The organism is Paenibacillus dauci (assembly GCF_000971985.1).
Taxonomy (GTDB): Bacteria; Bacillota; Bacilli; order Paenibacillales; family Paenibacillaceae; genus Saccharibacillus; species Saccharibacillus dauci.
Genome location: NZ_KQ040799.1, coordinates 288,358 through 403,700, shown reverse-complemented (window position 1 = coordinate 403,700; position 115,343 = coordinate 288,358). Strand labels below are relative to the sequence as shown.

The window sequence follows — 115,343 nt, the reverse complement described above, 5'->3', positions numbered from 1 at the left end:
TTCCCAGCATCAGCCAATCGTACCAAAACCACTTTTGAATCCATTTGTTCATCCCCTGAACCAATAATATCCACTCCCAAAATCTTCAGTATGACACGATGTAACAAGTATAAAGTTGCAATATCATCTGGAACGCACCCGTGCATTTTCTCTTGTTTATTCTGATCTATATGACATCTGCGACACATGTCATATGAATCTGATTCATCTCTATTATGTACAGGTTACAGTTGTATCCTACTGTTTCTGATGTCAGTTTGACCAGTAGCATATTGTCATATGACATTTTGATTCCAACAAGCTGCCAAGAAGATACATGCCTTCTTTCCTTCTGAATGAATATGCATAATTCTATCTATTCAAACCTGTCTGTTGATGTTATACTCTGGATGAATTTCAAGATACGGCAACCATACATAATAGCATACTTCACGTCTACTTTTCTGCCGCTAATCATGAACTGAAAATATAAAGATTAGAGAGGTAATTCACATGTCCAATTTTCAAGATCCATACCCGCACGAAGATCCGAATGATGTGCAAAGTAACAAGGTAATGGCAATTCTGGCTTATATTCTGTTCTTTGTACCGCTTCTGGCTGCGCGTAATTCACCGTTTGCTATGTATCATGCCAATCAGGGACTGGTGTTGTTTATTATCGTAGTAGCCGCACAGGTTGTGCTGACTGTAATTCCCTTTATTGGATTTATCCTGTATCCTATCGTTTTCCTGGCGACTTTGGCCTTTATGATCGTCGGTATCATTAATGCAGCCAATGGCCAGCGCAAGCCGCTGCCGTTTATCGGCAATATCCAGCTGATCAAGTAAACTGAGAATATATTAGATACGCGGCTGCTATGAAGTTTGCAGCAGGCTGTGCTCTGTTTCTCTCCAGCTTACTTACATTAGAATAAGAATAACGAATAGAAAAAGCTTCTCTTTCCGCATTAGCGGATCGGGAAGCTTTTATTATTTTTGTAGAGTCATGATTGATATGGCAAGACAGAGGTGTAGAGGATATTGGTTCAGCGCTATGACGGAGCCGTGCTAAATCCCTTTTTGAAAAGAGGTTTTCTCGCGGAATTCTGTCTGCAATATGGAGTACTGGTACGAATCCCACCACTGCTGCTTGTAATACATATGCTCCCGCAGATGCCCTTCATAGCTCATGCCTATTTTTTGCATAACTTTGGCAGAACCGATATTATCTGGTCGGCATCTGGCATAAATTCGGTGCAGATTCAGCTGGTTGAATCCGTATTCGAGCATGGCTGCGGCGGCTTCCGAAGCATAGCCTTTGCCCCAGCTGCCTGGATCATTACAGTAACCAATCTCTGCCTGCTGTTGATCGGATAGATGCAGGCCGCAACCTCCTATGAGTTGGTTATCTTCCCGACGAATGACGGCCATCTCATAGACCGTACGCGGTTCCTTCTGCTGCTCATTCAGCATGGACTGTACATATTGTATCGTATCCTGCTCTGTATTGGGCCCCCATATTGTATGAAGAGTCACCCTAGGGTCGGAAGCATATCGGTGTACAGCTGGCCAGTCTTCCATGACCAATTCCCTGATCCATAAGCGTGTTGTTGACAGTTCCATATTCAGACCTCCTGAACCTGTGGTGTATAACACATATATGATTATGTAAAATAATGATCAGGACCCTTATTTCGCTAATTAGCAAGGTTCCCGATCATCCGGTAAAGACCTTTATATAGTGTATGCTGAAATTAGATAGCTTGTGAAATCCTGTTAATTATTGCCGAGCTGCTGGAATTGGTTCAACAGACCGGTGATCTGGTCGATCGTCTGGAAAATAGGGGAGTTGTTCAGTGCTTGAGGAGTCAGCTTGCCTGCCTGTGCCTGATCGATCAATCCATTCACTTCCGTGCCGAGTGTATCGGTATAACCGGATAACTGCTGGTGCAGATCCTGGGCAAAGCCGGGAACCTGCAGATTCTGAAACTGATTAATCTGGCTCTGTGCATTTTGCAATTCCTGAATCAGGCTCTGGCGTGCACTGGGATCGGTAATCGCCTGCTGTGCAAGCTCAGGCAGCTGCTGGGACAGCTGGGAAGTATTATTGATATAGGTAGTGACTTCACTTACATAGTTCACGGACTGGCTGACCTGATCGACTGCTGAACAGCCGGACAGCAATCCAGCAAACAGCAGGATAGATAAAATATATTTTTTCATGGGGAATGCACTCCTTTTCGGATGGTTACAGTATACTACTGTTAGGGAGAACCTATGGTTTCACGAAATCATGTACCGTCATCCCGCCAAGAAACGAGCATGGAAAGGAAGACAGTATGGAACCTACAGTAACAACAGAGCAGCAAATCGCAGAGTGGATGGTTAACCAGATTCGAGAGCAGGGTGTCTTAAAGCAGGAGGACGCGATCGCTCATGTTCGCGCCCAATATGGAGAACAGTACCTGTTTACCAGTGAGAGCGGCAATATTTCGCTGGATAAGGAAATCAAAAAAGCATTCCGCAAGTCTCATGGTGGACGTGTCGCCTGGGATCGTGACGGATTTTTCTGGGCATGGACGTAAGGGACGAATTCCCTGTATCCTGCAATACAACGCATATCGAAGTTAGAGATTCGGTTACAGTAAAAAGCGTCTGCATCAAGCAGGCGCTTTTTGTAATAGGATGAATTTTGTCGCTGCCGTTTCTACACGAGGATGAGGGTATGGCTGTCCTTTCCAAGCGAAACTGTACGGTGATATTGCGATTGCTGGCAAGCTGCATATAGATTCAATACTTAGAGGGGACGGATTGTAGATGTCCGGGAGTTATCGGATTTGTCGAGCATCAACTGCTGCAGATCATCCAGATTCTGAATGCGCAGCTGCTGTATTCCGCCATCTGTGCTGCTTTGAGGTAGGATTCGGTGATCGAGATATACATACAGCGCCATGCTGCTCGCGATCAGAAAAGAAAGCAATCCATAGATAAGTATTTGTCTCGGTTTCATATTAACAGTCTCCACTTTGAAATATATTCCACAAATTGTATAGTATAATGAATGAAAAGAATGTTGGTCGATGGTTGGGATATTGATTGTGGTGCAGTCTCTCTGCTATATACTATAAAAGCCACACGGCAAGCAAACAATGAAATGAATCTGATGAAATTGTCACTGCCTCTGCGGAAACATGCAGAATTACAGCTTTGGCAAAATTCCCGAAAGTGAGAGATTAACATGCCGGACATGATTAAATTGATTGTCGACACGGCCGGCCAGGAAGGCCATGGTTCGTTTGTTTATGTAGAAAGTCAAAAAGAAACAATGATCGGCAGACATACCGGAACGATCCAACTCGATCTGCCGCTATATAATCAGCTGGTCTCCAAACAGCACTGCCGGATTACCCGCCAGCATAATACCGTATACGTCGAGGACCTGGGCAGCAAGAACGGTACCGAGCTGAATGGTCAGCGTCTGCAGCCTTACCAGAAATATCCGGTGAGCGAGAATGACCAGCTGACTCTGGTAAACGGATTGGTCGGCCTGCGTCTGGAACGGGGTGTGGATTTTGAAGAGACCCGTGAATACCGGATCAGTGATCTGTTGGAAAACGAAGTGCGGTTAAATGATTATTTGCAAAATATTCAAGTCGGTGGCGACAGTATTACACTGTCCAAAAAGGAATACCAGCTGTTCAAAATGCTGTATAACTGCCTCGACCACTTTGTAACCCGTGAACAGATTGTACGTGAGGTCTGGCCGGAGCGTTGTGTAGAAGATGCCGAGCTGGTCGGCGTGGATGAGGTCAATTCACTGATTTACCGTACGAATAAAAAGCTGGGAAATCACTTTATGATCAAGTCAGTGTACAAAAAAGGGGTATATATGAAGAAACAGTCCCAGAATGAAGAGATCGACATCGTATCTCCGTCCTGATGCTGTAAGGTAGATTTGTCACAAGGGGGATGCACATGTCGCTTATGTTTGCCTTTCTCAAAAAGTACCGGGTTGCCGCTGTGCTGGCGCTGCTCATGATGTTTATCGAGCTGGCGCTGGAACTGCTGCAGCCCTTTCTCATCTCCAAAATTATAGATGATGGAGTGAGCCGTCAGGATGCTTCGACAGTGCTGCTGTGGGGAGGAATTCTGGTCGGGGGTACAGTTATTGCTTTTGTCGCCGGCATATTCAGTTCGTTCTATGCTTCCTATGCAAGCCAGGGGCTGGGCTATGATCTGCGGGAAGCGCTGTATACCAAAGTACAGTCTTTCTCGTATGCCCTGTTCAGCCGCTTTTCTTCTTCATCGTTAATTACAAGGTTGACCAATGATGTGACCATTTTGCAGGACATGCTGTTTATGGGTCTGCGCTTTATGCTGCGGATGCCGCTGCTGGTGGTGGGCAGCAGTATTATGGCGCTGATCGTTAATGTGAAGCTGGGTCTGCTGCTGGTCGTGGGTATTCCAGTGCTGTTATTGTTCGTTATCGCGGTCATGAAACGGGCTGCTGCGCGATTCCAGCTGGTACAGCGGCGTCTGGATAAGGTCAATAATGTGATGCAGGAAAATCTGACCGGGATGCGGCTGATTCGTGTATTCGTTCGCCGCCATCATGAGCGTAAACGTTTTGAGCAGCATAGCGGTGAGTTAATGACGGATACGGTCGCTGCGCTGCGTCTGACCGAGACGACGATGCCGTTTATCCTGTTTATTATGAATGCCAGTATTATTGCAGTACTGTGGTTTGGACATCGTGACATTATGAGTGGAAGCGCTTCAGTGGGTGAAGTAGTAGCGATTATCAACTACTCCATGCGTACCATGGGTGCCTTATCGGCATTCTCGATGATCGTGGCTTCCTTTTCCAGAGCGAGAGCTTCGGCTGAACGGATGGACGAAGTGATGAATGCTTCCGAAGAAGAAGTGAGCAGTCGTCTATCATCTGATCAGGAGGTAGGGTCGGCAGTGCGTAACGATGACCCTATTTTTGAAAATAGAGGATTAACCGAATCCAGGGTAGATCCTTCTTCATTACGCAAAGACCAGCGCGGCATTGCATTTGAGCGTGTCTATTTTCAATATCCCGGTGTCGATACGCCGATTCTGACGGATATTTCCTTTACAGCACGTGTAGGCCGGATGACTGCGATTATGGGAGCGACCGGTTCGGGCAAATCGTCATTAGTCCAGCTGATCTTACGGCTGTACGAAGTGAACAGCGGGCATATTTATTTGCAGGAACAAGATATTCGCAAAATGAGTGAAGAACAGCTGCGAGGTATCATTGGCTATGTGCCGCAGGAAGTCGTACTGTTCAGCGGCACTATTCGTGACAATATCGCCTGGGGCAATGAACATGCCACAATGGAAGAGATTGCAGAAGCTGCACGGATGGCCCAGATTCACGATACGATTACCCAGCTGCCGAATGGATATGATACCTTGCTCGGCCAGCGTGGAGTCAATCTGTCTGGCGGACAGAAGCAGCGTCTCTCTATTGCGCGAGCACTGGTGCGGCGTCCACAGATTCTGCTGCTGGATGACAGCACGAGTGCGCTGGATGTGCACACAGAATCACTGCTGCTGGAGAGCCTCGGCACGTTGTCCTGTACCACGATTCTGATTACCCAAAAGATCAGCTCGACGATCCGGGCAGACAAAGTACTGCTGCTCAGCGATGGACAACTGATCGCCCAGGGCAATCATGATGAGCTGCTTCAGCAGTCGGAGCTGTACCGGAAAATATATGCATCCCAGTTTGGAGAGGAGGAGCTTGGCCGTGTGGAAATCATTCACTGATCCTTTTCGTGTTGCAAGACCTCCGGCTGTAGCGGCCGAAGAACCGGGAGATATTCCTCAGGGAACACCGGCAGCAGGCAAGAAGCGACGTGCCAAAGACTGGAAAGGTACACTGGGACGGATATGGAAATATCTCTCCCAGCGCCGCTTTAAGCTGTTTCTTGTTCTGTTCATGGTGCTGTTGACCTCTGCACTGACACTGCTGGGACCGTATCTGGTCGGAATCGCCATTGATGATTTTCTGGAACAGGATGCCGGCAGACGCTGGATCTGGTTTCTCGCTGCACTGGGTGCAGTATATATTCTGAACTCGGTCACTTCCTGGCTGCAAAATGTCTGGATGATCGAGATTGCCCAAGAGACGGTCTACCGTATGCGTGCCGATCTGTTCTCGCATTTGCATCGTCTGCCGATCCCTTTTTTCGGACAGAGACAGCAGGGCGAGTTGATGAGCCGGGTGACCAATGATATCGAGAATGTCAGTTCGACGCTGAACAGCTCGGCGATTCAGATTTTCTCCAGCGTGCTGACGCTTATCGGTACGCTCGGTGTTATGCTGTGGCTCAGTCCGTTGCTGACGCTGTTGACCTTTATTGTCGTACCGCTGATGGCGCTGGGAATGCGCTGGATTACCCGGCGTACCGGTCCACTGTTCCGGGAACGGCAGCGTAATCTGGGTGAACTGAATGGTTATATCGAAGAGACGCTGTCGGGAGAGAAAATTATCAAAGCCTTTGCCCAGGAGCAGCGGGTGATTGGTGAATTCGGCGAACGTAATGACCGGATACGCTTCTCCGGATTCTGGGCCCAGACGATCTCCGGGTTTATTCCCAAACTGATGAACGGGCTTAATAATCTGAGCTTTGCCCTGATTGCCGGAGCAGGAGGACTGCTGGCGATCCGTGGTGCGATTACTGTCGGGGTAATTGTCATTTTCGTAGAATATGCCCGCCAGTTTACACGTCCGCTCAATGATCTGGCGAATCAGTGGAATACGCTACTGTCGGCGATTGCAGGAGCCGAGCGGGTATTCGAGATCATGGATGAAGAGGTCGAAGAGGCCGACGAACAGCAGGCTAAGGCTGTCCAGCAAATCAAGGGAGAAGTGGAATTCCGCGATGTGTCCTTTGGTTATGATACAGGAGAAGGACGGGATACCCTTCAGCATATCTCGTTCAAAGCCGAGCCAGGAGAGATGATTGCACTCGTCGGGCCGACCGGCGCAGGCAAGACTACGCTGATTCAGCTGATCTCGCGCTTTTATGATGCGGATGAAGGCATGATTACGATAGATGGACAGGATATCAAGCAGATGCGTCGTGCCAGTCTGCGTGAACATATGGCGTTTGTGCTGCAGGACTCATTTTTGTTCGAGGGAACGATTATGGATAATATCCGTTATGGACGGCTGGAGGCTACAGATGCCGAAGTAGAGCAGGCAGCAGTAATGGCCAATGCCGACAGCTTTATCCGTCGTCTGCCGGATGGATATCAGCATCATCTGGGACGGGATGGCGGTGGGATCAGTCAGGGTCAGCGCCAGCTGCTCACGATTGCCAGAGCGATGTTGTCCGATCCGGCAATTCTGGTACTTGATGAAGCGACGAGCAGTATTGATACGGTGACCGAGATCCGTATCCAGGAAGGACTGCAGCGGCTGATGCAGGGACGTACCAGCTTTGTGATTGCCCACCGGCTGAACACGATTCGGTCAGCCGACCAGATTCTCGTCCTGCGTGACGGACAGATTATGGAAAAGGGTTCTCATGATCAGCTGCTGGAACAAGGCGGATTCTATAGCGATCTATTCCACAGTCAGCTGAAGGTATCTTCCTGATCTACCGGAATCCAATATTCATGCTTGTATGGAAGCTTGTATGGAAATATTGTGGCTTATACAGACTGCTGCACTCGTAAGAGAATCGATCTACAAATAGCAAGAACGCCCTGTCATCGACAGAGCGTTCTTTTTGGTATGTTCTATGTGTGTACGTTTCAGCTAGTCCTGTTATCGAATATTAAAGCTGAGGCGGCTGATATCCCTGCTGTGGAGCGGGTGCAGGAGCAGCCATAGGTGCACGTGCTGATGGAGGATTTTGTCTTAGCCACTCAATCTGCTGAAGCACATCTTGCTCTGCTTTCTGATTTAAGTCGCGTACCATACGCGGAATAAGGAATAGATCAACCACAATCCAGACAAACAATGGGAATCCGGTCGCCAGCAGCAAAATAAGAAATGACCAGCTCGCTTCTTCACTAAATTCTGTGGCAAAAGCAAATCCGAAATAGGCAGCCATAGCTACCAAAAACAACACAAGCTGAACAATTGCACTGATCGTTCGTCTCAGATAAAAACGGTGTACCCCCAGATGTCCGCCAATTAGCATCAGGTAGGATAGAGCCAAAGATTTCTCTTTGGACCGTAGTTCCGAGTTGAGCAGCATCAGTTCCTGTGGAGATAATTCATATCTGGTTAGCATATTGGAATCAGTAATTGTAGCTTGGTGGCGTGATTGGCTTTTGGATTAGGATCTGATCAATAATATTATTCTCTACATAAGCATTATGCTCTCTTACCGAAGTGTGCAGCAGAAAGGCATCCACAACCCACCATACGCCTGTAACAACCAGTCCTACACCAGTCAGTGACAGAATCAACTGTGTAACTGCTGTTCCGATCTTGCCCATGTAAAAGCGATGACCTCCAAAAATGCCCAGGAAATACCACAGCACATAAGCAACGACCATGTTTTTACCATACGTTTTTACTTCCGACTCAAGCAGCATCAGTTCACGTGCGTCCAACTGACTTTTGCGCTGCATGTTGTAACTCATTCCCATACATAACCCCTCGATTTCTAAATGTAATAGCTTCTTCCAATAACAATGCCATTTTAACAACAATACAGAATATAATCTACCGTCTTCTACGATTTGAAGCGGCTGGGGTTACAAGAAAATTGTAAAAAAATACAAATTTAAATAAATAAATGATAGATGTTAATGGGCAAACAGGATAAATTCACACATAAAAAAGACCCCAATCCGGCAAAATGGCTAATCGGATGAGGTCTTTGATAATAGGGCAGTCAAGCACAAACTTTCTGTTTACGCGCAGTAGATTAATTCTCGATTACATAGGTCTTCACAAATGAAGGTCGCGGGAAAATGGAAGGCTGCTGTACATCAATACCTTCCTCGGTGTTCCGTTTGCGGTGAGCATGGCTGTACGCCTGGGACTCCTGCCATGCCGTAAAATTCTCTTCGGCATCCCACAATGTCAAAATCACATACGTATCATCATCCAGCGGACGCAGCACACGTATGCCGACAAATCCGGGTTCGTCTTCTACTTTGCGTGCCCGATTCATAAAACGGGCTTCAAAGGCAGAACGACCATCAGCAGTTACCGGAATATTATTGAGCACCGCATAACCGCCGCCGATTACACCGCTGCTGTCGAGTGTCTCGTAGCGGAATGTATTTTCGGAAGGAATATCGACAGGCAGAATCTCGTCAATTTCCATAACGTAGCGGGTCTCACCATTATGATGCATCTCTACCGCATCCGGCAGATGGGCAGCCTCGGGAAACTGATCATGAATATTACGTGAGCTTAGATAAATGTACATACAATCACCCTTCCACGATTAATAACTGAATCCTGATAAAAACTTGATAATTCTAATTTAGCATATATACAAAACGTACAGTTAATTTAAGCAGTCTGTTATCTACATACCCGGCAAGTATACAAGTTAACCGTACGTCTAATCAGAGCAGTCACATCCTGCTTTTTACAGAGACACAAAATAAATAGTTTGGAAATTTCAATATAAAGGATGAATAGTAATGAGTACTATTCTGACTACCCGTAATCTGACTCGCAAGTTTGGAAAAGAAACAGCTATTAGAGACGTGTCCCTAACCGTAGAGCACAACAGTGTGTACGGTCTGCTTGGTCCGAATGGTGCCGGAAAATCAACGACTCTGAAAATGTTAACCGGTCTGTTGGCTCCAACCTCCGGAGAGATCTTATTCGATGGACATCCCTGGAGTCGACGTGATCTTGCCCGGATTGGTGCACTTATTGAATCACCGCCGTTGTATGCCAATCTGACGGCTTATGAAAATTTGAAAGTACAGAGTATTCTACTTGGTCTGAATGATGTACGCATTTATGAAGTGCTGGAGATAGTGGGTTTAAAAAATACAGGTCGCAAAAAAGCCGGTCAATTCTCTATGGGAATGAAACAACGGCTTGGCATTGCTATTGCTCTTCTTCATCGTCCACAACTATTGATCCTGGATGAACCTACGAATGGACTTGATCCCATGGGTATCCAGAAAATGCGTGAACTTATTCGCTCTTTTCCCCAGACAGGGATGACCGTCATTTTATCCAGTCATATTCTGTCCGAAGTGGAGTTGATTGCAGATCATATAGGCATTATCAGTGAAGGCAAACTGGAATATCAGGGAGCGATCTGTCGCGGTCAGAATCTTGAACAGTTATTTATGGACGTCGTACAAGCCAGCCATATACAAAGGGAGGATGCATTGTGATTCGCTACCTTTCCGCAGAGCACCTCAAGTTCAGACGATCGGTTTCACGCAAATTGGTGGTAATCGTTCCGTTGCTCAATTTACTTGTTTCTTTTTTGATGAATCCTACCTATACCATGACCAATACATTCAATTGGTGGTCTATTTTCTTTATACCTTTAACAGTTGCACTGTTAAGCGGATTATCCCATCAAAAAGAACAGCGGGCTGTAAATTATAACCGGATTTTTTTGCTTCCGGTCTCGCTTTCCCGCATTTGGTATGGGAAGGTATTCATAATTGCCATTTATATGCTGCTGATGCTGCTGGTATTTGAACTCATGTTGTTCGCACTGCAGCTCATTTTCCCATCTCTCATTCAAGTATCTCCTACACTGCTGGCGATACTGCTGCTATGGGTGAGCACACTTTGGCAAATTCCATTTTGTCTATGGTTATCACGCAGATGGGGAATGACAGGTACACTGCTGATCAACGTTATGACCGGCTTGGTACTGGGTATCTATGCTGCTCCACTACGCGGGTGGTGGCTCAGTCCGTGGAGCTGGCCGATCCGTATGATGTGTCCTGCCATTGGAGTACACCCGAATGGAGTGCCTTTGACTGCTGGTGATCCGTTATGGAATTTTGCGGTCATACCTGCAGGTTTGTTATTTTCAATTGTACTTTTTCTGATTGTGCTGCTTGGGACAGGATCTGCTTTTTCCAGGCAGGCACAGACTCTATCTGTTCAAACGGGGAGGCATTGAGATGATTGGCATATGGAGATTCCTTTATGCGGATTATTATAAAGTGAAACGCACCCCCTATCCTTGGCTTCATATCTGTCTTCCCCTGGGATGGTCTATTATCTATCTGCTATATATGCAGGGACGCCAAGCTACAATCCTTAGCCTGTATTCCGGCTATATGGAAATGTTGGGAATAGTTCTCCCTCTGCTGTCGGGTATTATTTGTGGGATGGTAACCATGCAGGAAGAGCAAGCGGGAGAATTTCAAAACCTATTCATTCGCAGTCGGATCAAAGAAATTGGTTACTTTAGCAAATTGCTGTTTGTGTGGGCGTGTGGAAGCTTGGCTATTATGCTCGCAGCTATGCTGCTGGGTGCTGGAGTCTCTTTTCTATTAAAGATGGATCAAGTGCCGTATCTGACCTTTGTATGGGGAGCGATATATCTGTCTATCGGCAGTGGTATACTGTACATGATCCAGTTATGGGTCAGTTTTACATTTGGAATGGGAGTCTCCATTTTGTTGGGAGGCGCAGGTACGCTTATTGCAGCCCTGATGATTACCAGTGTTGGAGACCTGATCTGGCATTATATCCCATGGGGATGGGGAGTACGGATGATGGATAGTATGGCTCTGCTTCAATTGGGAACACTGACCAGCGGGATGAGAGCCTATCTCGAACACGATATGCAGACTGGGTGGTTATGGATGATTTCGGTTACTCTCCTTATGTTGGCTATCCATCTGATCTGGTTTCGTCAATGGGAGGGGAGTAAACACACAGAGTAGACATCAACGGGGCATTCGATTCAATGAAAGGGGAACAGTCATGTTCAAAATATTGGCGATCGATGATGATCTTGATATCCTGGCTCTCATTCGTAACATTTTGCAGCGTGATAAGCATCTCGTAAGTGTAGAAAATCAAGCCTATCGGCTGACAGCAGAGGATGTGCAGGGCTACGATCTGATTCTGCTGGATGTGATGATGCCGCAAGTGGATGGCTTCGAATTCTGCCGCACTATTCGCAGCAGTGTAGATTGCCCTATTCTTTTCCTCACTGCCCGATCAGAGGAAGAAGCGATTGTGGAAGGGCTCATGTCTGGAGCAGACGACTATCTGGCCAAGCCGTTCGGCGTAAGGGAATTGAGCGCTAGAGTCAGTGCCCATTTGCGCCGGGAACGCCGGGAAAAGAATATCTCTCGACAGCAGATCGGCGGTTTTACGTTTGATTTTGACATGAAGCAGATTTGGGTCGGGGATACTCAGCTTTACCTGACCAAGAATGAATATAAAATATGCGAATATCTGGCTCGCAATCGCAACCGGGTATTTACCAGAGAAGAAATCTATGACGAAGTGTACGGTATGGATGGTCATGCGCTATATTCCACCATTACGGAATTTATTCGTTCTATCCGTAAAAAATGCAAAGAGCATGATGTTATGCCGATTACGACCGTTTGGGGTGTAGGTTACCGGTGGCAATAACTATACATAAGAGAAAAACCACGTTGCGTCGTGAACTGTTTAAATATCTGATTTCGCTTGGGATCAGCTGTCTTATCGTTTTTGGACTTTATCTGGCAACAACGTCTCTTGCTATCAAAGCGGGTTGGGTACTGCCCGCCAATTATAACGAGCAACTGATCAAGCAGGGACAGCATGTGATTCAGGCTGCCGCATGGATAAATGAAGATATGCTTCCGTCAGGCTCCAAATACGTCGTGCTGAGCAAGCAAGATCGAGCACCCCTATACGGTAATATGGATGATACGGAGATCAAGCTGGCCAGCCAGATCGTTAATGGACAGTCTCCAGCCTATTATGGCCAAAAAGTATACACTCTTATTGAGCGAAAAAACGACTACTGTATATTGCAATCCGATTTGCGTCCGCAGTTTAGTTCGCCTTATTTGCGAGCACATCTGCCGAATTATGAGCTTACCGGGATCATACTGCTGATCGTGACGATCAGTGTTGTTTCTTTTACAATCACAACGATATTCGCCAACCGCTTCAGGAATAGCCTCAAAGCATTAACCCGGATTACAAATCATATCCAAAATCAGGATTTGGACTTTACAGAAAAGAAATCAGGCATCCAGGAGTTTGATGATGTCGCTCAATCATTGATCGAAATGAGAGATGCACTAAAGCAATCGCTGGAGAACCAGTGGAAAACGGAAAAAACCAAGCAGGAGCAAATTGCCGCGCTTGCTCATGATATCAAAATTCCAGTAACGATTATTAAAGGGAATGCCGAGCTGCTTTCCTTATCCGAGCAGGATGAAGAGCAGCAGATGTACACTAATTATATTCTGGGTGCAGGAGAGAAAATAGAGCAGCATGTACGTATGCTGATTCTGATGTCCAAAACAGAAAGCAGGCTGACCCTGAGTAAAGAAGAGGTACCGCTGAGCGAATGGATTGAAGAAGTACTCAGCAATACCAGGGCCTATGCAGGCTGCAAGGATATCAGCATCCAACAGCAAATAGAGTGCTCCGAAGCGATCGTTTATCTGGACCCTCAGCTGCTACATCGAGCCTTGATGAACATTATAGCCAATGCACTGGATCATACGCCCGAGGGAGCCAGCATGGAGCTTGAGATTCACTGCAAATGCCAGCAGTTGTCCATTATTATCACGGACAGGGGCCCCGGATTTACTGCAGAAGCGCTGGAGAAAGCCACTGAGCTATTTTATCGGGGAGATAAGAGCCGTACAACGAGCGGTCATTATGGTATGGGATTAACATTTGCCGAATATGTCATCAAGCTGCATCGGGGGACGCTGCAGCTGCAAAACGATCTTATCACTGGTGGGGGCAGGGTTACCGTGAGCCTGCCGGTCGAATTCAATGGGGATCACGCCAAAACGGGTTGATAGCAACGAAATAAATGGCTTCGTTTTCTCCTTTTAGTGAAATGATATGCTGTGCTTTGTATGCTATACTGAATAAACCTGAGCACAAGATATTATTACTATTGAATCCATGTTCTGGATGAAGCGTTGAAGGAGGAAGTCTATGAATTCCAGATATTTGGCGGGGATATCACTGGCGGTGATGGCAGTTGGATTTATCATCACACTGTTTTTGCCGGACACCCTGCTGGTCAAGATTATTCAGGGAGGCTTTGAAGCGGGACTTGTCGGAGGAATTGCGGACTGGTTCGCGGTTACTGCACTGTTCCGTCATCCGCTGGGCCTGCCTATTCCGCATACATCCCTGTTAACACGTAACCGGGACAAGATTATCCGCTCGCTGATCTCGGCGATGGAGAATGAGTTATTGAACAAAGAGAGTATCGAGGCGAAGCTTCGTCATTTCAAATTATTCCCGTTCGCGGTATCTGCGATTACGCGTCAGCTGGGCAAAAAGACCATCCGGCGCGAACTGATCGATCTGGTGATTCCGCCGATCAGCCGTATTCCGCTAGAGCCGGTATCACGTTTTATCGCTTCCGGACTGGCTGATTATGCCCAAAAAGCCGATCTTCAGGCAGCAGGCAACAAGGTGCTTACCCATGCGCTGAACGAACGTTATGACGAGAAAGCGCTAGATCATATCCTGACCCAGGTGCATGAATGGGCACTGCGCCCGGCAAGCCGGGACAAGCTCGGTGAAATTGCCAGTGAACAACTGGAAAATATCAACCTGGGCGGTCTTAAAGGTTTTGCTTTCCAGGCGTTTGCCGGCATGATGAATGCAGAGAGCCTGGGCGGCATTTTGCAAAACATTCTGCTGTCGACGGTATCTAATCTGCAGCAGGAGGATAGCGAGTACCGTGAATCCATTTTGCGTGAGGTGCGGGTACAGCTATTCCAGGTCGTGGATGAAGAGAACAATTGGGACCGGATCAAGGATTGGACACGGGCTACGCTTGAAGGCGAGGCAGCTAACGTGTTCATGATGGAGCGTCTGGAAGAACTGCGCGGTATGATCGTCGGTATGCTGGAGCGTGAGCGTGACAGCGGTGGACGTCATTTGTTCATTATGTACCGCTCGATTATCCGTGACCTGAGCAAGGACCAGGAGAAAATCAATGCCTGGGAAGAACGCTTGCTGCAAGGAATTATCGGTCTAGTCGGACGCAACCATTATCGTCTTGGTCAGCTGGTCAAAGAAAATCTGGATCAGATGGACAATGATACACTGGTGCATATGCTGGAAGAGAAAGTCGGCAATGATCTGCAGTGGATTCGTGTAAACGGCGCAATCTGCGGATTTATCGTTGGTCTGATCCTGACTGTAATTCAGCTGCTGGTTGCTTAATGACAGACTTTACTTGATAAAGAACACGGATGCCCAGAACAATGATTTCTCATCGGGTTGCAATGGGTACTTCCAATAAATCTTCATAGCAAAAGGCATTCCATGTCGATGATGGAATGCCTTTTTTTATTTTATGGATAATAAAACTCTAATGGATGCAGCCGAAAAACCTGCCATTGCCGAAGCAGACAGGTTCTTGAACCGGAATAGTCCAATTGTGATAAGGACCCTTCGGATAGAAGGGATATCCGCAGGAGTATCGGAACTGCACAGACTAGCTATCCAGAATGGACAGGCCGCGGAAGACCAGGGATTCATACGGCTGCAATGTTACCGTACGATGCTCTCTTGCCTCCTCGGCAATCTGCTCGGAATGAGTACCATGAGTGCCGATAATCAGCTCGGCATTTTTCAGTCGATCCGCCAGATGCTGATCCAGCTGCACTTCCGCTTCCGAGCGCGAGAAATTCAGGATAATCATCCAGTGTTCATCATCCCATTCCCGGGTATAAGCAAAAATCTGCTTGTGCTCCGAAATGATGCAATCGTATTTGCCATACATAAGAGCAGAGCTTTCCTTGCGAATATGGATCAGTTTGCGGTACAGGTGCAGAATAGAGTCAGGATTATCCTGATTGGCCTGTACATTGATCTCGGCAGCATTCGGATTAGCCGGAATCCATGGTGTATGCTGGGAGAATCCAGCATGTTCACTGTTATCCCACTGCATCGGGGTACGGGCATTGTCCCTTGCCTTGTTGCGGATACGCTCCATAATGACTTCGGGATCTTCATTATACTGTTCCACCATTTTTCTGTAATATACCTGCGCTTGCTGCTCGGTAACATCATCGATGGTATGCAGATGTGTAGCATTGGTCATTCCAATCTCGTCTCCCTGATAAATATGCGGTGTACCGCGCAATGTCAGCAGGAAAATGCCCAGCATTTTCGCGGATTCTTCCCGGTATTCGCCTTCGTCACCCAGGTACGAGACCAAGCGGGGATGATCATGATTGCTCAGATAGATGCCCATCCAGCCTTCGCCGTACAGATCTTTTTGCCACTTGGCGATAATTTCCTTGAGCTCATGTAGCTCCCACGGTTTGCTTTTCCACATGTCCTGCGGATCATCGGATATTTTGGAAGCTTCGATCATCAGAATAATATTCAGTTCTTCCCGTGCAGGGTTGCTGTAGGCTTTGACGTCGTCCAGCGTGACATCCGAAGCTTCGCCGGTTGTGAAAATATCATAGTGCGAGAAGACTTCCTTGTACATTTCATGCAGATATTCGTGAATATGAGGGCCATTTTTGTAGAATTCTGAGGAGTTGGCCTGCATGTTATCTGTGTCCTTGGCATCCGGAAAACGGGTATCTTTGGAGATAGAGTTGACGGCATCGATCCGGTAACCATCAATGCCCAGATCCAGCCAGTATCGCATGGCTTTATGCATATCCTGACGGACGCTGGGATTATCCCAATTCAGATCCGGCTGCTTGGTTCCATAAGAGTGCAGGTAATACTGTCCGGTCTGCTCGTCCAGCTGCCACATGGAATCTCCGAGAAACGATGTCCAGTTATTCGGCGGACCTCCATCCGGTGCCGGGTCTCGCCAGAAGTAATAGTCGCGGTACGGATTATCCCTGGAAGAACGGGACTCCTGGAACCACGGATGCTCATCCGAAGTATGATTGATGACCAGATCCATAATGAGTCTCATATCGCGCTGATGTAATTCATGCAGCAGCTGTTTCCATTCTTCCAGCGTGCCATACTCGGGATTAATATCGTAATAGTCAGTAATATCATAACCATAATCGGCGTTACTGGTCGGATAGACTGGCGTAAGCCAGAGAATATCGACCCCCAGATCCTGCAGATAATCCAGGCGGGACAGGATGCCGGGAATATCACCGATTCCATCGTTATTGCTATCTTTGAAGCTGCGCGGATAAATCTCGTAAATGACACTTTCTTTCCAGAATTCCGGTTTCATAATTTTCTTCATGACGGTTCTCCTATTCCAGCGTAAGAGTGATTTCTATTTTAAGTTTATTTTGGAGTTCTATGATCTCAATTGCACAATATATGATTGTGGACTACCATCTATATACATACCCGCATACAGCTTACGGAAATCCGGCAACTGGGAAAAGATAAGTAGAAAAAGGTTCCAGCCAAAGATCAATCACTTGCTGCCTGTTCAGGGTAATGAGAGTAAGGGAAGTTGCAGGAAGGGAAATGATATCATGATACAAGCTGAAGTTATTCCATCGGAGCATGGCTGGACATGGTTTCGTCAGCAGGATAGCAGTCATTTGATCGAGCATCCTGATTTCGATGAACGTATCCGGAAATGGGCATCAGAGAGTCTGATGTGCCGTCATAATCATATCTCTACAAGCTCTCATCTGGAGGGGACCCATACGATGAGCGGTACACTCACTGTCAAGCTGACAGATGAGCCTCATGACAGCTGGCTGCTCCATTATTATATTGCCGGTGACAAGCTGGTAACCGTAGGCGATATGAGCTGGCTGGTACATCAGGTGGAGCCCGAGGAATGGGATCGGCACATCGCTGGTCTGTCCAGACCGGTAGAGGGCTTTCTGTTTATTATGAATTCCTTTATCAGGGCTTTGTTTGCACGTATGGACGAGATCGAAATGGATCTGACGGATATTGAAGAACGCATGAGAAAAAGTAACGGCAGCCGACTGCTGCGCGAAATTATCGATCTTCGTAATCAGCTGACCCGCTGGAATCTGCATACTGTAGCGCTTCGCGAGATTGAATATGGAGTGGAAGAGACCTTTCCCGAGATTATCGATCATTCGGAGACCTACCGGATTCTGAGCATCTATCTCAAACGTATTCGTATGCTTCAGCAAAATTATGAACACGAGATCGATTCCTTGCTCAAAGTGGACGATAATATTGCCAATTACCGCTCCAATACGATCATGAAGACACTGACCGTATTTACGGTACTGCTGACGCCGATGACAGCCCTGGGTGCTATATGGGGAATGAATTTCAAAAACATGCCCGAACTGGAATGGAAGTGGGGTTATGCAGGAGCCCTCGGTCTGATTTTCGGACTGACGCTGGTTACGTATTTGTGGCTGCGGAGCACCGGCCTGACCGGAGATATTCTTAATATGGATATGAGCCGCGACAAAAACAAGGATCTGCGTAAATAAAATACAGAACAAATATCCGCCCGGCATCACAGCCGGATTTTCTTCAGATACTGCCGTCTCAGACGCTTTTTGCCAAAGCGTCTTGTTGGCATACTCAAATTTCCTCCTTGTCATAACCTGTAAACAAATACATGGCTTGTTCCGATAATGAATAAATTGTTGCCATTTGTAACAATTATCGAGTTGTTCAGCCATTTATTAGATGGTAACGTACATAGAGTCTGGAATAAACAAAAAGGAATAATTTCCATAATCCAGGCGATACAATGTTGGGAATTTCAAGTTATACGACATCATGGATCATACAAAATCGGCTGCCCGTGCCTATAAAAATATAAACGGGCGTGTAACTTTATCCGCATAGGGGCTGTCTAATAGACAGGGATAATGGAACAAGTACAGTTAATCAGGGGACAAGGGGATGACAAAGTGAAAAAGCAAATCAGTTCAGCGTTGTTGGCAGCAACACTAGTAGTTAGTGGAGGGTTACATACACCATCTGCAGAAGCGGCAAAACTGATCCAGATTACCGTGAATGGCGTACCGCTGGTTACCGATCAGGCACCGGTTATGTCCGGATCACGGACAATGGTTCCGCTGCGTGGCGTTTTTGAAGCACTGGACGCCAAAGTACTGTGGAAACAAAGCACCAAAACCGTTACAGCTGTCAAAGGAACGACTACTGTTGTACTGCCTGTGGGTTCTACCCGCGCCACAATCAATGACAAATTGACCGCCATGGATGTGCCGGCCAAAGTGATCAAAGGCAGAGTAATGGTTCCGCTGCGGTTCGTAACCGAAGCAATGGGCAGCAAAGTTGGCTGGAATAAGGCCACACAGACCGTCAGTATTACAACAAGCAAAGGAACGACTCCAATTACGACTACACCATCGACAGGTTCGGTATCGCCGGTAGCCTATGTCAATGCCAGTGTCATCGGTCAGCAGGGTAATGGCAGTGATCTGCAGGTCGCTTTCCCGGGATCTGCAAGTGCGTCTGCCGTCAGCCAGTATCGTATTCTGGTCGTCAAATCTGGCAATATCAATTCTTTTAACCTGGCATCTGCACAGAATGTGCCTGCAGCCAATTACCAGATCGTACCGAAAGGCAGCAGCAATTACACCATTACCCTGCTGCCGCAATCACGGGATACGGATGGTGCCCTGATCCAGAAAAATGTCAGCTACCGCGTCTATATACTGGCTGTCGGCAATCCTGGCTATACCAGTGCACTGACTATGGCACAGACAATCACCAATCTGGGTAGTACGGTATCTGCATCCGCTACACCGGGAGAAGTGAAAGCAAGTGATGTAGCGGATAACGCAGACGGACGCGATCTGTCTGTATCATTCAATAAAGTGTCGGACGAGAGCAAAGTATCCGCTTACCGCATTTTTGTCGTTCCTTCCAGCAATGCAAGCAGCTTCAACCTGTCCGAAGCAGGCAAAGTAAACAGCGACAACTATACCAGCGTCACCAAGGATGGTTCCAATCATACGGTACGTCTCAAGTCTTCCACACGTGATACCAATGGCAAAATAATAGCCGAAGGCATCTCCTATACTGTATTTGTTACGGCAGTAAGCAGCGGCGGCGATACCCTTGGCTTGTCTGCAGCTTCCAACTCGCTGACACTGGGCAAAGCGGTCGATGCACCATCTATTACCAAAGTTACCGATGTAGGCAATAATGGGGATGCGCGCGATCTGCAGGTTTCCTTTGACAAAATCTCCAATGAGTCCAGAATCAGCGGCTATCGTGTCTTCGTTGTCCGCAGTACAAACTCCGGCGACTTTGATCTGGAAAAAGCGAGTGCGCTGAATTCCAGTCGTTATATGGATGTATCCAAAACAGGCAGCGATCGTGAAGTTACTCTGTCTTCTTCGCTCAAGGATAACAATGGTGACAATATCAAAAATGATGTATCCTACCGCGTATTCGTAATGTCCAGAGGAACAGGTTCATACAGCAATTCATTATCATCTGCTTCTTCGACCATCACACTTACATCAAGCAGTAAAACGGTAGGCAGCACCAATGGTGTCAGCGTCAGTGATGTGAGCGATTATGGAGATGGACGCGATCTGCAGGTTTCCTTTAATAAATCCGGCGATGAAAATCTGGTCAGCCAGTATCGTATTCTGGTCGTCAAATCCGGCGACTCCAGCAACTTTACCCAGACCAAGGCTCAAAAGGTATCCAGCTCCAACTACACCTCGGTCAGCAAAAACGGCTCCAATCGTGTTATTGTACTGGCTTCCGGAGCGCGTGATGTCGATGGCGATCTGGTCAAAAACGGAGTAGCTTATCGTGTATTCGTCCTGAGTGTAGGTTCCGGTGATGCCTCGGATACGTATTCCCTCTCTTCCGCTTCGAGTACCATTACACTGGGCGGCAGTACAGCAGCCTCTGTAGTGAATAGCCTGACAACCAGCAACAGCAGCGCGAACAGCAATCCGTCCGATATCACAGTGAGCTTTACGCCTGCCAATGATACCGGCATTTCTGAATACCGGATGATCGTGGTGCGTAATGATCAGAGCAGCGGATTTACGCTAAGCGCAGCCAATTCTGTATCTTCTGCCAACTATACGCGTGTCGCCAAAACCGCGTCCAAAGTTACCCAGGCATTGCCTGCAGGTGCCAAGGACTACAGTGGCAATGCAATTGATAAAAATGTGAGCTATCGCGTGTTTGTACTCACGGTAGCAGATGGTTCGGTTCGTTCAGTGAATGCACTTTCCAGCGCTTCCAATGATTTTGTAATTACTAACAAGAACGTGGCAGCGCCGACCAATGTAACGGCTACGGCCGATAATAATGCTGGAGCGATCCGTGTTAACTTTAATCGTCCATCTGACAGCTCGGCTATTGGTTCCTACGCGATCATGCTGGTGCCTTCCGCCAATGCGGATAGTTTCACCCTGGCGGATGCCAACCGTCTGAGCGGTTCCCGTTCTCAGACAGTAACCGGATCTACGTACAGCGAATGGGCATTCAGCACATCCAATGTGGATGTGAATGGTGCCTCAATTCGTCAGGGCGTAGCCTACAAGGCATTCGTGCTGTCGGTAGCCAATGGACGTGATGCGACTGTGAATGCACTGTCCACTGCTTCCCGTGAAGCACAGCTGAATATCCAATAATTCATTGGATAGCCGTTCGGCAGAACATGATTTTGTCTATTCTCAAAGCCCTTTTCGGTGTGATCACCGGAAAGGGCTTTTTGCTTTTTGGATATACGGCTTCAGATATGCTGATCTGTCTCTTGCCGCTGGGGTCTGCTGTATTCCATCAGCTGGTGTATCATGCTGCTGAAGAGGATGGCGTATAACCAGTTCATGTATGCGAACTTTATAGAAATCCGATATACAAAATTGACGGACATCCGGGTAAAAGGGGTAAGATGAAAGAGGAACCATCCTATTCTATGCCGAAGATGGCGGAAAGAGGCAGTGCAATGGACTATGTGAAGCTTGGACGTACAGGGCTGGATGTATCCCGGATTTGCCTGGGATGTATGAGCTATGGAATACCGGATCGTGGACCTCATCCGTGGACATTGAATGAAGAAGAGAGTCGACCTTTTATCCGGCAGGCGCTGGATGCAGGGATTAACTTTTTTGATACAGCCAATGTGTACTCGGATGGTACGAGTGAAGAGATTGTAGGTCGTGCTCTGCGGGATTTTGCCAATCGTGATGAAGTGGTAATTGCCACCAAAGTTCATGGTAAAATGCGCTCCGGCCCCAATGGCGGCGGATTATCCCGTAAAGTGATTACGACGGAGATTGATAATAGCCTCAAGCGGCTCGGAACAGACTATGTGGATCTGTATCAGATTCACCGCTGGGACCCGAATACACCGATCGAAGAGACACTGGAAGCGCTCAATGATGTTGTACGTGCCGGCAAAGCCCGTTATATTGGCGCTTCTTCCATGTATGCATGGCAGTTTATGAAGGCGCTGGATATTTCCAAAAGTAAAGGCTGGGCTTCCTTTGTATCGATGCAGAATTATGTGAATCTGCTGTACCGGGAAGAAGAAAGGGAGATGCTGCCGCTCTGCAAAGCAGAAGGAGTAGGTGTTATCCCATGGAGTCCGCTGGCGCGAGGCAGATTGACCCGCGATTGGGAAGCAGAGACTGCCCGCTCTGAAAGTGATACATTTGGGCAGGGATTATATGCGAATACAGCAGATGCCGATCGTCAGGTAGTAGAGCGCGTCGCACAGATTGCCGAGCAGCGGGGAGTTCCGCGCGCGCAGATCGCTCTGGCCTGGGTACTGCAAAAAGAACCGATCTCTGCACCCATCGTTGGCGCAACCAAATTGAATCATCTGGAAGATGCAGTTGCTGCACTGAATATCCAATTAACCGAAGAAGAGATTCGCCAGCTGGAAGAACCTTATGTACCTCATCCGGTTGTAGGTTTCCAGTAATCAAGCGGTCAATATCTATCGCTGATCATAACGCTTTAATTCAAACAAGCACGTAGGCAGATTATTCGCCTACGTGCTTGTTATTTATTCAGATCGTCGATAATTGATCTGTAGTTCTTGGTTGTAATTCTCAGCCACATGCACGCTTACTCTTCGGACGATCTGGATCTATCAAGCGATATGAAGTGCAGTGACAATTTTGTTTTTGCCGGAACGTTTGGCCTGATACAGATAACTGTCTACTCTTTCAAACAGGTCTTCCTTGGTCAGACCTGGCTCACAGCTATGCAGACCAATACTGACGGTTACTGTCTGATTATTTAGCTCTTTCCAGCGCAGTCCGGACAGGTGACTGCGTATACTCTCGACCAGCTCATAGGCTTCATCGAAGTTTTTATCCAGAATCAGCAGTGCAAATTCTTCACCGCCATACCGGGCAGCAATATCGCTGGAAGAGATATACTGCTGAATGACCTGGGATATAATGCCGAGTACCATATCCCCGACACGATGTCCGTACGTATCATTAATCTGCTTGAAATTATCAATATCCAGCAGAGCCAGATGCAGGCAGGAATCCTGGCTGGCGTAATTAAAGGCTGTATCATAATAATCGCGAAATGAAATCTGATTGTACAAGTTGGTCAATCCATCTGTCTTGGAGAGCTTGCTCATAATCGCATTGCGAACGATCAGCTCCTGCTTGGCCTGTATCGTCTGCTGCAGATCAACCATCAGCTCGCGGCCGCTAATAAGAATAATATGGGCAATAACCGTACCTGCAAGAATAAATGAAGGAGTAGCGACAGCGTCAAAAGAGGATAGGAAATCACGGAAGTGTGCGTCACTCAGATATAGAGTTACAAACGTCACCATTTGCAGAATAGAAGAAAACCACAGCAGTCGTTTTCTAAAGAAAATGACGGAAGAGAATATGGGCATCAGACAAAGCGCAGGAATAATGCGAACATCATAATTGAGATAAATAATTACCCATGTAATAAATGTGCTTGTAATAGACATGGCATAAAAGATGAAATGCGGCTGCTGCCTGTGAATCCAATGCGTCCAGATAATCATACCGCTCATTAATACGGCAGGAACCAGCAAAGTGTTAATATAGAAGTCATATTTGCTTATTGGATAATACAAAAATAAAAAACACCCTAACTGGGCGATAGTATGAACGAAAACGACAAGCCAGTAGGAACGGATAAACTTGCTGATCCACTTAGACTGGTTGCCCAGTTGTTCGGGATAATTATGGGGAAGCTCTAGAAATTTCATAAAATCACCATACTGCCGGATTCGAATGTAGATTACACGTTAACCTAATTATTATAGATCATTACTCAGGCAGATTAAAAGGCAAGCATTACCAATCATTGCTCAAATAAAAAGTATATTTCATAACAGCCTCCCAAGAAAAAGCCTACTAAGAAAATCGCTAAAAAGACGACTCTCTCCGCTAACGCATTATATAGAAGAAAAGATTCGTAAATAATCAAAATACATCAGGCCGGGTTTCACTTTGGTCAGACGTGTTAAATATAGAAAGACGAGTTAATAAAGAGACGATTCTTTTTCACCAATGCACATAACATCCAATATTCACTACAGGAGGCGCAGATCATGACTACTTTTACGACACCGCTGGAGATTGAACATCATACAATAGCTACGAACGGGATCAATCTGCATGTAGCGCAGGCAGGTCCGATGGATGGACCGCTTGTTATTCTGCTGCATGGATTCCCCGAGTTCTGGCATGGCTGGATGAATCAGATTGAAGCACTGGTAGCCGAAGGATACCGGGTATGGGCTCCTGACCAGCGCGGATATAATCTCAGTGACAAGCCGCAGGGGATCGAATCCTATACACTGGATGTACTGGTGGATGATATTGCCGGTCTGATCCAATCGTCCGGACATGCCCAGGTAGATATGGTAGGTCATGACTGGGGAGCGATCGTACTGTGGAGATTGTCGGAGCGTTATCCGGAGCTGATCCGTCGACAGGTGATTATGAATGTACCTCACCCGGCAGTAATGATGGACTTTTTGAAAAGCCATGCCAAACAGATGATGAAGAGTGCTTATGTATTCTTTTTCCAGATTCCCGATCTGCCCGAGAAAATTCTGGCGTCCAAAGATTGGAAGCGTCTGACCGGTATGCTGCAGCAGTCTGCCAACGAAGGAGCCTTTTCCGAAGAGGAGCTTGATCTGTATCGTGAAGCCTGGTCACAGCCGGGAGCAGATACAGCGATGCTTAACTGGTATCGTGCCCTCATGCAAAAAAGACCCGAGATTTCGGATACAGCGATGATTACTGTTCCTACACGCATGATCTGGGGTTCCAATGATCAGGCACTGAGCAAAGAAATGTCCGACCTGAGTATCCGTAAATGTGAAAATGGAGAATTGATCCATTTGGACCACTGTACACACTGGCTGCACCATGAAGATCCAACGCGCGTCAATACCTTGATATTGCAGCATTTGAAGTACGATTAAAGACAAAAAAAATAAAATTACAAAAATTACCTTATAGTCATTGTTTTTCTTCAGGTTATGGGTTATAATAAGAATATCGAAATCGTGACCTGAACTCACATATTGTAGAGGGTTATTATTTTGAAGGTTTATAACCTTGTACAATATGTGATTTTTCTATTTTATCGGATGTATTTTCCTCTGAATAAAGAAGGTCATGTAAATTTAATTTTGGAGGTATTCCACATGCAAACAGGTACAGTAAAATGGTTTAACGCAGAAAAAGGTTTTGGTTTTATCGAGGTTGAAGGTGGCAACGATGTATTCGTTCACTTCTCCGCTATCCAAGGTGACGGCTTCAAAACTTTGGACGAAGGCCAACGCGTAGAATTCAACGTAGTTGAAGGAAACCGTGGACCACAAGCTGAAAACGTTGTAAAACTGTAATTCAGCTAAGAGACGCCCTTAACGTTTGTTAAGGGTGTTTTTTTATTAAGCAAGCCCATGTATTTCCATGAGCTGGATGATACGGTATTTTTTACTGTTGTTATATTCTTTATCGGTAGTACTCAGTGAACATTGAATAGATGGCCGCAAATACTAGCGAAATATTGATCACGCTCTGGGAGGGGACTACATGTACTATTCACGGAAAAATCCATTGCAAGAGATTCCTACAGAAATGACTGATATCTGGGTATGCACGGATTCGGAGTGCAACGGTTGGATGCGTAATGATTATGCGCTTGCCGAAGAGCCGGTTTGCTCACAGTGCAAGTCACCTATGACCCGAGGACAAAAAGAATTGCCTGTTCTGGATTATGCATATTCCAGCAAGGGTAAAGCCGCTAAAAAGAAATAATAGCACAAGCACATAGGATTATATGAACGTGCCACTTTATTGAGAGCATCTGAACAGGCTCCGGTAGGGTGGTTTTTTGTTTGTGTCCAGAAAGTATAATCCTTTACATAAAATTTACGCAAATCACTTTACAACGTGTACAGGTATTGTATGATATAGTTTGTTCCAATTGTTTGGCGTATACAGCCGATGAGCAGTTGATCGGAAGGCATGACCTATACCATATGAATAAGGTGACGAATACGAATGAAACCAATTGATTTGCAATATAAGATGCCTGCCGAGTGGACAGCGCATGAACGTACCCTATTATCCTGGCCTGTACAGGATTCCATGGTATATCCGGAGGATTACGAGAATGTATGCAAAGGCTATCAGGAGCTGGTCAGCGCGATTGCCGAGTTTGAACCGGTGACGCTGGTCGTGAATCCGGATGATCTGGAGAAAGTAGAAGCTCTGTTCCAGGGACAAGCCGTAGTTTTCCTGCCATTGGAGCATAACGATGCATGGCTGCGTGATAACGGACCGACCATTGTTATGAATGAAGCTGGTGAACGTGCCGGTATCAACTGGGGATTCAACGCATGGGGCGGCAAATATAAGCCATGGGATCTGGACGATGCTGTCGCACCGGCAGTCCTGAAGCATCTCGGCCTGCGTCAATTTGATGCTCCACTCGTGCTCGAAGGTGGATCGATCCATGTAGATGGTGAAGGCACGATGTTGACTACCGAGGAATGTCTGCTGAATACGAATCGTAATCCGCAGCTGTCCCGTGAACAGATTGAACAGCATGTTAAGGATTTCACCAATGTAGAGCAAATCATCTGGCTGAATCGTGGTCTGGCTGGCGACGAGACGGATGGTCATGTCGACAATGTCGCTTGTTTTGCTGCACCGGGCAAAGTCATTCTTCAAGTGTGCAATGATCCTGCCGATGATAACTATGAGATTACTCAGGAGAATCTGCGTATTCTGGCAGAAGCGACCGATGCACGCGGGCGCAAGCTGGAAGTGATCCAGATCGAACAGCCACCGCTGGTGATGTATGGTGAGCAGCGTCTGACACTGAGCTATCTGAATTTCTATTTTGTAAATGGCGGTATTATTCTGCCAGTATTCGGCGGCACCGCTGAAGAAGCAGATCGCAAAGCCATCGAAGTACTGCAGCAGACTTTCCCGGATCGCAAGATTCGCACGATTGACGGAATGGCTGTTATCCGTGAAGGCGGTAATGTGCACTGTACTACCCAGCAGATTCCTGCGGGCAAGTAAGCGCAGCAGATACTTTACTAATTATAGACAACTGTAACGGTATATATAGAAGCAACAGCTGTATAAATAGCAGTCAGTAGGAATGTTATGCCAAAGACAGCAGGTCACGAACTTAATCCATTCCGGAAAGGATGAACCCCATATTATGAGAAATGTAAAAGTAGCAGCTACACAAATGAGCTGTTCCTGGGATATCGACGAGAACATCCGAAAAGCAGACCGCCTCGTACGCGAAGCGGCAGCACAGGGTGCACAGATTATTCTGCTGCAGGAGTTGTTTGAGACTCCATACTTCTGTCAGAAGGAAAAAGCGGAATATTATCAGTATGCTACCGAACTGGAGCATAACAAAGCGATCAATCATTTCCGTGCAGTAGCCAAAGAACTGGATGTTGTACTGCCAATCAGTTTTTATGAAAAGAAAAACTATGCGCGCTATAACTCTCTGGCTGTGATCGATGCAGACGGCGAGATTCTGGGACGTTATCGCAAAAGTCATATTCCGGATGGTCCAGGTTATGAAGAGAAATTCTACTTTAATCCGGGAGATACCGGTTTCCAGGTCTGGGATACCAAATATGCCAAAATCGGCGTAGGTATCTGTTGGGATCAATGGTATCCGGAAGCTGCACGCTGCATGGCACTGATGGGTGCAGAACTGCTATTTTACCCGACAGCGATCGGTTCAGAGCCGCAGGATACGTCGATTGATTCCAAGGATCACTGGCAGGCATGCATGCTCGGTCATGCAGGTGCCAACCTGATTCCGGTGATTGCCTCTAACCGCATCGGCAAAGAAGAAGACGAAGATTCTTCAATCAACTTCTACGGTTCTTCCTTTATCGCCGGACCGCAGGGCAATAAAGTACAGGAAGCGGATCGCAGCAGTGAAGGTGTGCTGGTAGCCGAGTTCGATCTGGATCTGCTGGAGACCCAGCGTCTGGAGTGGGGAATCTTCCGCGACCGTCGTCCGGATCTGTACCAGATGATTGCTACGTATGACGGTGAACGCCGAATCAAGTAATCCGGCAGGACGATTTGAGGGACAGGAATGGTTTTCTCCTTCTCAAATTAGTCCGGTATATCAGCGTTGTTTGTCATAACGGATGCGATACAAGAATGAGCGAATATACAAACAAAGCAGAAAATATATAAACAGGCTGTAGATCATGATGCATGGTGATCTATAGCCTGTTTTATTTACTATGACGTATTCGGTTAGGTAGATACGAACTGCTCCCTACCGTAATCCGGACGATATGGGATCGTAACCTATGAATCATCTTACTTGGGTACTGGTCTGATCCGGTTTGGCTATCGCAGAAGGTTCAGTGGTACAGCAGCCTGCACAGGTTCGTGCTGCAGGGCAGCTGGTACAGGCACCTTGTTTACTTTTTTGCCAGAATCGATAAAACATCCAGCCGGCATACAGCAGGATAATGGGCAGCAGAATCCAGTTGATCATGTATAGAACCTCTTTTCATTTTGAATAGATGAGCAGTTAACAGCAGCCAGAAGTATCATACATATCCAATCAGCCGGCCCAATTGATAAATCAGCAGAGCCAGCACATAAGCGATCATTACGGCATACAGGATAGAGAAGCCAGCCCATTTCCAGGATTGTGTTTCTTTGCGAATAACGCTGACTGTAGCGAGACAGGGCGTATACAGCAGCACAAACACCATAAAACTAAATGCCTGCAGGGCTGTGAATGCGCTGCTCAGCTGTAAGCCCAGACCCTCCATCGTAGGCGCATGATAAATAATATTCATAGTAGAGACAACGACTTCCTTGGCCATAAAGCCGGTCAGCAGTGCAGCTACGGCCTGCCATGTACCGAATCCGACCGGGTCCAGCAGAGGAGCGAATACCCCGCCAATCGCAGCCAAAAAGCTATGATCCATATCTACGCCATATCCCTGCATACCCAGATGGGACAACAGCCAGATCGCAACGGAGCCGGCGAGGATGATCGTACCTGCCTTGTGCAGGAAGCCTTTGACCTTTTCCCAGGTATTACGGAAAAGAGATAGCGGCTGCGGAACACGGTAAGGTGGCAACTCCACCAGAAAAAATGACTTTTCCCTGGCAAATAGCGGGCTGTTCGATAGAAGTCTCGCCAGTCCCAGCGCGACGACCATACCAAGTAGATACAGAATCATAACGACCACCGCCTGATGGCGTGCGAAAAATACTCCGGCAAACAGCGTATAGACTGGCAGCCGTGCAGAACAGGACATTAACGGTACGAGCAGAATAGTCAATAGACGCTCCCGTCGTTGTTCAATTGCACGCGCAGCCATTACTGCAGGAACATTGCAGCCAAACCCAATAATAAACGGGATAAAGGCTTTACCATTCAAGCCGACATATTCCATCATCCGGTCCATCAGCAGGGTGATCCGAGCCATATAACCCGAGTCTTCGACCAGCGAGATCATCAGGAACAAGATCGCAATCTGCGGCATGAATACGAGAACTCCGCCTACACCGGCAATAATTCCGTCAACGATCAACCCTTGTGTAAATGCCGAAGCACCGAGCAGCTGGAGGAGGGAAGTGGCACCACTGCTAATCGGACCGGCTATCAGCGCATCGATCTGGTCAGCCAGTAGATTGCCTGCCCAGTCAAAGGTTAATTTGAAAATGGCAAACATCATCAACAGAAAGATGGGAATACCGAACAGCGGGTGGGTGAATACGGCATCGACCTTCTCGGTAAGTGTCCGGTTGCCAGAGCGGCTATGGTCTGCTGCCAGATTGTACAGATGAGTGATCCACTGTGTGCGGATTCGGCGCAGATGTTCTGCAGGCGTAGATTCTTCATTATCTGCAGTCAGACGTGTACTACACAGTTCCAATTGCTGCCGGATCCATTCGGGTGGCAGTAGGGAATAGGCGTACTGTTCCACTACCGGATTACCTTCTATAAGCTGTAGCGCTACCCAGCGTGCATACTGTGGTGCACGTTCTGGCAGCGCAGCCTGGATCGCTTCAGCGAGCGTCAGCGCCGTATTTTCGATGATAGACCCATAATCCAGTCGGAAAGACGCTTTGGCTCCATCATGGAGGGAAGGAAGATCAGTCAGCTGCTGTAGTAAGGCACGTGTACCTTGCCCGGAGCGGGCAATAATGGGAAGAACCGGAACACCCAGTTCTGCAGCCAGCAGCTGCTCATTGATGAGTATTCCCCGGCCGCGTGCTACATCGATCATATTCAGGCCAATGACCATGGGACAGCCGTATTCCAACAGCTGCACAGTGAGATACAGATTACGCTCCAGCTGCGAAGCATCCACGATATTGATCAGGCTTGCAGGTGGCTCATCGATCAGGAAGCGCGAAGTCACACCTTCGTCTAGCGAGAGTGGATGCAGCGAATAGGCACCGGGCAGATCAACCAACAAGGCGGATCTGTCGCGCAGGGTACCTACCTTTTTCTCTACCGTGACTCCAGCCCAATTGCCTACACTCGCATACGAACGAGTCAGTTTGTTGAAGAGAGAAGTTTTGCCGGTATTGGGATTGCCGAACAGGGCAATAGTATTCATGAACCGATAACCTCCAGCAGACGGGCTTCGCGCTGGCGGATACCAATAAATTGTCCTTTGTATTCGATAATGATCGGCCCTCCCCAGAGACCACGACGGGTAATCGAAATCGTCGTACCTTCGCGTATGCCCAGATCCATCAACCGCCGTCGAAGCAGCAGATCGAGACTCTCCAGGGAATGAATACGTACCGAGTGACCAGATGGGATAGCAGTTAATTGCATATTAGAACAGAGATACACTATTTCATCTCCTCATTGAGAATGATTATCATTTTTGATGAATGTAAAATAACACAGATTACATGATCTGCACTATGATGTATTTCTCTTTAGCAGGAATGATTTACGGAAAAATATTGATGTGCATCTCATATCATGAAAATAGTGCCGATAAAGTACGTATAGTCATTAAGCAAAATATACATACAATGGGTCAAGAGAAGAAAGCGAGGGATAGGTTCATGGAGCTGTCCGTTTGGTTCGAGACGATTATGGTCTGTCTGATTATGTTGAGTTTGCTTACCTGCATGTCTATATGGATCATTAAGGGATGTTATTATCTGTATGGGCGAATTTATCCGCAAAGCTATGAGAAATATGATATTTTAGAGCTTAATCTGATCTATAATCGAGGCAAAGTATATCGCAATGCCATCTTTGCTGGATTGCTGTCTCTGTATAATAAAGAGCTTATTACAATATCACTTCATCCCAAGCATTGGACAGATGTACGGAAGCTTCGTTTTACACTGACAGAGCAATATGAGTACACAGAGTTAAGTGAAGATGAGCAATATTTGGTAGACTGGTTATTTCAGAATAAAGAGGGATACCAGTTCCGCCTGCATAACATTGCTGGTCCTTTGCCAAATGAGACCGAGGATATAGAGCGACTTCAATTCTATCGGGAACGGTTGTGGCAGCTGAATGAAGATCTAGCGGGATGGAGAGAACAGCTGCAGGGTAAATGGAAGCTGAAGAAGCTGCTGGAAAAAACATGGATCCGAAAACTGTTCGTCCTGCTTGGGGGCCTGACGACTATGATGCTGTGTATTTTACTGGTTTTTGTCGGCTCAGAAGATGTATGGATTATGTTGCCCATAATTATTATTGGTTTCGGATGGTTACTTATATTTTTATATGTGGCGGATTGGTCCAGGAATGTTCTGTTGATCCATGCAGGTTGTATGTGTTCCCTCTGTATCATATATGGTATTATGTACAACCCGAATGTGATACTGACGATAATCACTATATTCAGCTGTTTGCTGCCCATCTATGTATTGCCGTTCAGTCGCAAGCAGCTGCGCTATTCACAGATTCGCTGGTTCAAAACACAATTGATGCGCGGGAAATACCAATATGTTGATGATCCGCAAAGGCTGGAGTACTTAATTCAGGCTAGTATGGTACTTCAATGTGGTGAAGTTTTTATGGATAGGCATAAGGAATGGATCGAATGGCAGACTGACGAACATGAAGAAAACCATACTTTTCTAATGCATGCATGGCAAATGGTAGAAGCAGAAGAGGCTATTTTTGATTTATATCCTGTAGTTGCACGCTGGAGAGGACGATACGAAGTCGTTCATTCCGAGGATGGAGAAGATTACGTCGAATACTATTATGACGACTATTACAGCAGTGACTATTACGATGCCAGTGATCCTTCGAGTGGTGATAGCGATTACTACAGCAGCGACAGTTCAAGTGACTCATCCAGTAGTGATAGCTCCAGCGATTCATCGAGCAGCAGTTCGGACTCATCGGACAGTTCAAGCAGCTCCAGTGATTAACCGATTTGGAATATATTCAGGTAGCTATCCTGGACGACAGCAGATAAGCCTATTCTAATGATATACCCTCCCTAAGACAGATACTTCTATAGATGAAGTCTCTGTCTTTTTGCTATTTCTACGTAAATACAGTGGATTCAATAGCACTTACGGTTCTCCAACAGGCTATATCGGTTAATGGGTAAATAAGGAGTACCGTATGTATATTACCAAAATCCATATATCACACTTTAGGCACAGAAAGATAAACTGTAGGATAACCGCCAATTCGAGAGGAGCTTCCACCGATGAACAATACACGTTATATTACATTAAAAGACGGAACGCAGCTGCCTGCAATCGGGCAGGGGACGTGGAATATGGGAGATGATTCTGCTCGCAGAGCAGAGGAGATCGAGGCGCTTCAATATGGATTGGAGCTGGGAATGAACGTCATTGATACGGCAGAAATGTATGGCGAAGGACGATCTGAGTCACTGGTCGGCGAAGCGATTCAGGGGCGACGGGATAACGTATTCCTCGTATCCAAGGTATATCCGCATAATGCAGGTGGTGAGCGTCTGGTCAGCAGCTGCGAGAATAGCCTGAAGCGTCTGGGAACCGATCATCTGGATCTGTATTTACTGCATTGGCGCGGTCAGATTCCTTTGCATGATACGGTGGAAGGTATGGAGAAGCTGGTTCAGCAGGGCAAAATCCGCCGCTGGGGTGTATCAAATCTGGATGTTGAGGATATGAATGCACTGCTTAGCCTGCCTGACGGCAAAAATTGTGCAACCAATCAGGTGTTATACCATCTTGGTTCACGAGGTATTGAACTGGATTTATTGCCATGGCAGGAGGAGCATCAGATGCCAATTATGGCCTATTCGCCGCTGGCACAGGCAGGCACATTGCGCCGGGAACTGCTTTCCCATCAGGCGCTGCAGGATGTTGCCGAGCAGCAGGGAGCGCATCCATTCCAGATTATGCTGGCGTGGTGTATCCGCAGTGGTAATATCATGGCGATTCCCAAAGCATCCAGCCGTGAACATGCCGAGAGCAATGCGGCGGCTGCCGCGATTGAGCTGACTTCCGAGCAATTGGATCTGCTGGATGGAGCTTTTGCTGCACCGTCGCACAAAGTACCACTGGACATGATTTGATATGACACACCATTATCTGTTTGTCAGTAGCTGGACGATCGGTACACCCCGTGAGCAGTTATGGGAACTGGCTGATCATATCGAGAACATCGACTTCTGGGATAACGTAAATTTTGAAAAAGTGGAACAGGGAAGCGGTCCGGAAGGCATCGGCGATACGTTCCGTTGTACGTTTAAGACGAAAATGCTGTTTCGTCTTTCGATTTTGCTCAAAGTCACAGACAAACAAAAACCTGATCAATTTACCCTGGAAGTAGAAGGACCACTATCGGGAATCGGTACCTGCTTTATGAGCAAAACAGATGATGGACAATCAACGATGCTTCGGTGCGAATGGAAAGTTCGCATCCATCATCGTCTGCTGAGAGTCGCAAACCGGGCGATGCGTCCGGTATATATATGGAGCCACGACAAGGTGATGGACGAAGGTGTGCATGGGGTAGCAAGACAATTGAAAGCGGAAGTAACAGACACTCACCATGAAACGACAATATACCGCTAATTCCTGTAAATGAATGCATGGAGGGTTGAGGATGGGCAAGTATCAGTTTACAGACAGTTGGCTGCTGGAGGCAGACATATCGGATGTATGGCATCTGATCAGTCATTTTGAGCAGATTAACTGCTGGCAGGGTGTATCTTTTGACAAGTTGAACGACCAAGATCACCCTGCCGGTATTGGAGACAAGTATCTGATGAATATGAAGACCAAGCTGTGGTACAGTCTGTCTTTTCATTTTCATGTTATTGAGAAGCAGGCTCCCTATCTGATCCGTCTGCAAGCTTCCGGTGATCTAAAAGGGTATGGGGTCTTTCGTTTGGAGCAGGTGGGCAACTGTACACGGCTGCACTATTATTGGGAAGCCCAGACGCGCAAGTTCTGGATGAATCTATGCGAGCCATGGATGAGACCTTTTTTTATCTGGAATCATAACCGGGTAGTAGGAGAAGGGATTCGGGGATTATCTGATTATTTGAGAAGCCCTTTGCTATGATGAGCAGGATAGTATCTATTCGTTAATAAAAGAATACAGAAATAGAATAATGTAAACGCGCATGTTTACTTTCTACAGAGAAGGGTAAATTGTAGTTAAGCAACAACGCGAAGAAGAAAGCAAAACAATTGAACATCTAAGGAGGAAGAACATCATGACTGGAAGAAAAGCTCTGTGGACAACAATTGGACTGGGTGCTGTATATCTGATGCGTAACAAAGGTGCTCGCGACAAAGTAATGAATCAGGTACGTAATATCTCCGGCGCTATGCGTCAGGGTAAAAGTACAACGACAACAACGAATCTTAATCAATAGGCAATTAAGAAGTTTAAAGTCTAACCTATTCTGCTTGGGCTGCAAGTCAGTCTGGCAGTGAGGTCATACGCAAGACACTGGTGATGCACACATGGCAGCGCCGGTGTCTTTTTCATTATGTTCTTTATTTGACCAGTGGGAAAATAAAATTATTCGGATCTTCAGCATAGCTACATTTCGTGTAAGAAAGACGCTACAGCGCTATTCGGTTAACCCATAAAAGGGTAATCTGCATTATATAATCTCAAACATATAAACTAGATATATAAATTAGAAAATATAACAAATACATTCTTGCAAGCAATCAGACAAAGAAGCATCCGGGCAAGTGGTGTTATTGGAGGGGACTAATGTGATTAATCAATCAGGACATGACCGAATGATCTACGAACATATTTTTCATGCTGCCTCTATAGGGATTGCAGTGATTGAGCCTGAAAATGGCACATGGACGCAGGTTAACCCTGCACTTTGTCAGCTGCTTGGCTATGAAGAGAGCGAACTGTATGCACTGCGTGAAGAAGATCTTGTTCACCCGGCAAGTCCGATCGCCTATCCATACACAACGATTGCGTCGGAAGCAGCTGTCTCTCAGAACCATTCATATTGTACCCGCAAATATTACAAGCATCGTCTCGGCCATATGCTGCAGATCGGTGTGGAAGTGTCTATTGTGCAGGATGCCACTGGACAAACCCTGTACTATATTGCACAATTTCAGACTATTGAACCGGTTAATCATCATACGTACCTGTCCGGCGTGGATCAGGAAATCTATCGGCTGATTACTGAACATGCGAATGATCTGGTTTCTTACAGTACACCCGATGGCATTCTGCGTTATGTATCGGACTCTTTCTATACTGTCCTGGGCTATACACCGGAAGAAATGATCGGCCAAAACCGGATGCAGTATTACCATGCAGATGATTCGCAGGGGATGATCGCCAGTGGTCAGGGTTATTTGGATCAGGGTATGATGACCCGTCGTCTCAAGCACAAAAAGGGCTATTATTTGTGGTTTGAGATTTCATTCCAGGTCGTTCGTGACAACGAAGGCGCGATCACCAAGGTACTCGGGATTGGACGTAACGTCAATGAGCGTAAAAAGTATGAAGACAGTCTGCGAGAAGCACAGCGGATCGCCCATATTGGCTCATGGGACTGGGATATGTCCACAGATCGCGTGGTAGTAGGCAGTGAGACACAAGAGCTGTTCAGCTATCTTTTCGAACATACCGAAGTACCTATCGAAAAGGTTAGAGAGATTGTCCATCCGGAAGACCTGCCTTCTCTGCAGGCCAAACTTCGGCAATCCATGCAGACCGGCAGCAACGGTGAAGATATTTTCCGTGTCATACTTGCAGACGGTTCGGTTCGTTACTTGCAGTCGCACTGGAATGTCACAGTAGATCACCAATCGCAGCCGGTGCAGATTATCGGGATGACGCAGGATATTACGGACCGGATCGAAATGGAAGAACGGCTCAAACAAAGTGAGCGGCAGTACCGACTGATCTCGGAGCAGTCGCTGGACTTTATTTCCCGCCATTCTGTGCAGGATGCTATCTATCTGTATTGCTCACCAGCCTGTTACAGTATTCTCGGTTATCCGCCGGAAGAACTGGAAGGAAAGCACAGCCTGGATTACGTGCATAGGGACGATATAGCCGCCGTACAGCAGTATACGAATCTGCATCTGGCTGGCGAACAGCCCAAGCCGGTCATTTACCGTCATCGGCACAAGTCCGGTGGATATGTCTGGCTGGAAGCATCCGGACGCTATATTTATGATGAAGAAGGCCAGGTCAAGGAAATGATCTTGATTGCCCGGGATATTACCGAGCGTCGCCAGGCTTCTTTACTAATACAAGAGAGCGAACAGCGGTACAAATCGCTGTTTGATTATAATCCGGCAAGTGTTTTTTCATTTGATACGCAGGGACGATATACGACGATTAATGCCCAGATGGAAGTACTCATGGGCCGATCGGAAGATGAATTGATCGGCAGATCGTTTGAATGCTTTATCGCGCCGGAGAGTATCTACGATACAGCGGAGCATTTTGAACAGGCACTGCGCGGTAAGCCGCAATCCTATGAATCCGAGGTTGTAGTAAAAGGCGGCGAATATCGGCGTATTAGTGTAGTAAATCTACCAATTGTAGTAGATCAGCAAATCGTGGGCGTATACGGAATTGCGACGGATATTACCGAAATGAAGCTTCATATGGAGCAGATCGAGAAGCTCGGTAATGAATATACACTGATCCTCAATTCCGTCTCGGAAGGTATTTTCGGACTGGATAATGAGGGCCGGGCTACCTTTATCAACCCGGCAGCAACCCGGATGCTGGGATTCAGTACACGCGAGCTGGCTGGCCAGTTGCTGCTGGATATGTTCCAGTTGACTCATGCGGACGGTACAACCTACACGCCGGAAGATAATCCGATCGATCAGGCGTTGCGGGAAGGAACATCCTATGAAGAACAGGAAGCCATATTCCTGCGCAAGGACGGTTCCAGCGTGCTCGTCTCTTACCGGATTACACCAATCTGGGATCGCGGACAGCGCAAGGGAGCTGTAGTGGTCTTTAACGATATTACCAACGAGAAACAGATCATTCGTGCCAAGGAACTAGCAGAACGGGCAGATCGTGCCAAGTCGGAATTCCTGGCGATTATGAGCCATGAGATTCGTACACCGATGAATGGCATTATTGGGATGACTGGTCTGCTCGCAGATACTCCGCTCGATGAAGAACAGCGCAGCTATATCGATATTATCCGTGATAGCAGTGATTCCCTGCTGCATATTCTGAATGAAATTCTGGATTTCAGCCGCATCGAAGCAGGAAGAATGGTACTGGATCATGAGCCAATCCAGCTAAATGTACTGCTAGATAGTGTGTTTGATCTATTCTCTGCACGTGCTGCCGAGAAAAAGATCGAGCTGAATTACCAGACCGAAGACCAGATTCCGACAACAATTATCAGTGACGCTTCCCGTATGCGCCAGGTGCTGGTGAATCTGATCAGTAATGCCATCAAATTCACTGACAAAGGCAGTGTAAATCTGTCGGTGCGCCAGCTGGAACGTCGTGCCAATGAATGTGTACTGGAATTTGAGGTTAGTGATACCGGTATCGGGATCTCCAGTGATAAGCAGGGGCTGCTATTCCAATCCTTCTCCCAGCTGCATCCGGCAATTAACCGTAAATATGGAGGAACCGGTCTGGGACTGGCGATCTGTAAAAAGCTGATTGAACTGATGGGCGGTACAATCAGTGTAGATAGTGAAGAAGGCATGGGAGCGACTTTCCGCTTTGTACTGCCGCTGCAGTATGTGGTGGAGGATTATTCTACGGAATCTGTAGAAACCGTGGCTATCGAGCAGCCGGCGTATACAGGTACTTCCGGCAAATATGGACCGCTGCGGCTTCTGGTTGCCGAGGATCATCCGGTCAATCAGAAGCTGATGCAGGAAATGCTGCGCAAACTCGGCTACCAGACGGATATTGCCTACAATGGGCGGGAAGCAGTCGTTGCTGCGCTTACGCATCCGTATGATCTGATATTTATGGATATCCAGATGCCGGAGATGGATGGGATTGAAGCGACCAGCGAGATTCGCAATCGACTGTGGCAGCATGAACAGCCGGTGATTGTGGCTACGACTGCATTTGCCCGTAATGAAGATCGTCAGATGTGTCTGAGTGCAGGTATGCAGGACTTTATCAGCAAGCCGCTGCGTCTGCAGGAAGTCGATCGTATTCTCAAAGAATGTGCGTATCATCTCCAACAACTCGATCAGGGAGGATTACTATGAAGCGCAAACTACTCATTACAGGAGCTGGCGGCCGCATCGGCAGTACGCTCTACCAGGGATTGAAGGAAGAGTACGATGTGATTGCAACCGATATACAAGAGAACGAGACGCAGGGGATTCGCCGATTGGATATTACCGATCCGGAGCGTATTGAAGAGATGCTGCAGGACGTAGATACCATTCTCCATATCGGCTGGCAAAAAGATAATGACGACTTTCTGGGTGTGGCGCTACCGGTAAACGTGAGCGGTGCCTATCATCTATATGAAGCTGCACGCAAAAAAGGTGTACGCCGTCTGATCTTCGCCAGCTCCAACCATGCGACCGGATTCTATAAGGTCGGTGAAGAGGTAGATGTGAACGATCCTTATCGTCCGGATAGCATTTACGGACTGAGTAAGTGTTATATCGAGCTGCTGGGAAGATTGTATGCCGATCAGCATCAGTTGTCTTCCTTTAATGTACGTATTGGTAATTTTCCCGGTGATGACCGTCCCCATTCCCAGCGTGCTACGCATATCTGGATATCGGAACGGGATATGGTGCAGCTAATGCGCTGCTGCATCGAGGCGGATGATCGCCATACCTATATGAATCTGTATGGAACATCAGCCAATACGGATAATTATTATGATATCGGCTATCTGGAGCAGGAGATCGGCTACAAGCCGCAGGATGATGCAGCCGAATTGCTCGCAGAAGAGCAGCGTCGACAGAAAGATCTTCCACAGGACGAGACCATTTACCAGGGTGGCCAGGAAGGATAGCAATAGGATTGGCTGTCCCGCGTAGTTGCTTATCTATGAGTAAAAATTAAGCCTGTTCATTTCCGTTATTTCTGTTAATCAGAAATAGCAGGGGTGAACAGGCTTTTTGATATTGCCTTAATAAGACGAATGATAAATGGACTCTACAGATTTTATACTTTGAAAATAGATACAGAGTCGTTCAGATCCTCAGCCAGCTTGGCGAGGGATTGAGAAGAGGCTGCAGTTTCCTGAGCCGCCGCTGCAGATTCTTCGCTGGCAGCAGCAATAGATTCGACAGAGAACATGACCTCGTTTGCCTGAGCGGATTCTTGCTCACAGGCCGCTGCGATATCATTGACACGAATAGCAGAATCATTCACCATACGAATGATTTTTTGGAAAGAATCACCCGTCTGCGTCGATTGTTCTACACTTTGTCGTACGGATAATACACTATCCTGGGTATTTCTTTGCATGATTTTGATAATGCTGGAGATCTGCTTGGTAGCATCCATACTGCGTTCGGCCAGCTTGCGTACTTCATCAGCAACAACAGCAAAGCCTTTGCCTTGTTCACCGGCACGTGCAGCTTCAATGGCGGCGTTCAGTGCAAGCAGATTGGTTTGATTGGAAATATCGTCGATTACGCTGATAATTTCACCGATCCGCTGGGAATCTTCTTCCAGGCGTTGTATAGAAGTATTCATGTTTTGCATACTGATCATGGATTGGTCAACCACCTGTCCACCCTGGTGGGCCATATCCAGAGTGTGGTTGGACAGCTCTGCCGTCTCGGTAGCACTACGGGCGACAGAATCGATAGCCGCAGACAGCTCCTTGAACAATTCGGTAATGGAAGCGGAAGCTTCTGCCTGGGTGCTGCTTGTATGAGCGATTTCCTCCGTAGTAGCGGAGATTTCCTGGGAAGCGGCAGCTACGCTCTGAGACGACATGGAGATACGTGCGATCAGATCACGCAGATTGTCTGCCATGGTATTAACAGAAGCAGCCAGCTGGCCTACTTCATCACGAGTATCAATATCCGATGTACCACTCAGATCGCCAGCAGCAAATTGAGAGATCAACGCGGACAGTTTCTTGAGCGGTGTAGAGATCATATGGGCGATCCAATAGCCCAGCAGGAGACTGAAGATAACAGCAAATACAAGAATAGTAATAGTTAGTGTGCGGGCCTTTTGATAATCGCTAGCTGCATCTGTGCTGGCTTGCTGTGCAACTTTGGCATTGTAATCAATCAGTCCGTCGAGGATCGTTCCGAGCTCATCGCCAGCCTGTTTGAGGGTATTGTCTTTGAACTGGATAAAAGCTGCCGTTCCTGCAGCACCCGGAACTTGTGCCATACGGGTTGCCTGATTATACAGTTCAATATATTTGGCATAAGCAGCATTGAATTGTTGGATTCCTTGTTGTTCTGTAGCTGTAGAAGCAAGCGGTGTATACGCTCTAATATTGGTATCAATACCGGTTTTGAATTGAGTTATTTTGTCCAGGTAGGTCTGCTGTTTGTCAGGGTCGGTTGTTGTATTCAGATCACGGACAGCGATTCTCAGACGCTGATAATAGACTTGTACACCGAGCAGGTTTTGTACAGATACCAGATTGTTGCCGGATATCTGACTGGTTCGTTCACTACTTTGCTCCAGGTTGTGGAGACTATATACGCCAAAAGCAATCAAGATCAGCACGATTAAAATGAATGAAGATATAATCTTGGCTGATGTTTTTAAATTATGAAACCATTTCATAAAGGTTACCTCCGTTAGTTAACTTAAGACTCAATATATATTTCGACATCAGTAAAAATCTGGTAATAGGCACTAAGTACTAAATGTATTTATTTTACATATAAAGAATTAATAAATTTATATCCTAGAATATAGAATTTTAAAGGATAGAGAAGAATGGAATCGCGTTAACCTACAGATAGCCGATTGTTTCGTCATGAGGAATTGCGGGGATAAAAAAGATATATTGTCTATTTCGGAAGGAGCGAAAATCATGCAAAACATTGTAGAGAATGATAAAGGATTCGTAATGGAAGTAGATGGAGAGCCCAAAGCAGAGATCGGCTTTGGTCCTTATGACGAAAAGTCGATCATTATTGATCATACTTTTGTATCGGAAGAACTGCGGGGGCAAAAAGTCGGTCAGCAGCTCGTACAGCGTGTAGTGGATGTGGCCCGCGAGCAGGGCAAGACCGTTGTTCCGGCATGCTCTTATGCGCTCGCACAGTTCAAGCGCAATGAAGAATATCATGATATCTGGCGCAAAGACAGCTAAAAATCGGTATCCTGCCAAAACGTTCAAACTGTTGTCACCAATCTGCTTATCCTTATCCGGTTTATTAAAATATAATATAATGAGGATATTTCGATATTCCCAGTATGAATCGCAAGGATGGGAGAGTACACATGGACAAGGGTACACAAACCGGCAATCTCAAGCCAACGACCAACAAGAACTTTACAGGTCTGATTATTACCGTATCTGTAATTGCGAACGTCATCATTTTGCTGTTGTTTTTCTCACCGGCTATCGGTTACAAAGGAACGGTTGGATTTGATATTACACTGCTGCCGCGGATGAATGCGATTTTTAACAGCTTTACTTTCATTTTTCTCGTCGCTGCACTGATCTCGATTTTGAAAAAAAATATTAAGCTGCACCGGGGATTTATTCTGGCTGCCTTCTCGTCAACACTGCTGTTCCTGGTTACGTATCTAACATTTCACTACCTCTCTCCGGAGACAGCCAAATATGGCGGTGAAGGATTTATACGTACCGTTTACTTCTTCATTCTGATCACGCACAGTTTCCTGGCTGCGATTATCGTACCGCTGGCACTGTTCGCACTGGTATGGGGATGGACGATGCAGATTGCCAAGCACAAAAAAATCGTCCGCTGGACGATGCCGATCTGGCTGTATGTAAGTTCTACCGGGGTAATTGTCTATCTGATGATGGCGCCTTATTACAAATAAAGAACACAAAAGAAAAACCGTGGCTTCCCGGGCCACGGTTTTTTGCTGTGCTGCTATAGAGAGTACAGGTGCTATATCTAATCATCATCTCATGGAATGTCGGTTTATACCATAATTGATGCATCAAGCAAGAAAGAGAATTCTTACTTGATACCGTCTTTGTAGTTTTTGCTCCAGTTCTTGTCACCCAGATGGGAGAAGTCTTCGACTGTTCTTTCCAGTGTCTCGATCAGCTGTGCTTTGATTTCGGAAATGGTATCACGGTATACACGTTCTTCGTTACCGTTGATACGATCGCCGTAGATTGCCAGAGAAGCAGTATACTGACGATGTTTTTCAACCAGTTCATCAATCGATTGCAGAGCATGTTCAACGTAGCGTGTAATTCCTTGTTGTTCTTGTGGCAGCAATTCCCGAAGTTGCTGTACTTTGCTATGGTTTGTCATTTTCGGTCACCTCGTAATTTTGATTGTAAATTTACATTAACACAGTTTCACAAAATGTTCATTAAAATGAGCTTAAATATGTTATTCTTTTCATAAAAAAACCGACGTTGAGATGAATTAATTACTGATAACATCTATATATCATCAAGATTAGGTGTTAAAACACCATAATCGTTGGTTACAGGAAAATGATGTGTCCAATTTGTGACTGCCTTTGCTTATAATATCTTTTCGGCAGATTGTTTTACTAAGTTAATAGCTTTTAGTGACTTTGGTCATATTTTGTCGAAGAATAGGAATATGTTCCTATGTCTTATAGTCTAGTAGGGGATAGGCTAAAAGAAACGGGTTAAAATAGAGCATTTGCGTGTAGATAATTCTATAATGAAATCGTTCTGCATAATCATACGATTATACGGATATGGTATTGTAGAACAATCAGGAGTAGCTATCGATGCAGCCTGGAAAGCAGGGAGTCAATCAAATCGAATTCATACTAGGATGGTGAATGAATGGAACTACAATCGTTAAAACAGGTGGAGAAGCTGGCACTGGAAAAGAATATGATCTTCAGACAGAGCATACTCCGCTACCTGTCGCGCTCAATGCTGGCAAGTATGTTTATCGGATTCGGCGTTATTGTTGCTTTTAAGACAGGCAATTTCTTTTATGCTGTGGAATCGCCTGCTGCCTACCCGATGGCAGCCCTTACCTTTGGTGCGGCGATTATTCTGATCTCGCTGGGCGGAGGGGATCTGTTTACAGGGGATACGTTCTATTACTCCTATGCAGCACTGATTCGCAAGCTACGCTGGTTGCAGGTCGTGAAGATGTGGGTGACCAGTTATATCGGCAATATTATGGGAGCCTGTGCTTTTGCGCTGTTGATCTTCCTGACCGGGCTTTATTCGGATCACTCGGTCAATGCCTTTTTGCTGAATGTGGTGGAACACAAGATGCAGGCACCTACTTCGCAGCTGTTTTTCAGGGCTATTTTGTGTAACTGGCTCGTCTGTCTGGCCTTCTTTATTCCAATGGGGCTTAAAAATGAAGTGGCGAAGCTATTCTGCATGATGCTGTTTGTATTCTGCTTCTTTATTTCGGGCTATGAGCACAGTATTGCCAATATGTGTACTTTTGCAATTGCGCTTGTGGTCGATCATCCATCGACAATTAATTTCGCTGGCGTCATTCATAATCTGATCCCGGTAACACTCGGCAATCTGATTGGTGGTTCGGTCTTTATGTCGATGATGTACTACTATGTAAATAAGCCTTTTATGGGAACGCATCTAGAAGACCATGGTGACGATCAGAACGAATAGATTTCAGAACAGAATAATGTAACGATTTGAGAAATATAAGCTGCAATATAAACGAATTCCTGTCAATCCATTCCTGATTCGACAAAATAATTGATTTTATAGTTCTTAATACCTTTAATATTTAAAAATATATTAGGACTATAGTTTCAAATATGTTTTACATTGGTTACAATATAATAGGCTACTAAATTATTGTAATCAAAGGAGAACGTAAAACGAATTATGAGTGTATATCAATTTGCGGCAACCAACATGGCTGGTAAGGAAGTATCTTTGGAGGAATATCGTGATCAGGTTATTCTGGTCGTTAATACAGCGAGTCAATGCGGTTTTACTTTTCAATTTGAAGATTTACAAAAGTTATATGATCGTTATAAAGACAGAGGATTCATTGTACTCGGTTTTCCTTCCAACCAGTTTGCTGATCAGGAACCTGACGGTAATGAACGAATTCAGGCTTTCTGTATGCTGAATTACGGTGTTACATTCCCGATGTTCCAAAAGGTGGATGTACGTGATCAGTATGCGCATCCTTTGTTTACGTATCTGGCCGATTCCAAGCCATTCGAAGGCTTTGATATGAGGCATTCGGTAGCCAGAATCCTGCTGCCTCTGCTGCATGAGCGTCATCCGGAATATATGCCGGGCGATTCAATCAAATGGAATTTTACCAAGTTCCTGATTGACCGCAGCGGTGAAGTAGTCAAACGCTTTGAACCTACAACCGATCCATACGATCTTGAAGAGGATATTGAAGCGCTGCTCTAATCGCAACGATAAATATTCGGTCCATAACAAAGTTTTGCTTCGTACAAACCTACATCATTTTACACATTAAAATAAATTGTACAAAAAAAGCCCGGTGCATATCACCGGGCTTTTTGGATACTGCAGAATTATGCAGATCCAAGGATAGAGGAGAAAATGAGAGAACTGCCTGTCTTACATCGCACTCGCGAACATATGAATTACATCTTCCTTGGAAGGTTGAATCGGGTTAGTGACCCCGCAGGCATCTTTCATGGCATTGGCAGCCAGCGTATCAAAGTCTTCAGCTTTGACACCAAGCTCTTGCAGACCAGCAGGAATACCGACTCGCCGGGCCAGCTTTTCAATTGCCTGAATAGCCAACTCTGCTCCTTCTTCGGGACGTGACAAGTCGACCTGCTCACCAAGCGTATAGGCGATAGTCGTGAGGCGCTCTGCAGCAGCCTGCATATTATAGCGTTCTACATGAGGTAACAAAATAGCATTACATACGCCATGAGGCAGATCGTAGAACCCGCCCAGCTGATGGGCCATAGCATGAACATAGCCAAGACCTGCATTGTTAAAAGCCATACCGGCCAGGAACTCGGCATAAGCCATCTGTTCACGTGCTTCCGCATCCTGTCCGTTATCTACAGCACGAACTAGATAATCGCGAATCAGCTCTATAGCTTTGAGTGCACAGGCATCCGTGATCGGTGTTGCATCGGTAGATACATAAGCTTCAATCGAGTGAGTTAGTGCATCCATACCGGTAGCTGCTGTCAGTGACTTGGGCATAGCCATCATTAGCTGCGGATCATTAACAGCGATTAGTGGAGTTGTATGCTTGTCTACAATAGCCATTTTTACATGACGAACTTCATCGGTAATAATGCAGAATTTGGTCATTTCACTAGCGGTGCCGGCAGTTGTATTAATCGCGATCAGTGGAGCGGCTGGCTGTGCAGAACGATCTACACCTTCGTAATCTTCAATACTACCGCCATTGGTCGCGAGCAGGGCAATACCTTTGGCACAGTCATGCGGTGAGCCTCCGCCAAGAGAAATAATACAGTCACAGCTATTATCGGTATATGCCTGCAGTCCTTCATTTACATTGCGAACAGTCGGATTGGGACGTGTGCTGCTGTAAATCGCTGAGGCAATACCTATCTGTTGCAGCATATCGGTTACTGTGCCAGCAATACCAATATCAACTAGTGGTTGGTCCGTAACGATCAATGCTTTGTGATATTGAAGTTTGCGGATTTCCTCACCGGCATCCTGCAGGGAACCGGAGCCCATCAGACTCATACCGGGCATCATGAATTTTGCTTTACCTGCCATACTGATCTACCTCGCTTGTTGGATGTTAGAAGCAATTGAGTTATACTTACTTTATTAAGTGTAGCCCGATAACGAATACAAAAATATCAATTATTGCCGTAAAATATTCGTGGTTTCAAAGAGGGAGAGTCTATGGAACAGGCATTGCATGGCTTTGACCGTTATGACGAACTTCAGTATGGGTATCAGACGGATTTGCTGCGTATTTTGTATTATGATCTGCCAGAGAATTATAGCGAAAATTATGCCGCTTATGAGTCTCCGAAGCTATGTACGGTTCTGGAAGGACAAAAAAATGTACGCGCCGGCATCAAAGAGAACTTTTTTACCCATGACCGGAGTGAAATGCTGCTGCTGCCGGCACATTCCCGCGTTGAAATTCAGATTCCCGTACCGACGCGTGCGCTGGTATTTGAACTGAGTGATCAGCTGATTGCACGGCTGCATCCTGTCGTGGAGGAAGAACTGTGTACATCTATTACGATCGATAACGGTACTATACTGCGCTGTGCGGTGAATCATCAGAGCCGTGACCTTCAGCATACGATTCAGCGGATTCGGCGTCATCTCAGTCTGCATGATGAGGATCGTCGCTTTCTGATTGATCTGGCTGCCCAGGAGCTTACCTACCATCTGCTTCACGTACAGGGAGCGGAGCAGCTGCTGAAGCTGGATCGCAGTGATCCGGTTCATCAAGCGATCCGCGATATTAATGATCATATCAGTACGATTCATCATATTCGCGATCTGGCCAGTCATTACCAGATGTCACATACCAATTTTACAAGCCGGTTCAAAAAGCTGACTGGACTGACACCACGAGAATATATTACCAACCGCAAGTTGGAAGAAGCCCGCCAAATGCTTCGACATCACACAGTTACCGAGGTAGCGATGAGCCTTCAGTATGATAATATTTCTCACTTTATCGGACTGTTTCGCAAAAAATACGGAGTCACTCCAAAGCAGTACCAGCTAGGCCTCCATCCGTCAGCATAATTGCAGCATTAGAGTTTGCTAGACGACTTGAAGCACAGGCTATCTTAAGCCAGATAACGGCACATATAGATAGGAATATATAATTGCAGGTAGAAGTTAGCTTGTAAATACACAAAAAAACCGACTCCTTTTACCGGGTCGGTTTTGTCATATATGGATGCGTCTGTACAGTAGGCAGCAGATTACTAGCGGCTGCGGGAAGGAACAGAGCACTTTTTCAAATATTCCAGCTTGCGGATAATTTCTTTTTGCCACCTGTGGTCACCCACATGAACAGCCAGATTGAGAAGATCGAGATAATCGTCGATTTGTAGTGAGGTTTTTTGGGTCATTGCGTTCATCAAGATTCCGTCTCCTTTTAAAGCGCAGGGATAGCAGCGCGTATATAATGAGGCACAAAGTGCACATTGCAGCAGTAACAGGATTTCCTTATTCAGGAATTATCAATGTATTATCAATTCATCAGGAATGATAATCATTATCACATCTACATTCTCATTGTAAGCATTCAACTAGTGAATTGCAAATCATTTATCTAAATTTTTTTGCAAAATATTCAACTGTTCACAGGTTATACACGGTTCAGTCATGGGATAATACAACAGTAGATGCAGCAAAGCGATACTGAAGTGGCGAAATCAGCCTGTCGATTTATGTATACCTTAGAGCCGGATAAAGGAGAATGATATGTCTTATCGCTGGATGAAATGGACCATCTTGTTTTTACCGACCGTTACAATTGGGTTATGGGAGTATGTAAGGCATCAACTGCTGATGCCGTATCTGTCCATGGAAGCGGGTAACTGGCTGTCGCCGGTTATTGTCTATATTGTCAGTGTTACACTGCTGCGCCGGATGTTTACAATGATGGAGCATACGCAGGCAGCTCTGGACCAGGAACGGATTGCCAAGGGCAAGCTGGAAGAGCGGCAGCTGCTCGCCGGGGAGCTGCATGATGGAGTGGCGCAATCACTGTTCCTGCTCGGCGTCAAGCTGGATCAGGCGCGCCGCCGATTCGATGATCCCGAAGTGCATAAGATGCTGAACGATATCAGTCGTACCGTCAGCGAAGCAAATCATGATGTACGCCAGTCAATTGCCAATCTCAAATATTCGCCGCGACAGGAGGACGCCGGAGCCACTTCGCTGGAATACCGGATCTGCGAGATGATTCCGCTGGCCGGGGTCAAAGTGGAGCTGGACTGGCAGCTGGATGAAGGGCTGCTGCGTCCGGATGAGCAAGCCGAGCTGCTCGCCTGTATTCGGGAAGCACTGCTTAATATTCACAAGCATGCAGGAGCAAGACATGCGACAATTTCCGGTATACAGCAGGACAGCGATTGGCAGGTGACCGTGCAGGATGATGGACACGGATATGACGAACAGGATTTGGCAGACCCGGGTAAATTCGGGCTTCGTATTACCGCGGAGCGAGCCGAACTAAGAGGCTGGACTTTTGCGCTTCGGCGAGAAGAGAATTGGACCCGTTTTATACTGACAGGAGGCAGCAGACATGGATAGAGTACGTGTATTGATCGTGGATGATCATGCTCATGCCCGGGAGGCGACCAGTGTGATTTTGTCGGAAGAGCCGATGTTTGAAGTGATCGGTACGGCAGCGAGTGGGCAGGAAGCACTTGAATTCACGGAGAAATGGATGCCGGATCTGATTCTGATGGATATTTCCATGAAAGGAATGGACGGACTGGAGACGACGCGGCTGATCAAGCTGCGATTTCCGTATGTGAAAATTATTATGATGACTGTATCGGATGATGCGGCTCATCTGTTCGAAGCGATCAAGCAGGGTGCACAGGGGTATCTGCTCAAAAGTCTACCGCCTTCGACCTGGCTGGAATACCTGCGCAGCGTAGCATCTGATCGGGAAGGCATGAGTCAGGAGATTGCACATCGTATTTTGCAGGAGTTTCCCTTTGGCAAAACACAGAGTGATCCGGCTGCCGATACACTTACTCGCCGGGAACGGGAGATTCTGCAATGGGTATCTTCCGGTATGACCAATCGGGAGATTGCTGCCGAGCTCGTCATCTCCGAGCAGACCGTCAAAAATCATCTCAAAAATATTTTGCAAAAGCTACAATTGGAGAACCGTGTGCAGCTGACCAGGTATGCTCTGGAGCAGGGATTGGCTTCGGATCAGCGTCCGCGTCCATAATTCATTCAAATTTGAACCGGTGAATGACGGTTATATAGCCCTATGTAGTCATTTTCCCCCGGAGGATGTTCCGTTATGATGAGAAAGGTGCAATGGACTTGGGGTCCCATGCCCGTTCGGAAAGCAGGTGAAGGATTGAGTAACAGAAGTATACGATTAGATGAATTACAGAACACGCAGTCAGCCGGACATTCACCATCGGCTGCTGTTCACTATCGCCATGTGGAAAGCGATTCCCTGCATACAGCAAGGCTATCGAATAAGCGTGCCGTTCACAAAGGCAGAACGATGATGCACAGTCTGCTCGCTCTCTTGGTACTCCTGATGTGCGTATTGTTCCCGCAACAGGGGCTGGCACATTCGGCCGTTGTGGAATCCTCACCTTCACAAAATGAGGTGCTGGAGCAGTCACCGCAGCAGATCAAGATTCGTTTTAATGAAGATATTCAGCGCGCCTATTACAGCATTCAGCTGATGGATTCGTCCGGCAAGGTTATTCAGCCGATCCAGGCGCAGATTGACGAGAAGGACGGTACGGTGCTCAAAGCGGATGTACCGATGAAGCTGGCCGGAGACATTTACAATATTTCCTGGAAAGCGGTATCTGGTGACGGACATCCGGTGCAGGGAGGAATCGTGTTCCAGGTGGGCGATGGGGCCGGCAAAGATGTTAACGATACAGATATCCGTATCAGCGACAAACCGGTGAATCCGATGCTGGTCGTGATGCGCTGGCTGCAATATGCCGGACAGGCGATGCTGCTCGGGGCACTCTGTCTGACGTTGTTCCTGCTGCCACAGCGTCTGCGCACCGGGGAGAATACAGGCTGGATGATGAGCGGCCGTTATCGCTGGTTTGTTATCGCAGGCAGTGTAATTGCTCTGGCAGCGCTGCTAATCCAGCTGCCGCTGCGGATTGCCTGGGATGCGGATGTACCTTTATCCGGTACAGGTGCTGAAGTGATGACGACTCTGCAGGGCACCGTATTCGGTAAAGTATGGCTGCTGCAGATGATTTTCACGCTGCTCGGAATTGCAGGTCTGCTGATCATGCAACTGCGCAATTTATCTGCACAGGTTCGCAAAATCATCGGGATGGCTTCATTCGGGCTGCTGATCGCGGCGCTGCTGGCCAAAGCATTTGACGGTCATGCCTATGCAGAACCTTATGCAGGTATTGCGATTGCGGCTGACTTTATTCATCTGCTGTCGGCTCTGGTCTGGAGTGGCGCGCTGTTGGCGCTTGCCTTGTTCCTGCCGAAGATTGCAGGGCTCTATCATGGAGAGGAACGCCGTAATGTATATTGGAGTATCGTGCGCCGATTCTCCTGGTGGGCGATCGTCTCGGTAGCTGCACTGCTGGTCACCGGCATCTATGGCAGTCTGGTGTATTTGCCGGAGCTGAATTCGCTGTTTACGACAGCGTATGGACTGACGCTGCTGGGCAAAATCCTGCTCTTCCTGATCATGGCAGCCTTTGCCGGTATGAACTATGTCAAAGGCCGCAAGCAGGAAGAGGAGCTGGGCAAGGATCTGATCTGGGAAGTGCTGACCGGATTCGTTATTCTGGTGCTGGCGGCTATTCTGGTGCATCTGTCGCCAATGGGCGGCTCGCTGGTCAAGGTCAAGCCTGAACAGATTACTGCTCAGACCCAGCAGATTGAAGGATACGATGTGAGTCTCAAGGTAACGCCGCTGGAGATGGGCAGCAATGACTTTATCGTTACCGTCAAGGATGCCAAAGGACAGCCCGTAGATGTAGAACAGATTGAAGTGACCATGACGCATATGGATATGGCTATGGCACCTGCTCAATTCACGATGAACAGTGCAGATGCACAAAATGGTGTATACCAGAAGAAGTCCATGATCAGCATGAACGGACGCTGGCAGATCGATATGCATATTCTGACCAAAAAGCTGGATAGCATGGATGTGCAGTTTACCATCAAGGTAGGTTAATAAACAGGAATGCTCGGTACCATACAGGGCGCGAGGCAATCTATATTACTCAGACAAAGGGGCTTATTCACTCATGAAATTGAGATCTGTATTTACCCGTATCATTACACTTACTTCGGCTGCTGCATTGGCCGGATTCGTAACGTTCGCAGGCGTTGCCAGTGCGCATGTTACCGTCAAACCAGCTGAATCCATGACTGGCGCATGGGAGACATACACGATCAAAGTACCTTCGGAAAAAGAAATTCCTACAACCAAAGTAACGCTGAAAGTACCGGAAAACCTGGCCTTCAAGCAGTATCAGCCAGTTCCGGGCTGGAAAACGACAACCGAGAAAAATGATGCCGGCGAAGTGACGGCTGTAACCTGGGAAGCAGAGAGCGGCGGTATTGAAGCAGGACAGTTCCAGCAGTTTGTCTTTGTAGGAGAAAATCCTGCCAAAGATAGCGAATTGAACTGGGATGCGTATCAGTATTACAGCGATGGTAGTATCGTCGAATGGACTGGAGATGAAGGCAGTGATACGCCTCATTCCATGACGGTAGTGAGTGCCGCGGGTGCCGATACGGCAGCCACAGCTGATCATGGTCATGACACAGCAGGTACAGCGGGCAGCGGTACAGCCGGTACGGATACAGGCGCTGCTGTGGATACTGCGGCAACCTCTACAGATACACCGGCAGCAGGCAGTACGACTGCTCCGGCAGCTTCGGCTCCAGCTAGCACGGGCATGCAGACTGCAACTCTGGTCGTAGCGATCGTCGCTTTGATCGCAGCGATCGGTGCATGGGTAACTGCAGCTCGCAAACGCAGTAAATAACAGCTTTATTACAAAACCAATAGCAAGAGTATAACGATTGTCCGAAAAAGCCTGATTTCCTTTTTAAAAGGGTCAGGCTTTTTTGACTTTGCGCAAATATTACGACAACAGCAATCGAGATTCGAAGTAGAAAAAAGAAAAGCATGATATTGATAAGGCTTACACAAAGTCATATATATGTTAGATCTACTTAATTCAGAGTACATATATACTTTATTAAGAGTAAATACATGCTTTAATGAGGTCGGAAATGCATATTTATTAATTTTTATTTATCTTTTTGTAAAAATACATTACATAAGTATTGCTTCGATATGAATTCTTTCACTATAATCATTTAAACGAAAATATCGTTAAATAGTCTTTAATTAGGGGGAAGGTCTGTGAGTGGAGCAAACGGAGTACCGGTAAAGACGAATTCGAATTCAAGTGGCATTTTTGGTTGGGTGGAAAGAGTCGGTAACAAAATTCCAAATCCGTTTCTGCTGTTTGTGTACCTGATCATTATTCTGATGCTGGCAACAGCAGTGTTATCCTGGCTGCATATATCAGCTGTCGATCCGTCTACAGGTGAAGCCGTAACGGTCAAGAATTTGCTGAGCAAAGAAGGCATCCAGTGGATTTTGCCCAATGTGATCAAGAACTTCAGCGGCTTTACTCCGCTTGGCTCCATTCTGGCACTCGTGCTGGGCGCCGGTCTGGCCGAGAAGGTCGGCCTGCTGCAGGCGCTGATGCTGAAAATGGCTTCTCGTGTCAGTGCTCGCTACGCCAGTTATATGGTGCTGTTTATCGCCTTTTTCAGCCATGTCTCTTCGGATGCTGCGCTTGTGATCATGCCGCCGCTGGGTGCTTTGATGTTCCTCGCAGTTGGACGCCACCCGGTAGCCGGTCTACTCGCAGCTATTGCTGGTGTAGGTTCGGGTTTCACTGCCAATCTGTTGATTGTGACGACAGATGTACTGCTGTCCGGGATCAGCACCGAAGCTGCCGCAGCTGTCAATCCGGCTATTCATGTCAGTGTGCTGGATAACTGGTTCTTTATGGCGGCCTCTGTCATTGTGCTGACCATTACCGGCGGACTGATTACGGACAAATTTGTAGAACCTCGGCTGCCTGTGTACCAAAGCAAAGGACAGGAAGATCGTCTGGAAGAATTGACACCACTGCAGAACAAAGGGCTGCTGGCGAGTGGAATCGCGACTCTGATCTCGCTGGTTGTGATTGCTCTGCTGGTACTGCCATCCAATGCTATTCTGCGCGATCCGGAGCTCGGAACGATTGTGCCGTCTCCATTTATGTCGGGTATTGTTCCTACTATTATCTTGCTATTCTTCGTCGCGGCAGTAACCTATGGTATCGCAACTCGTCAGATCCGCAGCCAGAACGATGTTCCGCAGCTGCTGATTGATCCGATGAAAGGCATGGCTGGTTTTATCGTAATGGTATTCCCACTGTCCCAGTTTGTAGCCTTTTTTAACTGGAGCAATATGGGCAAGTTTATTGCACTCGGTCTTACCGATCTGCTGGAAAAGACCAATACAGCGGGCATTCCGGCTTTTCTCGGATTAATGTTCCTGTCTGCGCTGCTCTGCATGTTTATTGCCAGCGGATCGGCGATCTGGTCGATTCTGGCACCGGTGTTTGTGCCCATGTTCATGCTGCTTGGTTTCCATCCGGCTTTTGCCCAGATGATTTTCCGGGTGGCGGATTCGTCGGTTATTCCTTTTGCACCGATGTCTCCATTTCTGCCCTTGTTCCTCAGCTTTCTCCAGCGGTACCAAAAGGATGCCAAGCTGGGAACCTACTATTCGCTGGTACTGCCTTATCCGATTATTTTCCTGCTGGTCTGGTCGCTGCTGCTGGTAGTGTGGTATTGGCTTGGGCTGCCAATCGGGCCGGGAGTATATCCGAAGCTGTAGGGATAATCATCAGGGCGAGATGCATAGTTAGAGGCAGGCTATTTATTATTTGGGATCTGGTTTGAATTTTAATAGAGGAGATGAACAACTTATGTTAGACATATTTGAACTCCGCCGGGATCTGCATCAGCATCCCGAGCTAGGTTTTACCGAATTTCGTACAGCTTGCAAAGTCGTACAGACGCTGCAAGCTCTCGGATATGAAGTGATCTATGGACAGGATGCGATCGATGGACCTTCTCGCAGGGGATTGCCCGCACAAGAAGTGCTGGATAGTGCATATGAGCGTGCGCTGCAGCATGGAGCCGATCCCAAGATCCTGCAAAAGATGAAAGGCGGATATACCGCTGTAGTTGGCATTTTACGGGGGGAACAGCCAGGACCTACGCTTGCGTTTCGGTTTGATATGGATGCACTGCCGATTGTAGAAAGTACCGATACCGATCATCCTCCGCAGGCTGGCGGTTTCCGTTCACAATTCCAGGGCAATATGCATGCCTGTGCCCATGATGGTCATACTACAATTGGACTTGGTGTAGCAGAAGCGCTGGCTGGACAAGAGCTGCGCGGAACAATCAAATTCATTTTCCAGCCTGCCGAGGAAGGTGTGCGGGGTGCCTATGCCATGGTGGAAAAGGGAATACTGGATGATGTGGATTACTTCTTTTGCGCGCATCTGGGCTGTGATGTGCCGACCGGACAAGTACATGGCGGTACTGAAGGGTATCTGGCAACGACCAAGCTATCTGTACATTTTGGCGGCGTTGCTTCCCATGCGGGAGCCGATCCGGAAAAAGGCAAAAATGCCCTGCTGGGCGCAGCTACAGCGCTGCTGAATATTCATGCGATTCCGCGCTATAGCACCGGAGATACCCGTATTAATGTAGGTGTACTGGAAGGCGGCACAGCAGCCAATATTATTCCTGAACATGCCCGAATGGTCGTAGAGACCCGATCGGAGTCGGAAGAAACCAATAGTCAGCTGGTAGAGCGTGTGCGGCAGATTGTTGAACACAGCGCAGGTATGCACGGGCTAACCTACAGCATCGAGATTGCCGGCGGCGCGATTCCGATCACCTGCGATCCGGATATGGTGCAGCTGGCTCGTGAAGCTGCTCAGGGTATTCCCGGGGTGCATACGGTATCTGAACAGATGGCGCACTCTACCGGAAGTGAAGATGCGAGCTATATGCTGCGCCGTGTTCAGCAAAATGGAGGCCAGGCGACCTATATGATTATCGGAGCGAGTAACCCGGTACCACATCATCATCCACGCTTCGATATTGAAGAGGAGTCGCTACCAATCGGAATCGAATGGTTCCGCCGAATTGCACTGCGTGTGCTCGGAAATGAAGTCTCATAAGGCGATCGATGATTGAATATAAGGGCTGGTAGTCCGTAAACAGGAGAGCGCAGCCGGGATGTTCCTTTTCTGTTTTTTACAGCGTGGGTGCACGATTTACATCCGAACAAGCTTCTTTTCTATAAGGAACTTGGTATACTTGCTATAATAATTATAGCTGGATTGATAACAAGTGAAGTGGTGAAGGAGAATTCTATGACGTATCGTCTTGGTGTAATCGGGCCTCAACCTTCTGTCGATCATATTCTGGAAATTACACGGCATATGGCGGAAGATGCACAGTTTATTCCACTGGTCTATAATCATCCGCAGGAAATTCCGGGTATTCTGGAGCAGCATCGTCCGGGGCTCAAAGGATGGTTCTTCTCCGGTCCGGTGCCAATGTCCATAGCGCGTCCTTATCTTGGAGAATCCGAATTGGCAGTTTACTGCAAACCGGCTGGCTCGGGATTGTACAAAGGGATGGTGCAGATGCTGCAATCACAGGATATTGGTGATCGGCTGTATTCTATCGATATGGTGCAGTCAGAAGACCTGGATCTGCATGAATCACTGGCAGAGCTGGGGATCTCGGCGGAGAAATTGTATCTGAATATATTCGAAGGTTCTGCCGATCCGTATGAGATTGTGAACTTTCATCTGCAATTATGGAAAAGCGGTCAGAGCGCCGCTGCATTAACCTGTATGCACTTTATTTATAGCGAACTGCAAAAGCACAAAATGCCGGTGTACCGACTGACCATTACCCGCCAGGATATCCGGCAGGCTGCCGAACTGCTGATTCAGCAGGCACGCAGCTCGTATTTCAAGGATACGCAGATCGGAATGCAGATGATCGAAGGTGATCTGATGACACTCCGGGACCGGGCTTCCGGGGATCGTTATGCAGTGCAGCATGCCGAACTGCAAATGCAGCAGCATCTGCTGGAACTTTGCGAGCGCATCGATGGAGTGATGGTTCCTCATGGCGCAGGCAGTTACCAGCTGATCAGCACGCGCGGAGCAATCGAGCGGGAATTGTCTAGTCTGCGCCGCATCGTCGAGAAGATGGAGCTGGATATGGATATCCCCGTGTCGGTAGGCATTGGCTATGGCGATACTGCATTTGCCGCAGGGAACCATGCGATGCTTGCTCTCCAGCATGCCCGGCCCAAGCGTGATCAGATGCTTGTGATTGTGCAGGATAACGGAGATATCCGCGAAATTGACAAGGATGAAACGACCTGGAGCTATGCTTCGCGTTCGCTGGATCAGGATCTGCTCGCCCGTTTAAATGAAGTAAATGTCAGTGTAAAATCCTATAACAAAATTGAAGCGCTAACCCGTCATATGAATTGGGACGGCTTCACCACTTCCCAGCTTGCTCAGCATCTGTCGATGACGATCCGCAATGCGCAACGTATAATGAGCAGCCTGTGCCAGATTGGCCTTGCCGAGATCGATGGTGAGGAACAACAATCAGTACGCGGCAGACCGCGCAAAATTTACCGGCTGCGACGGATTCGTTAAGATAGAGACAGACGAGTGAGAGGATGAGGAATGTGAACAAAGGTTCAATGGCAAAAAGTACGGTATTCAAAATATATTATCTCATTATGGTAGTAGCTGTAATTGCCCTGGTAACCGGCAAAGAACGATGGCTTGCCGGAGGCGCAGGTACAGAGACAGCAATGTGGCTGTATTATGGCGTAGTAGCGATTGGCCTGCTCATTATTGTACCGGCACTGGTCATGGCATGGTTCTGGCTACGCCGCTGGATGACTACCTATAAGGTCGAACCCAGGCTGCAGCGAATTCTGCTGATCGTTACGATACCCATGATGCTGGTAATCGGCTATATGCTGGAACTGGTATTTATCATGATATTCATAGGATTGGGAGGCAACCAATAAATGCTCGATACGAAAACGATTCACCATGCGATAGACTCCAGACAGGATAAGCTTACAGCAGTCAGCGATCAGATATGGGATTATGCAGAGACTCGTTTTCAGGAAGAGCATTCTGCCGAACGTTTATGTATGGCATTGGAAGAAGAAGGATTCACTGTTGAACGTGGAATAGGCGGTATCGAGACAGCCTTTATGGGCAGCTATGGCAGCGGTCACCCGGTCATTGCACTGCTGGGCGAATATGATGCCCTGTCCGGACTTAGCCAACAGGCAGGTGTGGCGGCAGAGCAACCACTGGTGCCGGGCGGTAATGGTCATGGCTGCGGGCATAATTTGCTGGGAACCGGTTCACTCGCTGCTGTGATCGCCGTCAAGGACTATATGCAGCAGCATGGGCTGACAGGAACCGTGCGTTATTACGGCTGTCCGGCAGAGGAGGGCGGTTCGGGCAAAACGTTTATGGCCCGAGCCGGCGTGTTTGATGATGTGGATAGTGCGGTCACCTGGCATCCTTTTGACTATCACAGTGTAATGTCGGTGAATACGCTGGCTAATTATCAATTTTATTATAAATTCAAAGGCCGCAGTGCTCATGCAGCTGCTGCGCCGCATATGGGTCGCAGCGCGCTGGATGCGGTCGAACTGATGAATATCGGCGTCAATTATCTGCGCGAACATATTATTCAGGAAGCTCGTATCCATTACGCTGTAACCGATACAGGAGGGCGTTCACCGAATGTGGTGCAGGCCAGTGCCGAAGTACTCTATCTGATTCGCGCACCTCATGTACATGAAGCGGCAGAAGTGGTGGAGCGGGTTCACGATATCGCCCGCGGAGCAGCGATGATGAGCGGTACCGAAGTCGAGATTGTTTTTGACAAAGCCTGCTCGGAGATCGTGCCGAATCGGACACTGGAGCAGGTGATGCTTGAACAGTTCGGGCAGTTTCCGGTGCCTGTACATACACAGGACGAGCTGGAGCTGGCAGCAGCGGTACGCGAGACGCTGACCGAACCGGAGAAACGTCTGGCGCAGAAGCTGCCGCTGTCACAGCGTCATCGATCTCTGGCGAGCGAAGTGCTGCCTTATGAGCATGGACAGATGCTCTATGGCTCTACAGATGTAGCGGATGTAAGCTGGATCACGCCAACGGTGCAGTGCACGACTGCCTGTTTTGCGATAGGGACGTCGGCGCACAGCTGGCAGTGGGTATCGCTGGGACGTACCTCTATCGGACACAAGGGCATGCTGTATGCCGGCAAAATTATGGCAGCAACCGCTGTACAACTGCTGCTTCAGCCGGAGCTGCTGCAGTCTGCCAGAAATGAGCTGAATGAGCGGCTGGACGGTCAGCCTTATCAATGTCCAATTCCGGCAGAAGTCCAGCCTGCGCTGCAGCGCTAGCATGGACGGTCCACACGAAGCAGACAGCACTTCTATAGTAATAACTATCAGGGTAGAAATAATTGCCACATAGAATCAATAAAAGACCAGGATTCTTTTCCGTAACTGGAAAAAGATCCTGGTCTTTTGTTTTGGTTGTATTTATTTGATTGGGTTATCCATATTAGCCAGCTGTTATTCGATCCGATCCACTTCGACGATCGGAATACCTGCTGCGCTATTGATCGGTCCGGATGGGGGTCGATCGCCAAGTCCGTATTCCGGTTCAAAGCTCTCGTCCGGCATTCCTGAATTGGTACCGTCCGTCTCTGCCGGCTCTGTACTATCCGTGTCGGAACTGTCACTGTTCGGCGACTCTTGCGTACCGCCGGATATCCCGCCCGAACTGGAATCGAGCGATGCAAAGCTGCCAGTAAAACGTCCATAAATGGTAAATGTACCTGTTGTAAATTCCAGATCGCCGGTTAACCGTATATAGTTGTTACCTTGCTTGGCCAGCGCACCGTCGGCATCGACGGATACAATCTCTGCGCTGAATTGCAGCGGTTCATTCAGATGGGACGATACTTCTCCGGCAGACACAGACAGATAATTTGTGCTATCGGTACGTCTATCACTGAGTGTGTAGCTGCCATCCTGTGCAGGTGTATAGATATCCGTCTGACCAGTAGCGCCTTCAAGCGGTTGATGCATCAAGATACTGCCGTCTGCGGATACCTCGTAGCTAACGGCTGCGACAGAGAGCAGCTTGCGAACTTCACTGCCGGTAAAAGCGTACAGGGAATACTGCGTATAGCCGGTAGTACCGGAGTCCGATTGTACCAGCACGATTGGCTGTGAACGGGTGCTAAGACGCGTCTCCAGGGACAGGGACTGAATTCCGGCAGCAGATTCACTTATTTCGCCAGACCATACACTAACGGCTCCATCCGCTGACATTTGACCAAAGAACAGACGGTTATTCGAGTCGGTAGCGATACTGTATACCGGTACATCTTTCCAGTTCACGCCGCCTGTAATGTGCTGATACGCTATCGAAGCGTTGGAGCTTTGCAGCAGATGTGCAGGATCTGCTGTAGCCCAGGCAATCTGGGTGCGAGCGATTGGTTCGCTCATATCTTTGAGCGTGCTCAGGGATTGGTACAGTGTCAGAGCTTGCTGGAACTGCCCCTGGGTCGAGAGCCCGGCAGCCTGACTCTGCAGCACATCAATTTGCCGATTAATCTGGGTCAGAACCGATGAAGACTCCAGCCCGATCTGCCCGGTATTATCCATAAAGCTGCGAGCATGAGCGATAAAGTGTGCATCCTGTCCGGCCTGAATATCCTTGGTAATGACGGAGCGAGCTCCATTTTCTGCGAGCTCGGCGACCCATGGCGCTTCATAATTATGCTGCTGATACGCCTGCAAGGTCGTAGACGCCTGACTTAGAAATGTATTGAAATCACCTGCTGCTGCCAGGCGCTTCAGCTTGGTCTGATCGTAGGTTTGCAGCAGAGTACGAATATATTCGTCCCGTGGCTGCTTGGTGTCCCAATAATTGGTGGGGATTCGCAGCAGATTCCATTTATAAGATTCATCCGTATAGTTTCCCTGTGCCAGATTATGCTGCAGAGCAGCCTCAAAGCTGCTGCGGAAAGCCGTGAACCCCGTCTGAATCCGCTGCTTCATCTGATACTGCTCTTGAATCTGATTGTATTCTTTTTTGAACCGTGCATCGGCTTGTTGCTGTTGCTTTACATGCTGTGCCCAGCGCTGAAAAGCATTCATAAATGAATCGAACTGCTGCGTATCCGTTGCTGCCTGTAGCTCACTGGCACTGGCAGCGACGGTTTCCTTCCAGGCGGTAATCGGTGCCAGTTCATTCAGTCGAGTGGCAATATGCTGTTCCTGATACGTAAAATAATGATTGTTATTCGCCCGGCTGTACCATTCCTGGGCAGGCACCCATTTCTGCTGTGCATAATATTGATCGGCAAGTTTGACCCAGCTGATAGTATGGTAAATGCCGACACTTTTCATAACGACCAGCACCAGACCGACAGTACAGCAGGCCAGCAGCAGATTGCGTAGCGAAAATAGCCGGAGTACGCTCATGAGCGCTCCACTCCGGCAGTATCGTGTTCAAAAGAAGGATCGTCTGCATACAGCTCTGCCCGGATACTTTCCATATCCTGACCTAGCAGTTCTCCATGCAGCGCCGGATCCTGACGCACTACATGATATAGCCGTACAAAGCGTTCCCGCGGCAGGAAGCGGGCGTATCGGCGGATAAAGCCTGGATACATGGTGACATAACGCTTCATCCGTACAGCAGCCGAGGTTACGCTGATCAGAATATTCCATCCATTTGCCATCTCCAGAATCCTCGGTTCGTTGGCAATAATATAGCGAATCGAACGATCCTTGATCATATCCCGCTTGAGTCGGGCGATCTCACCGATATAATCGGCGACGAGCGGATCAAAATCCCGTGTGATCAGCGATTCCAGATCCAGGTCCATATCGCTGCGCAAACGGAAATTCTGCAGCAGTGACAGTAGAGCAAGACGGAGCCGGTCGTTATGGACCAGTACAGATGTTTGACGAAGCATATGATAACCTTCTACATCTTCTCCGCTGCGTACCGTCTCTACACCGATGGATTGATCGTGTACCAGTCCATCATAGATCGTAGCACGATTATAACGGAAAAGGCGGCTGAGCTGCCGCAGCGTCTCCCGTCCCATCATCCGGCGCTGTACGAGCACCAGCAGAGCTATCAGCACCAGACCACTCACAGCAGCAATAGCGATCTGCGTCATATCCTGTGACAGCAGAACGGCTATGATAGTAAGGAGCAGGGCAAATAAAATTTCGTTCAGCATTTTGCGACGAGCCTTGGAGCGTGCCTGTTCCATCACCGGAACGAGACGGGTTCTGCCGCATTTGGGACATTGTTCACCGGGCAGGATCGTATACTGTCCGCATCGGCGGCAGACCCGCAGCCGGTCATAGTTGCGGCGGCTTCGCTCCAGTACAGGTAGCTGAACCGCTTTTTTGGTCGTTGTCATGGTATGCAATCACTCTCTGTAATTCGTATTTGGTTATTCCCGATCGTTAACGGCGGCCAGCAGCTGCTTTTCCAACTCCTCTTCAGAAGGAGCTTTTTTACGGCGAAATGCGTAAGCTAACAAGCGGCTCACGACAAAAAGAAACGTAATCGCGACACATGCGTATGCAAGTATATCCATAAGATAATCCTTTCTGTATGTTCAGGTAGTAGAAGTTTGGTTATTTTCTATTTTATGCGAAATTCTATTCCAGAATAAAGGGAGCGATGAAGATTATTCAACTTTTAGCCTGTAGTCCAGTGATCTCCCCCGTCTCAGGGTGGGGAAAGAATTCAAGCAGATACGTTATAATAATATCCGGCTTCCTTTGATCATTCGACTGTAAACGAGACTTTTTGGATGCAGATGGATTATTATGGATATTGTGGTGAAAATGGTATCAAATTTTTCACTTTATGTTTTTTAAGGCATGTTAAGGTGAATTTAACTGGTTCTTAATTATAATCCGCTACAATGTGAGAGAATCGCCTGTCCTATATTTGTCCTACATTTTACCTTAAGCGAAGGAGTAGAATGATGTTCCGTAGAAAACTCAATCTTATGTATATAACGCTGGCAGTGATCCTGTGTCTGACACAATTGCCAGGTACGCTGTTTGCCGCATCGGCAGCAGCCAATAATAACAGCCCATCCTCTTCGGTGGATGCAGTGCTGCTGCTGGACGTCAGTAACTCGATGAAATCCAGCGATCCCGAACAGCTCGGGAATGAAGCGATGAAGTTGTTTGTCGATATGCTGCCCACCCAGGGTGATCGGGTAGGGGTAGTCGCCTATACCGATCAAATTGAACGTGAGAAAGCATTGACCGGTATGAATTCGGCAGATGACAAAACAGAACTCAAAAACTTTATCGATGATCTGAATCGCGGACCGTACACGGATATCTCGGTCGGCATGAAAGAAGCAGTTAATATTCTGCAGGACAGCTCGCAGCAGGGTAATGAACCAATGATCGTGCTGTTCGCAGATGGTAATAACGAACTGAACAGCAACTCCGGTCGCTCCAACAGTGAAGCGGATCAACAGTTGAACGAAGCAGTACAGCAGGCCAAGCAAAAAGGCTATCCGGTCTACACCGTTGGACTGAATGCCGATGGCAAGCTGAATCAGCAGGCGCTGAAGAACATCGCTACTGAGACAGGTGGTAAATCTTTTGTAACCAGCTCAGCGGATGAGCTACCAGGCATCCTGAGTCAAATTTTCGCGGCTCACCAGCAGGTAAATGTGGTACCGGTCGATTCGATTACCGGTAACGGACAATTTCAGGATGTGAAGATCAATATCCCGAATGCCAGCGTCAAGGAAGCCAATATCTCGATCATGTCCGCCCAAAAGGTTGAAGTGAAGCTAAAAGATCCGTCGGGCAAAGAAGTCGCTGTTCCTTCCGATCAGGTCAGCGTCTCCACTTCCAAAAGCTATTCCCTGGTCAAACTGCTTAAGCCGCAGCAGGGAGACTGGACACTGCAGGTCAAAGGGGTCGATCAGGACAAAATCGATATCAACCTGATCTTCAATTACAGCCTGGAAATGGCGCTGGAGCCGATTCCAAGTAAAAATTACGGCAAGGGCGATAAGATCGATATTCTATCCTATCTAACCAGCAACGGACAAAAGCTGACCGATGCGTCTCAGGTAGGTAACCTCAAAGCTGTATTGAACGTCAAAGATATGGATACCGGAGCAGCCAGCCAGGTGCCATTAACAGGAAATGGTACTGAATTCAAAGGAACCTTTGAAGTGCCGGACAATCATAAATACCAGCTGGTTATAAGAGCGGAAGAGCAGAGTTTCTACCGCGAGACGACGCCGGTTACAGTCGATGCAACCGGAGGCGGCACAGGTACTTCCGGGGCGCAGGAAGCTGCGGGCCTTGGTACCATGGCATGGATTCTGATTGCTATCGGTGTAGTATTGGTATTGACAGGACTCTGGTTCCTGCTGCGTATGCTCAAGCAGAAAAATCGTGGTTTCGTAGGTCAGATGGTTATCGAGATCCGCGACGAGAATACCGGAGAGAAATCCTACCCGCAGTACAAGAAACTGACCACGTTCCGTGGCAAATTCAACCTGCATCAGCTGCTGCAGCTGGCGCCGGAACTCAAAGAGACCGAGAGTATCACATTCACACCGGGTAATAATGATCGTATCCTGATTCGTAACCACGGAGACAGTGTAATCGAGAAGTCCGGTCGTGCAATCGATGCTTCCCGCGGATATGAAGTGAAAAGCGGAGATCGTCTGACGATCGCGCTGCGTCAGGTAGACAAGACTATTCTGCTGGAATATCTGACCTGATGATACGGCTTCCAGGGTAATATTTGCCGGGAAGCCACAAGTAAGCCAGGACAAGAGAAACGGTCAGACATATTTAATTCATGATCAAATCGTACAATTCACAAGAGCATGTGCTATTCAACGAACTTGCTCCATGTGAATACGCAATACAGATCAATTCAGTGAACGTTAAACTAGAAGGTTACAAGGGGGATCATCCATGAAACCAATCGTTAGAGAACATATTCAACAGCTCGACGTATCGCTTGGTGGCGGTATTGTCAGCGAGAAAATAAGAGTAGATACCATCGACAATCCGATTCTGATTATCGGACTCGGGGGAACAGGGATCGATGCCTTGCTGCGTCTGAAATACCAGATTAACCGTCGCTTCCGTCTGCCGGAAGACCCGGTAACCAAGAAAAAGCAGGAAAAGCCCGATAACGTGGAATTCCTGGCTTTTGAGACAAATGAACAGGATCGTAACAAGAAATACAAAGGCATCGGCCTGGACCCGCATAATGAGTTTGTACTTCTGTCCAATCCGGAAATCGGCGGCCTGCTGCAAAACCGCAGCCTGCTGGAGCCTTATATTACCGAATGGCTGTCTCCGGAGATGAGCATTACCGACGGTATGAACGGTGCTGCCGGTGTTCGTCAGGCCGGTCGTCTGCTGCTGTTCACCAAGATCAATCAGGTCGTACAGAGTATCGATAAGAAGATCAAAACACTGTCTGTCGGCACCAACAAAAAGCTGATGGTCTTCCTGCTCACCGGTCTATCCGGCGGTACAGGCAGCGGCTCGTTCCTCGATATCTCCTATATCGTGCGCGGTATTGTAGAACGCGACTACGGCTCTGCCGGGATTGACCGTCTGACCATGCTGGGCTATCTGTTTACCCCGGATGTCAATTTGTCCAACAAGAGCCTGAGTGAGCATACCCGTGAATATATTCGCAAAAACGGCTATGCCGCGCTCAAGGAACTGGATTACTGGATGAATGTCGATAGCCGCGGCGAGCGCTTCAAGCAGCAGTACGGCAGTATTCTGAATGTAAATTCGCCGCTGCCGCCATTTAACCTGTGTCATCTGATCTCGGCGACCAATACCGAGGGCAAGCTGCTGGAAAATGCATATGACTACTGTATGAATGTCACAGCCGAGAATATCACGAACTTTATGGCCAGTGAGGAAAAAGCCTCCGGCGAAGAGTTCGCGATTCATGACTATATCAGCAATATCCGGACCAATATCGCGCAGATGAACCGTGCGTATCCGGCAAACTATGAATACAACATCATCGGTGCTTCTTCCGCTGTACTGCCGATTGAAGAGATGACGACGTATCTGGCCTACCGACTGTTCCAGAAGATGGACAAAATGTTCGATCAGGCACCGGATCAGGAAGCGGTGGAGAATTTTGCCCGCAAGCTGGGTGTCGATCTGGACACCATGACCAAGACGTTTGAGTCCCGCGTACCGGAGCCGCTGCCAGGTTTTGAGAACAGTGAGCGTCTGAGCTATAACAATGTAGTTAAAATGCAGGCAGTCAGCATGGATACGGAACTGGAGCAGACGTTCCTCGTGCGTGCCCGTGAAGAATATATCAAAGCCAAGCAGCAGCTGCCGGGCGAGATTGTCGGTCAATTCTCCGATCAGATCCGCCGTATGTTCCTGCACCCGGAACAGGGACCATTCTATGTCTCCCGGATGCTGTATACAGAAAACGGCTTCTCCCTGCTGAAAATGCTGCTGTCGTATATCGAGACGCTGCGTGAGAGTCTGACACGCATTCCGCGTGATATCGAATCAGCGTCAGAGTATGCCAATGATCGTCTGGGTGATGCGAAGAGTGCTTTTGTCTCCAAAGACAAAAAGAAAAATGTATATATCGAAGCCAAAATCGATGAGTACTGGTTGCGTGCAGATATCGAGCGTACTCAGCAAATGATCGAGTTCTATGAAGATCTGTATCAGCTGCTGAACCGTGAAAATAACCGGATCTACGGTGTATTCACTGAAGTGCTGAATGCACTGAGCTCTATTTTCGAGAAAAATGGCGAGCTGCTGACCAGCGGTACCGAGCAGGCTGACCATCGTGGCAACAAAACGTACTACTGGAATCTGGTCAGCGTACCGGATATCTCCAAAGCGGTCAGCGATATTATGGACAGCAAGGACGGAGACGATCTGATTCGTGATTTCTCTACGCAACTGCTGGATCATTCCGATCAATGGGTCAAAGAAAATGAAGTCGATATCGTGCGCTCCATCTCCGATTTCCTGAGTGACAAATTCGGTGATCTGATCACCCGTTCGATGGAAGACTTCCTGGTGATGAAATACGGCGAAGACGAGCCAATCGAGAAATTCGTGGAACGTCAGATTGCCAGCCGTCTGGATGATGATGCGGTGCCGGTATTCCATTTGAGCAACAGCGCAGGCAATCTGCACTTCCCTTCATGGGGCTTTGTCTCTGTGCCGGTACAGGCGCCAAGCATTTTGCGTGGTATCCGTAATTACCAGACCAATGCGATCGGCAAGTCTCATTTCACGATCAAAGAAAGTCAGGTGAAAAACCGGATCTTCTGGCTGAACACTCGTAACGGTGTGCCGCTGTTCGTCTATACACCGCTCAAGGTATACGAGGAGAATTACGAGCGTACAATCCTGGATCGTGAAGGCGTAGGTCGTCACCTCGTAATGAGCGAGAAGGAAAACTGGACGTATCTGCCGTCGCCAATCCCGGAGCAGTCATGGGGAGAGACGTACGTCAATCCGCGCGTACAATCATACAATGCGCGTATCCGGGCTGACTTTGCCCGTGCCCGTGCACTCGGAGTGATTTCCGAAAAAGATGTGGATCAGAATACAAGCAACCGGTTCGCGATAAACTTCAGTCAGCCGTTCGATCTGGACGCTGTACTAACCGGATACGATCTGCGTCTGGATGCATCCCGTCCGAATCTGGGCGAAATCAAGCGTGCACTGACCGAACTGCGTCGTCTGATGAGCGAAGGATTACCGGCTGAGTCATCCAAGGATATCTTTAACAGTTACAATGAGGAACTGGCTGCAGAGAACCTGATCCGTTCGCCGAAAATGATTGAACGTGTACGCGCAGAGCTGGCCAAATATGATGCGATTCAGCTGAAAATAACCGAGCTAGAAAGCATGCTGGGACGCTTTGAAGGTGAAGAAAAGCTGATCGATCAGTTTGTACAGGCACTGTATACCGGTACGATCACCAAAAAAGGTGCACTGTATGTGTATGATCGCGATCCGGAAGAAGAAGCATGGGAGCCGTTCGCGAATCTGATGAAGACCAAAAATGTGGTAGAGTTCGAAGTATTCGAAGCCTTCCGCAAGCTGGATGAGAAAAACCGTGCGGTACTGATGCGCAAAGCGGACCGCCGTGACAACGAGCTGACAGCATTGGAGGATATTATACCGCTGCTGACCAAGCTGGATGAATTGTATGAGACTTATCTGGAAGCGCGCGATCGTCTGGAATACGAGCGTGTGGAGCTGGTCAATGGCGATGAAGCCTATCAGTTCTACAAGCAGATGGTGACCAAATTAAACGATCTGCGCCGGAAATTGAGATAATATGGATGTTCGGCTGAGACAATTCGCAGAGGCATACGCTGCTGCTGAAGAGAAAACAGCCGGACAGGGAGACGGGCGGAGCAGTATACACTACCCCGCCGTTTTCCTGTTTATCGGGGACCATGTCCGCGATGCGGCTGCTCATATCAGAAGCGTAAATGCCCAAAAATGGGACAATGGCGCTGGTGTCATGTATGTTGAAGTATTACCGGAATCTGCTGCAGACTCTTCTTCCCGATCACCAGAAGCGGATGATCCGCAGCAGATTTTGTCATACCTTTCTCTACCGGAAGTGGCTTCCGGTAAAAAGATGCAGCGTCCCGACTGGAGCGAGCATTTCCGTCAGGATGGTAGGCATCTGCTGGAGCTGAACCGCGCTTTTCGTCAGGCAGCCCGCAGACTGGCCGACTTTGGAAGAATGTATTCTTCCTTTGACCGGCTGCATCTGTCGGTAGTGACGCGTGTAGAGGATCCGATGAATATACTGGTACCGCAGATTGCACTGCTGGCCCGTTCCATTCTGGGGCAGTCCTTCAAGTCGGTGCAGATGGATATCTATGCGCTGATTCATGAAGGAGAGCAGGAAGAGAATTTCGGTTATGCCAACTCGGCAGGTGTTGCCTTTTTGCAGGAACTGGAACAGATGCAGCGGGAAGATTACAGCCTGAGTGCGCCACTACAGCGTACCGAGGATGAGCTATCCGTTATGGTGCATCACACGGCAGCACCGTTGTTTGAACTGGCCTATGTACTGTCAGACCGCAATGAACGCGGAGTAGCGGTAAATGGTGGCGTGAACAGCAATTATGATATGATCTGCCGGATCAGTCTGCTGAAAAACCGGCAGCGTCCGGATCATGGCAGTGATGCAGCATTTAGCGGTTCGGATTATAACAATACAGCCTTTAAAAATAATATTCGTAATGCAGATGGCAGCCAGGGATTGGTATCGGCCGGGTATGCCCGTGTACGCAGACCGGATCTGGCTATCGCACTAACTGTACTGGAGCACTTTTTCCTCGGGATTGTGCAGCGGATGAAGAGTGAGCCTTCACTGAACGCACGTGAACGTGAACAGCTGCTGGGCATGGATGAACTATCTATGGATCGCCGGCTGGAGCATCTGATACCGGATGAAGCGCGACTGGAGGATATGAACAGTCTAATGACGAGATCGGTCAGCTTCGCTTCGCTCAAATCGATGAGTTTGCGTGAAGCGGAATATGCTTTGTTCGAAAAGGGAGGCGATGCGTTCTTCCGGGATAATTACGAGCAGGAAACCGAGCGCAGACTGACAGAGTGGGACGCAGCGCAGGAATTCAAACGTATCGTTGCCGAGCAGATGGGCGAGCATGCAGATGTCCATTTTTATCAGCTGGCAGCCTGGAGTGATGAAGCAGGTAACGCTAGCCTGTGGGAAGTGCTGCGCAGCCGTATTCGTGATCTGAATATCGCAGTGGAGCAGGCACAGCTGGAGTTGGAGCAGTGGTATAACAGCCGCACGGATGAGCTGTCTTTTCAGAAGATGCCGTTTATGGACAAGCATAATGTACGCAATCTGACGCGGGCGCTGATCCAGACGATCTATCCGCATCGCCTTCATATTCTGCGGCTGCAGACAAGGCTGAGATTATATCGCGGCTGGGAAGAACAGCTCGCCGCCCTGCACCGGGGCAGTATGGAACTGGTACGCCGAATGGATCAGATCGGTCAGGATCTCCATATCGCAGCTGCGGAGAGTATACGTATCGCCGATGATTATATCGGCCAGAATATTACGGACTACTACAGTCGCCTGACCGCCGAGGTAATGCAGGAGATCGAGGACAAACGCGGCGAAGGTGCCTTTTTCGAAGAACGCAGCATGGGCGATATAACGAGTCTGCTGGAGCAGGGCTCACCAGCACTTATCGAACGCCTGATTACAGTGTGCCGTCAGGAATTACTGCCGTCACAGGTGCTGTCCCAGACCTTTGAACAAGAGCTGCTGCAGCGAGCCAATGTGACGATCGATTATGCCAACAAGCAGGCCCTGTCGCAGGAGGACCTGTTCAAGGAACTGTACCGTACACTTGAAGACCGGGCGACGATTCATATCCGGCTGCTTGATTACACCCATAAGCACCGGTATGAGGAAAAGTACATGTTCGGTAACGCAAACGGCGAATTTGTCCGCTATGCAGCCGGTGTCGATAACACGACCCGCATTTACAAAACCGGATTTATTCACGAAGACCGTACCAGCGGCGTCGAGAAGCTCAACCTGATGGGCGGCTTCGGTATTACTGATCTAATCTATTACCGTAACGGCAAAACGTACTACGACACCTATGTTCAGAACGGATACACGTTCCATACCGAAGAATCTGGCTTGAACAGAATAAATCATGCATAGCCGTTTGGATAAAATGGGACCATACTATCGCAGCTACTAAACCAACACAAGCAGCAAAGAAGCAATACCAGGCCAACCTATCACGACCAATACTCACTACTAGATATGTCTATTCGTAACACAGGTATTCTTAATTCCAACGCACCAACCCATTTTTACCAAACGGCAAAATGGCGCGCGCAGCGCCGGATGCGAGGCTTTTGGCAGATCTGCAGCAGGGTAGAAGGAAGCACGGAGCGAAGGGGAAAGAATGATCCAATAGAAGCAAAGCGTTCGCCTTTGACCATGGATATCGACTGCTACAGGCAGTTTTTCGAGATATCCATGGTCAACAGCGATCGGCTGGATCATCTTTCCCCTGAGCGATGTACCTTCCCATCTTCCCACGCGCAGCATCCCTCAAAACCTCGCAGATACTTAACAATGGAAAAGGGGAGACGCCAGAGATGCAGCGCAAAGTAAACTGGCTTATGGTTTTATTCAGTCTGATCGGAGGAGCTATCGGTTTTGTTCTCAGCGAATGGTTTTTGCATTCGTATTTTGACCGGATGCCCCGTATTCTTTTGATGGGGATTTATTTTGGCATTATTAGTCTAATGATCGGGATTTTCTGCCTGCTGGCCGAAATGATTTCACCTAAATTAAATGGCGCTTCATGGAGACAGCGGTATACCGATGTATCGTGGAAGCTGCTCGTTCCTGCCACGCTGGTAGTCATGTTCGTTGGCGGAGTGGCAGCTGAAGCTTTGTACCAGCTTGATTTTAATGGAGCCAAAACCGTTCGTGACGTAGTAGTTGTGATTGATAACTCGGGCAGTATGCAGGGTACCGATCCGCAGAACCTACGTTATCAGGCCGTTAAAAACATGGTAGATTCCATGGATGATGATATGCGTGTAGGTATTGTGCAGTTTAGCGATCAGGCCAGCGTGGCACTGCCGCTGACTGTACTGAATGCAGCTTCCAAGCAGCAAGTTCATCAGACGATGGATACGATGGTTACTACCGATGGGGGTACCGATTTTACGCTGGCACTCGATACAGCCATGCAAATGATCAAAGAACACAATGACGATACCCGCGGTACAGTCGTGATTATGCTGTCCGATGGAGACAGTACACTCGGTTCCGATACATTGCAGCCTTTTCAGCAGCAGGGGATTGCGATTCACACTGTTGGCTTGAGTCTGCAAGATAACGTGAATCCGAATCTGCTGCCTCAAATTGCTTCGGAGACGGGCGGACAATACTATGATGTATCCCAGGCTATCGATCTGCCGAAGACGTTCCAGCAAATCTATGACACACTGGACAAACGCACATTGGTAACCGAACGTAGTGAACCGTTCAACAGCAATCTGTACTATCAGATTCTGCATGTTGTGCTTGTGATGATTCTGGGCGGGCTGCTCGGAGTCGGTCTGGGCTTGCTGTTTGATAATCGCTTCCTGGCCCGCAGCTTTGGTATAGGTGGCGGTGTCGGAGGTCTGCTGGCAGGTCTGCTGCTGGAATGGGGAATCGGCAAGACCGACTGGACGGATGGAGTTATCCGTTTCCTCGCGATTATGATTCTGGCATTGATCATTGCGCTGTTCACACTGGTTATTCCAATCGGTGAGAACAACAAACGGATGATTCGACGCAATGATACCCCGCCACCACCGCCAACCAGCTCGGGTAGTCCTCGTCGCAGACGCGGAGAGAGCGCCCGCAGCTTCCAGCGGTAGAAGCCAGCCACATCGTCGTTACGTAACACGTAAGAGCAAATGCTCGGAGCAATAATGAAAGCGAAAAGTATGACAGCAGTACAATCAAGTTCCTCAAGCAGAAAGGAGATGGTGCAATGCGTTATATCGATGCAGAACCAGGTAGCGATCAGGGTATTCGTGGACTGACCGCTCAGGTAGAGGATGGATGGTGCACCCTGCGGTGGTTATGGCCGCGGGACGCACAGGCGGTATATATTCAGAAATTATCCGAGAGTGGTGCAGCGGATGCTGCTGCTGAATCTGGCGGAGCTGCAGGATGGCAGAGTGACCAGCTTCCTTTGGCGGAGGGACTAAAATTGTATACACGTGAAGAATACAAAGCTGCCAATGGATACCGCGATCGGCTCGATCATTTTGGCAAAATAGGTTATGTAATCCATCTGGTGGCAGAGCAGGAAGGCGAACATGCCCTTCTGCATCAGCCAGAGGGAGATAATCGTATCGAAGTCAGTGCCGGCCGGGCGAAAATTCATTATTCAATCCGCCAGCAGGGCAGCTGGCTCAGCAAACGCAAAACGGTGCGTATCGATGTGCATGCCGAAGTACCGGTAGCCCGCGATGTACTCTGTTATGTCAAAAAAGAAGGCAGTTATCCGGCGAACCGGGAAGACGGAATTGTATACCCGTTTGCAGAATCTTTCCAGGCTGGGCGTAATGAACTGCCGGCGATCGAAATAGGCAAGAATGAATATGTACGGCTCTTTTTCACGGATGGACGTACATATGGACAGATGTACGAATTGATTTTGGAGTAGGGGGAAGATGGTGCGATGAAGATGTTTGATTGGTTCAAGAAAAAGCCGGATGCCGAACCCAGACCATTATTTTACGATATTGTGTGCCCGTATTGTTTTAACAAATTTTCGCCGGATGATGTAGAATTTCGGGCCAGTCACCACCGTGAGGATGATGAAGATTATGCGCTGCGCGAAGATGCACGCCTGAATCGATACCGGGAGCGCTTTGGGCTGGATACGGTGCGGGATATGGAAGCCGTACTGCTGCCTGGAGATGTACCGGAAGAGCACCGGATTTATTCGGATCATGTACTGGTCGGACTGAATGATCGCTATGGCGAAGTAACCCGGCGCCGACTGTGTCCGCACTGTCATAACGAACTGCCTGTCACGTCAGGCAAAGTACCAAGTAATATTATCTCGATTGTCGGTGCTTCCCAGGTCGGCAAATCGGTCTATATGACATCACTGATCCATACGCTGCAGAACTCGACAGCCGATAATTTTGAAGCTGCCTGTATGCCGCTGACGACAGAAATCAGCCGCAAGTTCCGTATGAATTACGAAGAGCCGCTGTTCGAGCGCGGTGATCTGCTGGCATCCACCCAAAAGGAGCGAATGCAGGAGCCGTTTATTTTCCAGTTCGTCTTCAAAGATGAGGAAAAGCCGCCGCTGACACTGGTATTTTTTGATGTCGCCGGTGAAGGCATGGTCGATCAGGATTATCTGGGACTGCATGGGCAGCATATCAAAAACTCATCAGGCATTCTGTTTATGGTCGATCCGCTGCAAATTCGCTCCATTCGTGATCGCATCCGTATCCAGCTTGGTGACAGCCGCGGCGAATGGGTATCCCGCTATGATGAGCCGCGTGACGTCGTGCTAACGCTGTTCAGCGACTTTATCGCGCATCAGGAAGACAGCAAGACCAATATTCCGACTGCTGTTGTCCTTACAAAAAGTGACATGCTGGAATCGCTGCGCGGCGATGATGGAGAATATATCAAATCCAACAGTAATATTTTCCATAATGTAGTGCACCGCGATCATTTTGATCTGGATGAATTCGAGAATATTGATGGAGAAATCCGCCGCTTTATCGAGCGGGTGGATCGTCCGTTCAAAGGAACGATGGATGTCTATTTCAAGGATACCGCCTACTTTGCCGTCTCGGCGCTGGGCAGTAATCCGGTAGAGCAGAAGCTGCAGAGTGTGGTCAGTCCGATCCGTGTGGATGAGCCATTTATCTGGCTGCTGTACAAACTGAATTATATTGAGGGGAGACGAAACGTTTGAGTTCATTGTCGAACACTCCAATTCAGCAGCAGCTGTATACACGCGAGAAAAGCGGGATATTCCGCACAACCGAAGGATACGATACGATTGCCCGCTCGCCGGGTCTGGATGACGGATATATCAAAAAATATCTTCATCCCCTCTGCAGCTATGATGCTCCTACAGAACTTGTATCTCGGGGCGAAAAGGAAGCATCACTGTACCCCGAATCGCTGCAGCTGGTACGCCTGGATAACCGGGATGTGGTACTTGGACGCAGTCAATATGTTGCTGCAGACTTTACGGGTCTGCGCAGTACCTTTTTCACCCATAACTATGTGATCGCTTCGACGCTGGCAGAGCAGTGGGTGCATCATTATGAGCAGTGGCTGAATGCATCATTCCGCAGCAGCTATGATCTGGAGCAGGGTGCGGTACTGGAAGCACTGAATGAATTGCCACAGCAGTCAGATGTATCGGTCGATCCAATCACGGTGCTGGCTGAACTGAATATCGATGAATCGCTGTTCCGTCAAATGCTGGGTGCCGTTATGTCGGCAATCCACAAGCACCGCAAAGTATATATTTCGCTAAATGTGCCGGTGACCGAACTTCCGATGCAAGCGAAAAAGCTGATCGGCGTATTGATGCAGGCACTGCCTTACGCGTTCCGACGCAGACTGGGATTCACTACTTATGCCAAAGAACCGGAAAGCCGAAAAGGAATGCAGCTTCTGTTCGTGGAGAGCGGCTCGATCCGTACAGGAGACCGCAATATTGAACGTGATTATATTTTCGATCTGAGCAGTGGACGGATTCAGGCTGCGCAGGCTGGCAAGTCCGGTCAGATCTATATTGATTGGGCATGGAGACATCTGAATCAGCCGGAGCGACTGCGCGAGCTGTTGGAATTTGCCGATCAGGGCCAGGCAGGAATAGATGCTGCCGGTGAATCGCTGCCTGATCCGGGACAGTATGACGAATGGACGCTGCTATACCGGGTAGAACAGGGAGACGAGCAGCTGTACAGGGAGCAGCAGGGGATGATCTTGCAGTCCCTGCTCAAACATCTGCGTCCTGCTGGTGCATTGGAATCAGCGATTCGGCTGAATGATCTGTTCTTGTCCCGGTTTGACCGTGAATTCGATGCGGTACGCAGTGGGCAGGTTCCAGAAGTATCGATTGCCGAAGTATTTGCAGAATATTATGGTATTGATCCGCAGCATACCGGACGCAAAATCGTGGAATATTTTATATGGTCGATCCGCAATGCTATCAGCAGCGGGCAGGAAGCCAAGAGTCAGGCTTTTTATGCGATGATGGAAAATCAGCACAGTCTATACGAATCATTCCTCGCGATTGTAGGCAGTCAGCCGAACCTGGCGACCCTGCTGCTGACGCCGCTGATTGAGCGCAAGTTCCAGCAGGCGCAGTCGGTGGAGGAAGTCATTCATCTGGCAGCCGAGTGGGGCAGCAAATACCCGCAGCTGCTGGAAATGGAAGATTACTGCAATCGTGCGAATCAATCATTTATGGAGGCACTGCGTCGCAGTCCGGATCTGATGCTGGCCACCGGCAATGCTTTTCATATGCTGGATGAAGTAGAGAAAAGTACGGGTACGGGCGAAGCTGGCGAGATCAACAGTGAAGTCTGGCTACGTTCCGGTCTGGGTGAGGAAATGCGTGCTTTGGCAGAACGTTATCTACTGAGTGAACTGGAATGGTCCTCGCTTACCCGAGAGCGGCTGCTGAAGGCTGATTTCCTCTCGAGCCCACTGCCGAGCGACGATTATCCCGAACTGGCTGATCGCCGTATGGCTTCCAAAAAATTGGCGCTGCAGGTGCTGTATATCTGGTTTACGGAAAAAGAAGATCTGGAACGTGCGATTATCTGGTTGGATAATCTTCCAGTAGCTGAAAAAGACCAGATCCAGCAGCTGGGACGTTCCTGGCTTAGCGAAGATATTCGCAACAAGCAGTTTGGTCGTCTGCTGGGAGCTTTTAGCTACAGTACGCAGCCGAATGATATGGACTATTCATCCATGGTAGAAGCAGTACGCAAGCAGGCACCGGATACGCAGACGATCTATGACTTTTTCCGTTGGTCAGAGGGCCGGGCAGAATTTATGCAGAATACTGGAGCAGGTGAACGTGGATTTGCCGAGCCGGCGCCACGCAAAACTGGAAATCGCGACACACGCAACGAACGCACAGGCAATCGTGGTGCAGCTGCGCCGCGCTTTACGCCTGCGTATGAGGCAGCGATTCTCGCCTACTTCCGCAAGTATGATCCAGAGGCATTCCGCAAAGGATCGTTGTCCAAAGGAGACTTTGATAACGAAGGCCCTGCGCTGCGGGCAGTTTACAGTCGTGCCCGAGATGAACTGGCCACGCCTTTTGCCAAATGGATGAAGCGTAACCGCAAACGCCTTCCTTTTCTGACTATATTGTCGGTTATTGGACTGGCAGCAGTCATTTTCCTTGGTGTGTATCTGGTTAACGTATTTAGCGGTGATCCGATCCAGATCGCCACACCGGAAGATCCACAGGAACATACGACAACCGAACAGCAGCCGGCAGCTGATTTGCCGGCAGTGATTGTGACGCTGACTGGTCTGCCTGACGAAGAGGGAACAGCAAATGGTTCGAATAGCAGCTCGACCGGAGCATCCCGTACAGGAGGCAGTAAAGCCGATTCATCCCAAATGGTGCGGACGAGCAGCACCGGTACTTCTGCCGCTAATAGTAGTAGTAACGGTTTGGGAAACAGTACAGATTCAGGAAGCAGTACAGATGATGTGCGAATGGTATTCCATTTTACCAGTATGACAGCCTGCCAGGCATTCCAGCCCAAACAGGCTACATTCATTATGGGGACTGGACAGACCGTTGATTATAATGGTCTTAAGCCGCAATCTTCCTGTGATCCATCTGCTGCCGCAACAGGTACGACAGGATCATCGACGACCGGCAGCACTGATCATTCTGACTCAACAGAGTCAACAACGGGCGAGACTGGAACAACTGATGCAACCGGTACAGGAATCAATTCAGGTACTAAAGCAGCTTCAGACAGTAAAGGAACGGCTGCAGAAGCAGGTACTTCTACCGGAACGACAGACGGTACAACAGAGACAACAACTGCTCCGAATACTGAACCGTCCACTTCCGGCTCTGCTGGCGAATCGGGTACCGTCAGTTCGACTGACAGCGATACAGCTGCAGGTGGCACCACGACGAGTAACGCAGATAGCGATTCTTCGGATGCACTCAATACGCTGACTCCGGAGCAGTTGGAGAGTACACATCCTTATACCGTGACTGTGAGTCTGCCTCCAACAATTGAAGTAACCAATATTAATCAGGTCAAAGTAGATAACAAGCAGTATCCGGTTACCTCACTGGCCGAATCGGCAGATGACACTCTATCCAACAAGGAGACTCCTTGAGTTCATAATCGATAAAATACATTTTACAGTTTGACCCAAGTAAGACCATGCTCACCTGACCGCTGTTTATATATTATAAATAGCGGTCTTTTTTTATACAAAGACTGTAAAATGCACGGAACAGACCCAACAAATTCATTCAATCGGACAGGATACTTCTATTATTCCAATCTGCCAGAGGAGGGAAGAAGATGACAAGTACTAACAGATTTGACGAACAGCCACAACAGCATCCACAATCCTGTGATGTATTGATCGTCGGTGCAGGTCCTACTGGGCTCACACTGGCTATCGAGCTTATGCGCCGTGGGGTAAGCTGCCGGATCATCGACAAGGCGCCGCAGCCATCCAAACAGAGCAAAGCGCTAGGGATCATGGCGCGTACACTTGAGCTGCTGGATCATTCGGGGATCACGGAGCAGTTGGTGAAACATGGTCATCCGGTAAAAGAAGTGCAAGTACGCAGCGGTAGCCATCTGCTGGCGGATGTGAAGCTGACGCCGATTATCCGCAGTCGGTATCCCTATATACTCACTCTGCCGCAAAGTGATACTGAACGCATACTGTATGAACATCTGGACAAGCTGGGCGGGCAGGTTGAACGTTCCACCGAACTGCTATCTCTGGAACAGCTGGACGGCGAAGCTGCTGTGACCGTATCGGCAGAAGCTTCCGTGAAGGCTACGATTGCGACGCCTGGCGGTTCTGAAGTGATTCAGGTCCGCTGGGTAGTCGGCTGCGATGGCGCTCACAGTAAGGTACGGCATTTGCTCGGTCTTTCCTTTGATGGCAATGCGATCGATCAGCAGTTTGGATTGGCAGATGTAGAGGTTCAGTGGCCGGTGAAGCCGCAAGGGGTTCGTATCTATCTGCATGAAGGGCATATTGCTGCCTTTTTCCCGATGCCCGATGAGCGGTACCGCGTTATTATCGCTGCACCGCCGGATGTATCATGGACAGGTGGCCAGCTTCAGGATCAATTATCGGTATCCCGGCAGCCGACTTCGCCAGACCAGGAAGCTTCCTATTCGGACAAGGCGGATGCTGGAGATGCATATTCGCTAGAGAGTACCGGTCCGGATGGCTCCGAGGAGATAACGCTGACGGATATCCAGCGGATTCTGGATATTTGTATGCCCGTGCAGGAACGGGTGACCCTGCATGATCCGAGCTGGATGGCCCATTTCAGAGTCAATGAACGCAAGGTGAAGCAATATCGTCAGGGAGCAATATTTCTGGCAGGCGATGCAGCCCATATTCATTCTCCATTAGGCGGGCAAGGGATGAACACCGGTATACAGGATGCAGTGAATCTGGGCTGGAAGTTGGCATTGGTCTGCCATAGCCAGGCATCGGCAGCCATACTGGATAGCTATGAGGAAGAGCGGGAGCCTGTTGCACGCGCACTGCTGCGCTGGACCGGTCTGTTCACGCGCCTTGTGATCAGCCGGATCAGACCGTTCACATTTATGCGCAATACAGCAGCACCGCTGCTTTCTTCGCGCCGGTTTGTACAGCTGCGCATGGCTGAGCGTTTGTCTGAGACCGGTATTCGCTATCCGCACAGCCAGATCGTCCGGCAGGGAAAAGGCTGGCACAAAGGCATGCCTTTGGCCGGAGAGCGGGCACCGGATGGCAATATGACCGATAAAGGGATCGTCTCGGGTAGGCATACTCTGCTCATTTTTCCCGATACGACGTTACCGCCTGCCATAACTACCTCCCGTTCTCTTGCCTACGAAGAAAATCTGGAGGAAGAGGACAAGCGTCCACTCTGGATGCGAGTCTCGGATGCATGGAGGGAAGTGATCGATCTGTCAATTATGCTACCTGATGAGCCACTCATGCTGCCGCAGCCTCTGCCTGCTCATTATGAGGTGGATTCCGATCTGCAGATGCATCGTCTGTACGGGATAGAGCGCGGTGGATTTGTGCTGCTGCGACCCGATGGTTATATCGGATTTGTGGGAAGTCTGGCTGATGAACTGGAGTTAATCGGGTGTATTAATCAATTTTTCCATATCCCAGCCCGGTATTCCTAAAAAAATATTGGATGGTGCAGCAGCAGACAACTGTATAAGCAGCGGCTATTGTGAGTCTTTCATGATAACCCTGACAATACTGCTGTCTGTCCGAATCACGAAAATATGTTCGTTTCCTATACCAATCCGGGGAAGGCATCATGTATAATATGGGATATTATGTTGACTAATTACGGAAGAAAGGCAAGGTTGCACTATGATGTTATCTTCTCCAGTATCCTGTACGGATAAATCGTATATTGCCCTGCTGAGCTTCGAGGAAGATCGGGGCTTTTTCCTGCATATTTCCTATGGAACTCAAGCGATGGAGCTGGAGAAAGCCATGGAAGTGCAGCAGTTAGTGATGGGCCGCTCCCTGAGCGGCAGTGACCGCTGGCAGATCAGTGCTGCGGGACACAGTGAATGTCTTCTGATGCCGGAGGAAGCAGGCAAGCTCTACAGTCGTCTATTGCGACTGCTGCCTGGCACCCTGGAGCTGGAAGAGGGCATTCCGGTACAGACGTATTGGGACAAACATGCCGCCGCCGTACTGGCCGGAGGCGAATCGGATTCGTCAGCTTCCCTCTATGAATTCGACGATGCGCTCGATGTGGGCATCAATGAATATGCAGCAGCAGTTCATGAGGAGTCTAGCATATATGCTGCGGGTCAGATCGATTCCGCACAGTATGCACCGGATTCGGCTGCTCTACAGTCAAATGGGCTTGGCAGTGCCGGATCGAATGAGTATATTCCCTATGAAGAGGAGATTTTTGCCGGGGATATTCATCAGGAAGTGCGTTGGGTGCTGGAAGGACGTCGTGAAGAGCGCGGCGGTATCGGACAGGTAACAGCGATCCCGATGATCGAGATCGGAGGCATCCGCTATCCGGCGATCGAATTGTCACGCCGTCTGGGATCGGCAGGTGCGTATGTGCAGCTCGACGGACATGGTCAGATCGAGACGGAACGTCTGCGTGAACTGGGGCTTGGACCGATGGGCAGAATGGCGGACGGTACCTCGTTGGATCGCAATAGCAAGCTGACTCCGCAAGAGATTATTCAGCGTGGATCAGAGCGTCTGCGTGGTCCGTGGGAAGAGATTATTATTCCCGATTTGCAGCTGCCGGATACCGAACAGGGAATTTATGGTCATTTTGAGTTTTTGAGCCGCTGGGGAATCTCCGGTGGCATAATGGGCGGAGTCATGAGACATGCCGAAGAATTGGGCGATTGGCTGTATGAGCTGCTTCGCCGCGCTTCGGGCTGCCGCATCGGCCTGGTCGGCAAAAAGACGCTGCTGAATACATTGCACAAAATGTGGTCGGTTACGCTGGGCGGCTTCTGGCAGGAAGCCGATACACGTCCGGTTGGCAAAGGCAGTACCGAACAGGGCGGATTAATTGCTGTGCCGGTCAGTATGCTGACACAGCGTGGTGCAGTCCTGCCGGGTGGTGTGGATATGGTGATCTATCTGGAGCCGGATGAAATGACCAGCGATGTATCCAGCAAAATGTACAAAGCCATGAATAAAATTAATGCTCGTCTTCGTCTGTCCATCTATTCGCAGGAGCAGCGGCTCGACGATCCGCATATGCGAACCGCTCAGACCAGTCTGCTCAAATTATTCCATTCGGTTGTGCGCGAATATGCGATTGCCGATCCGGATCATCCGCTGACCAGTCTTCCGCCTGCTTTTGCCATGACGATGCGCAAATCGTCTGCAGCCGGATCAGGAGGAGCGGAGCTGCGAACTGGTGGATTCGCCGAGTTCGAGCTGGGCAGCGAAGGGCAGGGATGGAGTATCCCGGCGCGAGAAGAACGGCCAATGGCTGCACCGCGTACATGGAACGATTCGTCCAGCCGCTCGGAGCGAACAGCCGGACTGCTGGAAGAATTGTCCCTGCAGGGAATAGAGATTGGCATTCCCGGCTATTCTGGAGGAAGTCACTCGGCCAATCCCGTACGCTCCGGACAGGACAGACAGCAGCCAGAGCAGAGAGGGACACCGATCCCGCCGCTGATCCATGGCGAGGCTGGCCGAACAACTGATTCATATAACGGTATCGAAATATCACTGGAGCCTGTCAAAGCTCCATCCATGCACAATATTCAATTGGCGGATGTGTCCGGTCCGGTTGTTATTCCGGAATATGATACCCACTCTATGGATATCCCACTGAAGCGGACAGAGCCCGAGTACTTCTCCACTGTAGCAGCAGATGAGGGAGAAGTGCTGACCAACGGCTATGAACTGGACATGGATATCGCGATCGAACCACTTGATATATCTGCTTTCACCTCGTCATCTGTAGATAAGAGTGAGAATGGGGCAATGACGGAGATTGAACAGGAACAGACGCGCTCCATGTCCTCCATTCAGAGTGCCGAGCATATTTTTGCCCGCCGGGCGCATGAAATGATGGACCAAGTCGAAGAAGAAGCAGAGTTTGTACCTTTTATGAGTTATTGGCCGACTTATGAGAGCATGACCTGGCGGCAAAAGAAATGGTATTTCTACTGGCGTCAGGAAGTCCGCAAAGGATATTATCCGGCCACGGATCTATCTTATATTTTCCTGCTCTGCTATGAAGTCATCAATGGTGCAGGATGGCAGGAGCCGGTAGAAGGACATCGATTGCTAATGAGCCTGTGGCAGCAGTACAGACACCGTTTCAGCAAGCTGGATCGTTATCTGCCACAGTGGATTGTGGACTTTGCGCAGGTGCATGAACTGCAGGAGCCGCTGATTGAACTGCTGCGGGAAGTACCGCGTCATCTCCCGGTAGAACTGGCCGATCTGGAATGGGAGCGCGTCTGGAGTACATCTCCGGTTGTCATTCCATTTGACCTGCTGCCCGAGCTGATCAATTATGATATCGAGCGCAGCCGTTTTTATGCGGAGGTAGGCGGCGAACAGATGCGGGAGTATATACCGAAAATCCTCGCCGCAGTTGATGCTTTTCTGGATAAGCAGCAGGGCGTTCGGCTGATCCAGTTGTTCCGGCCGCCGGTCTATCGCGAGACGGATCGATATCTGTTCCGCAGTGCTGTATATGATGCGACCCGGTATGGACGTACCTGTACAATCCGTCGTCTGCCGCTGTCCGAGCATGGTCCACTGCGTGAATTCCTGACTGGTATCGTCAAGCTAACGGAAAATGAATTGCGGCGTCATCTGGGATTTAGCGGCCGTCTGCGGATCAGTCCGCCGGTTGAACCCGAGATTGCCCGTCTGATCGAACGCTATATCAAACGCGCCTTTACCGTACCGGAAGAAGTTCCGGCACCGCGTCAGGTACAGATCGATGCGAGCGTATTGGAGAAGCTGCAGGCGGATTCTGCAGTGGTACGTGATATGCTGACTCTCCAGGAAGAGGAGAAAGCTGCTATTCGCCGGGAACAGGCCGAGGAAGCACTGCTGGACAATTGGAGTCAGACAGTTGCTCTGTCAGCAGAATCTGCTTCTGTCGATACTGTGGATCGGGAGCAGGATAAGACTAGCCGGATTCAGGCAGAAAACCTAGGTATAGAAATGCAGGAAATGATAGCCGTTTCCGCTGCCAAAGAATATGAAGAATCCCCTTACCTCATCGGAGCAGAACAATCGCATATCGATCACTTGGACAATACAGCGACAGATCGCCTAGCTCCGGATACAATCGAAATAGATAGGCTGACAGCATTCGATATTGCAGCAGATGCTGCCAATACAGCTCATACACACATTAATATTGCTGAACCGGCAGACTTGCGTTCAATGTCTGTACAACTGCAGCTGCCCGATGATCTGGAGGAAGAATGGATAGAATGGGCGGGGGCGCTACAGCAGCAGCATATCAGCTTCCTGGCTGCTATTTTGAATGGCGCCGCAGAGCATGAACTACAAAAAATCGCCGGTACGCATGGCACAATGGCTGCGCTACTGGCAGATGAGATTAACGACCTGGCGATGGATACAATCGGCGATCTTCTGCTGGAAGATGGGACCGTGATGGAAGAATACAGATCATTGCTGGATGCAATCATCATGAGGTGAACTGGAAATGAATGAAGTGAAAATACCCAAACGGGTCACAACGGCACTGGTAAATTCCTTTGCTGCCGGTGTAGTCCCACGGATCGGACTGGAGCATATCGCAGTCGGTCGTAAATATGAAGTGGAATCCATTTTGCGTGAATTGGAAAATGTAGCCGATGGTGGCGCCGCATTCAAGTTGATCACTGGGCGCTACGGCAGCGGTAAAAGCTTCCTGCTGCAGATGATTCGCAATTATGCGATGGATCGCGGATTTGTCGTGGCAGATGGCGATTTGTCTCCCGAGCGGCGCCTGACCGGTGCCAAAGGGCAAGGACTTGCCACCTACCGGGAACTGATGATCAATTTATCGACTCGCACACGTCCGGATGGCGGAGCACTGGAATCCATGCTGCAAAAGTGGATTTCCAATCTGCAGCAGCAGGTTATGGAAGACCATCAGGTCTCGCCGGATGATCCTTCGATCGGTATCGAGGTGCAGCGCCGTATTCATGCGGTGACTGCAGAGATGGAAGGCTGGGTACACGGTTTTGATTTTGCCAAAGTATTGTCTGCCTACTGGCAGGGCATCCGGCTGAATGAGGATACCCTCAAGCAGTCTGCCCTGCGCTGGCTGCGCGGAGAATACCAGACACGAACCGAAGCACGCCGAGAATTGAATGTAAGTGTCATTATCGATGATGACGGCTGGTATGATTATATGAAGCTGTGGGCGGAATTTGCTGCCCGGATTGGCTACAAGGGACTGCTGCTGTTCGTCGATGAAGGCGTGAATTTATATAAAATATCCAATAGTGTTGCCCGTCAGAGCAATTACGAGAAGCTGCTGACGATCTTCAACGATACGATGCAGGGCAAAGCCGGTCATCTCGGTGTGTTCGTTGGCGGTACACCGCAGTTCGTTGAGGACCCGCGCCGCGGACTGTACAGCTACGAAGCGCTGCGCTCCCGTCTGGCAGAGAGCCGGTTTGGCAGCAGTGGTACCAAGAATTTTGCCGGTCCGGTTATTCGGCTGGAGATGCTGTCGCATGAAGAGATTCTGCTTATGCTACACAAGCTGCAGGATATTCACTGTCAGCATTACAAGTATGAAAGTGTGCTGGAACAGCATCAGCTGGTCGCCTTTATGCAGACAGCGGTATCGCGGCTGGGAGCGGACGAGCTACTGACCCCGCGCGAAGTGGTACGGGACTTTGTGGACCTGCTGAACACGCTGCATTTTAATGAAGAATTGACCTTTGACGGACTGCTCGGCGAACTGGCAGCAGCGCCTGCTCCGGTATATGCTGGTAACATCGATCGCAATGATCCCGATATGATTATTCATCCCGGATCTTCTGCTGTGGCAGGTGGCAGTCGTGGCGCAGTCGCCCAGCGTGGACCGGCTGCAGCCAGTCCTCCGGATGAAGTGGATGATTTTCTGGCGGAGTTTGATCTGTGAGCGGGCATCCGTTTTACCGGCTCGCGCCTTTTATCCAGGAATATATTTACCGCAGCGGCTGGAAAGAGCTGCGTGAAGCCCAGGTCGAAGCCTGCCGGGTGCTGCTGGATACACCGCATCATCTGCTGATCGCTTCGGGCACAGCCTCCGGCAAAACAGAAGCTGCCTTTTTCCCGGCGCTGACGGCACTGTATGAGCAGCCGTCCCGTTCGGTCGGTATTCTGTACATTGGACCGCTCAAGGCGCTGATCAATGACCAGTACGAACGGCTCAAAGGGGTACTGCGCGATTCGGAGATTCCGGTCTGGCACTGGCACGGGGATGTGCCGCAATCGCACAAGACCAAGCTGGTGCAGAATCCGTCCGGCATTTTACAGATTACACCCGAATCGCTGGAAGGGCTGCTCATGAACAAGCCCAATGCCATTCCGGCATTATTCGGTGATCTGCGCTATATTGTAGTGGATGAAGTTCATGCCTTTATGGGAGCAGACCGGGGAATCCAGGTACTGTCGCAGTTGTCCCGGATTCAGCGGATGGCAGGCTGTCGTCCGCAGCGGATTGGATTGTCTGCGACACTCAGCGATTACGAGAGTGCCTGTCACTGGCTGTCTTCGGATACCGGTCAACCGGTCGAAGTCGTCTCGCCGCAGGGCTCGCGCAAGCTGCGTATCAGCATCGAGCATTTTTCCTTTCCCGATGCACGTAATGAAGAGCAGGCCCAACAGCTGGAGTATGCGCAGCAGGCGTATCACAACTTTATCTACGATCAGACCCATCACAAAAAGGCGCTCATCTTCACGAACAGCCGCTCGGATGCAGAGTATCTGACACTGGAAATGAGACGGGTCGCTGCCAAGCGGCAGGAGCCGGATATTTTCCATGTGCATCATGGCAGTATCTCGGCGATGCTGCGTGAGGAAGCCGAAGCTGCGCTGCGGGAAGGGTATGGTCCGGCAGTCGCAGCCGCGACATTAACATTGGAGCTGGGAATCGACCTCGGTGAACTGGAGCGGGTCATTCAGCTGGGAGCGCCGTATTCATGCTCCAGCTTTGTTCAGCGTCTGGGCCGCTCCGGCAGACGGGAAGGCTCTGTTTCCGAGATGATCTTCGTCTGTCCGGAGGAAGAAGACGAGCAAGCGCAGCTGCCGGCGCGGATGCCATGGATCATGCTGCGCGCGATTGCAGTTATCGAACTGTATGTCAAAGAGCGGTGGGTCGAGCCGTTCAGCGCACGCAAGCTGCCGATTGGCATTTTGTATCACCAGACGATGAGTACGCTTAAAAGTATGGGTGAAGCAGAACCTTCCGAGCTGGCACGCGCGATTCTGACGCTGCCGCCGTTCCGTCATTTTACGGTGGAGCAGTATCAGCTGTTCCTGCAGTATTTGCTGCAGCTGGATCATATTCAGCGCACCGAGGAAGGCACGTTGATCGTTGGTCTGGCCGGAGAGAAGATCGTGAATAATTTCCGCTTTTATGCGGTATTCAAGGATGACGAAGAGCACTCCGTCTATAACGGATCAGAAGAGATCGGTTCGATTACGACCGTTCCGCCGCCGGGCTACTGCTTCTCGCTCGCCGGCAAGCTGTGGAAAGTGGAAGAGGTTGATACCCGCCACAAAGCGGTCTACGTCAAATCGTCCAAAGGCAAAGTCGATACGCTCTGGCTTGGTGCAGGCGGTGATGTGGATACCCGGATTATGCAGAAAATCCGTGATATTCTGGCATCGTCCGATATCTACTCCTATCTGGCACCCAATGCCGCTTCCCGATTGGAGAGAGCACGTCGCCTAGCCAGAGAAACCGGACTGTTGGAACAGATCGTGATTCCGGCAGGTGGCGATTCTTGCTTTATCCTGCCATGGGTAGGCAGTAAGGCATTCCGTACACTGGAACGCCTGCTTAAGAACAATCTGTCCGAACGTCTCGCTCTGCGCGCCGTTACACCGATGGAGCCGTATTATCTGGTCGTCTCCGGTAAAGCAGATGCCGCCGAGATGCTGGCGGAGATTATCGCCGAATGTAAACGGATCGATTATCCCGAGCAGCTGCTGGCGGATGAAGAAGCTCCGTATCTTGGCAAATATGATGAGTTTATTCAGCCGGGACTTGTTCGGCAGGCTTTTGCCATGGATGGTCTGGATATGGAAGGACTGCGCAGCGGGCTGAATCTGCCGGGGGTGCAGATCAATCTGATGCCTGCGGCAAACGAAGACACCAATGAACCTATAAATGAACACAGTAATGAACCTATACGCGAAGAAGCTGGAGAGTATTGATCTCCAGCTTCTTTTTTGGTTGTGTGCTATAAATAAAATGGTTTAGAACAACGTAGTCACCAGTGGCATCATACGCGCTGCTAGCTGCTGAGAGGTCTCCCGTGCATTGCTACGTTCCTGGCTCCAGCGCAGCGAGGCACCGTATAGCGACCAGCTGATCATGGTAGCAACTACTTTTAACTGGGCAGGCTCCTGCTCCGGCTGCTGCTTGGTCAGCTGGTCCAGTATGTATTCCTCCAGCTGGATCTTTACCTGCTTTTCCATCATCTGACGCACTTCGGGATTGTTGCGGTGGCATTCATTGGCCGAATATTCATGGTAATCGCATAGCGCGCAGAGCAGTAGAGTGAGAGATTCCGGCTGTAATCCGTTATGGGTATCAATACCTTTGTAAATAAGCTGGATCAGCTGGCTATTGATCATGTCATCCATCAGTTCATATTTGTCCGTGTAATGAGTGTAAAAAGTTACCCGGTTAATCGTAGCATGACGGGTTATATCACTAACGGTAACCTGCTGAAAATCGCGGGTACGCAGCAGCTCCAGAAAGGCCTGCTGGATCAGCTGGCGAGTCCGGATGACCCGCGGGTCTTGAGCGTTGGGGCGAGTCGAGAGAGTCAAGTTGGCGTCCTCCTTTGTCTATATCCAATAGTCTTCTGCCTAAACGACAGATACAGAGTAGTGTTTACTTAAACGACAGATCATGGATTTTGTTGGTTGTACTGGGCATGTGTCGCTTATACAATAAGCACATAACCGATCAGGTTGCATGCGCCTGCTGAGGAAATACTGCTATCCCAATACTTACTTTTTAATACTAATTTCCCAAAAGTAATGATTATAGTATAAACGAAAATGATGCCGGAGGTAGAATAAAAATGACATTTACCGAAAATAATCTGCAGGCTGTTCCCGCTCCTGCTGTCGCAAAGCTGTTTGAACCTTTTCGTTATGGACCGCTTGAATTATCCAGTCGGATCGTAATGGCGCCGATGGCGCGTGGATTCTCCCCGAATGGTGTACCTGGACCCGATGTAGCCGATTATTATCGCCGTCGTGCCGAACATCAGGTAGGGCTGGTTATTACCGAAAATATATCGATCCCGCATCCTTCTGCCAATCAGGACCCGACGATTTATCCGGACTTTAATAGTGAGGAAGCCCGGGCAGGCTGGAAGCATGTAGTGGATGAAGTGCACCGTGTCGGCGGGAAGATTATTCCGCAGTTGATGCATACCGGAATAGCTAGAGCAGCGATCCCACAGCTGGATGGAGCCGCACCATCGATCAGTCCGTCCGGTCTTGATGTAAATGGAGAGCAGCAGGGTGAGCCGATGACCGTAGAGGAAATCCAGGAAGTCGTAGCGGCTTATGCAGAAGCGGCTGCCGAGGCGCAGCGATTGGGATTTGACGGGATCGAGCTGCACGGAGCCCATGGTTATCTTATAGATCAGTTTCTATGGGAAGGTACGAACCACCGCACCGATGAATATGGAGGCAGTATTGCCAAGCGCACCCGATTTGCTGCCGAGGTCATAGCAACCTGCCGCCAGGCGGTCGGGCCGGATTTCCCGATTATTTTCCGCTTTTCCCAGTGGAAATTCCCGGTGTATACCGCCCGGCTTGCGCAAAATCCGGAAGAGCTGGCAGAGGTGCTGAAGCCGCTGGCAGCAGCAGGCGTAGATATTTTCCATGCATCGACCCGCCGTTTCTGGGAGCCGGAGTTCGAAGGCTCATCCTTGAGCCTGGCTGGTTGGGCCAAGCAGATTACCGGCCAACCGGCAATTTCTGTAGGCTCGGTCGGACTGCAGCAGGACTTTGCTGGCTTTATGGCAGGAGAAGGCTCCGAACCGTCGAGTCTGAATGATCTGACAGAACGAATGGCTACAAGCGAATTTGACCTGGTCGCTGTAGGACGTGCACTGCTTGCCGATCCGGCATGGGCAGTCAAGATTCGTGATGGCCGCGAAGATGAGCTGAAGCCGTTTCATCCTGATGCGATAGGGACTCTTTATTAAAATGTTTGTCTAAGCAAAAAGCGACTGGAGTAGGATTCCAGTCGCTTTTTTGCTTTGATGATGGCAGAAATAATGAGGCCTAAGCAGCTGCTATACTCCTGCTGAAGATAAAGTGGCTTCAGAAGTGGCTATCAGTCGTCTGCCACGATAGACGGCTTGGACATAGCATGAATCAACCAGCAAACAGGGTCGAAAATGGATAGCCAGTCTATTCGTTAATACGCACAGCCGCCTGTTTATCCCTCTTCTGTAAAATAGTCCAGCACCATGCATCCGGCTCCCTGTGCCACAATATCGTAGGCTTCGGTAGATGGGTGAATCTGCACATGGCTGTTCGGATAATGACGCAGCCGACTCTGCGCGGTAGCCGAAGCCACTTCGTAAAAAAGCGGCTTGGGCACCAGTGTGCCTCCAAATATAACCACATCCGGTCGCAGCATAAAAATAAGATTGCTCAGACCAATGCCAAAATAATAAGCCGCATCCCGGATGACTTCAAGACAAAGTGGATCTTCCCGCTCCAGTGCATCCAGCACATGATGAAATCCGATCTCTTCGATATCCTGATGCTCATGGTGCAGCATGGATACATGACCACGCTTGATCCGGCGCACCACTTCATCCCGAATTGCCGGCAGGCTGCTGTACGCCTGCAGACAACCATATGATCCGCAGCTGCAGCGATGCCCGTGGATATCCACAATCATATGTCCAAAAGAATCATCCATCTCGGTGCTGCTGCTGACCATCCGGCCCTGCACAATGGTTCCGCAGCGGATACCAATATCACTGGAGACGAATACAAGACTACCCGACTCTTTCCAATAATGAATCCGATACTCTGCCAATGCTGCCAGTTGGGTGCCATTATCCAGCAGCACACGGATATGGGTTAACTGCTCCAGCTTCTCGGTGATAGGCAGTCCATCCCATCCGTCAGCCGGGAACAGATTGGCCTTGCAAAGAATACCCTGCTCCCGGTCGATCGGGTCCAGTACCCCTACCCCGATGCCCAGCAGCTGCTCGTCATGGATCGTATGGCTGACTCTCCAGTCCCGGACACAATCGGCGATAAAGTTCAGTGTATATTCACCGGTACAGCGGGCATCCATCTGCAGTTTGGCAGTATCCAGAATATTCAGCTTGAGATCCAGCAGCAGTACGGTAGTATACAGACTGGTAATCTCCACACCGATCAGATAGCAGGCGGTTGGCTGGATAACATACATGAGCGGACGGCGTCCACCGCTGGATTCGCCGATCCCGCTGTCGTAAATCAGACCTTCCTGCACCAGTTCCTCCAGCAGCCGCGCACAGGTCACACTTTTGTATCCTGTCATTTCGGCTAGTGTATGTATACTGACAGGTCCCAGTTTGCGTACCAGGCTATAGAGAAGTTTGAGATTTTTGAGCTTTGGAGAGGTAGAACCGATAAACTGCTTTAACATGATAGTCCTCCATATTGTGGATTTGCCGAAGTCAGGATCATTTTTGTTTGATAGGAATCGATAGGATAACAAGAAAATCATGACTTATCATCAGTAGTTACGAATATGTTTTTATTAATTTTATATATAGTTTGTTTTATTTGGATGATATTCAGATAAATAAATTTATTTCAGCTGTTTATTAATATATAAAAACCGCGCTTTTTATATATTATATATAAAGTTCGTTTACATCCATAATTTTATCCATTAGACTGAATAACGTCGAGTATAACGTATAGAGCAGTCATCCAGACGTAATTATACTATTCAGATAATGGAGGAATATAGCATGCATAATCTACAGGATATTCAAGAGACCAAAGATTTTATTATGAATCAGACAGCACACCGTCCTACAATCGGTCTTATTCTCGGATCAGGACTGGGTGCTCTGGCAGATGATATAGAAAATCCACTGATTATTCCGTATAGCGAGGTTCCCCATTTTGCCAAATCCGATGCTGTGGGACATGCCAATGAGCTGGTGATTGGACAATTGATGGGCAAAACGGTCATTGCCATGAAAGGCCGCTTCCATTATTATGAAGGCTTTACACTGGATGAGGTGACATTCCCGATACGGGTTATGAAAGCTCTTGGTGTAGAAAATGTAATCATCACCAACGCCTGTGGCGCAATAAATACAGACTTCCAGCCGGGAGAACTCATGCTGATTACCGATCATATCAATCTGGTAGCAGCCAACCCGCTGATCGGTCCTAATAATAATGAACTGGGTACCCGCTTTCCTGATCTCTCCAGAGTATATCATCCCGAGCTGCGCCGGATAGCGACCGAAGTTGCGCAGGAGATGAATCTCTCGTTGCAGCGGGGCGTATACGCATGGTGGAGCGGCCCAGCTTATGAGACACCGGCAGAGATTCGCATGATTCGTACGATGGGGGCAGATGCGGTGGGCATGTCGACCGTGCCGGAAGCGATTGTGGCCACCCATGCCGGTATGGGCGTACTCGGCATCTCCTGTCTGACCAATATGGCCTGTGGTATTCTGGACCAACCGCTGAACCATGAAGAAGTTATCGAAGTAGCGGGCCGGGTCAGAACTAATTTTGTCCAATTGATCAAAGGAACTCTGGAACAAATGGGAACTCTGGAACAAATGTAATCATAGTGAAGTGCTGAAGAGGAATTTCTTCGTAAGATTCAAGATGGGGTGAAGTGTTGAAAGGTATGATTTATATTTTACTGGGTGCCTGCAGCTACGGCGTGCTGTCTACCTTTGTAAAATTGGCGTATCATGATGGATTTATCGTCAATGATGTTGTAGGCATACAGATGCTGCTGGGAGCGCTACTGTTGTGGGGATTTCTGCTTATCAGCCGAAGTCGCAAAAAGAACAGTCCACCCCGATATGCCGCTGCCAGCCGAAAACAGGTTTTTCTGTTAATTGTGCTCGGTTCTACTACAGGGCTAACAGGAATGTTCTATTATCTGGCACTGCAGTATATCTCCGCATCGCTGGCGATTGTACTGCTGTTCCAGTTTACCTGGATGGGCGTACTGGCCGAGGCTATCATCAGTCGCAGACTGCCGGGTGCAGGCAAATTGCTGTCACTGATCCCGCTGCTGATCGGTACACTGAGCGCCACCAATTTGTTGGCAACCGGATTCGGCGGCATTCACTGGCTGGGGTTCCTGTACGGTCTGCTGGCTGCTGTCTCATATACTATCTTTATCCTGCTAAGCGGTAAGGTAGCGGTGCAAGTGAATCCGATATTCAAGACTGCGCTGATGGTGACCGGTGGATTTGTTATCTGTACGATCGTGCTGCCACCGGCATTTCTATTGGATGCCCGGTTGTTTATGGAGCTGGCGCTGCGATACGGGCTGGCACTGGCGGTGCTCGGACCGTTTCTGTCCACATTGATGTTCTCCAAAGGAGCACCGTTGACCGGGTCCGGCATGGCCTCTATTCTGGGGGCTGCAGAGCTGCCTACTGCTGTCCTGATGTCGGCGGTAGTGCTTCATGAGCATGTCGGTCTGCCGCATTATATCGGTATGCTGCTGATCGTGCTGGGTATTATTTTCCCCGAGATATGGAAAAGGATATCGCTACGCAGATCACTGCCGTCTCTCAAATCGTCTGACAGGTAAGAACAATCCTATACAATATACGCAAAAGCATCTTTTATAGTCATCCAGGATAAATATACCGGTATCCGATCCGATAACTATAAAAGAGGCTTTTTTGTTGTATACAAAAGAAGAAGGATTATAAAAGTTGACAATATACTTTCACTTAAATATAATCTACTTATTAAAAGTAAGTTAACGACCATAAATGTATTTGCTATGACAAATAAAGATACTGAAAAACGTCAGAGAAAGGAGAATCCGATGGATCTGAATACACAGGTCTGTATTGTAGGAGCAGGTCCTGGTGGAGCCTTGCTGGGTTATCTGCTGGCTGCCCGGGGTATATCTGTTATTCTGCTGGAACGTCATGGACATATCGACAAAGAGTTCCGCGGCGAACATCTGAATACAACCGGGGAAGCCATTCTCCGCGAGCATGGATTATATGATCAGGTAGAAGAGGCCGGACTGCTGGAAATGGAGCGTGTAGAATATTTTCAGGAGGGGCAGATCATCAAGAGTATCCTGCCTGGACCGGGGGAGCGGCACACCGGTATTCACGTGCCGCAGAAAAATCTGCTTCAGGTTCTGCTCGGACAATCCTTGAACTTCCCCAACTACCGACTTATGATGGATACAACCGTTACAGAGCTGATCCGGGAATCGACAGAAGGGCCGGTGACCGGTGTGCGGGTTCGTCATCACGGCGAAGAGTGGACGATTCATAGCCAGATCGTTATCGGAGCAGATGGCAGATATTCGACGGTACGCAAGCTTGCCGGTATTCAGACAACCATTCTCCGGCATGGATTTGATCTGTTATGGGCACGTATTCCTGCGCCGGATGGCTGGCCGCCTACGGTACGCATGGCTTTGGCACAGGATGCCCAGCTGGCGCTATTTTCCCAGCATGGCGGATATATCCAGGTCGGCTGGAATATTCCGCAGGATACGTATCCACAGCTGCGCAAGTCGCCGGTAGATCCATTTGCGCAAGCATTAATCGATGCTTTTCCGCAGCTGCAGACTACGGTGCACAATCATATCCGTTCCTGGGACGATTTTGTACTGCTTAAGGTACAGAGCTGTGTATGCGACACCTGGGCACAGTCGGGAGTGGTTATTATAGGCGACGCTGCCCATACATTCAGCCCAACTGGTGCTATCGGTGTGAATAGCGCGATGCAGGATGCCCATGTACTTGCGCCACTGCTGCTGGAGGCGCTAGAAGCAGAGGACATGAGCGTAGAGCGTCTTCAGGTATTTGAACAGCTGCGCCGACAGGAGACTGCAAATGAACTGGACAGCCAATTTACGAGAGAAGCCGGTTTTCGTGCTCATTTCCCAACCTATCATTCCTCAACCTAAATCATGATCCAATAGACATCTATCGACGTATTTACAAATACAGCATTCCCAATTCCGGAGGTAATCCATATGATCAATCCTAAAATTGCAGCGGCACTCCAGAATCATATTCAAATCGTGCCAAGCGGCGAAAAATCGATTTATCTGGTCGGCCCGATCCGTCTGCCGGTGAACCTGGACGGTGAGACGGTAGTTTTCCAGTGGTACTGCTGGCTGCGCTGTGACAGTATGCCGGGTGCCAACTGTGGCGACCGCAATTACGACCATGCCGCTATTATAGAGATGCTGTCTTCTTCCAATCTGGCAGAAGCCCAGCAGTCGAGTGTACTTGTCTATGGTGATTTCCAGGGTTCACCGGATGCACTGATCCGGATGCACAGCATCTGTCATACCGGCGATATTTTTGGCAGCAAGCGCTGTGACTGCGGTTACCAGCTCAAACAGTCCATGAAAATGATCGCGGCTCACGGATCAGGTGCGCTGTTCTATCTGGCGAACCATGAAGGACGCGGCATCGGTCTGTTCAGCAAAGCGATGGCCTACGTACTGCAGGAGCAGGGGCTGGATACCGTAGAAGCCAATCTGGAGCTGGGCTTTGAAGATGATATGCGCAATTATGACGATGCGATTGCGGTACTGAATCAACTGCGTCAGCTGCCGGTTACACTGATCACCAACAATCCGCGCAAGCTGGACGCGCTTCAGCGCTCCGGTGCAGAAGTGAGCGGACGTGTACCGCTGTGGGGCGACATTTCCGAATTCAACGAAAAATATCTGCAGACCAAGGTAGACCGCTCAGGGCATTTTGGCAGTGGACCATTGACTCAGGCGATTACGGATTAACCCTATACAACCGGAAGATCGAACTGCATTGTTCACGGAACATTCATGCAGCAGAACTTCCGGTTGTGTTATATTTCTATAAAGTATAGGTAGTATCGTTTAGGTTTATGTCACTTTATAATTTAAAGTGTATATAAATGTGATATGGTAGAAATAGGAATCGTTTGGTAAAATTCGTAGACAGAGTATTAGATGACAGACTGCACAAATAGAGACTAAACAGATAGATCGTTGCAGCTGTTTCTTCAAGACATCGCGGCAGGAGGTGAGTTTCTTGGAAGAGCTTAAATTGATTGAAGCATGCATCGAACAAGAGCGCCGGGAACTTAATGAAATGGTACAATTTTATGACCTTCATGACCACCGCGTATTGGACCAGTCGAGAAGAGTAGACACCATACTTAACCATTACAATCATTTGAAGCAGGCATTATTAGGTACTCGAAGTTCAATCGTAGGGTCATAAGTAATCAAGCAGGGAATATAAGTGGTGGAGTAAATTATACTTATAGCTTGGGATCTAATCGGGAATAAATAGCGCATTATGGATAGGCCTCCGTGTAAACGGGGGCTTTTTTATATCTATCGGCCAGTAAGAATGGCTAAAAGGTGAAAAAGAAAGAGCAAAAATGTACATAGAATAGGAGCCACATTAATCAGACCGCAAAAAAGACACACCGGCATATGCACCGGTGTGTCTTTGGTATTGTAGTTGAAGCCAGGAATGATTAGAAGTTGAAGTTGTCCGGATCCGGACCAGTACGCTCGTTTTTGTTGAGCGCGTTCAGTTGATCCACTTCGTCCGCTGTGAGCTGGAAGTCGAAAATGTTCGCGTTATCCACGATACGCTCTTCTTTAACCGAACGGGTCAGTACGACCACGCCTTTGTCGAGTACCCAGCGCAGCAGCACCTGTGCAGGGCTTTTGCCGTATTTCTCGGCAATAGTAGTTACTGCTTCATTGTCGAACAGCTTGCCTTGTGCCAGTGGGGACCATGCTTCGACCTGAATCCCTTTTTGTGCACAATAGTCGAGCAGTTCATTTTGCGTCAGCAGCGGATGGAATTCGATTTGATTGACAGCCGGTACTACTTCTGCGTCTGCCAGCAGATCGTCCAGATGATGCGGCTGGAAGTTACTTACGCCGATGGCACGAATACGGCCTTCTTTGTACAGCTTCTCCATGGCGCGCCAGGAATCTTTGTATTTGCCTTTGACCGGCCAGTGGATCAGGTACAGGTCCAGCACATCCAGACCGAGCTTCTCCATGGTGGAGTCAAATGCAGCCAGAGCGGATTCATAGCCCTGGTCACCATTCCAAAGCTTGGACGTAATGAACAGATCTTCACGGGCTACACCCGATTCACGGATGGCTTTACCCACACTCTCTTCATTCTTATATGCGGCAGCAGTGTCGATAGAGATATAGCCTGCTTTAATAGCAGCAGTGACGGACTTTGTCGCGTCTTCTCCTTCTTCTACCTGCCATACGCCTAGACCGAACCATGGCATTTCGACACCATTGTTCAGTTTTTTGGTGGATCGGATATCAGTAGTCATGATTGAATTCCTCCTCAGTATGCTAAGATCGCTTCTTATAAATCATACCCTATTTCATAGTTATTAATCGATAGCACGTATATTTTTGTCATTTGTCGTCTCCGGATAAATGTATCCGCGGCTGCCAGCACCAAATCCGGTGTACAGCAGACTGGCTGCAGCAGCGAAGAGCAGCATCAGTGGAACCGTCCATGTACCGGTCGTATCATGCAGAATACCGAACAGGGTCGGGCCGCACGCCGCCAGCAGATAACCGACAGACTGGGCCATACCGGATACCTCGGTGGCTTCCTCCGGCGTACGGGTACGCAGATTGAAGAACATCATCGACAGACTGAAGGCTGCCGCTCCGGCAACACCGAGCAGAATCAGGCAAAAGGCAATCCAGCCCATATGTCCACTGCCCATCATAATGCCGAGCAGGGCGATCAGATACAGCACTACGGTTCCGAGCACGAGTACCCGTTGGGTTTTCAGCCGGGCAGCCAGAATCGGAATAATAAAGTTAAACGGCAGCATCGAGAACTGCATCAGAGACAGCATATAACCGGACTGTACACGGCTCATGCCCTGTTCTTGCAGAATATCCGGCAGCCAGGCGATCGATACATAATAGATCATTGATTGCAAACCCATGAAAAAGGTGATTTTCCAGGCAATCGGAGAGCGCCATACACTGTGGCCGGATGCATGCGAACGTGCAGCCAGCTTGGCGACCTTGTTGTGACGAAGCTGCGGGATCCAGCAGAGCAGGGAAGCCATTGCCAGCACGGTCCAGGTCAGCAGGGAACCCTGCCAACCCAGCCCAAAATTCACGGCCAACGGCAGACTGAGCGCCGAGGCAATCGCTGCAAAGACGTTTGTACAGATCGAGTAGACACTTGTCATAATACCGATCCGGTGCGGGAATTCCCGCTTGATCAGACCGGGCAGAATCACATTGAGTACGGCAATCGCAAGCCCGGTCAGGAATGTTCCGGTAATCAGCAGACTGATACCGCCGAACGGACGCATCCAACCGCCGATCACCAGAATGATCATGGCAAAGAAAATAATTTTCTCCATACCATGGCTGCCTGCCAGTTTGGCGACAAACGGAGACAGCAGCGCAAAGGCCAGCAGCGGAATCGTCGTCAGAAAACCGGCCATGGTATTGGATACGGTAAAGTCCTGCCGCATCAATTCCAGCAGCGGACTGAGACCTGTAATCGGTCCCCGCATATTAATAGATACAAACAGAATACAGAAAACGAGAAAGGCCATATTCCGTATCGATACGGACGAGCCGGGTGTTTCAATAGTTGTCTTGTGCATTGCTTATGAATTCCTTTCGAAAAGAATACCTGTGAAATGAGAAATGTAATCGTCCACAATGGAGGCCGCCTGATCCGGCTGCTGCTCACGGATTGCCTGGATAAGATCGCAGTGTCCGGTATGGTAGCGATCATTACTCATCTCGGTTGTACTGAGGATGGACATCTGGATCTGCTCAAATAAATTAGCGTACAGATCGATCAGCAGTCCATTATAAGATGCGGCTACAATCGCCTGATGCAGCTTCATATCCGCTTCCACAAACGCCTCTACATCGCCCGCTTCGGTATGCTGATGACATAAATCCGCATACTGATCCATCGCCTGAAGATCTTCGTCGGTACGCCGCAGACAGGCTAGCCGTACGGCTTCCCGATCCAGTGCATGACGCACTTCCATAATCTCGACCATCGTCGAACGCTGCACACGCTTTTGCAGAACCGAACTGAGTTCACTGCTTGCCGTCACAAAGGTTCCGTCTCCCTGCCGGGTAGAGAGCAGGCCCACATGCACCAACGCCCTTACCGCTTCACGTAACGTATTGCGGCTGACCCCAAACTGCTCCATCAGTTCCGCTTCCCGCGGAATCCGCATGCCAATCTCCCACTGTCCATCTTTGATCCGCTGTTCAATCTGCGCATATACCTGATCGACCAACGACTTTTTCTCCAATTTGTCAAACAAAACACTCACTCCTAAAGGTAGGATGATTGGTACATTGGCTATTCTATAAGAATCTTCTGCATTACGCAACTTAATTTGGCGGTGGGGTTACTGTGGTTTGGGGTTCAGCCGCTGCAGAAAGGAATAAGGGCACGTCCTCCGATTAAGCCTGGAGATTCTTGAAGTGGATATTGGGAATGAGAATCTCCAGGCTTAAATGTCGTCCTTTGCCCTTATTTCCTTTCCTCCGCTCCGTATCGCGATGTGACTATGTCAAAGAGGTAATCCCTTACCAAGGGGGAAGGGAGAACTTAACATTTATAAACGCACTTTTTGGCAATCAGTAATAAACAACTAATAATTCGTAGATAACAATCAATCAACAAAAACTAACATTCAAAAGCCAATAACTAACTAATAAAAACCAACAATCAATAGACAACAATTAACAAACAAAAAAATAACAACCATCTGTCCATAAACAATAGCTAGTAACCAATAACTAACAACTAACAATCAGCAGTCAATAACCCACAACCTAATGCCAAACTATAACGAGTCTCTGTACATCTTTCGTCTATAGCCTTGCTTCCCGGCCGCTCCCCCTAATAAAAAGGAATTTAAATCTTTTCTGGAATGCGGCGAAGGGAGAGGCGGGCACGAAGCGGAGGGAATGGAATCCTTCTAAAGCCATCCTTTAAGAACGGATATCTACTGCTGAAAGCAGTTATTCCAGATATCCGTTCTTAACAGAGGGCGACAGAAGGATCCATTCCCGCAGCGCTGTTCCCCATCTCCACCCAACCCCATCCACAAATTTAAATTCCTTTTTATTTAATTTTTACATAAAAGAGGAATACGCTAGATAAAAACGAATTATGATAATTAAGAATCAACTGTTGTATCGTTTGACCATTTAGCCAGAGGAGGAACGTATATGCAAAATGCAGTATCCCGAAGGTTTCACCTGATTTTTCTTGCCCTGATGCTGACAGCGGTATCCTTGTTCGGAGGTATGCCCGGTTCCAAAGCAGAAGCAGCAACGACGCTGACTGTCGCACAGGCGATCCAGTCGCAGACAGCAGGTACGATTACAGTTACCGGAGTTGTGGTAGGACATGCGAGTGGTGCACAGACCGCTGATTTCAGTAGTCCATTTGCCAATGACTATAATCTGCTGCTGGCAGACAGCAAAGGTGAGACCAGCAACAGCAAGCTGCTGGATGTACAGATTCCGAGCAGCTTCCGCTCCCAATTTGGACTGCAATCCAATCCGGGGCTGATTGGTCAGACGATTACAGTGACAGGTACAGCGGGTACATACAATAATTATCCCGGTGTAAAAAGCCCGACGTCCATGACAGTAGGCGGTACAACGCCAACCGAGCCAACAGAACCGACACCGGGTACACCGGGCACAGGAACAACATTGCCGGATGGCACAGGCAAAAAAGTGCTGTTCGACAATACGCATGGACAGACTGCCGGAGCGGCAGATTGGGTAATCAACGGCGGATTCTCCGACTTTGCCAGTGGGCTGCGTGCTGTCGGGTTTACCGTGGAATCCCTGGAACGTCCGATTCCTTACACATTTGGCGAGCAGGCGATCACGTATGACAAGCTCAAAAATTACGATGTATTTGTTCTGGCTGAACCGAATGTTCCTTTCAAATCGAGCGAACAGGCAGCGATGCTGCAGTATGTCAAAGCAGGCGGCAGTATTTTCTTTATCGGTGACCACTACAATGCCGACCGCAACAAAAACCGCTGGGATGGTTCTGAATCAATGAACGGTTATCGCCGCGGAGCTTACAGCAATCCGGCCAAAGGCATGACTGCAGAAGAAGCAGCTTCTCCGGCAATGCAGGGTGTGAGCAGCTCTGACTGGCTGGGCGCGAACTTCGGTATTCGTTTCCGTTATAACGCGCTGGGCGATGTGAACGCGACAGATATTGCCGCATCCAACCAATCGTTTGGTATCACAGCAGGTGTGAAATCGGTAGCCATGCATGCAGGCTCTACGCTGGCTATTCTCGATCCTAGCAAAGCCAAAGGGATTGTCTACGTACCATCCGGCGTCTCCAAATGGGGTAACGCGGTAGATCAAGGCGTATATAATGGTGGCGGACGCAGTGAAGGCCCGTATGCAGCAATCTCCAAAGTGGGTGCTGGTAAAGCAGCCTTTATCGGGGACTCTTCTCCTGTTGAAGATGCATCACCAAAATACCTGCGTGAAGAGACAGGCGCATCCAAGAAAACCTATGATGGATTCAAAGAAGTGGACGATGCCACACTGCTCGTACAGACAGTGAGATGGCTCGCTAACAAAGAAAGCTATACCAGCTTCAGCAGCGTCAGCGGTCTGACTCTGGACAGCCCGACGCCACTACTGCCAATCGAGACACCTGCTTCTTCTACAGAGCCGCAGGCAGAACCATGGGCAGCTCCGCAAGCAGGCTACAAATGGTATGATCCAAAAACCTATAAAGCCGGTTCTTACGGTGCCGCTTCCTAAGCCAAATCGTCAAGTGGCACATACAGACAGCTTGGGGTCATCCGGCAGCAAGTACATCGCTGCTATAACTCTTCCTAGATCGCGTAACGTTTCCAAGCGTTTCTGAGGACAACTGGACACACCACAAAACAGCCTCTTTCCCTGTAGATCTACAGAGAAAGAGGCTGTTTGTTATGCGCTAATTTCCTTCATTACTCATCGTATATTGCCTGATATCGTCAGAAGTATATTTGTTGTCGGTAGAGCTGCTTTTACATCAGAAAAGTCCCAATCACAAAGGAAATACCGATGATCAGCGAGCGCAGCAGCTGTGCCATAGCCATATTGCCATTTTTGATCTGTTCGCAGACTTTGGTGCTAGGGGTAATCAAATCAAATATGATGTATACCAGACATAAAATAACGATGCCGACGGCGGACCAGATAATAACGTCCAACCAGTTGCTTGAGTTAATGGATACCAGTCCAACGATAATGCAGAGACCGAGCAATTTGCTGCCCATATACATTCCTGCGGCTTCATTGCCTTCGGCGATCTCCTTGTTATCGTTATAGCGGGTAATTAGACTGAATATGTAATAGCCGACCAGCAGTACGGCGAATAGAATAACCAGTCCAATCCCGACATGCAATAAATCTGTTCCAAAATGTCTCAACATTAACCCTCCTGTAAATGAGATGCTTTTGTGCATCTTGTATGATTGTGCAGTTATGCGGTATTTTAATCTGTTCAATAATCCGGTTTAGTCCATGCAAGGATACCGTTCAATACAGACCGAATATTAATCCTGTACTCTTTCTGGAGCAATGGCTGCTGCGCAGTAACAGGCCAGATTGTCGGTTACTTTACCACCAATCCGTGGCAGCAGTCCGGCAAAGGTACCACCGATCACAAAAGCTCCAGTTAGCAGATATCCCTCATGCGTACCGGTATCCGTCACTGCCCGAATCGGCTCCATTGTATGCAGCTGCTGATAGATTTTGGGCTGCTGCTCGTAATAGGCAGTAATAGCTTCTGCGGTCAGCCGTTCTTGTTCAGTCACATCAGGATCAGTCTCGGTGTGCTTGGCATCCCGAGAATTCTCGGGCACAGCATTGCTGCCAAAGCGCATGTTCGAAGCAGTCTGCTCACCGGAACCCTGCAAGCTGGAAACCTCATTTTCTGCATCTGCTCTGTCTATCGCCAGATCTTTTTCCTGCGGCAGCTGTTCTGGCTCAGCCTGCTCAATGAGCCGGGTGCCCTGCCCTTCACGTCCAAAGTACCCTTTGGATACATACGGGATACCACTCTGCCGAAACGGCTCATCCGTGAAATAGGTCGGTAGCAAATACTGGCTGATCCAGCTGCATTCCTCAGCACTGTACAGGGTGAATCCGGCATAATCCTGCATCTGGTCATTGCGCTCATACAGCGACCATAGCGTCGCCATAAATCCTTTGCTCTGTGTAAGAATATGCTGCGCCGGATTGATCAGACCAAGTCTTCCATCGGCAACGAGCTGCAGCAGATCTTCCCCGACTGCCCGGCCGGTATCTTCTTCCCGATCCTCAACCAGATATTCAAGCGGGTAGAGGCGGTACAGGATTGTAATCTGTTCCTCCTGATAATACAATCCCTGCTCTGGCACGATAGTCAGCTGCTCCAGCGGCACATAGGCGGCATGGATTCCGGCAGACTGGCATTGTTCCAGCAGATACATCGTATTCATCCGGTCTTCCTCATGCCAGTCATAGCTGGTGAAATAAATCTTCGGTCCGAGACCATGCTTCGAATAATAAGAGAATGCTTCCCGAAACATATGCTGAATCTGTGTATTCATTTTATCCGAAGCGGGCAGCAGTCCGGGTGCATATCGAAGCAGTTCTTGTTCGAGAACAGCAACCTCGGGTACACCACTCGGAGTATCGGTATTATTTTCTATACATTTCAGTTCGCCATCCGGGCTGATAATCCAGTCCAGTCGGGTCAGTCCATCCCATGGGATCGACTGCCGTGCTGTATGGGCGAGTAGAGGATGGATGCCCAGCTGCTCAACCAGATACTCGTCTGGCAGATATTCCTGAATAAAATGCAGTGTCTTACGGTATAGATGATCGACCCGCTCGGACCCCAGCCGTAGCTGTTCATATTCATCGGCAGTATAGATTGTCATAGCCGGCAGACAGTACGGCTGTCCATACATGGCATGGTAAGGGATACGACGGGCAATCTCGCCGGTAAACAGTTGTTCCCGGGATAACGGGATAGTGAATGTCTTGCGCATAACCGTTACCCTCCAAAAAAGGAGCTGGACGATCCGCTGCTGCCAAAGCCGCTATGCGATCCGGATGAGCTGCTTTTGTGGGAAGAGCTATACCCGCCAAAGAAGTAGGACCCTCCATGGCTGCCACCGCTGTAGTTATCATCACAGTTGTATGGATTGCCATTCTGGTCATATTGGCAGTAATCGTCATCGTCTCCGCAGCCGGTCAGTGCGACAGGCACGACCAGCATAAGGGAGAACGCCGCCATACGTGCTTTGGAGCCAAGCGTTCGAGCCGGCTTGTCCGTAGAAGGATGCGAGGCAGCAGACATCTCTGCCAGTGTGCCGGTAATCTCCGGTAGCGGTTCGGGCTTGCCTACATGAGCCATGGCAGTGGATGATGGATGCATGGAACGTATTGATGGGTCCGGCAGCTGGGTAGAAGGTTGGTTCTGTGAATTGTTCGTCATCCGTATCTCACCTCACTCAGGAAAAACATGACTTTCTGGCGATCTGCATCCAGTACCGTATAGAGCATATCGTAGGTTACCCCATTCTCTACCCAGTAATGATCCAACAGCCGACGGGCAATATCCAGTGCAGCCATGGAGTAATCATAGCCGCTGATCCGCTCAAAGCTGTCCCCATTCCATACCCAGTATTCGGGCTGCAGAGAAGAGGGATAATCCTTTTGGCCGGTAATGATGCGGGCGAGACTTTTCTGATACGGATAAGGCAGTTCCTCTGCGAAAGGACGGGCATATACAATATGCTGCCCGGTGTCTTCGGATTCATGGGAGATATGTACCCAGATCCGGTGATTCAGTTTGATAGCGTCTACAAGCTTATGCACAAAAAGCTCATCCGAATTCATGGACGGATACTCGTGAATCCGGCCCAGTTCGAGCTGTTTGTCCTCTGACCATTCTATGTATCGTAGAGGATATTGCATGATGTTCACTCCCTTTTAAATCTTTCATTTCAAGTACACCCATGTTTACGCATTCTGTCATAAAAAGATGCACAATTTCCATTTTCCGATAAAAAGCCCTAGTTGCAAACAGGAAATATTAACCAGACTGATTCTATAGGTGGATTAGGTACAGATATACTAGCTAATTATACATAAAGAAAGACAGGTTACAGCCTTATGACTCACTCTGCACGACAACTGGTTTTCGCTATTACCGCAAGGTTGCAACCTGTACCTTGATCCGCTGTATAATGGACGCAACAACGTTTCTGGCATGGGTGGTGAACAAGCCCTGCTTTCCTTGGATGAACGTCTGTCTCTTGTGAATAACAGGGAGGTATGGCAGATGAGAATCAAATCAATCCGAAATAGAACCGTTTCCTCAGAACCCTCTATACAGCGCAACCATAGCAAAGAGATGACCCGGCAGGAATGGTGGGGACTGGCTGTGCTGCTGGTTGCAGGGCTGGGAATACGGATAGGGTACGGTGGACGATACGCCGGTTTTGTAAGCGATCAGGAACTGTTTGTGCAGTGGATGAATCAGGTGAGAGAATATGGACTCGGGAGCGTCTATCTTCATAATAGTGGCATCAATTATCCGCCGCTGTTTCTCTGGCTGCTTAGCGGATATGGAGCACTGATGCAGCTGCTGGGCATCACTGTAGACCCTGGGTCACTCTCTTATAAAAGTATTCTGATCGTGCTGGATATGCTGGCGCTGGCAGTAGTAACAGGGTGGTCGGCAGGAAACGCGGATAAACGTCTTCGCTGGCTTGCCTTAACAGCGTTTGCGCTGAATCCGGTATTGATCGTCAATAGTGCAGTTTGGGGACAGGTGGATATTCTGAATGGTATGCTGATGGCCGGTTCGCTTGTCCTGCTGCTTCTGTCTCCGCTGGGAGCAGGTATTCTGTTTGCACTGGCACTATTGACCAAGCTGCAGTCGATTATTATTGCGCCGGTGCTGGGTATGTATGTGCTGCGCGAGCTGCGGAACAGACGATTGCTTCCGCTGCTGTGGATCGTTATCGGCGTATGTATTCCTTTTGTTGTGACGAGCCTGTATTTTGCCAGTTACGGCAGCATGCAAGCGATGATCCGGGCAGCCTATCTGAGTGCAGTCGGTATGTATACCCAGGTCACGATGAATGCACTGAATATCTGGTATTACCTGGTCGGCACTGCACCGGATACGAGCGACACGGTGCAGTTAGTAGGAATTCTCTCGCTGCGCAGCATCGGATTTGTGTTACTGCTGCTGGCTGTTCTCTATGCAGGTGTGTATTTGTGGAAGCTGCGCACGATAACTACCGCAACGCTGCTCAAAGCAGGGGTATGGGTATCTTTTGCCTTTTTTATGCTGCCGACAGAGATCCACGAACGGTATAGCATTCCTGCACTGATCCTGCTGCTCTTCACCGCCATGCTGGATCGGAAGTGGATTGGCCTGGCAGCTCTGCTCAGTCTGACAATCACCTATAATCTGTGGAAGGTCGTAAACAGCCAGCTGGAGGCGACCGGGGGCATGTTCGTCGCCGGTCTGCATGTGATTGCACTGATATGGATGGCGATGCTTATGCTACTGGAACTGCGTAATAATAGAAATAATGCCAAACTACATTTATAAAAATGGGAGAGTCATTATCCCCATTGGTATGGGAGAAATAAATATGCCGCACAGTAGAGCAGACAATTGGATTTCTAAAAAGAAGCTTTACTGTGCGAAAGTTTAATTTTAATCGAGAAAGGAGGCAAATTATTCATGAGACAAGTGAAAGCTGGTACATTGGAACGAGTCCCGGCAATGGCTCGGCTGATCAGCGAACTGAATTCCGATTCGGCTCACCATGTGGGTTACTGTGGAACAGAGGAAGAAGAGATCGAACATTCCATCCAAGAAGAATTTGGAGAATATGAATTGGATCATTATGTCACGCTTCTGTATGAGCAGGAGCAGCTGATCGGACTGCTGCTGCTCGATGCCGATGAAGAAGAAGGACAGGCTGAACTCTGGGGACCTTTTATCATAAAAGGTGATTGGGGTGAATGGCAGACTGCTGCCGATCAATTATGGGCAGCATCTCTCGCTAAATTATCCCCTTCTATTCAGAAGATTGCCGGATTCTATCATATACATAATCATCATGCTTTTGCCTGGATGGAGACCAAACAAGCTGTAAAACAAGGACAACATACTATATTGAAGCTGGAAGAATTGTCCGGACAGCAGCTCGTTATCGACCAAATAGATAACCAGAAGCTAAAGATTGTTGATATCGGAGAAATAATGAGTAGTTCTTCCGAGCTGCCCATACCAGCTGAGCTGGACGCTATTCTCTCTTCATTCTATAGTCTGCATAACGAATGTTTCCCATCCACTTATTATGATTCTGGGGTCATTTTGAGCCGGCTGGCTGAAGACAATCGCTTGTTTATATGCTTGTACGCAAATGAGCTTGCTGGTTATGTCTATCTGGAGGGAAGTCGTGAATTTCGGGAAGGACAAATTGAATACATTGCTGTAAGACCAGATCGTCGGGGCCACCGAATTGGATTATACCTGCTTCATCATGCTTTGCAGCATCTATTTGGATCTATCAAGGTTAAGGAAGTCTCTCTCTGCGTCAATAACAATAATCCTGCAGCGATAAGTCTATATCACAAAGCTGGATTCCATACAGCAAGCGAATTGCAGTATATCAGCCTGCATCGCTAATTAGTAATAAAGACATCAAAATACTACCAAATAAAGAATAGGCTGACGTCACGCACCGATTACCGTGCAAACGTCAGCCTATTCCTTACCTGCATCCTGCTGTCCTGTACTGACAAGCTTCTGTAGGCAGTTTTATTCCATCCTATACTTCCATCCGAAGTATTTAAATTGGTGGATTGTTGTAACACTTGCGGCACACCGGATAATAACTCTCGTTGCCGCCAATCTGGATCTGTTCTCCCGTATATACCGGGTGCCCATCTTTCATGCGCAGATTCATAGTGGCTTTGCGTTCGCAGAACCAGCAGATCGTCTTCATTTCCTCAATCTTGTCCGCATATAGCAGCATATACTTGCTGCCTTCGAACAGATGATTCTGAAAATCATTTTTCAGTCCAAACCCCATGACCGGGATATTTAGTTCGTCCACGATACCGACCAGCTGCAGCACCGCTTCCTTTTTGAGGAATTGGCATTCATCGATCAGTACACAGGAAGGCTTGGGAGTATAATTCTGGACAATCGTATAGATGTCCGTATCTTCATGAATAGCAATAGCCTGACGACGTACACCGATCCGGGAGGAGACGTAACCCATCTCATCGCGCGTATCCAGCGCCGAGGTGAAGATCAGGACATGCTTGTTTTGCTCTTCGTAGTTATGGGCAACCTTGAGAATCTCGATCGACTTGCCGCTGTTCATTGCGCCATATTTAAAAAATAACTGTGCCAATGGGAAAAAAGCCCCTTTCTCAGTATCATTTGCTCTGTCAGCCTGATCTATTGTAACAGGAAATACTTCAGAGACCAATGCTGTACTGATCAGATAGAGGCTTGTTTAAGCAGATATTCCAGTGCCGTCACCAGACGATGCAGATGCTCGATCTCGTCTGGCGTACAGTCGCGCGGCGGCTCTTGCAGCACAATCATTAGAATATCTCCGCATACCGTATCCATCTCTTTGTAGGAGAAAAGCAGCGCCAGTCCTTTGATGGCATGCGCGTGACGATGAATAGCATACTGGAGTCCCGATATACCGGCTTGGGAAGAATCTTTATAATAGTCATGAAAAAGGGTGCGCAAATCAGCCATTTTCAGTTCGGCGTCCTCAAGAAAACGAATACGGGTCTGTTCCATCATTCGCTCATAGCGATCTGCTTTGGACATAGGAGTTCCCTTCTTCCATGATAGGTGTACACGATATGCATCGTAATCCTGAAGCATTTCAGCCCTAAGGCAATCAAAATGGAGAAATATCAATCTGAAAATAGGTGGATATACGGTGATATGAAATACTTCTCGCAAATTCCAAATATAGTAAATGGTCAATCCTCATTTTATCATAATTATAGAGGGTTCGTGAATTGAAGAGAATAGTAAATACATCAAATTTTAATTAATTTATAAGAAAAAAATGAATTTTGAATTAGTGGTTGAATACCCCCATAGGGTATGTTAGGATGGATTTATAGGATTATTTATTCTTGCTGTCTGATAGCTGGATACAAGTGGGAAATAACAGAGGGGGCCATGCGATGGAAGAAACAGGAATGATCCGGGAAGAACATCAACAGGATACAGCGCTGGCAGATCATACGGAGTGCAGCAGCACCCGGCGCAGTCATCATTCCGACGAGATGAAGACCAACATGGTTCGCCGTCTTAACCGGGTCGAAGGACAGATTCGCGGCATCAAGGGCATGATCGAGAAAGATACGTATTGCGATGATGTGTTGAATCAGATTGCAGCTGCACAGTCCGCCCTGAATTCAGTCGGCCGCCTCCTGCTGGAAGGTCATATGAAGAGTTGTGTAGTCGAACGTATTGAAGCTGGCGAGAATGAAGTGATTGACGAGCTGCTGATTACGATTAATAAATTATTGAAATAACATCCATTCCAAATGGATGAAGAACCTATACATTTTAAGGAGGAATACCCATGACACAAATGACACAGGTTACTCTCGAAGTAGAAGGCATGTCCTGCCAGCACTGCGTAAAATCCGTAGAAGGTGCACTTGCAGAGATTGGCGCCAATGGCAAAGTGAATCTGGAAGCCAAGTCTGTAGATATCGAGTATGATGCGCAGCAGCTGGATGTTGTGAAATTGACAGAAGCGATTGAAGAACAAGGATATGATGTGGTCTCCGCTGGAGCCTGAGGCCTCTATCGATTGAATAATCTATCGCAGCAGGATTGTTGATTTCATACGTATGGATCAAGGGTTACTTTACAGTTCGGTATCCGTTGTGCAGCTGATTTTGCTGGATAACGGACTGGACTGGATAGATAGATGCTAACCGTAATTATTCAAAATTAAAGCACAGACACCAATTCTAATTGGCAGATTGTATACCGATCATTGGATGGTCCAGCAACAAAGCCCGAATGGGCTTTTATTTAACATGAAAATGTACCCCCAGGGGGTATTTTAAAAATAAACTATGATCCAATGCTTCATTAAGAATGAATCGAAATGATTACAGACAGGAGGTTACGCTATGAACACTTCTCCCAAATCTACTACTGAAGCACCGGAGCAGGTTCCCTTACCATCGTCGGCAGCGGCTTCCGGCAGCGCTACACGTCAATTGCAACTGCAAATAGGCGGCATGACCTGTGCAGCTTGCTCGGCACGGATCGAAAAGGGACTGCGCCGGCTCGAAGGCGTACAGGAAGCCAATGTGAATCTGGCACTGGAACGTGCCTCTGTTATTTACGATCCTGCACAGATCGATGGAGCAGCAGTGGAACGCAAGATCGAGCAGCTGGGTTATCAGCCGCTCAAGGAGACTGCCGATCTTGATATTATTGGCATGACCTGTGCCGCCTGCGCGACCCGTATTGAAAAAGGAATCCGGCGCATGGATGGCATTTCGGAGGTTAATGTGAATCTGGCACTGGAAACTGCACGGGTACAATATAATCCCGGCAGTGTAACGCTGGATGAGATTACATGCAAAGTCGAAAAGCTTGGCTACAAAGCCCAGCTCAAGCGGGAAGAGGGCATCGAGCAGCGGCGTGAACGCGAAGCGGTTATGCGCAAGTGGAAACTGATCATAGCTGCAGTATTGTCCTTGCCGCTGCTATGGGCGATGCTGGGTCATTTTAGTATTACGTCATGGATTAGTACACCTTCCATTCTGATGAATCCATGGTTCCAGCTGATTCTGGCTACACCAGTACAATTCATTATCGGCTGGCAGTTCTATGTGGGAGCTTACAAAGCACTTCGCAGCGGCAGTGCCAATATGGACGTGCTGGTTGCGCTGGGTACGTCAGCGGCTTATTTTTATAGCCTGTTTCTGATTATCCGTTCCGTATTTGTACCGGGAACCCAGGTGGAGCTTTATTTTGAAGTCAGCTCGATTCTGGTCACCCTGATTCTGCTGGGCAAATGGTTTGAACATCGTGCCAAAGGCCGCTCATCCGAAGCGATTCGCAGTCTGATGAATCTGCGTGCCCAGATGGCAAGAGTCGAGCGGGAAGGCCAGGAGCTGGAGATTCCAATAGACGATGTACGGATAGATGATATTGTAATCGTCAAACCGGGCGAGAAAATCCCTGTAGATGGCGAAGTAGTGGAAGGACAATCTTCGGTCGATGAGTCGATGCTCACCGGTGAGAGTCTGCCAGTGGAGAAGACAATCGGTGATGCCGTGATTGGAGCCACGATTAATCAGAATGGCCGGTTGCGCTTTCGGGTGAGCCGGATTGGACAGAATACAGCGCTCGCGCGGATTATCCGTGTAGTGGAAGAAGCACAGGTATCCAAAGCCCCTATTCAGCGGATGGCGGATGTGATCTCGGGTATATTTGTACCGATCGTAGTAGGGATTGCGCTGCTGACTTTTGGAATATGGTATTTGTGGCTGGAACCGGGCAACTTTAGCAGTGCTCTGGAAAAAGCAATCGCGGTACTCGTTATTGCGTGCCCATGTGCGCTGGGTCTGGCTACACCGACATCCATTATGGCTGGATCGGGCCGAGCTGCGGAATACGGCATCCTGTTCAAAGGCGGCGAACATCTGGAAGCGGCCCACAAAGTGAATACCGTGGTACTGGACAAAACCGGCACAATTACACGCGGTGAGCCTGTATTAACCGATATTCATTTTGTACCGGGAACTTTGGGAATCACCGAACAGATCTGGCTGCAGCATGTAGCCAGTGCAGAAGCGGCTTCTGAACATCCGCTGGCCCGTGCGATTGTGCAGGGGCTACAGGAGCGGCATATTACGTCTGCATCTGTAGATTCGTTTGAAAATATACCGGGCAAGGGTATCCGAGCAGTTATGGACGGACAGCAGCTGCTGATTGGTACACGTCTGCTGCTGCAGGAAGCCGGTATCTCTGGCGGAGATATGGAGCAAGAAGTGCAGCAGGTCGAGAGTGAAGGCAAGACCGTAATGCTGACAGCGGTAAATGGGCAATATACCGGCTGGTTGGCAGTAGCCGATACGGTCAAAGAAACATCCAAAGAAGCAATACAGCGCCTGCAACAGATGGGTATGGAAGTCATTATGATTACCGGTGACAATGAACGCACTGCGCAGGCCATCGGTCAGCAGACCGGAGTGGATCGTATTCTGGCAGGTGTACTGCCGGAAGGCAAGGCAGCCGAGATCAAGCGTCTGCAGCAGGAAGGACGCATCGTCGCCATGGTCGGAGACGGTATTAATGATGCCCCTGCCCTGGCAACTGCCGATACTGGTATCGCAATCGGCACAGGTACTGATGTAGCTATGGAAGCGGCGGATGTAACGCTGATGCGCGGGGATCTGAATGGTATCGCCGACGCAATCATGATCAGCCGCCGCACGATTCGTAATATCCGTCAGAATCTGTTCTGGGCTCTTGCCTATAATGTCATTGGTATTCCGATTGCGGCATCCGGTCTGCTGGCACCATGGCTGGCAGGAGCAGCGATGGCATTCAGCTCGGTGTCGGTCGTACTGAATGCGCTGCGTTTGCAGCGTATCAAGCTGCAAAAGGTACAGCCGAATACTGGGAAATAAGGTATACTATACTCCTAAAGACAGCCCGATTGGAGCTGTAACTAAGACATTTGATATAGTCTTTTGGGAGGGTATTATGAACGGAAATGATTTTGGTCCTGTGGGCGAGCCACACCAGAGGCCGCCGGGGTATCGATCATCTCCAGGTGGATATGATCCATTGCATCGTCCGGATCAGCAGCCCGGACGGGATCGGTTTGTACTGGCATTAACCTCGTTTATTCTGAGTATTGTCGGTCTGATCAGCATGACGTCAGTTACTTTTGCACTGATTTTGTTGATTGTTGGTAATGCAGAATTTGGTGTGATGCCTGTACTGAGTATGATTGGATTGATCGTGTCTTTTGTCATTATTATATTGTCGCTCGTATTCTCGATTTTGTCCCTTCGTTCATCACGAGGACGTGGATTCGCTATTGCCAGTCTGACGATTGGACTGTTGCAGATCGTTAGCTGGGCCGGATTTTTCGGATTGATGTTCTGGATAGATTCGATATCATAATCCCGGCAGGAGATGGTGGAAAGGTAGGGCGGCGTACGATGCCTATTCCGAACAGGATGAGGGTAATCATCGATGCATCGTCTGCTTCATTGAATCCTGTGCGTGGTTAAAATACGATCAGATGATATAGACAGGAGTGTAATTGAACTGTGAATGATACGATTAATCTTTTGATGAGTCACCGCTCTATTCGGAGTTATAAGCCGGACCCGGTTACCGATGAGCAGTTGGAGACAATTATTGTTGCCGGCCAGATGGCTTCCAGCTCCAGTAATGTACAGGCATACAGTGTAATTGCTATTCGTGATCCAAAGCGCAAGGCACGTCTGGCTGAGCTCGCTGGCAACCAGCGTTATATCGTGGAATGCCCGGTGTTCCTCGTCTGGTGTGCGGATCTGTATCGTCTGGAAAAGGCAGTGCAGCAGCATGCTCCGCAGGAAGAATCATATACGGATGCAGTCGAGAACTTTATCGTAGCGACGGCGGATGTGACGCTGGCTGCCCAGAATGCAGCCATAGCTGCCGAATCGATGGGAATGGGTATCGTCTATATCGGTGGAGTCCGTAACGAGATCGAAGAAGTCTCACAGTTGCTTGGTCTTCCGGACCGGGTCTATCCGGTATATGGTATGTGTGTAGGTTATCCGAATCAGGAGCCTGGACTGCGCCCACGCCTGCCGCTCAAAGCCGTATTGCATCATGAGTCTTATGATACAGTGACGACAGAGCAGACGGTCGCCGAGTACGATGAACAGATGGCAAATTATTTGTCAGCCCGTACAGCCGGCGCCAAGAGTACGCCATGGTCTGCACTGATGGCCCAGAAGTTCACTACTGCTTCCCGAATGCAGCTCAAGGATTTTCTGGAGAGAAAAGGCTTTAATAAACGCTAAGCGGATCAGTTGCCAGACCGGACAGATAATGGATCGGCAAATGTATATCAGATCAGATAGTATATCAGTATTACAGGTTACCGCTATATCAGCAGCTGCCAGAATAGTCATTTATTCCTTTGCGGAATATCGCTACTGTTCTGGCAGCTTTTTGGTTTATTTCTGATGAAATGGCAAGAATATGCGACTTTAAGCAGGCAGAGCATGTATATACTAATAAGGTATACTTCTATACAAGTGAATGGTTATACGAAGATCCTGCGAATACATAACACTTGATTCATGGAGGAGGAATATGATGTCATTTACCGGAGCAGAAATGAGACCTCTTCATCCGGACTGGAAATCGGCAGAGCGGCAGGGTGCGGTCATCGGATACGGAATTTTCTTGCTGATTCTGGCTGCGATTGCGCTGCTGCCTGGTTGGTTGGGCTGGTTCGAGATGCCGTGGTGGCTCAAGACGGGGCTGATTGGGCTCGGTGTGTTGCTGTTTGTGTTCTATGTAATTGTAGCCCCGGCTGTACGGTATAATCGCTTTCGGTTTGCCGTATCGGATGAAGAGTTGGAGATACATAACGGACTGTTTTTTATTAGTGAGACACTGGTTCCCATGAGCAAGGTACAGCATGTGGAGCTGGAGATTGGACCGATTCTGCGCCGATATCATCTCGCCGAAGTCCATATTGTTACAGCAGCAACCACGCATACGATCGGTGGCGTGAAGCTGGAGGAAGCCGAGCAGCTCAAACAGCGTATCGGCCGTCTGGCCAGGAGGATAGACGAATGAGCCGGCAGCTGCACCGAATGCACCCGTTGTATGTGGCTTTTGCAATACTGCGTACTATCAAAAATCTGGCGTTTCTGCTGATCCTGGCAGTTGTACGTATTCTGAGCGGAGATGGTCTGTCTGCTTCCGTCTATTGGACGCTCGGTGGATTCGTACTACTACTTGTGCTGAGCAGTTTGTATCATCTGGGTACATGGCGCCGATTTACCTACCACGCGGAAGAGGACCGTTTTGTGATCCAGAGCGGACTGCTCCAGCGCAGGGAGAAAGCGATCTATTATTCACGCATTCACTCGGTCAGTATTGAGCAGCCGCTGATCCAGCGCTTGCTTGGCGTAGTACAGCTCAAAATCGAGACGCCGGGAGGTAGCTCGGATGGAGATGCAGTACTCGAGGTGTTATCCGCTGCCGAAGCAGAACGTCTACAGCAGGTGCTGGAGCAGGCAGTTGTAGCTGTTGATCGGGAAGCTGGATCTTTACCCAATGATGCAGCGGTGGAGCAAGCCGGA

Annotated in this window: 98 protein-coding genes (2 of these 98 only partly in view); 68 read left to right on the top strand and 30 right to left on the bottom strand. The window is 48.6% G+C overall.

The genetic code is table 11. From position 1 onward, the window contains the following. Positions 1-52: the start of a helix-turn-helix transcriptional regulator gene (locus tag WH46_RS05200; RefSeq protein ID WP_046226024.1), read on the bottom strand. The gene continues 1,727 nt to the left of window position 1, outside the view; the window shows 52 of its 1,779 coding nt (coding positions 1-52); the start codon lies at positions 50-52; its stop codon lies beyond the left edge, outside the window. Between the two features lie 440 nt (positions 53-492). Between WH46_RS05200 and WH46_RS05195 the strand changes: the two genes are divergently transcribed. Further along, complete coding sequence (locus WH46_RS05195; RefSeq protein ID WP_046225954.1) at positions 493-828, top strand: DUF4870 domain-containing protein; 336 nt, start codon at positions 493-495, stop codon at positions 826-828. A 219-nt stretch (positions 829-1,047) separates the two neighbouring features. Here the strand turns inward: WH46_RS05195 and WH46_RS05190 are convergent, their stop codons facing one another. Both WH46_RS05190 and WH46_RS05185 read right to left on the bottom strand, forming a co-directional pair. After that, on the bottom strand, positions 1,048-1,602 hold the full coding sequence (locus tag WH46_RS05190) for a GNAT family N-acetyltransferase (RefSeq protein WP_046225953.1): 555 nt from the start codon (positions 1,600-1,602) through the stop codon (positions 1,048-1,050). 153 nt (positions 1,603-1,755) lie between these two features. Further along, positions 1,756-2,202 (bottom strand): DUF6376 family protein, encoded by a 447-nt coding sequence (locus WH46_RS05185; RefSeq protein WP_017813952.1) that lies wholly within the window; start codon positions 2,200-2,202, stop codon positions 1,756-1,758. 116 nt (positions 2,203-2,318) lie between these two features. Here WH46_RS05185 and WH46_RS05180 point away from each other — a divergent pair, with 116 nt between their 5' ends. Further along, entirely contained in the window at positions 2,319-2,564 is a 246-nt protein-coding gene (locus tag WH46_RS05180) for a DUF6953 family protein (protein WP_046225952.1), read from the top strand. A 212-nt stretch (positions 2,565-2,776) separates the two neighbouring features. Here the strand turns inward: WH46_RS05180 and WH46_RS05175 are convergent, their stop codons facing one another. Then, positions 2,777-2,989 (bottom strand): hypothetical protein, encoded by a 213-nt coding sequence (locus WH46_RS05175; RefSeq protein WP_046225951.1) that lies wholly within the window; start codon positions 2,987-2,989, stop codon positions 2,777-2,779. 228 nt (positions 2,990-3,217) lie between these two features. On the opposite strand from WH46_RS05175, the gene WH46_RS05170 reads away from it, so the two are divergent. From WH46_RS05170 to WH46_RS05160, 3 genes are read left to right on the top strand one after another with little or no spacing between them, the layout of a single operon-like run. Continuing rightward, positions 3,218-3,919, top strand: a complete 702-nt coding sequence (locus WH46_RS05170) for an FHA domain-containing protein (protein WP_017813955.1) — start codon at positions 3,218-3,220, stop codon at positions 3,917-3,919. Positions 3,920-3,954: 35 nt separating this feature from the next. Then, a complete protein-coding gene (locus WH46_RS05165) occupies positions 3,955-5,778 on the top strand; it encodes an ABC transporter ATP-binding protein (RefSeq protein ID WP_046225950.1) in 1,824 nt (607 codons plus the stop codon). A 52-nt stretch (positions 5,779-5,830) separates the two neighbouring features. Continuing rightward, complete coding sequence (locus tag WH46_RS05160) at positions 5,831-7,615, top strand: ABC transporter ATP-binding protein (protein WP_407944398.1); 1,785 nt, start codon at positions 5,831-5,833, stop codon at positions 7,613-7,615. A gap of 181 nt (positions 7,616-7,796) precedes the next feature. Here the strand turns inward: WH46_RS05160 and WH46_RS05155 are convergent, their stop codons facing one another. The 3 genes from WH46_RS05155 to WH46_RS05145 form a co-directional block, all read right to left on the bottom strand. Then, entirely contained in the window at positions 7,797-8,183 is a 387-nt protein-coding gene (locus WH46_RS05155) for an NINE protein (protein WP_231584293.1), read from the bottom strand. Positions 8,184-8,265: 82 nt separating this feature from the next. Continuing rightward, positions 8,266-8,613, bottom strand: coding sequence for a TM2 domain-containing protein (locus WH46_RS05150; RefSeq protein ID WP_036630103.1), 348 nt, complete (start codon positions 8,611-8,613; stop codon positions 8,266-8,268). 287 nt (positions 8,614-8,900) lie between these two features. Further along, a complete protein-coding gene (locus WH46_RS05145; protein ID WP_017813960.1) occupies positions 8,901-9,410 on the bottom strand; it encodes an antibiotic biosynthesis monooxygenase family protein in 510 nt (169 codons plus the stop codon). A 220-nt stretch (positions 9,411-9,630) separates the two neighbouring features. Here WH46_RS05145 and WH46_RS05140 point away from each other — a divergent pair, with 220 nt between their 5' ends. The 6 genes from WH46_RS05140 to WH46_RS05115 all read left to right on the top strand — a co-directional run bounded on the left by WH46_RS05140 (position 9,631) and on the right by WH46_RS05115 (position 15,355). Further along, positions 9,631-10,344: a lantibiotic protection ABC transporter ATP-binding protein gene (locus tag WH46_RS05140; protein WP_046225947.1), complete on the top strand. Its 714-nt coding sequence runs from the start codon at positions 9,631-9,633 to the stop codon at positions 10,342-10,344. After that, positions 10,341-11,093 (top strand): lantibiotic immunity ABC transporter MutE/EpiE family permease subunit, encoded by a 753-nt coding sequence (locus WH46_RS05135; RefSeq protein ID WP_046225946.1) that lies wholly within the window; start codon positions 10,341-10,343, stop codon positions 11,091-11,093. The genes WH46_RS05140 and WH46_RS05135 overlap by 4 nt, the downstream gene beginning before the upstream one ends. Position 11,094: 1 nt before the next feature. Continuing rightward, a complete protein-coding gene (locus tag WH46_RS05130) occupies positions 11,095-11,865 on the top strand; it encodes a lantibiotic immunity ABC transporter MutG family permease subunit (RefSeq protein WP_052714126.1) in 771 nt (256 codons plus the stop codon). 40 nt (positions 11,866-11,905) lie between these two features. Then, on the top strand, positions 11,906-12,568 hold the full coding sequence (locus WH46_RS05125) for a response regulator transcription factor (protein ID WP_046225945.1): 663 nt from the start codon (positions 11,906-11,908) through the stop codon (positions 12,566-12,568). Positions 12,569-12,591: 23 nt separating this feature from the next. Next, positions 12,592-13,965 carry a sensor histidine kinase gene (locus WH46_RS05120; RefSeq protein WP_052714125.1) on the top strand — a complete coding sequence of 458 codons (1,374 nt, stop codon included), beginning with the start codon at positions 12,592-12,594 and terminating at the stop codon, positions 13,963-13,965. Between the two features lie 142 nt (positions 13,966-14,107). Next, on the top strand, positions 14,108-15,355 hold the full coding sequence (locus WH46_RS05115; RefSeq protein ID WP_046225944.1) for a DUF445 domain-containing protein: 1,248 nt from the start codon (positions 14,108-14,110) through the stop codon (positions 15,353-15,355). A gap of 274 nt (positions 15,356-15,629) precedes the next feature. On the opposite strand, the gene WH46_RS05110 is transcribed toward WH46_RS05115, so the two are convergent. Then, the gene (locus WH46_RS05110; protein ID WP_082208313.1) at positions 15,630-17,366 is read right to left on the bottom strand and encodes a glycoside hydrolase family 13 protein; all 1,737 of its coding nucleotides are present in this window, start codon (positions 17,364-17,366) and stop codon (positions 15,630-15,632) included. A 241-nt stretch (positions 17,367-17,607) separates the two neighbouring features. On the opposite strand from WH46_RS05110, the gene WH46_RS05105 reads away from it, so the two are divergent. The 4 genes from WH46_RS05105 to WH46_RS05095 all read left to right on the top strand — a co-directional run bounded on the left by WH46_RS05105 (position 17,608) and on the right by WH46_RS05095 (position 23,006). Beyond that, the gene (locus tag WH46_RS05105; RefSeq protein ID WP_046225943.1) at positions 17,608-18,561 is read left to right on the top strand and encodes a magnesium transporter CorA family protein; all 954 of its coding nucleotides are present in this window, start codon (positions 17,608-17,610) and stop codon (positions 18,559-18,561) included. A gap of 429 nt (positions 18,562-18,990) precedes the next feature. Continuing rightward, complete coding sequence (locus WH46_RS05100; protein ID WP_052714124.1) at positions 18,991-21,711, top strand: copper amine oxidase N-terminal domain-containing protein; 2,721 nt, start codon at positions 18,991-18,993, stop codon at positions 21,709-21,711. 32 nt (positions 21,712-21,743) lie between these two features. Continuing rightward, positions 21,744-21,899: a hypothetical protein gene (locus WH46_RS24025; RefSeq protein ID WP_156172220.1), complete on the top strand. Its 156-nt coding sequence runs from the start codon at positions 21,744-21,746 to the stop codon at positions 21,897-21,899. Between the two features lie 126 nt (positions 21,900-22,025). Continuing rightward, positions 22,026-23,006 (top strand): aldo/keto reductase, encoded by a 981-nt coding sequence (locus WH46_RS05095; RefSeq protein WP_046226019.1) that lies wholly within the window; start codon positions 22,026-22,028, stop codon positions 23,004-23,006. A 171-nt stretch (positions 23,007-23,177) separates the two neighbouring features. On the opposite strand, the gene WH46_RS05090 is transcribed toward WH46_RS05095, so the two are convergent. Next, a complete protein-coding gene (locus WH46_RS05090; RefSeq protein ID WP_046225942.1) occupies positions 23,178-24,293 on the bottom strand; it encodes a GGDEF domain-containing protein in 1,116 nt (371 codons plus the stop codon). A 345-nt stretch (positions 24,294-24,638) separates the two neighbouring features. On the opposite strand from WH46_RS05090, the gene WH46_RS05085 reads away from it, so the two are divergent. The 5 genes from WH46_RS05085 (at position 24,639) to aguB (ending at position 28,660) form a co-directional block, all read left to right on the top strand. Next, entirely contained in the window at positions 24,639-25,520 is an 882-nt protein-coding gene (locus WH46_RS05085) for an alpha/beta fold hydrolase (RefSeq protein WP_017813973.1), read from the top strand. Between the two features lie 225 nt (positions 25,521-25,745). After that, positions 25,746-25,946: a cold-shock protein gene (locus WH46_RS05080; RefSeq protein WP_017813974.1), complete on the top strand. Its 201-nt coding sequence runs from the start codon at positions 25,746-25,748 to the stop codon at positions 25,944-25,946. 190 nt (positions 25,947-26,136) lie between these two features. Beyond that, the gene (locus tag WH46_RS05075; protein WP_017813975.1) at positions 26,137-26,361 is read left to right on the top strand and encodes a cold-shock protein; all 225 of its coding nucleotides are present in this window, start codon (positions 26,137-26,139) and stop codon (positions 26,359-26,361) included. 246 nt (positions 26,362-26,607) lie between these two features. Further along, positions 26,608-27,636 carry an agmatine deiminase family protein gene (locus WH46_RS05070; RefSeq protein WP_046225941.1) on the top strand — a complete coding sequence of 343 codons (1,029 nt, stop codon included), beginning with the start codon at positions 26,608-26,610 and terminating at the stop codon, positions 27,634-27,636. A gap of 145 nt (positions 27,637-27,781) precedes the next feature. Then, the gene (aguB, locus tag WH46_RS05065; protein WP_046213815.1) at positions 27,782-28,660 is read left to right on the top strand and encodes an N-carbamoylputrescine amidase; all 879 of its coding nucleotides are present in this window, start codon (positions 27,782-27,784) and stop codon (positions 28,658-28,660) included. A 255-nt stretch (positions 28,661-28,915) separates the two neighbouring features. On the opposite strand, the gene WH46_RS05060 is transcribed toward aguB, so the two are convergent. The 3 genes from WH46_RS05060 to WH46_RS05050 are packed head-to-tail and all read right to left on the bottom strand — an operon-like array spanning position 28,916 to position 31,432. After that, entirely contained in the window at positions 28,916-29,101 is a 186-nt protein-coding gene (locus WH46_RS05060) for a FeoB-associated Cys-rich membrane protein (RefSeq protein WP_046225940.1), read from the bottom strand. Between the two features lie 55 nt (positions 29,102-29,156). After that, positions 29,157-31,190, bottom strand: coding sequence for a ferrous iron transport protein B (gene feoB, locus WH46_RS05055; RefSeq protein WP_046225939.1), 2,034 nt, complete (start codon positions 31,188-31,190; stop codon positions 29,157-29,159). Continuing rightward, positions 31,187-31,432: a FeoA family protein gene (locus tag WH46_RS05050; RefSeq protein ID WP_052714123.1), complete on the bottom strand. Its 246-nt coding sequence runs from the start codon at positions 31,430-31,432 to the stop codon at positions 31,187-31,189. Before WH46_RS05050 ends, feoB begins: the two co-directional genes overlap by 4 nt. Positions 31,433-31,653: 221 nt before the next feature. Here WH46_RS05050 and WH46_RS23265 point away from each other — a divergent pair, with 221 nt between their 5' ends. The 7 genes from WH46_RS23265 to WH46_RS05020 all read left to right on the top strand — a co-directional run bounded on the left by WH46_RS23265 (position 31,654) and on the right by WH46_RS05020 (position 40,040). Then, positions 31,654-32,988, top strand: coding sequence for a DUF2207 family protein (locus tag WH46_RS23265; protein WP_052714122.1), 1,335 nt, complete (start codon positions 31,654-31,656; stop codon positions 32,986-32,988). Positions 32,989-33,275: 287 nt separating this feature from the next. After that, the gene (locus WH46_RS05040; protein WP_046225938.1) at positions 33,276-34,133 is read left to right on the top strand and encodes an aldo/keto reductase; all 858 of its coding nucleotides are present in this window, start codon (positions 33,276-33,278) and stop codon (positions 34,131-34,133) included. A 1-nt stretch (position 34,134) separates the two neighbouring features. Further along, a complete protein-coding gene (locus WH46_RS23260) occupies positions 34,135-34,635 on the top strand; it encodes an SRPBCC family protein (protein ID WP_052714121.1) in 501 nt (166 codons plus the stop codon). 31 nt (positions 34,636-34,666) lie between these two features. Continuing rightward, positions 34,667-35,128 (top strand): SRPBCC family protein, encoded by a 462-nt coding sequence (locus WH46_RS23255; RefSeq protein ID WP_017813984.1) that lies wholly within the window; start codon positions 34,667-34,669, stop codon positions 35,126-35,128. 154 nt (positions 35,129-35,282) lie between these two features. Next, positions 35,283-35,444 carry a hypothetical protein gene (locus WH46_RS24215; protein ID WP_197088247.1) on the top strand — a complete coding sequence of 54 codons (162 nt, stop codon included), beginning with the start codon at positions 35,283-35,285 and terminating at the stop codon, positions 35,442-35,444. Between the two features lie 352 nt (positions 35,445-35,796). Beyond that, entirely contained in the window at positions 35,797-39,273 is a 3,477-nt protein-coding gene (locus WH46_RS05025) for a PAS domain S-box protein (protein ID WP_052714120.1), read from the top strand. Beyond that, on the top strand, positions 39,270-40,040 hold the full coding sequence (locus WH46_RS05020; protein WP_046225937.1) for an NAD-dependent epimerase/dehydratase family protein: 771 nt from the start codon (positions 39,270-39,272) through the stop codon (positions 40,038-40,040). The genes WH46_RS05025 and WH46_RS05020 overlap by 4 nt, the downstream gene beginning before the upstream one ends. A gap of 152 nt (positions 40,041-40,192) precedes the next feature. Here WH46_RS05020 and WH46_RS05015 read toward each other — a convergent pair whose 3' ends face one another. Then, on the bottom strand, positions 40,193-41,788 hold the full coding sequence (locus WH46_RS05015) for a methyl-accepting chemotaxis protein (protein WP_046225936.1): 1,596 nt from the start codon (positions 41,786-41,788) through the stop codon (positions 40,193-40,195). Positions 41,789-42,041: 253 nt separating this feature from the next. On the opposite strand from WH46_RS05015, the gene WH46_RS05010 reads away from it, so the two are divergent. Both WH46_RS05010 and WH46_RS05005 read left to right on the top strand, forming a co-directional pair. After that, a complete protein-coding gene (locus WH46_RS05010) occupies positions 42,042-42,323 on the top strand; it encodes a GNAT family N-acetyltransferase (RefSeq protein ID WP_046225935.1) in 282 nt (93 codons plus the stop codon). A 131-nt stretch (positions 42,324-42,454) separates the two neighbouring features. Further along, a complete protein-coding gene (locus tag WH46_RS05005) occupies positions 42,455-43,024 on the top strand; it encodes a DUF420 domain-containing protein (protein WP_046225934.1) in 570 nt (189 codons plus the stop codon). Between the two features lie 143 nt (positions 43,025-43,167). On the opposite strand, the gene WH46_RS05000 is transcribed toward WH46_RS05005, so the two are convergent. Then, positions 43,168-43,470, bottom strand: a complete 303-nt coding sequence (locus WH46_RS05000) for a hypothetical protein (protein WP_017813991.1) — start codon at positions 43,468-43,470, stop codon at positions 43,168-43,170. Positions 43,471-43,982: 512 nt separating this feature from the next. Here WH46_RS05000 and WH46_RS04995 point away from each other — a divergent pair. Both WH46_RS04995 and WH46_RS04990 read left to right on the top strand, forming a co-directional pair. Further along, positions 43,983-44,795 carry a formate/nitrite transporter family protein gene (locus WH46_RS04995; protein WP_046225933.1) on the top strand — a complete coding sequence of 271 codons (813 nt, stop codon included), beginning with the start codon at positions 43,983-43,985 and terminating at the stop codon, positions 44,793-44,795. A 222-nt stretch (positions 44,796-45,017) separates the two neighbouring features. Then, positions 45,018-45,563 carry a glutathione peroxidase gene (locus WH46_RS04990; RefSeq protein WP_017813993.1) on the top strand — a complete coding sequence of 182 codons (546 nt, stop codon included), beginning with the start codon at positions 45,018-45,020 and terminating at the stop codon, positions 45,561-45,563. Positions 45,564-45,737: 174 nt separating this feature from the next. On the opposite strand, the gene yiaY is transcribed toward WH46_RS04990, so the two are convergent. Then, positions 45,738-46,892: an L-threonine dehydrogenase gene (yiaY, locus tag WH46_RS04985; protein WP_046225932.1), complete on the bottom strand. Its 1,155-nt coding sequence runs from the start codon at positions 46,890-46,892 to the stop codon at positions 45,738-45,740. Positions 46,893-47,024: 132 nt separating this feature from the next. Here yiaY and WH46_RS04980 point away from each other — a divergent pair, with 132 nt between their 5' ends. Beyond that, on the top strand, positions 47,025-47,891 hold the full coding sequence (locus tag WH46_RS04980; RefSeq protein ID WP_017813995.1) for a helix-turn-helix transcriptional regulator: 867 nt from the start codon (positions 47,025-47,027) through the stop codon (positions 47,889-47,891). Between the two features lie 185 nt (positions 47,892-48,076). Here the strand turns inward: WH46_RS04980 and WH46_RS24210 are convergent, their stop codons facing one another. Continuing rightward, positions 48,077-48,232: a hypothetical protein gene (locus tag WH46_RS24210; RefSeq protein WP_017813996.1), complete on the bottom strand. Its 156-nt coding sequence runs from the start codon at positions 48,230-48,232 to the stop codon at positions 48,077-48,079. A 346-nt stretch (positions 48,233-48,578) separates the two neighbouring features. Here WH46_RS24210 and WH46_RS04975 point away from each other — a divergent pair, with 346 nt between their 5' ends. The 9 genes from WH46_RS04975 (at position 48,579) to WH46_RS04935 (ending at position 59,427) form a co-directional block, all read left to right on the top strand. Continuing rightward, a complete protein-coding gene (locus WH46_RS04975) occupies positions 48,579-49,412 on the top strand; it encodes a sensor histidine kinase (protein WP_017813997.1) in 834 nt (277 codons plus the stop codon). Beyond that, positions 49,405-50,067, top strand: coding sequence for a response regulator (locus WH46_RS04970; protein WP_017813998.1), 663 nt, complete (start codon positions 49,405-49,407; stop codon positions 50,065-50,067). The genes WH46_RS04975 and WH46_RS04970 overlap by 8 nt, the downstream gene beginning before the upstream one ends. Positions 50,068-50,202: 135 nt before the next feature. Next, complete coding sequence (locus tag WH46_RS04965) at positions 50,203-52,029, top strand: copper resistance CopC/CopD family protein (RefSeq protein WP_197088246.1); 1,827 nt, start codon at positions 50,203-50,205, stop codon at positions 52,027-52,029. A gap of 73 nt (positions 52,030-52,102) precedes the next feature. Continuing rightward, positions 52,103-52,849: a YcnI family copper-binding membrane protein gene (locus WH46_RS04960; RefSeq protein ID WP_046225930.1), complete on the top strand. Its 747-nt coding sequence runs from the start codon at positions 52,103-52,105 to the stop codon at positions 52,847-52,849. 383 nt (positions 52,850-53,232) lie between these two features. After that, on the top strand, positions 53,233-54,768 hold the full coding sequence (gene abgT / locus WH46_RS04955; RefSeq protein WP_046225929.1) for a p-aminobenzoyl-glutamate transporter: 1,536 nt from the start codon (positions 53,233-53,235) through the stop codon (positions 54,766-54,768). Between the two features lie 91 nt (positions 54,769-54,859). Next, entirely contained in the window at positions 54,860-56,131 is a 1,272-nt protein-coding gene (locus tag WH46_RS04950) for an amidohydrolase (protein ID WP_046225928.1), read from the top strand. Positions 56,132-56,326: 195 nt separating this feature from the next. Beyond that, positions 56,327-57,640, top strand: a complete 1,314-nt coding sequence (locus WH46_RS04945) for a GTP cyclohydrolase IIa (protein WP_046225927.1) — start codon at positions 56,327-56,329, stop codon at positions 57,638-57,640. Between the two features lie 32 nt (positions 57,641-57,672). Further along, the gene (locus tag WH46_RS04940) at positions 57,673-58,023 is read left to right on the top strand and encodes a hypothetical protein (protein WP_046225926.1); all 351 of its coding nucleotides are present in this window, start codon (positions 57,673-57,675) and stop codon (positions 58,021-58,023) included. Continuing rightward, positions 58,024-59,427: a M20 family metallopeptidase gene (locus WH46_RS04935; protein ID WP_046225925.1), complete on the top strand. Its 1,404-nt coding sequence runs from the start codon at positions 58,024-58,026 to the stop codon at positions 59,425-59,427. Between the two features lie 174 nt (positions 59,428-59,601). On the opposite strand, the gene WH46_RS04930 is transcribed toward WH46_RS04935, so the two are convergent. The 3 genes from WH46_RS04930 to WH46_RS24020 are packed head-to-tail and all read right to left on the bottom strand — an operon-like array spanning position 59,602 to position 62,660. Continuing rightward, a complete protein-coding gene (locus WH46_RS04930) occupies positions 59,602-61,524 on the bottom strand; it encodes a hypothetical protein (protein ID WP_046225924.1) in 1,923 nt (640 codons plus the stop codon). After that, a complete protein-coding gene (locus WH46_RS04925; protein WP_046225923.1) occupies positions 61,521-62,480 on the bottom strand; it encodes a hypothetical protein in 960 nt (319 codons plus the stop codon). The genes WH46_RS04930 and WH46_RS04925 overlap by 4 nt, the downstream gene beginning before the upstream one ends. 33 nt (positions 62,481-62,513) lie before the next feature. Beyond that, complete coding sequence (locus tag WH46_RS24020; protein WP_017814008.1) at positions 62,514-62,660, bottom strand: hypothetical protein; 147 nt, start codon at positions 62,658-62,660, stop codon at positions 62,514-62,516. Between the two features lie 396 nt (positions 62,661-63,056). Here WH46_RS24020 and WH46_RS04920 point away from each other — a divergent pair, with 396 nt between their 5' ends. The 11 genes from WH46_RS04920 (at position 63,057) to WH46_RS04870 (ending at position 87,832) form a co-directional block, all read left to right on the top strand. After that, positions 63,057-64,835 carry a vWA domain-containing protein gene (locus WH46_RS04920; protein ID WP_046225922.1) on the top strand — a complete coding sequence of 593 codons (1,779 nt, stop codon included), beginning with the start codon at positions 63,057-63,059 and terminating at the stop codon, positions 64,833-64,835. Positions 64,836-65,034: 199 nt separating this feature from the next. Next, complete coding sequence (locus WH46_RS04915) at positions 65,035-68,424, top strand: tubulin-like doman-containing protein (RefSeq protein ID WP_046225921.1); 3,390 nt, start codon at positions 65,035-65,037, stop codon at positions 68,422-68,424. A 1-nt stretch (position 68,425) separates the two neighbouring features. After that, the gene (locus WH46_RS04910) at positions 68,426-70,819 is read left to right on the top strand and encodes a hypothetical protein (protein WP_046225920.1); all 2,394 of its coding nucleotides are present in this window, start codon (positions 68,426-68,428) and stop codon (positions 70,817-70,819) included. A 446-nt stretch (positions 70,820-71,265) separates the two neighbouring features. Then, positions 71,266-72,546: a vWA domain-containing protein gene (locus tag WH46_RS04905; protein WP_017814012.1), complete on the top strand. Its 1,281-nt coding sequence runs from the start codon at positions 71,266-71,268 to the stop codon at positions 72,544-72,546. 116 nt (positions 72,547-72,662) lie between these two features. Then, positions 72,663-73,343: a hypothetical protein gene (locus WH46_RS04900; RefSeq protein ID WP_046225919.1), complete on the top strand. Its 681-nt coding sequence runs from the start codon at positions 72,663-72,665 to the stop codon at positions 73,341-73,343. A gap of 15 nt (positions 73,344-73,358) precedes the next feature. After that, positions 73,359-74,621: a TRAFAC clade GTPase domain-containing protein gene (locus WH46_RS04895; protein WP_017814014.1), complete on the top strand. Its 1,263-nt coding sequence runs from the start codon at positions 73,359-73,361 to the stop codon at positions 74,619-74,621. Beyond that, positions 74,618-78,049, top strand: coding sequence for a GAP1-N2 domain-containing protein (locus WH46_RS04890; protein WP_046225918.1), 3,432 nt, complete (start codon positions 74,618-74,620; stop codon positions 78,047-78,049). Before WH46_RS04895 ends, WH46_RS04890 begins: the two co-directional genes overlap by 4 nt. A gap of 191 nt (positions 78,050-78,240) precedes the next feature. Then, complete coding sequence (locus tag WH46_RS04885) at positions 78,241-80,091, top strand: FAD-dependent monooxygenase (RefSeq protein ID WP_046225917.1); 1,851 nt, start codon at positions 78,241-78,243, stop codon at positions 80,089-80,091. 196 nt (positions 80,092-80,287) lie between these two features. Continuing rightward, positions 80,288-84,109 (top strand): TerB N-terminal domain-containing protein, encoded by a 3,822-nt coding sequence (locus tag WH46_RS23250; RefSeq protein WP_082208308.1) that lies wholly within the window; start codon positions 80,288-80,290, stop codon positions 84,107-84,109. A gap of 7 nt (positions 84,110-84,116) precedes the next feature. Beyond that, positions 84,117-85,550: an ATP-binding protein gene (locus WH46_RS04875; RefSeq protein ID WP_046225916.1), complete on the top strand. Its 1,434-nt coding sequence runs from the start codon at positions 84,117-84,119 to the stop codon at positions 85,548-85,550. Continuing rightward, positions 85,547-87,832, top strand: a complete 2,286-nt coding sequence (locus WH46_RS04870) for a DEAD/DEAH box helicase (protein ID WP_046225915.1) — start codon at positions 85,547-85,549, stop codon at positions 87,830-87,832. Before WH46_RS04875 ends, WH46_RS04870 begins: the two co-directional genes overlap by 4 nt. A gap of 42 nt (positions 87,833-87,874) precedes the next feature. Here the strand turns inward: WH46_RS04870 and WH46_RS04865 are convergent, their stop codons facing one another. Beyond that, entirely contained in the window at positions 87,875-88,453 is a 579-nt protein-coding gene (locus tag WH46_RS04865; protein WP_046225914.1) for a TetR/AcrR family transcriptional regulator, read from the bottom strand. A gap of 257 nt (positions 88,454-88,710) precedes the next feature. On the opposite strand from WH46_RS04865, the gene WH46_RS04860 reads away from it, so the two are divergent. Then, positions 88,711-89,850: an NADH:flavin oxidoreductase gene (locus WH46_RS04860; RefSeq protein WP_046225913.1), complete on the top strand. Its 1,140-nt coding sequence runs from the start codon at positions 88,711-88,713 to the stop codon at positions 89,848-89,850. Between the two features lie 236 nt (positions 89,851-90,086). Here WH46_RS04860 and WH46_RS04855 read toward each other — a convergent pair whose 3' ends face one another. Then, positions 90,087-91,298: an ROK family protein gene (locus WH46_RS04855; RefSeq protein WP_046225912.1), complete on the bottom strand. Its 1,212-nt coding sequence runs from the start codon at positions 91,296-91,298 to the stop codon at positions 90,087-90,089. A gap of 331 nt (positions 91,299-91,629) precedes the next feature. On the opposite strand from WH46_RS04855, the gene WH46_RS04850 reads away from it, so the two are divergent. From WH46_RS04850 to WH46_RS04830, 5 genes are all read left to right on the top strand, one after another. Then, positions 91,630-92,466, top strand: a complete 837-nt coding sequence (locus WH46_RS04850; RefSeq protein ID WP_046225911.1) for a purine-nucleoside phosphorylase — start codon at positions 91,630-91,632, stop codon at positions 92,464-92,466. 65 nt (positions 92,467-92,531) lie between these two features. Further along, complete coding sequence (locus WH46_RS04845; protein WP_231584291.1) at positions 92,532-93,455, top strand: EamA family transporter; 924 nt, start codon at positions 92,532-92,534, stop codon at positions 93,453-93,455. Positions 93,456-93,698: 243 nt separating this feature from the next. Continuing rightward, entirely contained in the window at positions 93,699-94,805 is a 1,107-nt protein-coding gene (locus tag WH46_RS04840) for an FAD-dependent monooxygenase (RefSeq protein ID WP_046225909.1), read from the top strand. A gap of 69 nt (positions 94,806-94,874) precedes the next feature. Beyond that, positions 94,875-95,648: a GTP cyclohydrolase II gene (locus WH46_RS04835; protein ID WP_046225908.1), complete on the top strand. Its 774-nt coding sequence runs from the start codon at positions 94,875-94,877 to the stop codon at positions 95,646-95,648. A 274-nt stretch (positions 95,649-95,922) separates the two neighbouring features. Beyond that, positions 95,923-96,114: an aspartyl-phosphate phosphatase Spo0E family protein gene (locus WH46_RS04830; protein WP_017814027.1), complete on the top strand. Its 192-nt coding sequence runs from the start codon at positions 95,923-95,925 to the stop codon at positions 96,112-96,114. 262 nt (positions 96,115-96,376) lie between these two features. Here WH46_RS04830 and WH46_RS04825 read toward each other — a convergent pair whose 3' ends face one another. The 3 genes from WH46_RS04825 to WH46_RS04815 all read right to left on the bottom strand — a co-directional run bounded on the left by WH46_RS04825 (position 96,377) and on the right by WH46_RS04815 (position 99,205). Beyond that, positions 96,377-97,207, bottom strand: coding sequence for an aldo/keto reductase (locus WH46_RS04825; RefSeq protein WP_046225907.1), 831 nt, complete (start codon positions 97,205-97,207; stop codon positions 96,377-96,379). 63 nt (positions 97,208-97,270) lie between these two features. Continuing rightward, positions 97,271-98,521 (bottom strand): CynX/NimT family MFS transporter, encoded by a 1,251-nt coding sequence (locus WH46_RS04820; RefSeq protein WP_046225906.1) that lies wholly within the window; start codon positions 98,519-98,521, stop codon positions 97,271-97,273. 3 nt (positions 98,522-98,524) lie between these two features. Further along, positions 98,525-99,205, bottom strand: a complete 681-nt coding sequence (locus tag WH46_RS04815) for a FadR/GntR family transcriptional regulator (RefSeq protein ID WP_046225905.1) — start codon at positions 99,203-99,205, stop codon at positions 98,525-98,527. Between the two features lie 964 nt (positions 99,206-100,169). Between WH46_RS04815 and WH46_RS24480 the strand changes: the two genes are divergently transcribed. Continuing rightward, positions 100,170-101,699 carry a DUF6359 domain-containing protein gene (locus WH46_RS24480; RefSeq protein ID WP_407944397.1) on the top strand — a complete coding sequence of 510 codons (1,530 nt, stop codon included), beginning with the start codon at positions 100,170-100,172 and terminating at the stop codon, positions 101,697-101,699. A 251-nt stretch (positions 101,700-101,950) separates the two neighbouring features. Here WH46_RS24480 and WH46_RS04805 read toward each other — a convergent pair whose 3' ends face one another. The 4 genes from WH46_RS04805 to WH46_RS04790 all read right to left on the bottom strand — a co-directional run bounded on the left by WH46_RS04805 (position 101,951) and on the right by WH46_RS04790 (position 104,894). Beyond that, on the bottom strand, positions 101,951-102,358 hold the full coding sequence (locus WH46_RS04805; protein ID WP_036630090.1) for a DUF350 domain-containing protein: 408 nt from the start codon (positions 102,356-102,358) through the stop codon (positions 101,951-101,953). Positions 102,359-102,481: 123 nt separating this feature from the next. Beyond that, positions 102,482-103,963 (bottom strand): glutathionylspermidine synthase family protein, encoded by a 1,482-nt coding sequence (locus WH46_RS04800; RefSeq protein WP_046225904.1) that lies wholly within the window; start codon positions 103,961-103,963, stop codon positions 102,482-102,484. 5 nt (positions 103,964-103,968) lie between these two features. Next, complete coding sequence (locus WH46_RS04795) at positions 103,969-104,412, bottom strand: hypothetical protein (RefSeq protein ID WP_017814034.1); 444 nt, start codon at positions 104,410-104,412, stop codon at positions 103,969-103,971. Next, a complete protein-coding gene (locus WH46_RS04790) occupies positions 104,409-104,894 on the bottom strand; it encodes a hypothetical protein (protein ID WP_046225903.1) in 486 nt (161 codons plus the stop codon). Before WH46_RS04790 ends, WH46_RS04795 begins: the two co-directional genes overlap by 4 nt. 367 nt (positions 104,895-105,261) lie before the next feature. Here WH46_RS04790 and WH46_RS04785 point away from each other — a divergent pair, with 367 nt between their 5' ends. Further along, entirely contained in the window at positions 105,262-106,545 is a 1,284-nt protein-coding gene (locus tag WH46_RS04785; RefSeq protein ID WP_082208307.1) for a hypothetical protein, read from the top strand. Between the two features lie 135 nt (positions 106,546-106,680). Beyond that, positions 106,681-107,634 carry a GNAT family N-acetyltransferase gene (locus WH46_RS04780; RefSeq protein ID WP_046225902.1) on the top strand — a complete coding sequence of 318 codons (954 nt, stop codon included), beginning with the start codon at positions 106,681-106,683 and terminating at the stop codon, positions 107,632-107,634. A gap of 163 nt (positions 107,635-107,797) precedes the next feature. Here the strand turns inward: WH46_RS04780 and WH46_RS04775 are convergent, their stop codons facing one another. Together WH46_RS04775 and WH46_RS04770 are read right to left on the bottom strand one after the other, a co-directional pair. Next, the gene (locus WH46_RS04775; protein ID WP_017814038.1) at positions 107,798-108,367 is read right to left on the bottom strand and encodes a thymidine kinase; all 570 of its coding nucleotides are present in this window, start codon (positions 108,365-108,367) and stop codon (positions 107,798-107,800) included. A gap of 89 nt (positions 108,368-108,456) precedes the next feature. Continuing rightward, positions 108,457-108,801: an Hpt domain-containing protein gene (locus WH46_RS04770; RefSeq protein WP_017814039.1), complete on the bottom strand. Its 345-nt coding sequence runs from the start codon at positions 108,799-108,801 to the stop codon at positions 108,457-108,459. A 368-nt stretch (positions 108,802-109,169) separates the two neighbouring features. Here WH46_RS04770 and WH46_RS04765 point away from each other — a divergent pair, with 368 nt between their 5' ends. From WH46_RS04765 to WH46_RS04735, 7 genes are all read left to right on the top strand, one after another. Further along, entirely contained in the window at positions 109,170-109,523 is a 354-nt protein-coding gene (locus WH46_RS04765) for a metal-sensitive transcriptional regulator (protein ID WP_269430596.1), read from the top strand. Positions 109,524-109,582: 59 nt separating this feature from the next. After that, positions 109,583-109,795 (top strand): copper ion binding protein, encoded by a 213-nt coding sequence (locus WH46_RS04760; protein ID WP_026136279.1) that lies wholly within the window; start codon positions 109,583-109,585, stop codon positions 109,793-109,795. Between the two features lie 340 nt (positions 109,796-110,135). Beyond that, positions 110,136-112,652: a heavy metal translocating P-type ATPase gene (locus WH46_RS04755; RefSeq protein ID WP_046225901.1), complete on the top strand. Its 2,517-nt coding sequence runs from the start codon at positions 110,136-110,138 to the stop codon at positions 112,650-112,652. Positions 112,653-112,728: 76 nt separating this feature from the next. Then, positions 112,729-113,154, top strand: coding sequence for a hypothetical protein (locus tag WH46_RS04750; RefSeq protein WP_046225900.1), 426 nt, complete (start codon positions 112,729-112,731; stop codon positions 113,152-113,154). A gap of 149 nt (positions 113,155-113,303) precedes the next feature. Continuing rightward, complete coding sequence (nfsA, locus tag WH46_RS04745; RefSeq protein ID WP_046225899.1) at positions 113,304-114,047, top strand: oxygen-insensitive NADPH nitroreductase; 744 nt, start codon at positions 113,304-113,306, stop codon at positions 114,045-114,047. 295 nt (positions 114,048-114,342) lie between these two features. Next, positions 114,343-114,834: a PH domain-containing protein gene (locus WH46_RS04740; RefSeq protein WP_231584290.1), complete on the top strand. Its 492-nt coding sequence runs from the start codon at positions 114,343-114,345 to the stop codon at positions 114,832-114,834. Beyond that, positions 114,831-115,343 carry the start of a PH domain-containing protein gene (locus tag WH46_RS04735; RefSeq protein WP_046225898.1) on the top strand. It continues 1,155 nt past the right edge of the window, so 513 of the gene's 1,668 nt are visible here — the first part of the coding sequence; it begins with the start codon at positions 114,831-114,833; its stop codon lies beyond the right edge, outside the window. Before WH46_RS04740 ends, WH46_RS04735 begins: the two co-directional genes overlap by 4 nt.

Excerpts from the sequence above, each read along its gene's own strand:
- WH46_RS05040 (WP_046225938.1), top strand. The coding sequence starts at position 33,276 with ATGAACAATACACGTTATATTACATTAAAAGACGGAACGCAGCTGCCT.
- WH46_RS04910 (WP_046225920.1), top strand. The coding sequence starts at position 68,426 with ATGGATGTTCGGCTGAGACAATTCGCAGAGGCATACGCTGCTGCTGAA.
- WH46_RS05090 (WP_046225942.1), bottom strand. The coding sequence starts at position 24,293 with ATGAAATTTCTAGAGCTTCCCCATAATTATCCCGAACAACTGGGCAAC.
- WH46_RS04805 (WP_036630090.1), bottom strand. The coding sequence starts at position 102,358 with ATGTTGAGACATTTTGGAACAGATTTATTGCATGTCGGGATTGGACTG.
- WH46_RS05105 (WP_046225943.1), top strand. The coding sequence starts at position 17,608 with ATGATACAAGCTGAAGTTATTCCATCGGAGCATGGCTGGACATGGTTT.
- WH46_RS04920 (WP_046225922.1), top strand. The coding sequence starts at position 63,057 with ATGTTCCGTAGAAAACTCAATCTTATGTATATAACGCTGGCAGTGATC.
- WH46_RS04980 (WP_017813995.1), top strand. The coding sequence starts at position 47,025 with ATGGAACAGGCATTGCATGGCTTTGACCGTTATGACGAACTTCAGTAT.
- WH46_RS04785 (WP_082208307.1), top strand. The coding sequence starts at position 105,262 with ATGAGAATCAAATCAATCCGAAATAGAACCGTTTCCTCAGAACCCTCT.
- feoB (WP_046225939.1), bottom strand. The coding sequence starts at position 31,190 with ATGAATACTATTGCCCTGTTCGGCAATCCCAATACCGGCAAAACTTCT.
- WH46_RS05095 (WP_046226019.1), top strand. The coding sequence starts at position 22,026 with ATGGACTATGTGAAGCTTGGACGTACAGGGCTGGATGTATCCCGGATT.
- WH46_RS04765 (WP_269430596.1), top strand. The coding sequence starts at position 109,170 with ATGGAAGAAACAGGAATGATCCGGGAAGAACATCAACAGGATACAGCG.
- WH46_RS24020 (WP_017814008.1), bottom strand. The coding sequence starts at position 62,660 with ATGGATATACTTGCATACGCATGTGTCGCGATTACGTTTCTTTTTGTC.
- WH46_RS05190 (WP_046225953.1), bottom strand. The coding sequence starts at position 1,602 with ATGGAACTGTCAACAACACGCTTATGGATCAGGGAATTGGTCATGGAA.
- WH46_RS04855 (WP_046225912.1), bottom strand. The coding sequence starts at position 91,298 with ATGTTAAAGCAGTTTATCGGTTCTACCTCTCCAAAGCTCAAAAATCTC.
- WH46_RS23255 (WP_017813984.1), top strand. The coding sequence starts at position 34,667 with ATGGGCAAGTATCAGTTTACAGACAGTTGGCTGCTGGAGGCAGACATA.
- WH46_RS04930 (WP_046225924.1), bottom strand. The coding sequence starts at position 61,524 with ATGAGCGTACTCCGGCTATTTTCGCTACGCAATCTGCTGCTGGCCTGC.
- WH46_RS05145 (WP_017813960.1), bottom strand. The coding sequence starts at position 9,410 with ATGTACATTTATCTAAGCTCACGTAATATTCATGATCAGTTTCCCGAG.
- WH46_RS05125 (WP_046225945.1), top strand. The coding sequence starts at position 11,906 with ATGTTCAAAATATTGGCGATCGATGATGATCTTGATATCCTGGCTCTC.
- WH46_RS05070 (WP_046225941.1), top strand. The coding sequence starts at position 26,608 with ATGAAACCAATTGATTTGCAATATAAGATGCCTGCCGAGTGGACAGCG.
- WH46_RS05080 (WP_017813974.1), top strand. The coding sequence starts at position 25,746 with ATGCAAACAGGTACAGTAAAATGGTTTAACGCAGAAAAAGGTTTTGGT.
- WH46_RS04840 (WP_046225909.1), top strand. The coding sequence starts at position 93,699 with ATGGATCTGAATACACAGGTCTGTATTGTAGGAGCAGGTCCTGGTGGA.
- WH46_RS04875 (WP_046225916.1), top strand. The coding sequence starts at position 84,117 with ATGAATGAAGTGAAAATACCCAAACGGGTCACAACGGCACTGGTAAAT.
- WH46_RS04795 (WP_017814034.1), bottom strand. The coding sequence starts at position 104,412 with ATGACGAACAATTCACAGAACCAACCTTCTACCCAGCTGCCGGACCCA.
- WH46_RS05110 (WP_082208313.1), bottom strand. The coding sequence starts at position 17,366 with ATGAAGAAAATTATGAAACCGGAATTCTGGAAAGAAAGTGTCATTTAC.
- WH46_RS04755 (WP_046225901.1), top strand. The coding sequence starts at position 110,136 with ATGAACACTTCTCCCAAATCTACTACTGAAGCACCGGAGCAGGTTCCC.
- WH46_RS04915 (WP_046225921.1), top strand. The coding sequence starts at position 65,035 with ATGAAACCAATCGTTAGAGAACATATTCAACAGCTCGACGTATCGCTT.
- WH46_RS05005 (WP_046225934.1), top strand. The coding sequence starts at position 42,455 with ATGGACAAGGGTACACAAACCGGCAATCTCAAGCCAACGACCAACAAG.
- WH46_RS04760 (WP_026136279.1), top strand. The coding sequence starts at position 109,583 with ATGACACAGGTTACTCTCGAAGTAGAAGGCATGTCCTGCCAGCACTGC.
- WH46_RS04770 (WP_017814039.1), bottom strand. The coding sequence starts at position 108,801 with ATGTCCAAAGCAGATCGCTATGAGCGAATGATGGAACAGACCCGTATT.
- WH46_RS04925 (WP_046225923.1), bottom strand. The coding sequence starts at position 62,480 with ATGACAACGACCAAAAAAGCGGTTCAGCTACCTGTACTGGAGCGAAGC.
- WH46_RS04750 (WP_046225900.1), top strand. The coding sequence starts at position 112,729 with ATGAACGGAAATGATTTTGGTCCTGTGGGCGAGCCACACCAGAGGCCG.
- WH46_RS05085 (WP_017813973.1), top strand. The coding sequence starts at position 24,639 with ATGACTACTTTTACGACACCGCTGGAGATTGAACATCATACAATAGCT.
- WH46_RS04800 (WP_046225904.1), bottom strand. The coding sequence starts at position 103,963 with ATGCGCAAGACATTCACTATCCCGTTATCCCGGGAACAACTGTTTACC.
- aguB (WP_046213815.1), top strand. The coding sequence starts at position 27,782 with ATGAGAAATGTAAAAGTAGCAGCTACACAAATGAGCTGTTCCTGGGAT.
- WH46_RS05000 (WP_017813991.1), bottom strand. The coding sequence starts at position 43,470 with ATGACAAACCATAGCAAAGTACAGCAACTTCGGGAATTGCTGCCACAA.
- WH46_RS05130 (WP_052714126.1), top strand. The coding sequence starts at position 11,095 with ATGATTGGCATATGGAGATTCCTTTATGCGGATTATTATAAAGTGAAA.
- WH46_RS04895 (WP_017814014.1), top strand. The coding sequence starts at position 73,359 with ATGAAGATGTTTGATTGGTTCAAGAAAAAGCCGGATGCCGAACCCAGA.
- WH46_RS05060 (WP_046225940.1), bottom strand. The coding sequence starts at position 29,101 with ATGATCAACTGGATTCTGCTGCCCATTATCCTGCTGTATGCCGGCTGG.
- WH46_RS04820 (WP_046225906.1), bottom strand. The coding sequence starts at position 98,521 with ATGCACAAGACAACTATTGAAACACCCGGCTCGTCCGTATCGATACGG.
- WH46_RS04935 (WP_046225925.1), top strand. The coding sequence starts at position 58,024 with ATGCTCGATACGAAAACGATTCACCATGCGATAGACTCCAGACAGGAT.
- WH46_RS04860 (WP_046225913.1), top strand. The coding sequence starts at position 88,711 with ATGACATTTACCGAAAATAATCTGCAGGCTGTTCCCGCTCCTGCTGTC.
- WH46_RS04970 (WP_017813998.1), top strand. The coding sequence starts at position 49,405 with ATGGATAGAGTACGTGTATTGATCGTGGATGATCATGCTCATGCCCGG.
- WH46_RS24210 (WP_017813996.1), bottom strand. The coding sequence starts at position 48,232 with ATGAACGCAATGACCCAAAAAACCTCACTACAAATCGACGATTATCTC.
- WH46_RS04835 (WP_046225908.1), top strand. The coding sequence starts at position 94,875 with ATGATCAATCCTAAAATTGCAGCGGCACTCCAGAATCATATTCAAATC.
- WH46_RS04900 (WP_046225919.1), top strand. The coding sequence starts at position 72,663 with ATGCGTTATATCGATGCAGAACCAGGTAGCGATCAGGGTATTCGTGGA.
- WH46_RS05170 (WP_017813955.1), top strand. The coding sequence starts at position 3,218 with ATGCCGGACATGATTAAATTGATTGTCGACACGGCCGGCCAGGAAGGC.
- WH46_RS04945 (WP_046225927.1), top strand. The coding sequence starts at position 56,327 with ATGACGTATCGTCTTGGTGTAATCGGGCCTCAACCTTCTGTCGATCAT.
- WH46_RS23265 (WP_052714122.1), top strand. The coding sequence starts at position 31,654 with ATGGAGCTGTCCGTTTGGTTCGAGACGATTATGGTCTGTCTGATTATG.
- WH46_RS04990 (WP_017813993.1), top strand. The coding sequence starts at position 45,018 with ATGAGTGTATATCAATTTGCGGCAACCAACATGGCTGGTAAGGAAGTA.
- WH46_RS05150 (WP_036630103.1), bottom strand. The coding sequence starts at position 8,613 with ATGAGTTACAACATGCAGCGCAAAAGTCAGTTGGACGCACGTGAACTG.
- WH46_RS24215 (WP_197088247.1), top strand. The coding sequence starts at position 35,283 with ATGACTGGAAGAAAAGCTCTGTGGACAACAATTGGACTGGGTGCTGTA.
- WH46_RS04960 (WP_046225930.1), top strand. The coding sequence starts at position 52,103 with ATGAAATTGAGATCTGTATTTACCCGTATCATTACACTTACTTCGGCT.
- WH46_RS04845 (WP_231584291.1), top strand. The coding sequence starts at position 92,532 with ATGATTTATATTTTACTGGGTGCCTGCAGCTACGGCGTGCTGTCTACC.
- WH46_RS05175 (WP_046225951.1), bottom strand. The coding sequence starts at position 2,989 with ATGAAACCGAGACAAATACTTATCTATGGATTGCTTTCTTTTCTGATC.
- WH46_RS04975 (WP_017813997.1), top strand. The coding sequence starts at position 48,579 with ATGTCTTATCGCTGGATGAAATGGACCATCTTGTTTTTACCGACCGTT.
- WH46_RS05015 (WP_046225936.1), bottom strand. The coding sequence starts at position 41,788 with ATGAAATGGTTTCATAATTTAAAAACATCAGCCAAGATTATATCTTCA.
- WH46_RS04995 (WP_046225933.1), top strand. The coding sequence starts at position 43,983 with ATGGAACTACAATCGTTAAAACAGGTGGAGAAGCTGGCACTGGAAAAG.
- WH46_RS04740 (WP_231584290.1), top strand. The coding sequence starts at position 114,343 with ATGATGTCATTTACCGGAGCAGAAATGAGACCTCTTCATCCGGACTGG.
- WH46_RS05075 (WP_017813975.1), top strand. The coding sequence starts at position 26,137 with ATGTACTATTCACGGAAAAATCCATTGCAAGAGATTCCTACAGAAATG.
- WH46_RS05180 (WP_046225952.1), top strand. The coding sequence starts at position 2,319 with ATGGAACCTACAGTAACAACAGAGCAGCAAATCGCAGAGTGGATGGTT.
- WH46_RS05020 (WP_046225937.1), top strand. The coding sequence starts at position 39,270 with ATGAAGCGCAAACTACTCATTACAGGAGCTGGCGGCCGCATCGGCAGT.
- WH46_RS05165 (WP_046225950.1), top strand. The coding sequence starts at position 3,955 with ATGTCGCTTATGTTTGCCTTTCTCAAAAAGTACCGGGTTGCCGCTGTG.
- WH46_RS04790 (WP_046225903.1), bottom strand. The coding sequence starts at position 104,894 with ATGCAATATCCTCTACGATACATAGAATGGTCAGAGGACAAACAGCTC.
- WH46_RS24480 (WP_407944397.1), top strand. The coding sequence starts at position 100,170 with ATGCTGACAGCGGTATCCTTGTTCGGAGGTATGCCCGGTTCCAAAGCA.
- WH46_RS23260 (WP_052714121.1), top strand. The coding sequence starts at position 34,135 with ATGACACACCATTATCTGTTTGTCAGTAGCTGGACGATCGGTACACCC.
- WH46_RS04850 (WP_046225911.1), top strand. The coding sequence starts at position 91,630 with ATGCATAATCTACAGGATATTCAAGAGACCAAAGATTTTATTATGAAT.
- WH46_RS05010 (WP_046225935.1), top strand. The coding sequence starts at position 42,042 with ATGCAAAACATTGTAGAGAATGATAAAGGATTCGTAATGGAAGTAGAT.
- WH46_RS05185 (WP_017813952.1), bottom strand. The coding sequence starts at position 2,202 with ATGAAAAAATATATTTTATCTATCCTGCTGTTTGCTGGATTGCTGTCC.
- WH46_RS04885 (WP_046225917.1), top strand. The coding sequence starts at position 78,241 with ATGACAAGTACTAACAGATTTGACGAACAGCCACAACAGCATCCACAA.
- WH46_RS23250 (WP_082208308.1), top strand. The coding sequence starts at position 80,288 with ATGATGTTATCTTCTCCAGTATCCTGTACGGATAAATCGTATATTGCC.
- WH46_RS05195 (WP_046225954.1), top strand. The coding sequence starts at position 493 with ATGTCCAATTTTCAAGATCCATACCCGCACGAAGATCCGAATGATGTG.
- WH46_RS04825 (WP_046225907.1), bottom strand. The coding sequence starts at position 97,207 with ATGACTACTGATATCCGATCCACCAAAAAACTGAACAATGGTGTCGAA.
- WH46_RS04950 (WP_046225928.1), top strand. The coding sequence starts at position 54,860 with ATGTTAGACATATTTGAACTCCGCCGGGATCTGCATCAGCATCCCGAG.
- WH46_RS04905 (WP_017814012.1), top strand. The coding sequence starts at position 71,266 with ATGCAGCGCAAAGTAAACTGGCTTATGGTTTTATTCAGTCTGATCGGA.
- WH46_RS05115 (WP_046225944.1), top strand. The coding sequence starts at position 14,108 with ATGAATTCCAGATATTTGGCGGGGATATCACTGGCGGTGATGGCAGTT.
- WH46_RS05140 (WP_046225947.1), top strand. The coding sequence starts at position 9,631 with ATGAGTACTATTCTGACTACCCGTAATCTGACTCGCAAGTTTGGAAAA.
- WH46_RS04780 (WP_046225902.1), top strand. The coding sequence starts at position 106,681 with ATGAGACAAGTGAAAGCTGGTACATTGGAACGAGTCCCGGCAATGGCT.
- yiaY (WP_046225932.1), bottom strand. The coding sequence starts at position 46,892 with ATGGCAGGTAAAGCAAAATTCATGATGCCCGGTATGAGTCTGATGGGC.